Here is a 115,343-nt window from a genome sequence, read left to right as displayed (position 1 = left end):
TCCAGTTTCTGCGTGGAGTGGGTCACGCATTGGCGGTGAAACCTCAGGAGCGACCACAGACGATTGCTGCACTCAAGGAGCTGCTCGGCATCACAACGTTCACCATGCCCATGCATGCGCCCTGGCACGATGTCGTACCAGGTGCGCAGGGGGTTACCTCTTCGCTCCCCCATCCGACGCTCGCAGCCTCGGACACCACGGGCCTGCATGAGTCGTTGCAACCCACTGGCGTAGTTACCGAGGCCAACGCATCATTGCCGTTAAACCATTCGGCAGAACCCGCTCAGCGCGAGCCCGTTACCGCGATGGCCACCCAGGCGAACCAGACACTTCCGCAAGCAGCAGTCGTCGCCAGCGACATCGACATACTGAAGTATGCCCCCCAGACATCGTCTGCTCCATCAACCAGCAACGCCACAGCAACACCCCAACTGCCCGCGAAGCCGGACGCTCGGGAACGCCAAGATGCGGAGATCAGCAGCGATCGGCGACACATGCGCACACGCGCTTTGACGCTGCGATGGACGACTGCGGCCCTCGCGCTTTTCGTAGCCACTGCGTTGGTTCTTTGGTTGACCAAGCACGACGTGGCCGCACACCAGTCCGCAGAAGAGATAGCACTGAATCTTGAAGACCAACATTGGAAAGAAGCACAAGCTGCGGGCTCTGTAGCGATGCTGGACTCGTACCTGAGCGCTTACCCGAAGGGCAAGCATCGCAGCGAAGCGATGGCCCTCATCAATCGTCTGGAATTTCAAGAACCGGTTGTCAGTCCGCCGCCAGCTGCCTTAGCGTCAGCCCCCACACAGGCTGTCGTTGCCGCGACCTCTGCGCCCTCAGCGTCAGAGCCACCTGCAACAACGGCCCCAAAGGCCGTGGCAGCAACGACGCCACCGCCTGCGCCCAAAGGAGATCCTGCCGTTGCAGATTCGGTAGTAGCAGCCAAGAATCCGCCAAAGACAGCGGGAGAAGTAGGGCGTGTTGTCCTGCGCGTAAGCCCATGGGGCCGGATCTCGGTGAACGGCAACTCTTTGGGAACCACGCCACCACTGACTTCCATCGAGCTTCCTGAAGGCTTGCATCGCATTGACGTGAGCAATCCGGCCGCAGCGCCAGTCACCAAGACAGTCCAGGTCAAAAAAGGCGAGCCGGTGGTGATCAGTCACCAGTTCGAATAATTCACGTCCACGAGCGCCTGCTGTCGATATGCCAATAAACGCTTTACTGCGATGGGGAGCTTGTTGCCTGTGCCTGGGTCTCAGCACTGCAATCGCCTCGGTGGATTGCAACGAACCAAGCACACCTGAAGCGGGGAACTCGGTTTCTTCGGCTGGACGCCAATATCTGGGACAGGGCATATCGCTCTACGAGACGCGAAAGCTGGAGCTGGCAGAAAAAGCACTACAGGCTTCACTGTTTGCAGGTCTGACAGATGGGCACGAGCGATCTACTGCCCATAAATACCTTGCGTTCATTTATTGCACCAATCGGGAATGGGCCCGGTGCGACACCGCATTCAACGCAGCTTTCGACGCGCGCCCTTCGTTCACGCTCGAAGCGTACGAGCTGCAGAACACGCCGTGGCGGGATGCCTATACGAAGGCATACAGCCAGCGCGGCGCAAAGTGCGGCCGGTCCTTGGCAAGTTTCAGCAACAGTCAAGGATCTTCCCCAGGGAATGGCAACGCTCTTACCTTTTCGCTCAACAGCACTGTGATCACAGCCATCACGCCGCTGTTGGCCGTTGCAGGCTATCCCACACCATCGTTCGACCCGACGTCCCCAATGGCACTGGGTTCGCGGAGGCCCATCCGCTCCGAGAACAACATTCAGCTGCGCGTTTCACCGTGGGCCCATGTGACTCTCAATGGAAAGCGAGTGGGCGTGACTCCTCCGCTCACAGAACTCAAGCTCCCCCCAGGCTCACACAACATTGAATTCAGCAACCCCGGCTTCGATACCGTGCGCAAAACGCTCAAGGTCGAGCCAGATCAACCGATCACGATCACCCATGACTTTGACGCGAAATAAATCCATGCGAAACCGTTACTGGAGCGCCTTGATCGTCGCCTGCGCCAGCCTTCTCCTGGCCGCTTGCGAAACAACGCCAAAGCCCCCCGAGCCGCAGGTGGAAGCACCGCCACCACCGCCACCAGCTCCCGAGCCCGTCGCACCGGTGGATCCGCGCGCGCAGAAAGAGGCACAGCTGACCGAAGCATTGAACGCGTACGCAGAAGGGCAGTTCGATGAAGCCATCGTCAAGCTCACACCTCTTGCCGACGCCCCCGAGCTACCGCTGACATTGCAAATCAAGGCCCGCAAGTTCATGGCCTTCAGCCACTGCGCCGCAGGGCGGCCGCGCCCCTGCCGACAGCAGTTCGAACTCGCCCTCGAGCAGGACCCCACGTTCCAACTCACCGAGGCAGAAAAGGGCCACCCGGTCTGGGGCCGTGAATTCATCAATGCCCGCAATGCTGCGCGTTCCAAGCGCAACACCCGCAAGACATCTTGACGCTCCACCAGACAACGCACGCGCAAATACGCAATGGACAAGATAGAACTGGTGGTCACACACGAAGCGGGTAGCCCGGTCTGCCGCTATTGGTCCGCTATCTTTGGGATGGCAGGCGGGACCGTGGGTCGTGCAGGGCAAAACAAGCTGGTATTGCCCGATGACGACGCGATGGTCGCGCGCGTGCATGCCATGGTCCGCCTTGACTCCGACCGAGCCTATATCGCCAATCTGTGCGAACGCCGCTCAGTGCGCGTAAACGGGCTGGAGGTGCTGTCCGGGCAAGAGGTACCGCTTGTACCCGGCACAAGCATAGGCATTGGTCCATATCAACTGCGCGCAGTCATTCCAGGGCAACACCAGGATGCGCAGGCTACCCAGGCGAAGGTCTCCCGCGCGTTCACAGAAGGCATCTCGGAGGCCACATCGGCAGCCGGCAGTGACACACAGCCGGGTACATCCACACCGAGCGCCAATGCCGCAACCTCGGCGATCGGGCTCGCCTCCCTGCCCAACCCCTGGGCAGACATACCAGACATCGTCGGAGGAGATGCACACCTGTCAGGCCTCTTGCTCTCGTCCCTGCCCGAAGCACCATCGCAGCACGATGCGGAGGCAAGCCCCTTCGCAATGCTTGGACGGGTCGAGGCCCGCTCTGCGGCAGCGCTCGTCCCAGAACGGTCCGCCAACGGACCAGGGCCCGCCGCGGCACTGACAGTGGCGCAATCGGCCTCTGCCGCCCCTGTTACGGACGGGCTGCATGCAGAAATTCCGACGGAACACGCCCCACCCCACCCGTTCGATATTTCTGCCGCTACAGCCAGGCCCACACAGGCACCGCCGACAGCGCATAGAGCGATGGTCATTCCCGACGACTTCAACCCATTCGCAGCTGATCCCAGGGAGCAAGCCCTCCATCGTGACTCCTGGAGCGGGAATCTTGCCGCCAAGAGCTTGGCTGAAGTGGTTCAACTCAAGAACGATGGCCTGCTCCAGGCCTTGCCCAAAACGGGGCATTTCGCGGGCGAAATGGACAATGCTGCGCATACCGGGCTGCCCAAGCAGTTGGATCCAGCCATCGAACTTAACCCGCTGAAGCTCTTTCGTGAGCCCGGGGAGTCGATGTATGTGGAGCCAGAAGACCATGGCATGTCCCGCGGCTCGGATTTGGCCCAGGTGTTCAACATGCCCCGCGATGCCCAACGGCGCCATGCGACAGCGCTGCCAGATACGGTCACCCATGGGATCGCCGCCACCAACCGCCTCAACGTCGAGGCAACTCCGGTGGCTGCGCTGCCCGTTGAGTCTGTTGTAGAGGCAGGACTTCACGCTATGCAAGGGCTGGACTTGGCTCTGTTCGACGGCGGAGACGCTGCGCAGGCACTGCGGGAGGAGGACTTGCTGAAGATCGCAGATATCCAGCCGCCGCAGCCACGGGAGAACGCGATCCCCACGCACGCCACGCAGCCCGCGTCACCCCCCGCGCCGACACCGACCGCCGCTGACGCCCACGTAACGGCGCAGACAACGGTAGCTTCATCGGATGCACTCGCCGCTGCCTTTCTCCAAGGCGCGGGGATAGAGCAAGGCAAAGCACACGTCACCATCACGCCGGATTTCATGCGCGCTTTCGGCGAAGCACTGCGGGTAGCGGTACAGGGCTCTATCGACCTCCTCTCCGCGCGCTCGGAAATCAAACGTGAATTCCGAGCGGACGTCACGATCATTGCCTCCGGGGCCAATAACCCCCTCAAGTTCCTGCCGACGGCAGACGGTGTGATGCTGCAGCTCATTGGACAGACGTTTCCGGGATTCATGAAGCCGGTACCCGCAATGAAGGAAGCGTACAAAGACCTGGCGGTGCACCAGATCGCATTGATGGCCGGCATACGAGCCGCCTACTCAGAAGCCGTGGCAAGCCTCAGCCCAGAAGAGCTAGAGAAGAACGCTACGGTAGCGTCCAGCCTGCTAAACAAAATATCCAGCGTGCATCGCAAAGCCGCCTTGTGGGACGACTTCCAGCAGCGATATGACTCGGTGCGTCGCCATGCAGAAGACGACCTAATGGCGTTCTCCGGGAAAACCTTTGTGAACGCATACGAAGCCGCCGCACAGTCTGCCGAGGAGCATTCGTGATCGCACATATCGCTGGAGAGTCGCACCGCCTGCGGCTGTCGGTGTCGGCCATCACCGACAAAGGCGGCCGTGCCTCCAACGAAGACTACCTGGGCATGATAGATCTGGGATCGAGAGGCTTTTGCTGCACCCTGGCGGATGGAGCTGGAGGCCATGGCAACGGTGCGCTGGCGGCGCGCCTGACGGTGGACGCCGTACTGGGAGGTTACCGCGAGAACCCTATGTTTGCGCCAGCCAGCCTGGCATCGCTCATCTTTCGCGCCGAACATACAGTATCTGAAGAACAGCCCACCTCCGTTTCGCGGATGCACATGAGCGCCACCGTGGTCCTGCTGTGCATAGATCCGGTCACCGGCCGCGCGCTGTGGGCGCATTGGGGCGACTCGCGCCTTTACTGGTTCCGGGAAGGCCGGGTTCACCGCATGACCGAAGACCACAGCGTTGTGCAGCAGCTTTTGCACGCTGGCTTGTATGCCAACGGCGATCCCAGGTCGCTGCCCAATCGCAGTGTCCTGGCCGGTGCAGTGGGTGCCGAGTCGCAGGTACCACCCACCGTGCTGCCTGAATCCATGGAGCTGACAGAGGGTGACGCCTTTCTGCTGTGCTCCGACGGACTTTGGGAAAACCTCCACGAGTCCGCGATGGAACAAGCGCTGCAGGCCGCAGAGCGGCCCGACGTCTGGCTACAGGACATGGCGGAAGCCGTTCGCTCCAAAGACCGTCCCCATCAGGACAACCTCAGCGCGCTGGCCGTGTGGGTATCCGCAAACCAGACCGTCAACTGAACTGAATCGAACTGCCCACTGAACGGGAGGATGCCGCCATGCAGATGACCAAGAAAGCCGTATCAAGGCGAACGATCCTGAAGACCACCCACTGGCTGTCAATGGCAGCGCTGCCTCTGTCCGGATGCGGCGTGGTGAACACACTCAATCGCCCCAGCGAGGCGCCCACCGGGGTGCCGCCAGCCGTCATCGAGATCATCGCCGAGCGCAGCCTGAACCCTGACGTGGACGGCATGCCCAAGCCCGTACTGTTGCGCATCTACGAATTGCGCACTCCCGTCACCTTCGAACGCTCCAGCTTCTTCGACCTGTTGGACAAGGACGAAAGCCAGCTCGGCGGCGACTTCGTGCGGCGAGAAGAGATCCTGATTGCACCGGGTGAGCGCCGCGTCATCGAACGCAAAGGCAACCCCGACGTGCGTGCCTTCGGTTTCTTCGCCAGCTATCGCGACCTCGAGCGCAGCACCTGGCGTGCACATGTCGATGCCCCGAACTCGGTGGAAATGCGCCGCCGCTGGTGGGGCCTTGGAGAAACACAGCGGCTCAAACCCGTTCACTACCTGGTCACGGTCTCGCGCGACGCCGTACGGGTTCAACATCAAATCACTTCAAGGTAGAACCATGGTTTGGCAACGCAAGGTGGTGTGGGCGGAAGGGATGTTCCTGCGCCCTCAGCACTTTCAACAACAAGAGCGACACCTGGACTTTCTGATCCAAGGGCGCAGTCTTTCCGCCCAGCCTTTCTACTGGGGGTTTTCAGAGCTGACCCTGGACACCCAGATGCTTGCCCTCGGCAAGGTTGCACTGATCTCTGCGCAAGGTGTGCTACCTGACGGCACACCGTTCAGGATCCCGGATGTGGACGATGCCCCACCACCGTTTGATGTGGGGAAGAACACCAAAGACACGCTGATCCATCTGTCACTCCCGCTGCGGCGGCGTAGCGGCGCAGAAGTAACCCTTGCCGACGACGACGCAGGCATGACGCGTTACCAAGCGCAGGTGCTGGAAGTGGCAGACATTAACGACGTTGGCGCGCAGCCGGCGGAGGTGCAGTTGGGCATCGCCCGGTTCAGCCTGCGCACATCACACGATCTTTCCGACGGTTGGGTATCTCTGCCCGTGGCCCACGTGGTGGAACGCAAGGCGGATGGAGCAGCGTTGCTGGACAAAACCTTCATCCCGACTGTCGTCAACAACTCTGAAACCTCCGCACTATTCGCGTTTTGCCGAGAACTTCACGGCCTGTTGCGCCAGCGGGGCGTCGCGCTGGAGGAGCGGCTGATCCAGCCAGGGCGCGGCGGTGTCGGCGAGGTGGGTGACTTCCTGATGCTGCAATTCATCAACCGATGGGAGCCCGCGGTAGAACATTGGGTCAGGATTCGCAGCATTCACCCTGAGCGCCTCTTCGATGACCTCCTGAAAATGGCGGGCGAGCTGTCCACCTTCACCCGCGAGCAACGACGCCCCGCGCCACTGCCGGCTTATGACCACGACGACCTGCGCAGCTGCTTTCCGCCCTTGATGCTGGAACTGCGCCGCGGCCTTTCGTCGGTGCTTGAGCAAAACGCTATCCAGATCGAGCTGCAGGAGCGGCAATACGGCGTTCGTGTAGCCCTCATCCCGTCCACCGAGCTGCTGACCACCTGCGATTTCGTGTTGGCAGTACACGCCCAGACCACGGTGGAATTCCTGCGCACCCACTTTCCCACCCAGACGAAGCTGGGGCCTGTCGAGAAGATCCGGGACCTCGTCAACCTCCACCTGCCGGGCGTCACCCTGCGATCGCTGTCCGTGGCTCCACGCGAAATCCCCTATCACGCGGGGTACTCCTATTTTGAGGTTGACACCACACACGACCTGTGGCGCCAGCTCAACAGCTCAGGGGGCCTAGCCATGCATGTCTCGGGCGAGTTCCCGGAGCTGGAGTTGGAATTCTGGGCGATCCGCAGATAAGAACAACCCATGTCGATCCCAATCACGGACAACGTTTTCGCGTTCAGCGCCAGTGACCATACCGAGCATCGCGCACTCGGCACGCCTGAAATATCCATGCCTGGAGCAGGCGCCCAGAACATGTCACGCACCAACCTGCCCGATGTGGTCAGCGGTGGGAATCCACTGGTGGCATCCGCGAACGTACTGCTAAATCTCGTGCCGCAGATCCGGGCGATGGCCTCCAACGCGGACCCTGAAGGCTTCCAGCGCCTGCTACTTGCGAACATCCGCGAATTCGAGCGCAGCGCGGGCGTCGCAGGCGTTCCGATCGAGACTGTTATCGGGGCAAGGTACTGCCTGTGCACCGTGGTGGACGAGGCTGCGGCGCAAACGCCTTGGGGCGGATCCGGCGTTTGGCCCAAGTTCAGCCTTCTGGTTGCGTTGCACAACGAAACCTGGGGGGGCGAGAAGTTCTTCCAGCTGCTGGCCAAGCTGGTTCAGACACCGCACCAACACATCGACCTGATCGAGCTGATGTACTTCTGTCTCATGCTCGGTTTTGAAGGACGTTATCGCGTGATCGAGAACGGGCGAAGCCAGCTGGAAACGCTCAAGGCGCGGCTGTTGGCTCTGATCGAGAGTACACGTGGCGATCGCAGCGGCGCACTATCACTTCACTGGAAAGGCGAGGAACGCAAGGCGGCGCCTCCGTGGACCATGGTGCCGCTGTGGGTAGCTACAGCACTCGCGCTGCTGCTCGCGTTCGCCCTCTTCCTCTGGTTCAGCTACCGACTCGCAGCCCAGTCTGACGCGCTGTTCACCTCCATCAACGCTATCCGATTCCCCAGAGCCATCGCGGCCATGGCGAGCGTGGACAAGCCCAGGCTGCGCCAATTCCTCGAACCTGAAATCCGCGAAGGTCTGGTCGAGGTCATTGACCAGGCGGACCGCAGCACCATCATCCTGCGCGGCGACGGCTTGTTCGAACTGGGCTCCAACGTGGTCAAACCTCGCTATGTGCAGGTGGTTCAGCGCATTGCCACCGCCTTGAACGAAGTGCCCGGCAAGGTGGTCGTGAACGGCTACACCGACAACTCGCCCATTCGCACGGCCAGGTACCCATCCAACTGGCACCTCTCCCAAGACCGAGCTCGGTCCGTCTCTGACATGCTGCAGAGCACGGTTCGGGACAGTCAGCGCGTGCAGGCTGAAGGCCGCGGAGAAGCGGATCCTGTGGCGCCCAACACCACAAGCGAAGGCAAGGCGAGAAACCGACGCGTAGAAATCGTTCTGCTGGTCGCACCGCAGGTACGTGACAAGGAATTGCAGCTCAGCGGCAATGCCCCGCGGACTGAAAGCATCAAGAAATGAGCATGCTGAGACTTATGGCAGCGTTGCTGTTCAATCGTTTTACTCTGGCCTTCATCGGTCTGGTATTGCTGAGTCTGGTGATCTGGTTCATCGGCCCTTTGGTTTACATCAAGCCGTATCAGCCACTGGAAAGCGAAAACGTGCGCTGGGCCCTCATCGCCGCGCTATTCACCATCTGGGTGATCAAGCTACTCTTTCACTGGTGGCGTGCCAAACGCATGAACGACAAGCTCATGGGGCAGATCGCACGGATCACTGCTGGCCGTGATACCCCCCAAGAACTTGCACCTGGTCAAGAGGAGGTGACTGAACTGGAGGGGCGCTTCAAGGAGGCCGTAGAGGTTCTTTCCAAGACTCGCTTTGGCACTACCGAAAGCGGCCTGTTAGGCCGCTTCACCAAGCGCTACGTGTACCAGCTGCCCTGGTACCTGATCATCGGCTCTCCAGGATCGGGCAAGACCACGGCACTGGCCAACTCGGGGCTCGACTTTCCACTGGCCGAACAGTTCGGCAAGGGCTCAATCCGAGGCGTGGGCGGCACACGCAACTGCGACTGGTGGTTCACGGACCAGGCCGTGCTGCTGGATACCGCCGGCCGGTACACGACGCACGACAGCGATGTCGTGCAAGACAAAGCCGCCTGGTCGGGCTTTCTACAGCTTCTGAAGCGCTTTCGCGGTCGGCAGCCCATCAATGGCGTCATCGTGACGCTCAGCGTACAAGAGCTCTTGAGCAGTACCGAAGCGGAGCGCGCGCGCCTCGCCAAAACCATCGGTGCGCGGCTCGGGGAGTTGTGCGATGAACTGGCAATCAAGTTCCCGGTGTACGTACTGATCACCAAGGCCGACCTGCTGGCGGGCTTCAACGAGTTTTTCGGCCAGATGACGCGCGACGAGCGCGCCCAGGTGTGGGGCTTCACCCAGCAATACCGAGAGAATGTGCCGTCCAACGATGACCCTACGGCCCAGTTCACTGCAGAGTTCGACGCGCTGGTGGCACAAATCAATCGCCTGTTGCCCCATCGCCTGCTGGCGGAACCGGATCTTGCCCGGCGTGGACTGATCTACGGGCTGCCCCAGCAGTTTGTGGGCCTGCGCGAACTGGTGCACCAAACGTTGCAGGAGGCTTTTTCATCCTCGCGCTTCAAAGAGAAGCCCCTGTTCCGTGGCGTGTATTTCACCAGCGGTACGCAAGAGGGCATGCCCTTTGACCGTGTGCTGTCGGCACTCAAGCGGCGGTTCGCCATCGCCACCCCGCTGAAGCCTGGAACAGGGCAGCAAGGCAAGAGTTTTTTCATCGAAACCCTTTTCAAGGGGGTGATGTTCAACGAAGCGGGGTTGACAGGCCGCAACGCCAAGAAAGAGCGGCAGCTCCGACTGCTGCAGGCTGGCGGTCTCATCGGCTTGGCTCTGGCACTGAGTGGTGCTGCGCTGGCCTGGGGCATCAGTCACCAGAACAACCTTGGGTACCTGGAGGAAGTAAAGACCAGTGTGGGCACCTTGCGACAAGCGGTCGAAGAGGCCAAAACGGGCGACCCGGAAAATGTGGTGGCGCTATTACCGATGCTGGACCATGCGGAATCCCTCGCCGTCAGTGAGCGCTACACAGGCTCGCCACCGCTGAGTTGGCGTTGGGGCCTGCTGCAGGTCCCGAAAGTAGAGACAGCAGCAGACACCACCTACCTGCGCCTTCTGGAAGATGCGTGGCTGCCCGGTATCGTGCGGCAGTTGCGCCGCTCGTTGCAGCAAACCTCGACAAGCAACCCCGAGGCCAGCTACGAAGCGCTGAAGGCATATCTGATGATCCATGACTCCGATCGCTTCGACGCCCGAACGGTGAAGGCATGGATCCGGCACGAATGGGACGCCAGCCTGACGCCGCAACTGCTGCAGGCGGGCGTGGGCGATCGCCTATCTCACCATCTGGACCGGCTCATGGACGAACGCGTGGTGATATCGTCAACCCCGGTCGACACCGCACTGGTGGCGGAGGTACGCCAACGCCTGGCACAGATGTCCCCAGCGCAGCGGGCATATAGCCGCTTGAAGCAACTGCTGATCACGGGCAATAGCCTGCCAGCGGACTTCAGCGTCGTGCGGGCCAGCGGCCCCGAAGCACCCCAGGTGTTCAGCCGCCGCAGCGGCCGGCCACTGACGCAGGGAATATCCGGACTGTTCACCTATGACGGATACCACGGTGTGTTCCTGCACGAGCTGCCCAAGGTCACAACGCTGCTGTCCAAGGAAGAAGGCTGGGTGCTGGGGCAGGCGGACGGCAAGCGCAGCACCGCTCAGGAGGTATTGACCGGTCAGGTCGCCAACGAGGTGAAACGCCTGTACCTGATGGAGTACGCCAAGCTATGGGAGGACTATCTGGCCGACGTACGCCCCACCCGCATCGGATCACTGGACCAGGCAGGGGAGCAGGCTCGCCTGTATTCATCTGCCAATTCGAGCCTGGAACAGTTCATTCGCGCCGTCGCCAAGGAGACGACGCTTGCACGTCGCCCCGATGCAGATGCCGATAGCAGCGGCGCCAGCACCAGCAGCTGGCTGGGAGATAAGCTGAACCGCATTCGCGAGGAACAGCGGCAGCTGAGCAGGCTGACCGGTAAGCAGGTCAACGTGGGAGGCCTTACGCCCAGTGGAACGCTCGAAGCCGACATCGTGGACTTCCGCTTCCGCGAATACCGCCGGCTCGCGACCAGCAACGGGTCGGGCCCTTCGCCACTGACACAGAGCCTGCAGGTACTCAACGAGGCATCTGCCGTGATCGCATCGGCGCGACAGCAGGTGAAATCGGGTGGCACCATCCCGCCGACGCTGTCATCGACCCTTGAAAGGGTGCGTGCAGAAGCCAAGCGCCTCCCTCCGCCTCTCAACCTGATGTACACCGATCTGGCTGAAGCGACATCCACCCTGGTCGGACGGGACGTACGCAGCACCATTGGCGGTAATCTGAACGCGACCATCGGGGACTTCTGCCGCCGCGCCGTGCTGGGCAGATACCCCTTCACACGCAGCGCAGGACGCGACGTCACCGCTGATGATTTCGCCAAACTGTTCGCCATGGGTGGCGTCATGGACGATTTTTTCCGCAGCACGCTACAGCCCATGGTCGACATATCCGCTTCCACCTGGACCTTCAAGCAGGGTGTGGACGGAACGCCGGTCGGAGGATCTGCGTCGCTGGCATCCTTCCAGAAAGCGGCCACCATCCGCGATGTCTACTTTCGGGCAGGAGGCAAGGCACCCGGTATCCGTCTGGACATCAAGCCCATCGAGATGGACGCGGCCATCTCGCAGATGGTCTTGGACGTGGATGGAGACGTGCTTCGCTACCAGCACGGGCCGCAAATCCCTAAATCCATGAATTGGCCAGGCACGCGGGGCACAGGCCAGGTAAGGCTGCAGATCACGAGCACCAACGGTGAAAACTCGGGATTGGTCACGGAAGGTCCATGGGCGCTACATCGGCTATTTGACCGCGCACAGCTCCTTCCGGGCAATGCGCCGGAGAAGTTCTCCGCGATCTTCAACGTAGATGGGCGCCGGGTACGGTTTGAAGTCACCACCAGCAGTGTGTTCAATCCATTCCGCCTCAAGGCGATGGAAGAGTTCGAATGCCCAAGCAACCTTTGAGCAACGACCTCCGCAGCATGCTGGCGCCTTCTTCTGTCGCCTGGTTCGGCAAATTGCCAAGCCTGGGTGACTTCGTGGGCAGGCGTATGCCGCATGCCCTCAGTAGCGAGTGGGATGCGTGGATGCGAGAGGGGATGGAACAACTGCGCCGGGCAGACGGCGCAGGCTGGTCGGATACCTTCGTGAACGCCCCGTTGTGGTTCTTCATCGCCTCTTTGAGCACACAGGGCTCACCGGTAATCGGCGCACTCGCGCCCAGCGTGGACCGTGTCGGGCGCTATTACCCACTCACCGTGATGGCAACGGCGCCGCATGCGGGCTGCCCATTTGCAGACGACCTGCAGGTCAAGGCATTCCTCGCGGGAGCGCGCTCTGCCATTGTGGAGGCACGACGCCGCGCGCTTTCTGTGGATGACTTGGATCGACGTGTCAGCCTGTTGCCCAACCCCTTCGGCACCACACTGCCTGGCGAGCGCGAGCCATCTCTCATCCAAGACATCCTGTCGGACCTCCACGAGGCTTCACAAGCTCACCAAGCAACAGCAAGCGATCTCGCTGAAAACATCACGCTGCCTGCAGGCGAATGGAGAGCGCACACGGCTCTCTTTGGCGAGCAAAGCCTGTGGTGGATATCTCCCACCCATCGCCTGGAATCGCAGGAACTGGTGCATCACGGCAAGGCCGACCGCTGGCTCTTCGCCCAGTTGTTCTCCAAACATTGACGGAACCCGCCTTCCCTGGATCAAGGCCCCTTCACCATGAAAAACATCGACGAACTCCTGAACGAAGCTCCCTCCGCGCCTCCGTGTGGCCCCGAGATGACCTATGCGGCGGAATTTCTGGCATTGGAGCAATTGGCCCGCGGAAAGGTCGAGCAGCAGTACGGCGACACTATCATTCCCGCCGAAGATCCCGACTGGCAATCTGTGGAAAGCAATGCCTTGCAACTGCTAGTGCAGAGCAAGGACATGCGAATCGCCGGACTGCTGTGCAGATCCTGGACAAACACCGAAGGGCTCATCGGTCTGGCCCGCGGATTGGAGTTAATGGGAGCTCTCCTGGCAAAGTACTGGGACGACATTCACCCGCTGCCTGAAGACGGCGACTATTTCATGCGCATGAACGCCGTTGCCATGCTCAACGACGTGACCGGGCTGCTGCACGAGTTGAGGCAAACGGAGTTCCTCGCCTCCAATTTTGGTCACTTCACAGTACGCGACGCAGAAGTGCTGGCGCGCGGACAGCGTGCGGAATCCAATGCGCAGCTCACCATGGACCAACTGCGGCTGGGCATGGCTCACGCCGTGGAACAAGGGCACGCCCTGCTTGTCGCGGTCCCCGGAGCGAAAGAGGCGCTCGAACAGCTAGTGCGGTTGTGCGACGACAAGCTGCCCCACCACCAGCGGCCCGACATGGGCAACATTCAATCATTGGTAGCGCTGCTCCACAGCCTTCTGCCCAAGTCAGAACAAGCCGCTGCCGTTTCCAAAGGACCAGGCGACGGACCAGATGTAGTTGTCACCGCCGTGCCAGCCGTCGGCCAGGAGATCAAGACCCGGGAGGATGCGATCAGACAGTTGGTCAAGATCGCCGAGTTCCTCGAATCCACCGAGCCCACCAACCCCGCCTCGCTCCTGATTCGCCGATCCGCAAAACTGATGGGCATGAGCTTCATCGACCTCCTTCGCGAGCTCGCACCACAAAGCCTTCAGCAGATCGAGTTAATCACAGGAGTCCAGCCTGAACAGACCTCTTGAACTACGAACTGTAACAGTCGCTATGCAGGCAGATCGGATACTGAAATACAGAAACAGTAGCCCCGTTCAACGCATACAGGCTCCACGAAATTGTGGACTTTCCCACCTACCAGTGGAGATTCTTCGAAGCATGCGCGTCATGGTCTCCCCAAGGGCTGTGTGCGACAAAAAGACCGTCCAGGAACGACTCGTTTCAGCCACGACAAACCGTAGCGAATTCACACAACTTTGTAAGCATTTGAACCGGCAACCACGAGGTCTCGGCCAAAGGTTGATCGAACCAGACAACTTGAGAGAGGTAAACATGTCAATCACCAAAGTGGGAAAAAGCGGGCAGAAGTTCATCGCACGAAACCGGGCGCCACGCGTGCAAATTGAGTACGACGTGGAAATCTATGGGTCGGAGAAAAAGGTGCACATTCCCTTTGTCATGGGCGTGATGGCCGACCTGTCCGGAAAGCCTCTTGAAAACTTACCGGAAATCGCCGATCGCAAATTCCTGGACATCGACATCGACAACTTCGATGCCCGCATGAAATCCATCAAGCCTCGCGCTTCCTTCCTGGTGCCCAACACACTCACTGGTGAAGGCTATTTGAGCGTGGATCTGACGTTTGAAAGCATGGATGACTTCTCGCCTGCCGCGGTGGCCCGCAACATCGGCCCACTCAACACACTGCTGGAGGCTCGCACCCAACTCCATAACCTGCTTTCGTACATGGACGGTAAGCAGGGAGCAGAAGAGCTGATCCGCAAGGTACTCCAGGACCCTGCACTGCTCAAGTCACTGGCTGCGAGTGCCAAGCCCGCCGCAGAAGCCGCTGAGATGCCAGCTCAAAACGACGCCGCCTGAGACATCCCTGCCAACGGAGATCACCCATGAGTGCAGTAGTAGCCACCACAGAATCAACCACCGCCCAGTCGCTAGAGGGCCACGACTTTGCGGCCTTGCTGAACAAAGAATTCAAACCCAAAACCGACCAAGCACGCGACGCAGTAGAAGCTGCCGTACAGACGCTTGCACAGCAGGCGCTCGCATCGGTAGCCACCATCTCCAACGATGCGTACCAGACCGTGCAAGCCATCATTGCAGAGATCGACCGAAAGTTGTCCGAACAAGTCAACCTCGTGATTCACCATGCGGAGTTCCAGAAGCTTGAAGGCGCCTGGCGCGGCCTACAGCATCTGGTGACCAACACCGAGGTGGACGAGATGCTCAAGATCCGCGTGATGAACATCTCCAAAAAGGAGCTTCATCGCAACATGCGACGCTACAAGGGCGTGGGCTGGGATCAGAGCCCCATCTTCAAGAAGGTTTACGAGGAGGAGTACGGCCAGTTCGGCGGAGAGCCCTTTGGATGTCTGGTGGGCGACTACCACTTCGACCACAGCCCGCCGGATGTCGAACTGCTGGGGGAAATGGCCAAGGTGGCGGCTGCAGCCCACTGCCCCTTTATCTCCGGCGCATCTCCCGCGCTGATGCAGATGGACTCATGGCAGGAACTGGCCAACCCTCGCGACCTGACCAAGATATTCACCAACACCGAGTACGCCGCTTGGCGCAGCCTCCGCGAGTCCGATGACTCCAAGTACATCGGCCTCGCCATGCCACGCTTCCTGGCCCGACTTCCCTACGGCGCCAAGACCAATCCGGTGGATGAGTTCGACTTTGAAGAAGAAACTGCCAGCGGCAACCACAGCAAGTACTGCTGGGCGAATTCGGCGTATGCCATGGCGGTAAACATCAACCGCTCTTTCAAATACTACGGCTGGTGCACATCCATCCGCGGCGTGGAATCCGGCGGCGCAGTGGAGAACCTGCCCGCACACACATTTCCCACAGACGATGGTGGCGTGGACATGAAGTGCCCCACCGAAATCGCAATCAGCGACCGCCGGGAGGCGGAGCTTGCCAAGAACGGCTTCATGCCGTTGGTCCACCGCAAGAACTCGGACGTTGCAGCCTTCATTGGCGCGCAGTCGCTGAACAAACCCGCCGAATACTACGACGCCGACGCTACGGCGAACGCCAACCTCTCGGCACGGCTGCCTTACATGTTCGCGTGCTGCCGCTTCGCGCACTACCTCAAGTGCATCGTGCGCGACAAGATCGGCTCGTTCAAGGAGCGCAGCGACATGGAGCGCTGGCTTAACGACTGGATCATGAACTACGTCGATGGGGATCCTTCCAACTCTTCCCAGGAGACCAAGGCACGAAAGCCCCTGGCCGCAGCTGAGGTTGAGGTGAATGAAGTGGAAGGCAATCCGGGGTACTACACCTCCAAGTTCTTCCTGCGCCCTCACTACCAGCTGGAAGGGCTAACGGTATCGCTGCGACTTGTGTCCAAACTGCCTTCTGTCAAAGAAGCAGGCAACTGACCGGCAGCGGTCCTGCCAGGAAGAAGGCACACGCTAACAAAAGCTAGCGTGAATCCATCGCGGTTTTCGCGACCCGGCGCCTCACCCAACTTCCGCTGATTGACCTGCCGTCGTTTGCAGGCAGGCAGGTACTTTTCACGAAGTTGAGTCCAAGCGCACCGCTACCCGGAAGGGCCGCAGTGCATGCCCCACCTTCGTCGGAGGACCGACATCGCAATCGGTCATCCGTCAAGGCGATTTAGCACGCCGGCACCCAAAATGATCAACATCAACTCTCAACGTGACTGCCATTCTCTTTGACTCCCAAAGCCCGTTGGACCTTCAACTCCATCGCGTCAAAGACGCGATCCGGGCTGAGCCCTCCAAGGCCTCGCTGCGCACTTTCTATTTCCAGTTGCTAGCGGTACTTGGCGACTGGGACAAGGCGCTGGCGCAGTTGCAGGTATGTGCGCAGCTGGATCCCAAGGCCATTCCGATGGCACATGCCTACCGGGAAGCCATGCGCTGCGAATTGCTGCGCACCGAGGTGTTTGAGGGGCGTCGCACGCCTTACATCCTGGGGGAACCGCCTGCATGGCTGAGTTACATGGTGGACGCCCTCAAAGCAGAGTCAGAAGGGATTCCCGATGCTGCGCTGCAATTGCGATCCCTGGCCCTGGACATGGCACCGGCTCGCTCCGGCAAGCTCAATGGCGAACCGTTCGAATGGCTGAGCGATTCCGACTCGAGGCTGGGACCAGTGCTGGAGTTTCACACCAACGGCTGCTACTACTGGGTTCCCTTCTCAGCGGTGCATAGCATCGCCATGGAAAAACCCGCAGACCTTCGAGACCTTGTGTGGCAACCCGCAGAGCTGGTGCTGGTCAACGACAGCACGCTAAAAGGCCTGGTACCCACGCGCTATCCGCTGCAGGCTCACGATGACGACGGCCTGAGGCTGGCACGACGCACGGAATGGGCAGAGATCGGGGACGAGCATGTGGCAGGCCGGGGGCAACGAATGTGGGTCTCTGACCAGGGAGACCACGCATTGCTCGATGTGCGCACTATTTCCTTCCTGGATTGACGTATTCCTGTCATGCAGTCCAGAAGACTGAGCGGTTTTGGAACCGAAAAGGATCGCCTGCAGCCGGCTCTGCTGGATCGCCTGACCGACCATGAGCCCACCCAACGGACGGAGCAGGCCGACGCTGTGTATGTCACCGAGTCGCGCCTGCGCGGCGCGCTACTGCGCGATCTTGGCTGGCTACTCAACGCAAGCAATGCCTCGGGACACATCGACTTTTTCGGACTTGCGCATGCTGAAAGATCCACACTGAACTATGGGATGAATCCCCTGGCGGGCAAGCTGCTTTCCGATTTGGACTGGAAAGACGTCGAAGCCAATGTGAGCCGCGCGATCCTGGCGTTTGAGCCCCGGGTCCTGCCTGACTCACTGACGGTGACTCTCCTGCCGTCGTTCGATTCACTCAACCACCACAACACTTTGCAATTCGAAATCCGATGCCAGTTCTGGTCCATGCCCTACCCTCTGGAGCTGCTGCTCAAGACGAGCCTGGACCTGGAAACCGGTCAAGTGGTGTTGTCGGACCTTAGAAGCTGCCCCTGAGAACACACCGATGAATCCGCGTCTGGTGGAGTACTACAACCGAGAACTGGCCTACCTGCGTGAGCTGGGGGCCGAGTTTGCTGCCGCATTTCCAAAAGTGGCCGGCCGGCTCGCGCTGCGAGACCTGGATGTGGCAGACCCGTACGTTGAACGTCTCCTGGAGGGGTTCAGCTTCCTGACAGCGCGGGTGCAGATGAAGATGGACGCCGAGTTCCCACGGCTTTCACAACGCATCCTCGAGATGGTGTGCCCCCACTATCTGGCCCCCACCCCCGCCATGGTGGTCGTTCAGATGTCTCCCAGCGATACCGAGGGCAACGTGGCAGACGGCTATTGCCTGCCCGCTGGCAGCATGCTGCGCTCACGCAAGACCCATGATGACCAAGTATCGTGCGATTTTCGTACTGGGCACGACGTCACTCTCTGGCCTATTGCACTGTCCCGCGCAGTTCTGGGTGGGCCCCCTCTGGATCTCCCACTATCCCGCTTCGGATTGCAGCATGAGCCGACAGGGCATTTGCGCCTGGAAATCGAAACCCAGGGGGCTACCGACTTCGCGCAACTGCCGATGGATCGGCTGGATATGTACATCCACGCATCTGACGCTGTGGCGTCCCATCTGCAGGAGTTGTTGCACGAATCTCTCCTCGGCATCGTGGTGCACGATGCACAAGATCCGACCCGGGTGCACGGATACCTCTCAGCCCACGCCCTTCGTGCCGAAGGGTATGAACAGAGTCAGTCCTTGCTGCCTTATTCGCACCGGGCGTTTCAGGGGCACCGGCTGCTGCATGAGTATTTCGCCTTTCCGCCGCGCTTCCGGTTTTTCTCCATCCAAGGTCTGGCGAGTTCGCTGCAGGTGGTCCCCGGGAGGCGTCTGGCCATGACGCTGCTGCTGCGCAAGGCAGCCCCAGACCTCGAACCGGTGGTGGATAGACAAAATTTCCTGTTGCACTGCACACCCGCGATCAACCTGTTTGAGCGCACGGCGGACCGCATCCACGTGTCGGCAGGTGTCAACGAATACCACGTGGTGATGGAACGCACCCGCCCACGCGACTTCGAGGTGTACAACGTGCTCAGCGTCACCGGCCACCAGGAGGGCCAGGTGAACGACCGGGAGTTCGTTCCCTTGTATGCCTCCGTGCACGGCATACGCTCTGACGACCAAGCGTACTTCGCTGTACGGAGGGAGCCCCGGCTGTTTTCGGAGCACGCCGTTCGTTTCGGGCCCCGGACGCAATACCTGGGCAGCGAAGTTTTCCTGTCGCTGGTGGACCAACGAGCAGCCCCTTTTTCAGACGATCTCAAGCAGCTTTCGGTACGTACCCTGTGCACAAACCGCGATCTGCCTCTGCTGATGCCGATCAATCAAGCCGGGGGGGATTTCATCACCCTCGACTCGGCGCCCATCGGCGCCATACGCACCGTCGCTGGACCATCGCGACCCATGGGCAGCGTGGCAGAGAACGAGATCACCTGGAGATTGATCTCGCATCTGTCGCTGAACTACCTCGCGATGACCGACCTCTCGGAGCAGGAAGGCGCAGCCACGCTTCGCGAACTGATGAACCTCTACCTCGCCTTGGGCAACCATGCTCTCACCGGCCAGGTTGCCGGGCTGAAGGAAGTCAGTATTCAACCCATCACCAGACGCCTTGCTCAACACCGCCAGCTGATATACGGCCGGGGAGTGGGAATCACACTCACGGTCGATGAATCTTCGTTCGCTGGCGTGAGCGCATGGCCGCTGGCCTGTGTGCTTGAGCGCTTTTTCGCGCGCCATGTGGGTGTCAACAGCTTCACAGAACTGTCTTTGCACTCGCGGCAACGAGGGCCGCTCGCCAAGTGGGACGCTCGCCCAGGCCAGAGGCCGAATACATGACCGGCGCAGCATCTCCAACCCGGGAAGACCCGTTGCAGCAGCAAGATGGCAGCGCCGACCTGTGGCAACGACTGCGCAGCGATCCACACGCCTTCGATCTGTTCTTCGCGCTGCGATGGCTGCAGGCCCGCCATCCCGACCTACCGGTTTTGGGCCGCGCTGCGCGCCCGCAAGCCGAGCCGATCCGATTGGGACAGGACCCTTCTCTCGCCTTCGCCCCGGCCACCATCGCAGAGGTGCTGCCAGCCGGAGCAGGCCAGCCGGAGCGGTTGATGGTCTGGAACTTCGGCCTGTATGGTCCCAATGGCCCGCTGCCTACCCACCTGACGGAGTACGTCCGCGAGAGACAGCGCCAATACGACGACACGACGCTGGCCCGGTTTTCCGACATCTTCCACCACAGGCTGCTGCTGCTGTTCTTTCGTGCATGGGCCGATGCCCAGCCCACAGTGTCCCTGGACCGGCCCGGTGACGGGATGTTCGGGCGCCACCTGGCCAGCATCATTGGCATCGGTGAACCATCAGCACGACACCGCGATGCGGTGGACGACCACGCCAAGCTTCACATGGCCGGGCACCTGACGCGCATCACCCGCAATCCGGAGGGCCTGCAGCGTGCCATCGCCAGCTACTTTGGAGTGCCCGTCGCTTTGAACGAATACTGCTTGCACTACTTGGAACTCGAGCCCTCGCAGCAAACCCGTCTCTCGCGGCATCCCTGCAACTCGCAGTTGGGGGTCGATACGGTGGTGGGATCCAGGGTTCCGGATGCGCAAAGCAAGTTCCGACTGCGCATTGGCCCGATGACCCTGGCGCAGTACGAGCGCTTTCTTCCAGGCCATTCAGATTTCAAGGCGCTCGTGGACTGGGTGAGGAACTACCTGGGTATCGAGTACGCCTGGGATTTCGAACTCGTGCTGCGGCGCGAGGAAGTCCCCGGCACGCGACTGGGCGGCGGAACCCGCCTGGGCTGGACCAGTTGGCTGCTCGATGGCCCTGCAACCTCTGACGCAGATGACTTCCGTCTGGACCCGGAAAGCTGGCTGCAAACCCGTAGCCAACCCGTCAGAGCGCACGTGTCCATGCCTGCGGACGCGTAACGCGGCTTCGCTTTTCCATTTCCCCGAAATTCTTTTTTAACGCCCGTCCCCATAACCATGTCAGAGATCAGTCGCCTTGCCCTGTTCGGAAAACTCAACCCACTGCTTTTCAAATCGCTGGAGGGTGCTACGGTGTTCTGCAAGTTGCGGGGCAACCCCTATGTCGAACTGGTCCATTGGCTGCACCAGTTGCTGCAGGAGAGCGACTCCGACCTGCTGAGGCTGTTTCGCCATGTCGAGATCGATGCAGAGCAACTTGCTGCCGACGTGCTGCGCAGCCTGGACCGGCTGCCACGGGGAGCCACGTCGATCTCCGACTTCTCGGACCAGATTGAGATGTCCATCGAACGCGGCTGGGTCTACGCCACGCTGATGTTCAACGAATCGCAGATCCGCAGCGCCTACTGGCTTTCCGGCATGCTGCGCACCCGGACATTGGCCAATGAGCTCCGATCAATTTCGAAGGAGTTCGAAAAGATCTCCGAGCCATCGCTGAGCGACGCATTCCCCAAACTGCTCCCACTGTCGCCGGAAGCCCGACTCCAGGCAGCTGACGGTTCGGGACTCCAGGGAACGCCAGGTGAAGCCAGCAGTGCGACAACGCCACTCGGCACGGGTAAGCAGGACGCCCTGCAGCGCTATACCGTTGACCTGACCGAACGCGCCCGCCAAGGCGAACTGGACCCGGTGACAGGCCGCGACGAGGAAGTGCGCCAGATGATCGACATCCTCATGCGCCGTCGGCAAAACAACCCCATCCTCGTGGGCGAAGCTGGGGTCGGCAAGACCGCCGTGGTGGAAGGCTTGGCGCTGCGCATTGCCGCAGACGACGTTCCACCGCCGCTACGCGGCGTCCAGCTGCGCACGATGGACGTTGGCCTGTTGCAGGCGGGCGCCAGCATGAAGGGCGAATTCGAGAACCGGCTGCGCACGCTGCTGGACGAAGTGCAGGCCAGCACCACTCCGATCGTGCTCTTCATCGACGAAGTGCACACCCTGATCGGTGCGGGCGGTCAGGCTGGTACGGGCGATGCGGCCAACCTGCTCAAACCAGCATTGGCCCGTGGGGTGCTGCGCACGATTGGCGCGACCACCTGGGCAGAGTACAAGAAGTACATCGAGAAAGACCCGGCGCTGACGCGCCGCTTCCAGCTGGTACATATCCACGAGCCCGACGAACCCAAGGCTGTGCACATGCTGCGCGGAGTGGCCGCCAAGCTGGAAGCGCATCACAAGGTTCGGATCGCTGACGAGGCCGTGGTGGCCGCGGTAAACCTGTCGCACCGCTACATTCCCGCACGCCAGTTGCCAGACAAGGCGGTGAGTCTCATGGACACCGCCTGTTCCCGCGTCGCCATGGCCCTCACGGCAACACCTGCGCGCCTGGAGGCCGTGACCCGCCAACAGGAGGCGCTCCAAGTGGAGCTAGGGGTCGTGCAGCGAGAGGCCGACCTGGGTATCGCCGATGCAGGGCGTATGACCGAGCTAGCCGCAGCGCTGGAGCGCTTGCGGGTGGAGAAAGCCACGCTGACCGAACGACTGGCCCGCGAGAATGACCTCGCGCAACGTATCGTCCAGGCAGAAGCAACACTCCTGGCTGCACGGCTTACACGCACGCCAGACGCTGCCAGCGTAGATGCAGCTGCTGCCTCCGCTGAAGCGATGACATCAGCCGCACCAGCCGTCTCGCCAGAGGAGCTGGACGCGATGCGCAAGGAACTGCTCACGCTACAGGGCGACGATCCCCTGTTGCACCCGGTGGTGGATGCGGGCGTTGTGGCCGCCGTCGTGGCCGAATGGACAGGCATTCCCGTGGGCCGCATGGTGCGCGATGAAGTGAAGTCGGTGCTGACGCTGACACATACGCTAGAAAAGCGCGTGATCGGCCAGCGCCACGGATTGGAGGCCATCACGCGCCGCATACAGACAGCGCGCGCGCAGTTGGACAACCCCAGCAAACCCATTGGAGTATTCCTGCTGGCAGGCCCCTCGGGGGTGGGAAAGACCGAAACCGCCCTTTCCCTGGCCGAGGCGCTGTACGGCGGTGAACAGAATCTCATCACCATCAACATGAGCGAGTTCCAGGAAGCGCACACCGTCTCCACACTCAAGGGCGCGCCACCGGGCTACGTGGGGTATGGCGAAGGTGGCGTTCTGACTGAAGCGGTGCGCCGCAGACCGTACAGCGTGGTATTGCTCGACGAGATCGAGAAGGCGCACCCGGACGTGCACGAGATGTTCTTCCAAGTGTTCGACAAGGGCTGGATGGAAGACGGCGAGGGCCGCTATATCGACTTCAAGAACACAGTGATCATCCTGACGTCGAATGTGGGCTCGGAGCTGATCGCAGGACTTTGCAACGACCCCGACCTCATTCCGTCGCCCGAGGCCCTGGCCCAGGCAATCCGCCAGCCGCTGCTCGACAAGTTCCCGGCCGCGCTGCTCGGTCGCCTCACGGTGGTGACGTACTACCCGATTTCCGAAGCGATGCTTGAGCAGATCATTGGCCTGCAAATGCGCCGCATCCAGACACGCATCCAGGTCAACCATGGCGCGCAGTTCGAGTTCGACGACAGCGCCGTGCGGCTGATCAGAGAGCGCTGCAGCGAAGTGGAGTCTGGCGCCCGCATGATCGACGCGATCCTGACCCAGAACCTCTTGCCACGCATGGCCATAGAGTTCCTGCAGGCTTCGGTGGATACAAAGATCATCAGCCGCATCAACGTGAGCGCCGCTGATAACGACTTTGTGATCCGCTACGTCTAGGCCCACAAGCACCCCCTTCGACGCACCGCCACCATGCCCAACGCACACTTGCTCCGCAACCAGCCTCCCCCCTCCTGCGCCGCAGAACACCGGGCAGGTACTGTGCCAAACACGGCCGCCTTGACCGCCTTGGTCGTCTTGGCTGCCTTCGCGATGCCGGCGCACTCAGGTCTGCTCGATGGCCTGGGCCGGGTCGGCGAGGCCATCAGCCGTAGCGAAGGCGCTGTGTCCGCCGGGCAGCAGGTCATATCGACGGGTCGGCAGGCCATGGACGCGGGCCGCCAGACCTGGGACGGCCGCAACGTCATCCCCTTCCAGCCGCCCTCCGGGGCCGCCGTGATGGCGCGCGACGAAGGCGGCCCGGTGCGGCTCATTGCCGCCCTCGAACGCGGCGCGGGCGACCCCGTCGCTGCGGGTAGCACGCTGGTGGCGCTGCTCGACCAGGGCGCGTACTTCGTGCAGCGCCAGACTGCGCATGTGACAACACCTCAGGACCAGTTACTGGCCACTCCCCGCGCAGACAGCTCTGCGGTGTCCATCGACCTGCCGCAGACTCCACCGGGGACCCTCTTCGACCTGGCCTCGGGCAGGGTACGAGCTTCAGGCGCTGGCGTGAAGATATTTGCACTGTCTGTGCACACCAGCCTGCCACGCCGGACTGGCCGCCGCGGGCTGGATGCGATAGAGCAGCACGCCATGCTCACCACCAGTTCAGTGCAGATGGAATGGCCACTGCAGCCCGACCTGGCAATGGAAGCGGTGGGTGGCAAGTTGCTGGTGTGGGCCAGCGAGTCAGGCGCCGCGTTTCCGTCGGGCTTCGGTGCGGACGGCCGCCTCTTCACGCCCGACGACCCCATGGTGCGGCTGCCGCGCGGCTACACCGTCGTGACCCTGGACAGCCGCGGTTTCAGCTTCGACCGCAGCCGCGAGATCGCGCTGGCTCAGTATGGGGTGCAGTCCACGGCAGACATCGACCTGACCCGGCTGTCGCCCGGCGACGCTTTCAAGGCATTCACCAGCGTGATGCACGAACGCTATCCGTTCCGCAGCGCACAACCCATGGATTGGGCACGGCTGCAAGCAGAGCTGGCGGACAAGGTGCGGCAGGCCGGCGACCGGCGGGACCGGCAAGCCATGGCGCAAATCTACGCCGACATCGGTGCACGCCTGCAGGACGGCCTGTTCCGCGTCGACGTGCGCGGCGCAGGCGGGCCCCAGGGTTTCACGGCAGGGCTCGATGTGGGCCTGGCCGGCCAGTGGCAGCCGCGCGGCATCACGCCGCTGCCGACGCAGGGCGTGTGGTGGCTGCCTGATGGCCGGGCCGTGTTAGGCAGCGTCGCCCCGCGCTCGGCCGCGGAACTGGCCGGGCTGCGCCCGGGCGCCGAGATTGTGGAAGTCAACGGCGAGAGCGTCGGGCGCTATTTGGGCCGCGCCGTGCGCTACTCCAACCGCCCCACCGAAGTCGGGCGCCGCCACGATGCCCTCAAGCTGATGGCCTACGATCGGGAAGCCATGGTGCTGAAGGTGCGCCAGGACGGCAAGGACCAAACCTTCGATCTGCGCCAGCGCATGGCTGAGCGGCCCCAGGCGGCCGGCTCGCCCCCGAACAACGAATCGCTGTCAGCGTTCCAGTTGCGCAGCCAATTGGGCCGACAGTACGGCTATATCGCGCTCAGCTCGTTCGCCGACGGGGGAGGCAACTTGGATCAGTGGGAACGCAGCCTCGCCGCAGCCACCCAGGCACGGCTCAGCGGCCTGGTGCTGGACCTTCGGGGCGCCAACCACAATGCATACCAGTTGGTTCCCCACTACGTGGCATCTTTCTTCTCTTACGATCGACCCCTGCGGCTGCAGGGCTATGCGCAGCGCCAGATGGACGCCACCGCCAAGGTGTGGCGCACCCGCGGCAGCTTGGGCCTGCCGCCACAGCTGCCGCTGTTCACACAGGGAAATGCTCACTACAGCGCACCACTCGTGCTGTTGACCGGCCCGGACTGCACGGGCCCATGCGAGATGTTCGCAGTCTGGTTGCAGAAAGCCGGTCGGGCCCAGGTCATCGGAACGGAGCCCACACCGGGTGCCGTAGGCATGACGACCCGCGTACTGTTGCCGGGAGACGTGATCGTTCACGCGCCGACCGTTGCAGAACTGGGCGCCAACGGCGAGCACTATGTATTCGGCAAAGGCGTTGAGCCTGATCTGCGCCTGACGGTAGACGCAGGGTTCGTCCAGCGCCTCATGGTCGGTGGCGACCCTGTGCTGGATGCCGCCGTACAGTGGCTAGACGGTAGGCCCCAGGCACGCTGACCGCACTGTCATGCGCATCTGCACCCAAAAAGCAAGCTGCCCCGCGGCAGCGCCACGGGCAGGCGAAAATAGCGGCATGCCCCTCATCCCCGATTTCATCGCCCCCACCCGCCACACCGACCCGGCCGACGCCCTGGCCCAGGTGCAGCGCATCTACCAGCAACAAATTGGCCACCTGCGCGACGCCATGCAGCGTTTTGTGGCGGGCGAGACGCCCGAGGGCCCGGTGCGGGCTTTCTACCCGTTTGTGCGGGTGCACACCACCACCGTGGCGCGGGCCGATACCAAGCTGGCCTATGGCTTTGTGGAAGGCCCCGGGCGGTATGAGACCACGCTGACCCGGCCCGACCTGTTTGCCAACTACTACGCCGAGCAGTTCCGCCTGCTGCGCGCCAGCCACAACGTGGAACTGGAAGTGGGCACCAGCACCCACCCGATTCCCATCCATTTCTCGTTTGCGGAGCACGACCACATCGAGGGCACGCTGACCCAGGCGCGCCGCATGCTGATGCGCGACGTGTTCGACCTGCCCGACCTGGCCGCCATGGACGATGGCATCGCCAACGGGACCTGGCAGGCCGCACCCGGCGAGGCGCAGCCGCTGTCGCTGTTCACCGCTCCGCGCGTGGACTACTCACTGCACCGCCTGCGCCACTACACCGGCACGGCACCCGAGTGGTTCCAGAACTTCGTGCTGTTCACCAATTACCAGTTCTACATCGACGAGTTCGTGCGCCTGGGCCACGCCGAGATGGCCAAACCCGACAGCGAATACATCGCCTTCGTCGAACCCGGCAACGTGGTCACACGCCGCGTGGGCCTGAGCGCCGAGGCGGGCGACGACCTGGGCGCCGCGCCGCCCCGCCTGCCGCAGATGCCCGCCTACCACCTGGTGCGCAAGGACGCGAGCGGCATCACCATGGTCAACATCGGCGTGGGCCCGGCCAACGCCAAGACCATCACCGACCACATCGCCGTGCTGCGCCCCCATGCCTGGATGATGCTGGGCCACTGCGCAGGCCTGCGCAACAGCCAGCAGCTGGGCGACTACGTGCTGGCGCATGCCTACGTGCGCGAGGACCATGTGCTGGACGAAGACCTGCCGCTGTGGGTGCCCATCCCGGCGCTGGCCGAAATCCAGCTGGCGCTGCAGCAGGCGGTGGCCGATGTCACGCAGATCAGCGGCGCAGACCTGAAGCGCGTGATGCGCACCGGCACCGTGGCCAGCACCGACAACCGCAACTGGGAGCTGCTGCCCGACAACACGCCCCAGCGCCGCTTCAGCCAGAGCCGCGCCGTGGCGCTGGACATGGAAAGCGCCACCATCGCCGCCAACGGCTTCCGCTTCCGCGTGCCCTACGGCACCCTGCTGTGCGTGAGCGACAAGCCCCTGCATGGCGAGATCAAGCTGCCCGGCATGGCCAACCACTTCTACCGCGAGCGCGTGGACCAGCACCTGCGCATCGGCATGCGCGCCATCGAGATCCTGCGCAACGGCGGCGTGGACCGCCTGCACAGCCGCAAGCTGCGCAGCTTTGCCGAGGTCGCATTTCAGTAAACGACTGGCCCGAGGCCGCTGCGCATGCCACTGGATTTCCTCACCCTCATGACGGTCATGGCGGCCAACCTGTTCATGATCTCGGCCGCGCTGCCGCTGATCATGGGCCGGGACGTGAGCCGCGCGGCCCGCAACATGCAGGCCAGCATGCTGCTGCAGGCGGTGGCCTGGTCGACCATCATCGCCTCGGCCACCCTGTGGGACCAGGCCCTCTCCACCCTGTCGATTGCCTGCAACGCGGCCGCGCAGTGGATGCTGTACCGGGCGCTGGAGGAATGGCTGGGCCCCCGCCCCTTGCGCCGCGTGCTGCTGGTGCTGGTGATTGCCACCCCGCTGGGCTACACCCTGGGTTTTGGGCACTACGCCTGGCGCGTGGGCTGGGCCAACTTTTTGATGGCTACCATTTTGTGCATCGTGGCACGCGCCACCCTGGCGCCCGTGGTGGAGGCCAACCTGCGCTGGCGCAGCCTGCTGATGGGCTGCCTGCTGACGTCGGCCGCTTTCACGCTGGCGCGGGGCATGCTGGGCGCCTTCACCGACCAGTATCCGAGCTTTCGCACGCCCCATCCCGTCAACCTGGCAGCTGCTGTGGCCACCAATGTGAGCCTGGTGCTGGGCACCGTCGCCCTGCTGGTGGCGTGGCGGTCGGAGGCAGAACACAAGCTGCGCACGCTGGCGATGACCGATGGCCTCACCGGCGTGCTCAACCGGCGAGGCTTCACCACCCAAGGCAGCAGCCTGCTGGCACACGCCGCACGTCACCAGTTGCCCATGACGGCAATGATGCTGGACCTGGACCACTTCAAGCAGGTCAACGACACCCACGGCCACGAGGCCGGAGACCGCGCCCTGCAACTGTTTGCCCGCCTGCTGGGTGACACCTGCCGCAGCGGCGACCTGGTCGGGCGCCTGGGTGGCGAGGAGTTTGGCGTGCTGCTGTTGCACAACAGCGCGCCCGCTGGACTGGCCCTGGACCGGCGACTGCGCAGGCGTCTGCATGCCGCCAGCGTGGCAGAGCTGGGCTTTGCGCTGGACTACAGCGCCGGGATGGCCGTGCTGCAGCCGGGCGAAGCTGGCTTGGCCGAACTGATGGCCCGTGCCGACGGTGCCCTCTATGCAGCCAAGACGGCGGGCCGGGGGCGGCTGGTCGCGGCGGACTGAGGCAAGCAGTCCTGTTTTGATTGCATCAGGCGCAATACCCACTAGCGCCTGCAGCAGATTCTGGCAAAGATCCGCCCCCAAGCACCACGGACGCACTCGTCGCACACAATCCCTCCATGACCGCACTTTTTGAAGCCCTGCACCTGCGCAAACGTTATGGCGAGACCACGGTGGTGGACGACGTGTCCTTCGCCATTGCTCCCGGCGAATGCCTGGGGGTCATCGGCCCCAACGGCGCGGGCAAGACCACCACCATCCGCATGTGCCTGGGCCTGGCGTCGCCAGACGGGGGCGAAGTGCATTTCACGCCCCAGCCCGGCACGGCCCCGCTGCTGATGCCCCGCGATGCGCTGGCCATCAAGGCGCAGCTGGGTGTGGTCACGCAGTTTGACACCCTCGACCCGGACTTCAGCTGCGCCGAAAACCTGCGCGTATTCGGCCGCTACTTCGGCCTGAAGGGGCCGGTGATGGACGAGCGTGTACCCCAGTTGCTGGAGTTCGCAGCCCTCACCCACAAGGCCGATGCCAAGCCGGGCGAGCTGTCGGGCGGCATGAAGCGGCGCCTGTCGCTGGCGCGCGCCCTGGTCAACAACCCGCGCCTGCTGCTGCTGGACGAGCCCACCACTGGCCTGGACCCGCAAGCCCGCCACCTGATGTGGGAGCGGCTGCAACTGCTGCTGCAGCAAGGCAAGTCGATCCTGCTGACCACCCACTTCATGGACGAGGCCGAGCGCCTGTGCTCGCGCCTGCTGGTGCTGGACCACGGCCGCAAGATTGCAGAAGGCCGCCCGCGCGAGCTGATCGCCCAGCACCTGGAGCCGGATGTGGTGGAGGTGTTCGGCGTGGGGGCCGTCCAGATGGCCGAAGACGCCGCGCTGCGCGCCCTGGCCGCCCGCGTGGAAATCAGCGGCGAGACCGTGTTTTTCTACACCCAGAACGCCCAGCCACTGCTGCAGGCCTTGGCCGCACACGGCCACCTGCGCACGCTGCACCGGCCGGCCAATCTGGAAGACCTGTTCCTCAAGCTCACGGGGCGGCAGATCCGGGAGTGAGGTCGGCCGGAGGGCCTGCCACCCGGCCCTGCCACCAGTTTTCAAGGTCTTGTGGCGCGCAAGGCTGGGAAAAGAGGTAACCCTGCAGTTCGTCGCACCCCAGCCGGGTCAGCCACTGTGCCTGGTGCTCGGTTTCCACGCCCTCGGCCACCGTGCGCAGGCCCAGCTTTTGTGCCAGGGCCACGATGGCGTCCACCAGCACTTCGCCCCGGTCATTGCTCCCCAGGTCGTTGACGAAAGAGTGGTCGATCTTGAGCTTGCGCACCGGAAACCGCTTGAGCTGGCTGAGTGACGAATAGCCGGTGCCGAAGTCGTCGATGGCCAGCTGCACGCCCAGAGCGGTGAGGCGCTGCATGGTCTGCAGGGCCTCCTCCACGGGCTCCATGATCGCGCTTTCAGTGATCTCCAATTGCAGCAACCGGGGTGGGCACCCGGTGCTTTGCAAGGCGTGTGCCACCACCTGGTCCAGCTCGGGCTCCTGGAACTGACGGGCCGAGAGATTCACCGCCACCGGGATCTCCCCCCAACCGGCATCCAGCCACCGGCGTGCCTGCGCGCAGGCCTCGTTCAGCACCCATTCGCCCAGGGGCACGATCAGCCCCGTTTCTTCCGCAATACCGATGAACTGCAGCGGAGACACCAGCCCACGCTCCGGGTCCGCCCACCGCACCAGCGCCTCCGCCGACGACACACGCCCCGTCCGCGCATCCATGATGGGCTGATAGTGCAGGCGCAGCCCGTCGTGCTCGATGGCATGGCGCAGGCCCGCCTCCACCCGCAGGCGCTCCGTCAACACCTCCGTCATGTGCGGGCTGAAGAAAGCCAGCCGGTTCCCACCCAGGTCCTTGGCGTCGTACATGGCCACATCCGCATTGCGCAGCAGGAGATCCCCGGAGTCCCCATCCTGCGGGAAGACCGCAATGCCCAGGCTGGTGCCCAGCAACCAGCTGGACGTGCCGGTCTCCACCGGCAGGGTCAGCGCCCGCACAATGCGCCGCGCCATGGGCTCCACCACGGCCGGGTCCAGCAGGTCGGGCAGCACCACCACAAACTCATCCCCTCCCGGCCGGGCCACCACATCGCCAGGACGCACACAACCCTGCAACCGGACCGCCACCTCCTTGAGCAAGGCATCGCCCCGGGCATGGCCCAGGCTGTCGTTCACCCCTTTGAACCGGTCCAGGTCCATGGCCAGAACGGCCACGCAGTGGCCCTGCTCCCGCGCCCGGTCCAACGCCGCGTCCAGCCGCTCCGTGAGGCTGTAGCGGTTGGCCAAGTCGGTCAGGGGGTCTCGCCGCGCCTGGCGCTCCAGCGTCTCCGTGTGTTGCGCGATGGACTGCTGCTGGCGCAGCAGGGACTCCGCCATCCGGTCCAGTGCCCGGGCCACCTGCCCCAGCTCTCCCGGGGGATAGGGTGTGCCAATGGGTTCGGCGTAGTTGCCAGCATCCATGCGGCCAATGGCGCGGATGGCGCGCATGGCATGGCGGCGCACCGCAAATTCCACCAGCAGAAAAGCAGCAACGAACACGATGACCGCCAGTGCCAGCACCCCGAGCAGTGCGCTCCGGAACTGGCGCTCCACCGGGCCACGCAGGTCGTCCTCGGGCACGGCCAGGGCCAGACGCAGATCCGAGCCCTGTGCGCGCGGCAACTGGGCGCGCACCCAGACGCGACGCACGCCATCGGCCCCCTCCATCACGGCATGCCCTTCGACCGCTTGCAACATGAAAGTGCGTTCGGCGTCCCCCAGGGTCAGCGGCGCCACCTCCGGCCGGCGGAAGTCCATGACCACCGAACCGTCGGCATTCCATACCTGCAGATGCATACGCTCATAGCGCTGTGCATGCACCGTGGCCTGCCCGTAGTCCTGCATGTCGAGCGAGGCCAGCAGGATGAAGCGCAACGCGCCACCCGCATCGCGCACCGGGTAGGCCACCTGCAGCACTCCCTTGCCCGTCAGGCGGCCTATGACCGCTTCCAGCACCGGCCCGGAGGCCGTCAGCGCACGCTGAAAGTAACTGCGGTCCCGCAGGTCCAGCGTACGGCCACTGCGCAGCGAATCACAGAACAGGGAGCCATCGGGCTGGATGGTGAGGATGCCGGTGTACTGAGGATGTTCCTTGAGGACATCTGCCAGGAAATCAGAGCAGGCGGCCTTGTCGCCCGCTGCCAGCAGGGGGACGCGCCCAAGGCCAAACAAGAGTTGCCCGGTACCAGCGATCTTGTCGTCCAGGTTGCTGGCAATGATGCCTGCCCGGGCCACCAGCCGGTCGCGCGCCTGTCCGGTGGTGGTCACCCGGAACTCCAGCAGCAGCCACACCAGGGCCGGCACAGGCAACAAAGAGGCTGCCAGCACCGGCCACAGGATCCGCGCACTCAGGCTCACAGGGGTTTCTCCTTCAGAAGCGCCGTCGTCGCACCGGCCCGCCGCAACAGCGGCCGCAGGCTATCAGGCCACGCGGGGCCTGACCTTGCTCGCCGCCAGCTTGGCGTTCGCACGCGCCGTGTCCACATTCTCAGCCCGCGCCAGCGCCACGCCCATGCGGCGCTTCACAAAACTCTCGGGCTTGCCGAACAGGCGCAGGTCGGAGCCCGGCACGCGCAGCGCTTCTTCCACGCCGTCGAACACGATGCCCTGGGCTTCCACACCGCCATAGATGACGGCACTGGCGCCGGGGTTGCGCAGGCTGGTGTCTACCGGCAGGCCCAGGATGGCGCGGGCGTGCAGCTCAAACTCGCTCTGGTGCTGGGTGCACAGCGTGACCAGGCCGGTGTCGTGCGGGCGGGGGCTCACCTCGCTGAACCACACGTTCTCGCCCTTCACGAACAGCTCCACACCAAACAATCCCTGGCCGCCCAGGTTGTCGGTGACGGCCTTGGCGATCTGGCGCGACTTTTCGAGTGCGGCCGGGTGCATGGGGTGGGGCTGCCAGCTTTCCACATAGTCGCCACTCACTTGCACATGGCCGATGGGGTCGCAGAAACTGGTGGTGATTTGGCCGTCTGCGCCCACAGACCGCACGGTGAGCTGGGTGATTTCGTAGTCAAAGTCGATGAAGCCCTCGACGATCACACGGCCGTGGCTCACCCGGCCACCGGCCATGGCGTAGTCCCAGGCCTTTTGCACGTCGGCGGGGCCGTCGATCTTGCTCTGGCCCTTGCCCGAGCTGCTCATGACGGGCTTGACGATGCAAGGGTAACCAATCCCGCCATCAATCGCAGCCTGCAACTCTTCGAGCGAATTACAGAATTTGTACGGGCTGGTGGGCAACCCCAGCGTTTCGGCGGCCAGCACGCGGATGCCTTCACGGTCCATGGTCAGGCGCGCTGCGCGGGCCGTGGGGATCACGCGCACGATGCCCGCGGCTTCCAGCTCTTCGAGCATGGGGGTGGCGATGGCTTCGATCTCGGGCACCACCAGGTGGGGCCGTTCGGCTTCGATCAGCGCCTTGAGCTGGGCCGGGTCGCTCATGGTGATGGTGCGCGCATGGTGGGCCACCTGCTGGCCGGGGGCGTTGTCGTAGCGGTCCACGGCAATGGTTTCCACCCCCAGGCGCTGCAGCGCGATCAGCACCTCCTTGCCCAGCTCGCCCGAGCCCAGCAGCATGACTTTGGTGGCATGGGGGGACAGAGGGGTTCCGAGGGTGGTCATGGTGGGGGCTTTCGAGAAGGTGAAAAAGTCGGTAAATGGCTGGACGCAGGCGACTTTAATGCACCCGGGCGCAGAACTTGCAATCGCCCTGACATGCCCCCACCGCCCATGCCCTCCCCTTCCAGCACGGCCCGCTCGCACAGCCCCACCGACTGGCACGCCCAGGAGCTGCTGCTGATGCGCGAGGTGATGCGCCTCATCGGCCGCAGCCTGGCGCCCGGCCTGGTGCTGCGCGAAATGCTGCACCTGATGAGCGAACTGCTGGGCCTGAACCGGGGGCGCATCGTGCTGGTGGACGACGCTCCCTCCTCCCCAGCCGGCGCGCCGCGCACCGCCTCCATCCAGCATGCGTACGGACTCACCCAGGCCGAGGTGCAGCTCGGGCGGTACGCCTGGGGCGAGGGCATCACAGGCCGCGTGCTGGCCACGGGGCAGCCTGCCATCGTGCAGGACATTGATGCCGAACCGCTGTTTCTGGCACGCGCGGTGGAGCGCAGCCAGCTGCCGCCCGAGACGGTGGCCTTCATCGCCCTGCCCATCGAGGTCAACAACGCGCCCATCGGCGTGCTGGCCTGTCACCGCATCCGCAGCCGCCAGCGCCACCTGAACGACGACCTGGCGGTGCTGCGCGTGCTGGCCACGCTGGTCGGGCAGCTGCTGCAGCTGGAAGCCCTGGTGGCCGAGCAGACGCGGCAGCTGCAGGCGCGCAACGCCGTGCTGGCCAATGCGCTCAACACCAAAAGCGCGCGCTACGGGCTCATTGGCAGCTCGCCACCGCTGCTGCAGGCCTTGAGCGAGCTGGAGCGTGTGTCACAAACCCAGGCCACCGTGCTGCTGCTGGGCCAGTCCGGCACGGGCAAGGAGCTGTTCGCACGCGCCGTGCACCTGGCCAGCGGGCGGCGCGACCGGCCCTTCATCAAGGTCAACTGCTCGGCCATTCCGGACGCGCTGTTCGAGTCCGAACTGTTTGGCTACGAAAAAGGCGCGTTCACCGGCGCCAGCACAGCCCGCGCGGGCTGGTTCGAGCAGGCCGACAGCGGCACCATCTTTCTAGACGAGATTGGCGAGCTGCCGCTGGCCCTGCAGTCCAAGCTGCTGCGCACGCTGCAGGAGGGCACGCTGGTGCGCCTGGGCGGGCAGCGCGAGGTCAAGGTCAACGTGCGCCTGGTGGCGGCCACCCACCGCGACCTGGCGGCCGATGTGGAGGCCGGGCGCTTTCGGCAGGACTTGTATTACCGCCTGCACGTGATTCCGATCCATCTGCCCTCGCTGGCCGAGCGGCGCGAGGACATCCGCGCGCTGGCGCTGCACTTTGTGAGCCGCGCCAACCAGGCGCACCAGCGCAACGTGAACCTCTCGCCCGACGCGCTGGCGCGGCTGGAAGAACATCCCTGGCCCGGCAACATCCGCGAGCTGGGCAATGTGATCGAACGCCTGGTGCTGCTGACCAATGACACGCTGGTGGCGCGGGCGGAGCTGGACCGGTTTCTGCCGGCTGCGTCCGTGCCGTTGCCTTCGCCTCCCGCACCACAGCCTCCTGCAGCCATCGCGGCAGCAGAACGCCCAGCCATTGCCCCAGCGCCGCTGGTGCGTGACTACGCACCGGCCCAGTCGCACAGCGTGTTGGTGCTGCAGACAGCACTGGCCGAGCACCACGGCAACCAGTCGCGTGCAGCGCAGAGCCTGGGGCTGACGCTGCGGCAGTTCAGCTACCGGCTGCGCAAGGCGGGTCTGAAGTGACGACGGACACTGTGTCGACAATGTGTCAACACAGTGTCCAGGGCCGTCTGGTCCACCCCGACCAGCGGCATGTGGCAACACTCCATTTACTATCAAATCAATAGCTATCAGCGCATATTACACTAGCGCATACAGCCATTTCCATTCAAATCTTCTCATCCACAACCGCTCTGGCACACCTGTTGCGATAAGGAGGGCAGGCATCCCGCCCACCACCGCACCGAAAGGTTTTCCATGAGCACCGTGACCGCTACCGCCTCCGACGCCGTCCTCATCTCGCCCACCCAGTTGTTGGCCCAGCAAGCCGCAGAGCCCGTGGTGCTGATCGACACCCGCGACGCCGACACCTATGCCCTGGGGCACATCCCCGGCGCGGTGAACCTGCGCGAGACCTTCACCTACCTCGCCACCTCCACGCCCCAAGGCCTGCAGGAGCTGAAAGACACCTTTGCCGCGCACCTGGGCGCCATCGGCCTGTCGGGTGCGGAGGCGGCGGTGTTCTATGAAGATGCGCTCAACAGCGGCTACGGCCAGTCGTGTCGGGGCTACTACCTGCTGACCTGGCTGGGCTACCCCAAGGTCAAGGTATTGAATGGCGGCTACTCGGCCTGGAAGGCGGCAGAGCTACCCGTCTCCACCGAGGCCGTGGTGCCCACGCCCGCCATCTTCCCCACCCAGCTGGCCACCACCGATGTGATGCTGACCAAGGAGGATGTGATCGAGGCCCTGGGCACCGACACCGTGCTGCTGGACGTGCGCGATGTGGACGAGTGGATTGGCGACAGCTCCAGCCCTTATGGCAAGGACTTTGCGCCGCGCAAAGGCCGCCTGCCGGGCGCCAAGTGGCTGGAGTGGTACCGCTTCATGAAGCCCTCGCCCCAGGGTCCGGTGTTCAAGTCGCCCGACGAAGTGCGCGCCGAATGCGCCACGGCGGGCATCAGCCCGGCGGACACGGTGTACCTGTATTGCTTCAAGGGCGCACGCGCGTCCAACACCTTCCTGGCGCTCAAGCAGGCGGGCTTTGCCGATGTGCGCATGTACTTCGGCTCGTGGAACGAATGGTCGCGCGACGACAAGCTGCCGATCGAAAGCGGGCTGCCGCTGGTCAAGTTCCCCAAAAAGCCTGCGCTGGCACTGGCGGCCTGAGCCCCGTGCGTTGTTGCAGCGGGCGTGGCCCGCTGCGAACCCTGTCCTTCTTTTTAGCATTCCCTTCTCTTTCTCCAAGGAACACCATGTCCACCGATCTGCTGGAACCCTCTGCCCCCGTCACCACCGTGCACACGCACCTGCGCCCCATAGACCGCGACGGGCTGATGGCCTTTGCCGACAAGGGCCGCAACAACCCTGCCAGCCGGGGCACCAACAAGGTCCACACGGTGATGGAAGGGCAGTACCGCTCGCTGAGCTATGTGGGCAATCATGCGCCGGTGGTGGTGGACGAGCCGCTGCACCTGTTCGGTCAGGACACGGCGCCAGCGCCCGGCGAAATCGTGCTGTCAGGCCTGGGCGGCTGCCTGGCCGTGGGGATCACGGCGGTGGCCACCTGGAAGCAGGTCAAGCTCAGCAAGATCGAGGTGTTCATGGAAGGCGACATCGGCAACCCCGCCGCCTGGGGCGCTGGCGGCGCGCTGCAAAAGACGCCGCCCGAAATGGGCTTCCAGGCCATCCGCGTGAAGGTGCTGGTGGAGGGCGACGCGCCGCGCGAGGTGCTAGACGAGATCGTGCAGCACGCCAACTTCTACTCGCCCGTGGCCAACAGCATGCGCAACCCCATTCCCTTCGAAATCAGTCTGGCGGACTAAAGAGCCCCCCACCATCGAGCCCGCCCCGCGCACCCAAGGAGCCCCATGAACCCCGCCGACCTCCCTCCCCAACTCCACCTGGACGGCGCCCTGCGGGGCGATGCGCTGCTGGCCGCCGTGCGTCAGATCGCGCAGGGCCCGCTGGCCGCGCAGGTGGAGGCAATTGACCGCACCGGCTACTACCCCTGCGCGGAGCTGCAGCAGCTGGCCGCCGTGGGCGCGATGAGCGCGCACCTGGACAGCACCGCCGGCCCGGCCGACTACGGCCTGGCCATCCGCGCCATGGCCGAGGCCTCGCGCGTGTGCGGCGCCACCGGCTTCATGATGTGGTGCCAGGCGGTGTGTGGGCTGTACCTGCAGCAGTCGGGCAACCCCGCGCTGATGGGCGATGTGCTGCAGCGCCACGCCAGCGGCGCAGGCATGGGCGGCACGGCGCTGTCCAACCCCATGAAGAGCTATGCGCAGATCGAAAGCCTGCTGCTCAAGGCCACGCCGGTGGAGGGCGGCTACCTCGTCAACGGCACCCTGCCCTGGGTGAGCAACCTGGGGCCCGACCACTACTGCGGCGCGATTGCGGCGGTGGTGGAGGCCGACGGTGCGGCCAGCCAGCGCGAGGTGATGTTCCTGCTGCGCGGCGACGCACCGGGCGTGGAGATGCGCGAATGCCCCAGCTTCTCCGCCATGGAGGGCACGGGCACCTATGCGCTGCGGCTCAATGACCATTTCATCGGCACGGCCGACACCATGGCCGACCCCACCCGGCCTTTCATCGCCCGCATCCGCGCTGCGTTTGTGATGCTGCAATGTGGCATGGCCGTGGGCATCACCCAGGGCGCCATCGACTCGATGTGGGCGGTGGAGGCCCAACTGGGCCATGTCAACCAGTTCCTGGAAGACCGGCCCGACGCGCTGCAGGCCGAACTGGATGCACTGACTGCACGCGTCATGCAACTGGCCCAGACCCCGTTCGACACGAGCACCGACTTCTTCATCGACGTGCTGGACGCCCGTGCCCATGGCGCGGAGCTGTGCCTGCGCGCCGCCCAGTCCGCCCTGATGCACCAGGGTGCGCGCGGCTACCTCATGAGCTCGGACGTGCAGCGGCGCGTGCGCGAGTCGCACTTTGTGGCCATCGTCACGCCCGCCATCAAGCACCTGCGCAAGGAGATCGCCCGGCTCAGCACCGAGGAGATGCCTGGATGACGCCCGCCCTCCCCACCGCCACCACGCCGTCAGTTGCCTCCGAGTTCGTGTTGAGCGCGGCATCGCAGGCGCTGTGCGATGCGTTTGCCGACGCGGCCACCCAGGCGCCCTGGCAAAGCTACATCTGCAACGCCTGCGGCTACGTCTACCACGAGGCCGACGGCGACCCCGATGGCGGCCTGCCGCCCGGCACGCGGCTGGCAGACATACCCGACGACTGGGCCTGCCCCTTGTGCGGCGTGACCAAGGCCGATTTTTCGCCGTACGAAGCCCCCACGCTGGAGGCGCTGCGGGCGCAGGCCAGCGCAGCGCCAGCCGCCTCCCTGCGCGTGCGTGGCGAGCTGGGCGTGGTCATCGTCGGCGCGGGCCGTGCAGGCTGGCAACTGGCCGAAACCCTGCGCCAACACAGCGCCACGCTGCCCATCACCCTGGTGACGGCCTGCGCGGGCGACCGGTACGACAAGCCTTTGCTGTCGGTGGCCATGGCGCGCCAGCTGGACCCGCTGGCCCTGGTGTCCGAAACCGGTCGCGATGCGGCGCACCGCCTGGGCGTCACCCTGCTGGCCCACACCCATGCCGTGCGCATCTGCGCCGACACCCGCCAATTGCGCACCACGCGGGGCGTGCTGCGCTACGGCCACCTGGTGCTGGCCCACGGTGCGCAGGCCGCCTTGCCTCCGGGCTTGCCCGCCAGCCTGTGCTGGCGCATCAACCACCTGGACGCCTACCAGCGCCTGCGCCAGCACCTGGGCGACCAGCCCAAGGACGTGCTCATCATCGGCGCGGGCCTGGTCGGCAGTGAGCTGGCCAACGACCTGGCACTGGGCGGCCACCACATCACGCTGCTGGACACGGCCACCGAACCACTGGCGCGCTGGCACGACCAGCAGGCGGGCCCGCAGCTGCTGGACGCCTGGAAAGACCTGTCCATCCGCTTTGAAGGCGGTCTGCAGGTGGAGCAGGTGGAACGCGTGGGCTCGCGCTACCGCGTCTCCACCACCAGCGGGCGGCGTTTTGCGGCGGACGAAGTGGTGGTGGCTGCAGGCCTGCTGCCCCCCCACCGCCTGGCGCAGAGTGCAGGGCTTGATTGGACCCATGGCATTGCGGTGGACGCAGGCACGCTGCAAACCAGCGTATCCCGCATCCATGCACTGGGCGATTGCATCAGCATCGAAGGGCAGTGCAGCCGCTACATCGAACCGATTGCCCGGCAGGCGCGAACGCTGGCGGCCGCCATCCTGGGCCAGCCGGTGGCCCCCTATGAGCACCGGGCGGCCGTGGTGCGGGTCAAGACCACCACCCGGCCGCTGACCCTGCATTGAGGCAGCCTCGGGCCCGGGCGGCAATCTTGCCCGGGCTGGCACCGGTAAAAAATTTTGGCATCCACTGCATCCAAACGGCGTTTTCGTGGGTAGTACCTACAGCAGCGCAACTTGCTGCTGTCCTATCAACCCACAGACCAGAGAGAAACGCCATGACCGTCCACACGTCCCCCATCTCCCGCCTGCTGCCGCTGACGGGTGCCATTGCCGCCGCCGTGCTGCTGAGCGCCTGCGGTTCGATGATGTCGTCGCCTTCCAAATCCATGTATTCGCAGGACAGCCTGCCCGACAGCATCAAGGTGCCGGCTGGCAACAAGGTGGCGATGGAAACCGTGGGCGTGGGCGAGATCACCTACGAATGCCGCGACAAGGCCAACATGCCCGGCCAGACCGAATGGGTGTTCGTGGGCCCCAAGGCCGTGCTGAATGACCGCAGCGGCAAACAAGTGGGCACCTACTACGGCCCGCCGGCCACCTGGGAGTCGAGCGATGGGTCCAAGCTGACAGCCACCCAGCTAGCCGTGGCGCCATCGGGCACGGGCAACCTGCCCTACCAGCTCGTCAAGGCCAACCCTGCCATGGGCTCCGGCGCCATGACCGGCGTAACCTTCATCCAGCGCGTGGCCTTGAAGGGCGGCGTGGCACCTGCTGCCGCCTGCACCACCGCCAACAAGGGCGAGCGCCAGATCGTGAAGTACCAGGCCGACTACATCTTCTGGAAGGCCGCGTAAACCACGCACACTCAATCCCCTGCCCAGCGGGGGCTACCGCCGGAAGGCGGTGGGTTTGCGGCTACGATGCGCCCACCATCCAGCCGAGGCCCCGCCGCCTGCACAACGTGCCCCAAGTTCCTGGCGATTTTGACTACGAAGCCGCTTTGGCCGCCTGCGCAGCAGGCGACCGGCAAGCCATGCACCGCCTTTATGAACAGGAAGGTGCGCGGCTGCTGGGCGTGGCGCTGCGCATCGTGCGCCAGCGTGCGCTGGCCGAGGACATCGTGCACGATGCCTGCGTCAATATCTGGACGCGCGCCGCCAGCTACGACGCGAGCCGGGGCAGCGCACGCGGCTGGATCTACAGCGTGGTGCGCAACCTGGCCCTGAACGCCATGCGCGACGGCAGCCGCCACGTGGATGTGGACGACACCACCACCCAAGCCCTGGAGGCCGACATGTCTGTGCAGGCCCACCACGAGGTCGAGGAAACCTTTGAACTCAACGCCAGCCTGGGCCGCCTGCAGTATTGCCTGGAGGCCTTGGACCCGGCGCGCCGCAACTGCGTGCTGCACGCCTATGTGGACGGCTGCTCGCACAGCGAAATCGCCGAACGTCTGGGCGCCCCGCTGGGCACCGTGAAGGCCTGGATACGGCGCAGCCTGGTATCGCTGCGGGAGTGCATGGCATGACCGGTGTGCGCAACACACCGCCTACCTCCTCGCCGGACGACCTGCATGTGCTGGCGGGTGAGTACGTGCTGGGCACCCTGCCCGCAGCAGATCGCCAAGCCTTGCAGCAACGCCTGCCCGGTGACCGAGCACTGCAGCAGGCGGTGGCCGAATGGGAAGCCCGCCTGCTGCCGCTGACCCAGCTGGCCGAGCCCATCACGCCGCCCGCTGCCTTGTGGGCACGCATCGATCAATCGCTGCAGGCCGCCAGCGCGCAGCCAGTTGCGACGTCCGTTGCCTCCCGACCCCGCGCAAAAACCGAGCGCAAGCCATCCGTGCGCTGGTGGGACCACCTGGGCCTGTGGCGTGCCCTCGCCGGCTCGGGCTTTGCCATGGCGGCGGTGCTCGCGGCAGTGCTCGTCACCCGCACCGCCCCAGTGGCCGCGCCGCCACAGTTCATGGTGGTGCTGGTCGCGCCGCAGGACAAGGCCCCTGGCTGGGTGGTGCAAGCCAGCTCCCCCCGGCAGATCAGCCTGATTCCGCTGGGTATGGCCGAAGTACCGGCTGACAAGGCTCTGGAGTTCTGGACCAAGGCGGATGGCTGGAGCGGTCCCGTGTCGCTGGGCCTGGTGCAGCCTGGTCAGCCGCTGCAGATTCCGCTGGACAAGCTGCCCCCGCTGCAGCCCAACCAGTTGTTCGAGCTGACGCTGGAGCCGCCGACAGGCTCGCCGATTGGCAAACCCACGGGGCCCATCCAGTTCATCGGCCGCGCCGTCAAGGTGCTGTGACGAACACGGCCTGGGCCCGATTTCAGTACTGCTTGTAGGGCAGGAACTTGCCCGACAGGACCACATTCACGCGGTCGCCATTGGGATTGGCTTCGCGCTGTATGTCCATGCTGAAGTCGATGGCGCTCATGATGCCGTCGCCAAACTCTTCGTGGATCAGCTCCTTGATGGTGGTGCCGTACACGCTCACCACCTCGTACCAGCGGTAGATCAGCGGGTCTGTGGGCACGGGTGTGGGCAGCGAGCCCTTGTATGGCACTACCTGCAGCCACTTCTGCTCCTCGGCCGTGAGGCCAAAGATCTTGCCCACGATCTTGGCCTGCTCGGGCGTAGCGGTCATCTGGCCCAGGCACAGGGCCGTCGTCCATTCCTTGGACTGGCCGACCTTCTTGGCAATGGCCTCCCATTGCAGGCCCTTGGCGACCTTGGTGCTGATGATCTTTTCGGTAACGTCGTTGCGGTTCATGGTGATGGCTCCTTCGGTTGGATGGTTTTGGAACGGGGAACAAAAACTTCAGGGTGCAGCCCTCCCTGTCGCCCACAAGGGGCAACACGACAGGGCTTGGTTGCTCAGGAAATCAGTGGGCTTTGGCGCGCGTCACCAAGAAGTCCACGATGTGGTTGCGCAGCGCGTAGTAGCCGTCCAGGTGGTGCAGGCTGGTGCGCGTGCGTTCGCGTGGCAGCGGGTTGACCACCACCTCGGCGATGCCACCGGGGCGGTAGCCCTCGGGCGTCTCGTTGCCGTTGCTCATCAGCAGGATGCGGTCGGCCAGCAAAATGGCTTCGTCCACATCGTGCGTGATCATGAACACCGTCTGCTGCGTCTGGCGCACGATGGTCATCAGCTCGTCCTGGATGGTGCCGCGTGTGAGCGCATCGAGTGCGCCAAAGGGCTCATCCAATAGCAGCATCTTGGGCTGGATGGAGAACGCGCGTGCAATGCCCACGCGCTGCTTCATGCCGCCCGAGAGTTGCGAAGGCTTCTTGTCGATGGCCGGGCTCAGGCCCACCAGCGCCACGAACTTCTCCACATGCGCATCGACCTGGCTCTTCTTCCAGTCGGGCCAGCGCGACTTCACGGCAAACGCGATGTTCTGGCGCACCGTGAGCCAGGGCATGAGCGCGTGACTCTGGAACACCACGCCCCGGTCCAGGCTGGGGCCGGCCACTTCGCGCCCGTCCATGATGACGGTGCCCGAGGTGGCGGTGTCCAGCCCCGCCAGCACGTTCAGGATGGTGGTCTTGCCGCAGCCCGAGTGGCCGATGATGCAGACGAACTCGCCCTTGTCGAGCGTGAACGACACGTCGGCAAACACGGGTTTGGTGGGTACAAAGGCCTTGCTCAGCCGGTCGATCTGGAGGAAGCCTTGGGTCACGGCAGAGGCCTTTCGTTGCGGTGCGTCAGTGGCAAGAGGGGCTGGAACAGCCGGGCGCTGGGCAACATCACTCCACATAGGTCACCACCTTCTGCAGCTGGCCAAACGCCAGGTCGAGCAACATGCCCACCACGCCGATCACCAGGATGGCGAAGATCACGTTGGTGAGCGACAGGTTGTTCCACTCGTTCCACACGAAGTAGCCGATCCCCGTGCCGCCCACCAGCATCTCGGCCGCCACGATCACCAGCCACGCGATGCCCATGCTGATGCGCATGCCCGTGAGGATGGTGGGCGCCGCCGCGGGCAGGATCACCAGGAACGCCTTGCGCAGCGGGTTGACCTGCAGCGTGGCCGACACGTTGAGCCAGTCGCGCTTGACCGATGCCACACCAAATGCCGTGTTCACCAGCATGGGCCACACCGAGCAGATGAAGATCACAAAGATGCCCGAGATGGACGAGTCCTTGATGGTGTAGAGCGCGAGGGGCATCCACGCCAGCGGGCTGATGGGCTTGAGCACCTGGATGAACGGGTCGAACGCGCGGCGCAGCAGCGGCGACATGCCGATGATGAAACCGAGCGGGATCGCCACCAGGCAGGCCAGGCCAAAGCCCAGCGCAACGCGGCCCAGCGAATGCGCGAGCTGGATGGCGATGCCCTTGTCGTTGGGGCCGTTGTCATAGAACGGGTTGGACACGTGCCCCCACACGGTACGGCCCATCTCTGCCAGTGAGGGGAAGCCACTGCCCTTGGCGCTGGCGCCCGGGTCCTTGCCCATCATCTTGGCGTACTCGATCTGCTCGGCCGTCATACCCGCCGTGCCACCGCTGGCACCCGACGAAGACGTGGCCACGTACCAGATGCCCAGCAGCGTGAGGAAGATGAGCACGGACAACAGGCCCGCGCGCAGGTTGAGGTTTTTGGCGGCAGTCATGTCATGCCGCCTTGCGGATGGGGAAGCTCTTGGCGTACTCGGCCGCCTTCGCCGCATCGAACTCGCGCCCCATGATCTTGAACTTGGGGTACGCGCCGTCGGGCACCTTCTGGTCCAGCGCCTTCATCTGCTTTTTCGCATCGGTGATGAGGAAAACCTTTTCGGCAATCTGCTTGTAGTCCACATCGCCCTTGATGTAGCCCCAGCGCTGCATCTGCGTGAGCATCCACACGGCCATGCTTTGCCAGGGCATGGGGTCGAAGTCGGCGCGGTCGGGCACGTTCTGGATCTTGCCCAGCCCATCGGCGAACTTGCCGGTGAGCACCTGGTTGATCACGGCCTCGGGCTGGTTCAGGTAGGCCTGGGGCGCAATCACCTTGGCGATCAGCTCGCGGTTCTTGGGGTCGCGCGCCATGGCTGCCGAGGTGAGCACCGCGCGGTACAGCGCGGCAAAGGTGTTGGGGTTCTTCTGGATGAACTCGGTGCTGGTGCCGAAGGCGCAGCAGGGGTGGCCGTTCCACAGGTCCTTGGTGAGCAGGTGGATGAAACCGACTTCCTCGAACACGGCGCGCTGGTTGAACGGATCGGGGCCCAGGAAGCCATCGATATTGCCCGCGCGCAGGTTGGCCACCATCTCGGCGGGTGGCACCACGCGCAGCTGCACGTCAGTGTCGGGGTTCAGGCCCGCCTCGGCCAGGTAGTAGCGCAGCAGGAAGTTGTGCATGCTGTACTCGAACGGAATCGCGAACTTGAAGCCCTTCCAGTTCTTGGGGTCGCGGTTGTCCTTGTGCTTGAGGGCGAGCGTGATGGCCTGGCCGTTCACGTTCTGGATGGTGGCCACGTTCATCGGCGTGGCGTTGGAGCCCAGGCCCATGGAGATCGCGAGCGGCATGGGGCTCAGGAAGTGCGTGGCGTCGTACTCCTTGTTGATCATCTTGTCGCGGATCAGTGCCCAGCCTGCCGTCTTGGTGACTTCGACGCTCAGGCCCTGCTTGCTGTAGAAGCCCAGCGGGTGGGCCATGATCAGCGGGGTGGCGCAGGTGATCGGGATGAAGCCGATCTTGAGGTTGGTCTTCTCCAGTGCGCCCTGTTTCTCTTGCGCCATGGCCTGCATGCTGGCCACGGGCAACACGCTGGCGATGGCCGCCATGGCCGTTCCCTTACCCACCGCCTTGATGAAGCGGCGGCGCACTGCGTCTTGCGGAAACAGCGCCTTGACCAGCGTGGCTTCGATGAACTCGTTGCTGTAGAGCTCGAACTCACGGGTCTCGCTGCGCTGGCGCAGGGTGGCTGCGGCGGCATCGGCCGACACCTCGGTGTGGTGGTCGGCCACCGTGTGGTCGCGGCCACAGCTGCATTTCAGCATCAACGGGCGGTCGGCATCGTAGGGCGAGAAGAATTCGGACATGGCACACCTCGAAGAAGTTGGTGCCAGGCGTTACGCAAAGCGCGGGCCAGTTTTTGCCGGTGCCGGCCCGCTGTCATGAATTCGTGGGTGTGGTGTCTACAGCGTGTAGGGCCAGCACTACAAATCGGGCATGTAGCGCCCGCAAATCATTCAGCAGGCGCGCCGCGCGCCAGCAGCGCCAGCTCCACGTCGTTGCGCGCGCCGGTCTTTTCGAGGATGCGGGCGCGGTAGGTGCTCACCGTGTTGGGCGCGAGCTTGAGCTGCGCACCAATTTCGCTCACGCTCTGCCCGGCCGTGAGCAGACGGAACACCTGGTGCTCTCGATAGGAGAGCGCGTCTACTCCAGCGGGCGCGCCCTGCTGGGCGGCGCGCACCACCCCGGTGCGCTCCACGGCGCCCGCCAGGGCTTGCGCCGTGGCCTCGGTCAAGTAGCGCCCGCCTGCCGCCACCTTGCGCACGGCGGCCACCATGTCGTCGGGGTCGGCGCTTTTGTGCAGGTAGCCCGCTGCGCCCATCTGGATGCAGCGCACCGCATATTGCCGCTCGGGGTAGGTGCTGAGCATCAGCACCGGCAGCGCGGGCCAGGCCTTGCGCAGCGCCTGCAGCACTTCAAGGCCATCCATGCCCGGCATGGCGATGTCCAGCAGTACCAGGTCCAGCCCGGGTGCTCCCGTGCGCCCCTGCAGCGCCGTAACCTGCTCCAGCACCTCGCTGCCCTGGGTGGCCTCGGCCACCACGGCGATCTCGGGCGTGCCGTTGGCGGGGTCGCCCAGCACCTGCTTGAGCCCCTCCCGCACGATGCGGTGGTCATCCCCGATCAATACGCGAACCACGGAATTCATGACAGCTCCAGAGGAATCAGCAATTGCAGGCACGAGCCCTGCCCCGGCTCGCTGGTGATGGTCAGCTGGCCGCCCAGCTGCCGCGCCCGTTCGCGCATGCCCATCACCCCATAGGCGGTGGGCGCCTCCAGCGCCTGGCGGGTGGCGCCCACGCCGTTGTCGCGCACACGCAGTTGCAGCACATCGTCCTGCACGTCAATCGCAATGTCGATGGCGCTGGCCTGCGCGTGGCGGCCCACATTGCTCAGCATCTCCTGGAAGATGCGGAACACGGCGATGGCGGCGGGCTCGGGCAGGTGCAGGGTGGCGGGCACCTCCATCTGCCACGCCAGCTCCAGTTCGGCCGACTGCACGAACTCCTGCGCCTGCCACTCCAGCGCCGCCCACAGGCCCTGGTGGTCCAGGATGCTGGGGCGCAGGTCGGTGATGATGCGGCCCACGTTGTCCACCGCGTTTTCGATCAGGCGGCTCATGTTCTGGCACTTGCAGCGCATCTGGGTGCGCATGTCGCCTGCGGCCTCGGGCGTGCGCTCGCCCTGCTCGCCCAGGCGCTTGTGCAGCCAGTTGACATCCATCTTCAGCGCCACCAGCAGGCTGCCCAGCTCGTCGTGCACTTCGCGGGCGATGCGGGTGCGTTCGTCTTCGCGCACCTGCTCCGAGTAGGCCGACAGCTCGCGCAGCTGCGCCAGCGCCTGCGACAGCTCTTGTGTGCGTGCTGCCACGCGGCGCTCCAGCTCGTCGTTGGCGCGGGCCAGCTCATCGTGCGCGCGCTGCAGCTCATCGGCGGCACGCTTGCGGCTGGTAATGTCCACAAAAGCGATCACGGCACCCTGCACCTGATCGCCTTCCAAAATGGGGTGGCTCGAGTACTCCACGGCAAACGCCGAGCCATCGCGGCGCCAGAACACCTCGGTGTCCACACGACAGGGCAGGCCCTGACGGAACGCATTGAAGATGGGGCAGTCGCCATCCGCATACGGGCTGCCGTCGGGGTGGCTGTGGTGGGTGAGCGCGTGCATGTTGCGCCCCATCACCTCATCGGCCGCAAAGCCCAGCATCTGCGCGCCCGCCCGGTTGATGAACACGCAGTTGCCCGCCAGATCAATGCCAAACACCCCCTCGCCCGTGGACTCCAGCAGCAGCCCCAGGCGGTTCTGCCAGAGGGCACTGGCACCGGCGGGCAGGTTCAGGACGTGGGTGGACATAGGTGTACCCTAGCAATGGCCGTGCCCAGGTAGCGACCAGGAACACATCGGGGACTGTGCGCCCGCCCGCCAACATCGCACAATAAGCGGATGCAAACCGCTCACCCGCCCTCTGTGGCCACTGTGGCCCCGCCCCCGCCGTCGGTATGGCGCCCGCCCAGCCTGTCCGTGCGCTGGTGGCCCGTGTTCATGCGCAACCTGCTGGTCTGGCGCAAGCTGGCCATCCCCAGCCTGGTGGGCAACATTGCCGAACCGCTGATGTGGCTGGTGGCCTTTGGCTACGGCATGGGGGCCCTGGTGGGGCAGGTGAACGTGGGCGGCGCGGCGGGCGACACCAAGGTGCCCTACATCCTGTTCCTGGCCAGCGGCTCCATCTGCATGAGCGCCATGAACGCGGCCAGCTTCGAGGCGCTGTACTCGGCCTTCTCGCGCATGCATGTGCAAAAGACCTGGGACGGCATCATGAACGCGCCGGTGAGCCTCGACGATGTGGTGCTGGCCGAGATGCTGTGGGCCGCGTTCAAGGCGCTGTTCACCGTCACCGCCATCCTCGGCGTGATGCTGGCCCTCTCCATCAGCCACAGCCCCAAGCTGTTGGTGGCCTGGCCGGTGCTGCTGTTCGTGGGGGTGATGTTCTCCAGCATCGCGCTCATCTTCAATGCGCTGGCCAAGGGGTATGACTTTTTTACCTACTACTTCACGCTGGTGCTCACGCCCATGATGTTTCTCTCGGGCGTGTTCTTCCCGCGCGAGCAGCTGCCTCCCATCGTGCGCGCCATCTCCGACTGGCTGCCGCTGACCAACGCGGTCGAGCTGGTGCGCCCGCTGTTCATGGACCAGTGGCCTGCCCACCCGCTGCGCCATGGCCTGGTGCTGGTGGTGACCACCGTGGTGGCCTTCTGGGTGGCCCTGGCCCTGACCCGCAAGCGCTTCAAGGCATGACCGCACTGCTCGGCTCCAGCCATATCGCCATGGTGGCCAAAGGCGTGTCAGCCATCGTGGCGTCACGCGACGCGGCCCTGCGGCCGAGCATCATGCGGGCCGTGGGCAGCCACATCAGCGACGATGGGCAGGAGGTCACGGTGTACCTGCGGAGCAGCCAGTCTGAACAATTGCTGCAGGACATTGCGCACACTGGAGAGATTGCCGTGGTGTTCAGCGTGCCGTCCACCCACCAGACGCTGCAGCTCAAGGCCCGCCGGGCCACGCAGCGCCCGGCCCATGACGGTGACCTGCCGGTGTTGCAGGCCTACCTGCAGTCCATGGTGCAGGAGGTGGGCCAGGTCGGCTACGGGCCGCAGTATGTGGGCGCCATGCTGGCGGCACCGCTGCAGGATGTGGTGGCCGTGAGCTTCACGCCCACCAGCGCGTTCGACCAGACACCGGGCCCGCGCGCCGGCGCGGAGTTGTGTTCGCCACCCACATCACCCTCACCACCTACGCCGCAGCCATGAGCACCGCAGCGCCGTCCCTGCACAGCATCCGCCCCTGCCTGGAGGGTGCGATTCCCGCCATCATGGCCACCTGTGACCCCGACGGCACACCCAACGTGGCCTACATCTCGCAGGTGGTCTATGTGGATGCGGGGCATGTGGCGCTGTCGTTCCAGTTCTTCAACAAGACCCGCCAGAACATCCTGCGCAACCCGCGTGCGTCCGTGCTGGTGCTGGACCCGCTCACCGCCCACTTCTACCGCCTGCACCTGCTGTACGAGCGCACCGAGGACAGCGGCCCGGTGTTCGAGAGCATGCGCGCGCAGCTGGCGGGCATTGCGTCGCATTCGGGCATGGCCGAGGTGTTTGAGCTCAAGGGCGCCGACATCTACGCCGTAGAGCACATCGAATCGGTGGCGGGCGAAGGCCTGCCGGCACCCGCGCCGCGCGCCGGGCTGCTGCACACGCTGCGCCTGTGCAGCGAAAGCATTGCGCGCTGCACGGGGCTGGACGAATTGCTGCAAGGCGCGCTGCAGGGCCTGCAGCACAAGCTGGGCATCCAGCATGCCATGGTGCTGATGCTGGACGCCAGCGCCCAGCAGCTCTACACGGTGGCCAGCTGCGGCTACGCCACGTCGGGCGTGGGTTCCGAGATCCGGCTGGGCCAGGGCGTGATCGGCATGGCCGCGCGCGAGCGCACGCCGGTGCGCATCAGCCACATGACGCACGCCGCCCTGTACAGCCATGCCATCCGCGAAAGCATGGACGCGCATGCCGCACCCGATGCGCCCCCGTTGCGCGGCCTGGACATCCCTTACCCCGGCCTGCCAGAGCCGCACAGCCAGGTGGCGGTGCCGCTGCTGTCGGCCGGACGCCTGCTGGGAGTGCTGTTTGCCGAGAGCCCCGAGGACATGCGCTTTGGTTTCGAGGATGAAGACCTGCTGGTGGCCATTGCGGGCCAGCTGGCCGCCGCCATCGACCTGCTGCAGGCCGCGCCCGATACGCCCGAGCCGCTGCCTACTCCAACAGCGGCACCGCCGGTGAGCGGCAGCGCGCTGCGGGTGCGCCACTTTGCGGCCAACGACAGCGTGTTCATCAACGACGACTATTTGATCAAGGGCGTGGCGGGCGCCATTGTCTGGAAGCTGCTGCGCGACCACCAGCACACCGGGCGCGTGGACTTCACCAACCGCGAACTGCGGCTGGACCCCGCCCTGCGCCTGCCCGATGTGGCCGACAACCTGGAGGCCCGCCTGCTGTTGCTGCAGCGCCGCCTGCAGGAGAACTGCCCGCACATCCACATCGAAAAAACAGGGCGCGGGCGCTTTCGGCTGTGCGTACTGCGCCCCGTGGTGCTGGAAGACGCTTGACGCCTTCACGCCACTGATTTCTCAAAGTCAGTGCACCAGACCCGGCACCACCGGCAGGCCCAGGCTGCGCATCAGCTTGGTCCACTCAGGCTGCGTGAGGTGCGGCTGCACTTGCGCCAGCACCGCTGCCAGCACAGGGGCAGGCGCATGCTGCTTCATGTCCGACAGCATGGCCGTGCGCTCGGCGGGTGACATGTAGGGCACCATCCAGCGGGCCACCACCATCATTTCCTGCGGCGGGATCGAGGCCACCAGCGCATCGTGCACGCCCGCCAGTTCTGCATCGGTGTAGCACTGCCAGAGCACGCGGTTGTGCGCAGTCTCTTCCTCGTGCATGTGCTCAAAGTTGTGCGCCACAAACAGCGCCAGCTGGCGGTACAGGGCTAGGGTGGCTGCGGGGCGTGCGGGCTTGGCACAGGCCATCAGGTGGTTCACCCCGTCTGCCAGGGTCGTGATGGCCTCTTCGTGCTCCACATGTTCGCCCGCAATTTTCTGGCTGGAGCCGGGCTGGCGCGCCTCCATGGCGGCGTGCACAAACTGGTTCTCGTGGTGCAGGTGCGCGCGGCACAGGTCCAGCAGCTGCATCACGCGGTCGCAGGTGTGGGCAAACTCCAGGTCATCCTCGACATCCATGCGGCCCAGGCCCAGCAGCGTGTCTGCCATGAAGGCGCGCAGCGCCTTGTGGATGCTGGCGTACATGTCCATGCGGGGGGCGGCGGGCTGGGCTTGTGTCAGTGCGGCAATTTCGCGGGCATCAATCTTCATCACGTTCTTTCATGGCCCCGGTGGGCTCTTTCAGCGCCTTTTTTTGGGCGCTGGGCCGGGTGCACCATGCACCCGTTTCCATGCAAAGAAGTCTAGAAATTCGCCGCGCTTTTGCCTGTTAAAAACTCCTTAAACAGACCCTTTGAAAACCTTAAAAATCGCGTTCCGGGCGCCAAACGTGAAATCGTTCACGGCGCGGCGCGCAGCAGGTCCACCGCCTTTTCCGCAATCATCACCGTGGGCGCATTGGTGTTGCCGCTCACGATGCGCGGCATGATGGACGCGTCCACCACACGCAGGCCCGCGAGGCCATGCACACGCAGTTCGGCATCCACCACATCCAGCGGCCCAGGCCCCATGCGGCAGGTGCCCACGGGGTGGTAGATGGTGTCGGCGTACTGGCGGATGAACTGCTCGATCTCGGCATCGGTGCGCGCACTGGCCGAGGCCGCCAGCTCCTTGGCGCCGAACTTCGCGAGCGCCGGTTGCATGAGGATCTCCCGCGTGCGTTTGAAGCCACGCACCATGCGCGCCATGTCGTCGGGGTCCGCCAGAAAGTTCGGATCGACCAAAGGCAAGGCCATAGGGTCACGGCTGGCCAGCGTGACCGAGCCCCGGCTCTTGGGCTGCAGCAGGCACACGTGGGCCGAGTAGCCGTGGCCAAACACGGTCTTGCGTCCGTGGTCCACCAGCTTGCCGATCACAAAGTGCAGCTGCAGGTCGGGCGCGGGCTCGGACGGGTCGCTCTTGATGAAGCCCCCCGCCTCGGCAAAGTTCGTGGTCAACATGCCCGTGCGCTGCTTGCGCCATTCGGCTATGCCCCGCAGCGTCTGCGCCATGCCCGACAGTGACAGGCCGAACAGGTCCTTGAGCTCGGGTGCGTCCAGCACCTGCACCACGTCGGGGTGGTCGTGCAGGTGCTGGCCCACGCCCGGCAGGTCGTGCAGCACCGGGATGCCTTGTTGCTGCAAGTGTGCGGCAGGTCCCACGCCCGACAGCATCAGCAGCTGCGGCGACAGCAGTGCGCCTGCACTCAACAGCACCTCGCGTCCCGCCCGCACCTGCTTCAAGGCGCCGCCCTGGCGGTATTCGACACCCACGGCGCGTGTACCCTCAAACAGGATGCGCGTGGCATGCGCACCGGTGATGACCTGCAGGTTGGGCCGCGCCAGGTGCGGCGTGAGGTAGCCCTTGGCTGCGCTGTGGCGCTCGCCGTTCTTGTGCGTGACCTGGTACAGGCCCACGCCTTCCTGCGTGGCGCCGTTGAAGTCGGTGTTGTGCGGGTGCCCGGCCTGCACCCCTGCGTCGGTGAAGTATTGGCTGAACCGGTTGGGCGCACGCAGGTCCGCCACGTTGAAGGGACCGCCCCGACCATGCCAGTCGTTGGCACCGCGCTCGTTGTTCTCGGCGCGCAGAAAGTAGGGCTTCACATCCTCCCAACCCCAGCCCGGGTTGCCCTGCGCGGCCCAGTGGTCGTAGTCGGCGTGCTGGCCCCGGATGTAGACCATGGCGTTGATCGAGCTGGAGCCCCCCAGCACCTTGCCACGGGGCTGGTAGCCGCGCCGGTTGTTCAGCGCGGTCTGCGGGGTGGTATTAAAGCCCCAGCCATTCAGCTCGAACTTGGCCATCACGGCCAGCCCGGCCGGGCAGTGGATGAGCACGCTGTTGTCGGCAGGCCCCGCCTCCAGCAGGCACACGCGCACTGCGGGGTTCTCAGTCAGGCGGCCGGCCAGCACCGAGCCTGCCGAGCCGCCGCCGATCACGATGTAGTCGAACATGTTGTGGTGTCTCCTCCGCCATGCTGCGCAGCGGCTTGTTGGTTCAGGTTTGACGCACGATAACCGAACGGTCGTGCGATTCCCCTTACCATTCCGTCCATCCGTTTCACTTTGAAGAGGGCTCTCTATATGACGATTCAGACCGTAGGCATCATCGGCGCAGGCACCATGGGCAACGGCATTGCACAGGCCTGTGCGGTGTCGGGCATCAACGTGGTGATGGTCGACATCTCGGATGCTGCAGTGCAAAAAGGCCTGGCCACCGTGGCCGGCAGCTTGGACCGCCTGATCAAGAAGGAAAAGATCAGCGAAGCCGACAAGGCGGCCGCCCTGGCGCGCATCAAGACTTCCACCAGCTACGACGACCTGAAGGCCGCGCAATTGGTGATCGAGGCCGCCACCGAAAACTACGAACTCAAGCTCAAGATCCTCAAGCAGGTGGACGCCATCGTGGCGCCCGAGGTGATCATTGCCTCGAACACCTCTTCGATCTCCATCACCAAGCTGGCCGCCGCCACCAGCCGCGCAGACCGCTTCATCGGCATGCACTTCTTCAACCCCGTGCCCATGATGGCGCTGGTGGAGATCATTCGCGGCCTGCAGACCAGCGACGCGACCCACGACGCCGTGAAGGCCCTGGCCGAGGCGCTGGGCAAGAGCCCCATCACCGTGAAAAACGCGCCCGGCTTTGTGGTCAACCGCATTCTGGTGCCGATGATCAACGAGGCCTTCTTTGTGCTGGCCGAGGGCCTGGCCACGCCCGAGGACATCGACGCGGGCATGAAGCTCGGCTGCAACCAGCCCATCGGCCCGCTGGCCCTGGCCGACATGATCGGCCTGGATGTGTGCCTGGCCGTGATGGACGTGTACCTGACCGAGTTTGGCGACAGCAAGTACCGCCCCTGCCCGCTGCTCAAGGAAATGGTGGCCGCCGGCCGCCTGGGCCGCAAGACCGGCCAGGGCGTCTACACCTACTGACGGCCCTCAGCGCGCTGTCCCTCGGGGGACGGCGCGCAGTTTCCATTGCGTTTTCAATCATGGGCCAGGAGACCTGCGCCCATGACAAACATCACCCCCACCACGCCCCCGCCCGAGGGCAACATCGACACCCAGGTCATCGGCCATGTGCTGCTGATCGGCATCAACCGGCCTGCCAAGCGCAATGGCTGGACGCCCCCCATGTTCCGCCAGCTGGCCGAGGCCTATACCCGGCTGGACGACGACCCGCAGCTCCGCGTGGGCGTGCTGCATGCGTTTGGCGACCACTTCACCGCAGGGCTCGACCTGCCCGCCGTGAGCGCCTACATGCAGCGCGGCGAAAAAGCCATCCCCGAAGGCCTGGTGGAGCCGCACGACTACGGCCTGCCTGGCTACCGGCGCCGCACCAAGCCCATGGTGGTGGCGGTCAAGGGCATCTGCTTCACCGTGGGCATCGAGCTGATGCTGGGCGCCGACATCGTGGTGGCGGCCGACAACTGCCGCTTCTCGCAGATGGAAGTGCAGCGCGGCATCATGGCCACGGGCGGCGCCACATTGCGCATGGCAGAGCGTGCGGGCACGGGCAATGCGCTGCTGCACCTGCTGACGGCCGACGAGTTCGGCAGCGCCGAGGCGTACCGGCTGAACTTTGTGCAAAAAGTGGTGCCGACTGGCCAGGAGCTGCAGGAAGCGCTGCAGATTGCCCAGCGCATCGAAGCCCAGGCGCCGCTGGCCGTGGTCGCCACGCGGCTCAACGTGCTCAAGGCCATCGAGCAAGGCCAGGCGGCGGCGGTGGCAGAGTTCATACCCGTGCAAAAGCAACTGGCCAACAGCGAAGACGCGGCCGAAGGCGTGCGCGCGTTTGTCGAGCGCCGGCCCGCGCAGTTCAGCGGACGCTGAGGGCCTGGTGGTTCGTCGTCGCCCGAACCACCATGCGTCAAATTTCAAGCCCAATCGACTGCTAGCGTATATGAATCATGCGCCAGAAGCTCTGCTATTGATAGCATCTTCCGGAGAGTGACGGGGGCACGGCGCCCCCGCCTGCGCCAACGGCACGCGCCAATAGCACCGATGGCGCGGCGCCGCTCGCCCACCCACACAAGCCCACCCATTAACAAAGTTTTTCACAATTCAATTGCACGCAATTGAATTTGCACCCACAATTCACCCCATGCCCAGCCACAGCACACCCCACACCCCCAGCCCCGCCATCCTGCGGCTGGACAACCAGGTCTGCTTTGCGCTGTATTCCGCCTCGCTGGCGATGACCAAGCTGTACAAACCGCTGCTCGACCAGTTCGGCCTGACCTACCCCCAGTATCTCGTGATGCTGGTGCTGTGGGAACAGGATGGCGTGACGGTGTCCGAGCTGGGCGAGCGCCTGTTCCTCGACTCCGGCACGCTCACGCCGTTGCTCAAGCGCCTGGAGGCACAGGGCCACATTGCCCGGTTGCGCGATGTGCAGGACGAGCGCCGTGTGCGCATCACCCTCACGTCGCAAGGCCGCGCGCTGCGCAACCAGGCCGAAGCCATTCCACCGTGCGTGCTGCAAAGCAGCCAGTGCTCGATTGCCGAGCTGACCACCTTGACCACCGAACTCAAGCAGCTGCGAGACCGGCTCAGCGAGCAACGCTGACGGCCTGCAGACAACGCAAGAACCGATTCCCTCCACCGCCCGCCAGTGGGCAACAACCGCAAGGAAGACACCATGACCACACTCGAAAAAGTCCTGTACACCGCCAAGTCGCACGTGACCGGTGGCCGCGATGGCGCCGCCAAAACCGATGACGGCCGCCTGGACGTCAAGCTGTCCTCGCCCGGTACCTCCGGCACCGGCACCAACCCCGAGCAGCTGTTTGCCTCCGGCTACGCAGCGTGCTTCATCGGCGCGATGAAGGCTGTGGGTGGCAAGATCGGCATCCCCGTGCCCCAGGACGTGTCCATCGACGCCGAAGTGGACCTGGGCCCCATCCCGAACGCCTACGGCATCGCTGCCCGCCTGGCCATCAGCCTGCCCGGCCTGGACAAGGCCACGGCCCAGAAGCTGGTAGACGCCGCCCACCAGGTCTGCCCCTACTCCAACGCCACGCGCGGCAACATTGACGTGACCATCACGATCGTCTAAGACCATGGGCCGCCTGCTGATCCCCCGCATCGCGGTGGCCCTGGTGGCCATCGAGCATGTGTACATCCTCGTGCTCGAAATGTTCTTCTGGAACAAGCCCCTGGGCATGAAAACCTTCAACCTGACCCAGGAGCTGGCCGACGCCACCACCACGTTGGCGGCCAACCAGGGGCTGTACAACGGTTTTCTGGCGGCAGGCCTGTTCTGGGGGCTGTTCACCGGCAACCGGGTGTTCAAGATCTTCTTCCTGGCCTGCGTGATCGTGGCCGGGGTATTTGGCGCCGCCACCGCAGCGCCCAAGATCTTCTTCAGCCAGGCGCTGCCCGCGATCATTGCGCTGGGCCTGGTGCTGGCGCTGGACAAAAAAGCCGCCGCACAGCGCAGCCTCTGAGCTCCCAAAATCATAGCTGCCAGCGCTTGATCAACAAGCGCTGGCAGCTATTTTTGTTTTGAATCCACGCAGGTACTGCCGCCTGCAAGCTGGCGTTCAGCGACACCCGCGATGATGGGGTTGGAGACAACCCCATGAAAATCGCCCTGCTGTCCGACATCCATGCCAACCGCCAGGCCCTGGACGCCTGCCTGCAACACGCCCGCACACAGGGCGCCGAACAATTTGCGCTGCTGGGCGACCTGGTGGGGTACGGCGGCGAGCCCGTGGCCGTGGTGGAGCAGGTGCGCGACCTGGCCCATCAAGGTGCCCTGTGTGTGCTGGGCAACCATGACGCCATGGCCCTGGCCCCGCCTGCCAACCCACGCAACCGCAGCGAGCTGGGCGCACAGTGGACGCACGACCAGCTCGGCAACAGCCACATCGCCTTTTTGCAGTCGCTGCCGCTCACGGCGCGGCTGGGCAGCAGCGCCTTGCTGGTGCACGCCAGTGCCGACATGCCCGCGCAGTGGCGGTACGTGGAGGACTCCAACGCCGCCGAGCGCAGCATGACCGCAGCGCAAGGCATCGACCCCGCCATCCGCTATGTGTTCTGCGGCCATGTGCATGAGCAAGTGCTGTACTTCCTCACGCCCACGGCCAAGCTGATGCGCTTTGCGCCCGAGCCCGGCGTGCCCGTGCCCGTGCCAACGCACCGCCAGTGGCTGGGCATCGTGGGCTCGGTGGGCCAGCCGCGCGACGGCGATGCACGCGCCATGTACGCGCTGTTCGACGACACCGCCAAGCAGATCACGTTCTACCGCGTGCCCTACGACCACCTGGCCGCCGCCGCCGCCATCCGCGCGGCAGGACTGCCCGGCTTCTACGCCGATCGGCTCGAAAAAGGCCAGTGACATGAAACTGCTGGAGCCCGGGACCGAGATCGACGGCTTCCGCGTGGTGGACTGCATCCACGCGGGCGGCATGGCCCACATCTACGCCGTGGAATACGCGCAGGCCGACCGCAGCCCCGGCTTTGCCATGGCGATGAAGATCCCGCGCATGACGGCGGGCGACGGGGCCGAGAACATCGTGAGCTTCGAGGTCGAGCTGCAGATCCTGCCCGTGCTCAGCGGCCCGCATGTGCCGCGTTTTGTGGCGGCGGGCGACCTGGTGCGGCTGCCCTACCTGGTCATGGAATACATCCCCGGCCAGACACTGCAACACTGGCTGGACGAAGCGCCCGGGCGCTGCGATATCGCAACCATAGCCCGCCTGGGCGCCGCCACGGCCCACGCGGCGCACAGCCTGCACCAGCAGAACGTGTGCCACCTGGACCTCAAACCCGCCAACGTGCTCATCAAGGGCGATGGCACGGCCGTGCTGCTGGATTTTGGCCTCTCGTGCCACGCCCACTACCCCGACCTGCTGGCCGAGGAGATGCGCCAGGCCGTGGGCTCGCCCGCCTGGATCGCACCGGAGCAGGTGGTGGGCGTGAGGGGCGACCCGCGCAGCGATATCTTCGCCATCGGTGTGATGCTGTACGAGCTGGCCACTGGCGAGCTGCCCTTTGGCGCCCCCACCACCAGCGGCGGCATGCGCCAGCGCCTGTGGATGACGCCCGCGCCGCCACGCAAACACCGCGCCGACATCCCGACCTGGCTGCAGGAAGTCATCCTGCGCTGCCTGGAGCCCGAGGCCGCAAGCCGTTACCCCTCGGCCGCGCACCTGGCGTTTGACCTGTCCAACCCCGAGCAGGTACTCATCACCGAACGCGGCGAGCGCACCGAGCGCACGCCGCTGCGCACCCACCTGCGCCGCTGGCTGCGCGCAGCGGGCATGCACTACACACCCAGCCCCCTGCCCTCGCAGCAGATCGAGGACACGCCCATCCTCATGGTGGCCGTGCCCCATGCCGACGTGACGGACGCCACGCTGTATTCGCTGCGCCAGGCGGTGGCGCGCTCCCTGGGCATCCGCCCCGGCGCACGGCTGGCCTGCGTGACGGTGGTGTCGCCCGGCGCCAGCAGCACCAGCGACAGCGAGCGCAGCGAAACCACGCTGCACCGCCAGCACATGGCGCGCCTGCGCCAGTGGGCCCAAGGGCTGGACCTGACCGGCCATGCCGTGAGCTACCACGTGCTCGAAGCGGGCGACGTGGCCCAGGCGCTGGTGCGCTATGCGGCCAGCAACCACGTGAGCATGATGATCCTGGGCGCCGCCACCCACGGGCTGCAAACCCAGCGCTTTTTTGCCACGGTGCCCATGCGCGTGGCGCGCGATGCGCCCTGCACCGTCATCCTGGTCAAGCAGGCGCTGCCTTTCGAGCAACTGGCCCAGCCCACGGCGGACTGAGCCCGTCAGCATTCCGGCGCACCGCCACGCCGCACACCTGTCGCCCAGGCGGCGCGCGCCGCTTGAGCGCGGGCACGCTTTGGTTTAGCGTCGCGGCATGAGCACCACCACCCTTCTCGTGCGCCAGGACCAGCTGGCCACCACCCGCCTGTTGACCACCGACGACACCCCGCTGGCCGAGGGCCAGGTCCGCGTGCGGGTCGAGTCGTTTGCCCTCACGGCCAACAACATCACCTATGCCGCGCTGGGCGACATGCTGAACTACTGGCAGTTCTTCCCCACCGGCGAGGCCAGCTGGGGCATCGTGCCCGTGTGGGGCTTCGGCACCGTGGTGCAGTCGCTGCACCCGGCCGTGGCGGTGGGCGAGCGACTGTATGGCTACTGGCCCATGGCCAGCCAGGCCGTGCTGTCGCCCCAGCGTGTCAACCCCACGGGCTTCAGCGACGGCGCCCCGCACCGCGCGGGCCTGCATGCGGTCTACAACCACTACCTGCGCACCAGCACCGACGGGCTGTACCGCGCTGACAACGAGGACGTGCAGGCGCTGCTGCGGCCGCTGTTCATCACCTCGTGGCTCATCGACGACTTTCTGGCCGACCAGCAGTTCTTTGGCGCCAAGCGCATGCTGCTGTCCAGCGCGTCGAGCAAAACCGCCTACGGCACCGCCTTCCAGCTTGCGCAGCGCGAGGGCATCGAGGTCATTGGCCTCACATCGCCCGGCAACGTGGCGTTTTGCGAGAGCCTCGGCTGCTACCACCGCGTGGTCACCTACGACGCACTGGACACCCTCGACGGCACCACGCCCAGCGTCTACATCGACTTTGCGGGCAGCGTGGGCCTGCGCCAGCGCATCCACGCCCACTTCACGGGCCTGGCCTACAGCTGCTCGGTGGGTGCGAGCCATGTGGGCGATCTGGGCGGCGCCGGCCAGTTGCCCGGCCCGCGCCCAGTGATGTTCTTTGCCCCCGCTCAGGTCAAGAAGCGCCATACCGACTGGGGCGCCCAGGGCCTGAACGACCGCCTGGTGGCAGCCTGGAACCAGTTCAGCACCGCAGTATCGTCGGGGCCGCAGCCCTGGCTGGTGGTGCAGCACCACGCGGGGCCCCAGGCCACGCAGGCCTTGTTTGCCACCGTGTTGGCAGGCAGCGGCGACCCGCGAGCGGGGCATATCGCGACGATGCTGCCCGGCTGAAACGCTATGCGCGGCCGGCGAGGGCGCGGCGGCGACAATGGGGCATGACCCCATTGCCCCCCGATACCGCTGCCAACGCCTCGAACGACCAACACCCCTACGCCCGCCTCACCCCCGACCAGGTGCTGGACGCGCTGGCCAGTGTGGGCCTCTATGGCGACGGCCGCCTCATGGCCCTGTCGTCCTACGAAAACCGGGTGTACCAGGCCACGCTGGAAGACGGCCAGCGCGTGGTGGCCAAGTTCTACCGCCCCGGCCGCTGGAGCGAGGCGCAGATCCTCGAAGAACACGCCTTTGCCGCCGAGCTGATGGCCGCCGAGGTGCCCGCCGTGGGCCCGCTGGTGCTGAACGGCGCCACCCTGCACCAGCACGATGGCTTTGCCTTTTCCGTCAGCCCCTGGCGCGGCGGACGCCAGCCCGAGCTGGACGACTTCGAGGTGCTGGAATGGATCGGCCGCTTTCTGGCCCGCATCCACACCGTGGGCGCCGCCCAGCCCTTTGCCCACCGGCCCACGCTGGACCTGGCCACCTTTGGCACCGCATCGCGCGACTGGCTGTTGATGAACGAGATCATTCCGCTCGACATGCAAGCCGCCTGGAAGACACAGTGCGACAAAGCTCTTGATTTGATAGCTACCAGCGCATATTCCACTAGCGCTACAGGCACATTTAGCTTGAATAATGCCACCCAGATCCGCCTGCACGGCGACTGCCACCCCGGCAACATCCTCTGGACCCCGCTGGATGAATGGGGCCGGGGCGGCCCGCACTTTGTGGACCTGGACGACGCGCGCATGGGCCCGGCCGTGCAGGATTTGTGGATGCTGCTGTCGGGCGACCGGCGCCAGCGCACCCACCAGCTCGGTGCGTTGATCGACGGCTACGAACAGTTCCGCAGCTTCGACCGCCGCGAGCTGGCACTCATCGAACCGCTGCGCACCTTGCGCCTGATCCACTACAGCGCCTGGCTCGCGCGCCGCTGGCAAGACCCGATCTTCCCGGTGAACTTTCCCTGGTTTGGCACCAGCGACTACTGGCGCGGGCAGGTGGACATGCTGATCGAGCAGATCGAGGCGATGGAGGAAGAACCGCTGGTGGCCTGACAAGGCGGATCGGGCGGGGACAGGCCCCACCAGCGCAGACCCGGCCATTGCAAACGATTGTCAACCCGCGCGCACGGCGGGCAGATGTGGGGCAACATCAAAGCGCTCCCCAATTGGGGGTGTTTTGTTGATCCCAACGGGGTGCCAACCCCCAGAGCCCATCCCCATGCGCATCGCAGTCCTTGACGACGACCCGCTCCTGCTGGAGCAGATCAAGGGCACCCTGGAATGCCACCAGCACGTGTGCCACACCTTTGCCGACGGCACCAGCCTGCTGCAGGCGCTGCGCAACGACACCTTCGACCTGCTGATCGTGGACTGGCACCTGCCCGACATGGAGGGCACCGACGTGGTACAGACCGTGCGCAACACCCACGGCATGCAGCCGCCCATCCTGTTCATCACCCGCCGCAGCGATGAACGCGACGTGGTCGAGGCTCTGTCGCGGGGTGCCGACGACTTCATGAGCAAGCCCCTGCGCATGGGGGAACTGGTGGCCCGCATCACAGCGCTGCTGCGCCGCGCCTACCCCGAAAGCATGGGCGCCCGCATGACCTTCGGCGCCTACTGTTTTGACGCCGACAAGCGCTCTCTGAGCGTGCACGGCCAGCCCATCGAACTCAAGCACCGCGAGTACGAACTGGCCCTGTTCATGTTCCGTAACGCCGGGCGCCTGCTGTCCCGCACCCACCTGCGCGAAGCCGTCTGGGGCGACAGCGCCGAAACCCCCTCGCGCTCGCTCGACACCCACATGTCACGCCTGCGCACGAAGCTGGAGCTGACCGAGAACAACGGCTACACGATCTCAGCGATTTATGGGATGGGGTACCGGCTGGATCCTGTGGGCGCACCAGCCCTCCACCGCGCCCCTGGGCAGCAACGCGCCGCGACCACCGAAACACTTTCAGGGTAGTGGCCGGCAGTGCCCGTCGGCCAGGCTCAAGGCGAGGACGCGGCAGACGGCAGCGAATCGCGCCAGCTGCGGATCAGTACATCGTTCACAAATTGGCGGTCCATCCACAGCCACAGCAGGATAGGCACCAGCGTAGGCAGCACCAGAGAGCCCAGCTGGTAGCCATACACAATGGCCTCCATTTGCCACTGAGATACCCTGAGCAGACGGATGTCTGCCTGGGCGGCCAACACCATTTGCATCAGGGCGCTCATCGTCAGACTGAATGCCTGGACCGGTAGCAGCAGGACATACCCTGCAGCCGCACGGCCCAGGCGCCCCCGGCCTCGGGCCGCCAGCAGCAGCGCAATGAAGATCGGCAGCCCGTAGGCGTAGCGTGCTGTGCTGACATCGATGGTGATCTCCCCGCGTCGCCCGCCCGCGTCGGGAACAGGCACGGAGATCGCGGTATCCACCTCCATGGTGCCCGGCGACAGATGCACCTGCCGCACCCACATCGGCGCACTCTGCTCCAGCGCCATGTGCGAAAGCACCCCCACGGGGTAGGAAGTCCATGCGGACACCTGCGACCACACAGTCGTCAGGGCCACGATCCACCCGAAGGCAGACAGCATGAAGATCGTCAAGGGAGAGAGTCGGCGCATGGGCAGTCCGTTCCTTCGCTTTCGGCTCATCGCACGGGCGGCGACAGGTCCAGAGACGCGCTCACCAGCGGGTCGGCAGGCTTTGGAGAGACTGCGGAGTACGCCGGGGGCGCAGGTGGATCTTCAGGCGGCGATGGAGGCCCGGACGCTTCCTGCGACTTGCTGCCTGCGCGCACCCAGAGCAGCCAGACAACCAGCACGTCCAGCATGATGAGTGCCTGCCACAGGTACTCGTGCGCAAAGTTGAACACTTGCGTGTTCCACTGCCCGAGGTAGAAAAGACTGATCACCCGCACCACGTTGAGCCCTTGCACCGCCAGAAAGCCGACCAAAAGGCCCACCAGCTTGTGGCGCCAGGACGAGGGGAACGCCATCACGGCAGCAAACAGCACGATGCAGGCTTCGATGCCGTTGCATCCGGGCTCGATCGAAACACCAAAGCCGGTCGCGGTGTTCCAAAGCACCTTGCCCGCCGCCGCAGCGGTTTCGTCAAACAGCATGACCAACGCCACGCAGGCGCGCGCCAGCAACTCCGTCCACGGAAGAACCACATGCTGCTGTACCACGCCCAGCATGTTGATGCCAAAAAGGGAAAGCTGAAGCAGTACAAAGGTCAGAAAAAAACGCAGCATGGAACTCTTGGACAACAAAGCTGCCTGCAAAGATTCAGGCGAAGCTTCCATTATCGACAAACAAAAAAGCGGCCAGCACGCCTTGGTGCGTGCTGGCCGACACCAGCCGGAGCGCTTCGCAGATGTGCGAAGCGCCGAGGGGGACTACTGCGAAGCGGTCAGCGACGACGCCCCCGTGCCGCCCGCCCCCAAGCCATCAGGCCCAGCAGGGTGGACAGGATGATCAGCCCCCACTCCGACAAGGTTGGAATGCTGCTGGTCCCGCTGGGCGGCACCGACACCGTGGTGGTGGTGGTGCTGGAGTTGTTGCCAGGATTGGTGTCACCCGGCGCATCCAGCGTGGCTGTGTTGACCAGCGGACGTGCGCCGGTATAGGGCGATGCCAGCGCTGTCACCAGCGTGAAGGTCCGCGAAGCCCCCACTGCCAGGGGCCCGATCGCGCACCGCACTGTGCCTGCCGCATTCACGCAGCCAACGGCCGAGACAAAGCCCACCCCCGCAGGCAGCACATCCACCACTTGTGCGCCATCGCTGGCCAGAGGGCCGTTGTTGGTGACCGTCAGTGTGTAGTTGAGCGATGCGCCAGGCGCCAAAGGCCCCGCAGGTGCTGACTTGACCAGGGCCAGATCGGTCGCCACGGTAAAGCGGCGCGCAGTGGTGTCATGCGTGACCACGTTGTTGGCCAGGGTGGTTTCCGTCTCGTCCACGGTCACGCTGGCCCGGTTGAAGGCCGTGCCGCTGGTGGCACCCGCCACCGAGAGCGTCTCCGCACGCATGGCATAGGTCACCGTTGCCGTCTGGCCACTGTTAAGGCCTGGGAAAACGCAGCGCAGCGTGCCACTGGTAGCGCCCACGGTCGGCTCGGTACACACGCCCCCCGCATTTACGGTCAACGCACCTTGGTAGCTGAACGTCGCGGTCGGCGCCGAGCCTGGGGCCGGGAAGATGTCCGTCATCACCACATTGGTCCCATAGGAAGGTCCGCTGTTGTTGATGGTGATGGTGTAGGTGGTCGGTTGCCCCAGGTCCACCGGGTCGGCGCTGTCCACCTTGTTCACCAGGATATCGAGCTGTGCGGCCGTGACGGGTGTCGTGGTCGTTGCGCTGTTGTTGCTCGTGTTGGACTCGGCAGTGGCAGTGGTTGCAGCGATGCTGTTGACGACGTTGCTCCCCGCAGCGTTGCCCAGGGGCCGCATGCGATAGGTGGCCGTCTGCTGCGAGCCCGCCGTGATGCTCGTCCAGGTGCAGGTGAGGGTTCCTCCGACGGTGCCCGCCGTGATCGGCAAGCAGGTTCCACCGCCGCTGACGGTGACCAGCTCGATGAAGGCGGCGTTGGAGGGCAAGGTGTCCACCATCTGCACCGTTTGCGCGGTGGACGGCCCGGTGTTTCCGATCGTCGCCACGAAGGTGATCGGTGCTCCGGCAGCCACGGAGGCGGGGGTCGCGGTCTTGGCAGCCGTGACATCCACCAGGGCCGTGACTTGGCTGGTCACGCTGCCGCTGTTGTTGGATTGATCAGGATCGCCCACATCGGTGGACCGCACGGTGGCCGTGTTCGTGCGATTTCCGGTAGCTGCGATATTGGGACGTACCACCAGGGTCACCGTCGCTTGTGCACCTGCTGCCAAGGAGCCCAGGGAACAGCTCAGGTTCTGCGAAGTCCCGTTGGTCACCCCGTTGGGCGTGCAAGAGCCCTGCGAGGCTATGGCCGACTGAAAGCCCCCCGTATTGACCAGGCTGGCCAACGTGTCCGACACCACCACGTTGGTGGCCGTTGCAGGGCCCAGGTTCTCCACGGTGATGACGTAGGTCAGGTTCTCGCCGGCCACCACGGTGGTGGGCGACGCCGTTTTAGACACCACCCGCAGATCGGCCTGCGTTGCGGTCGATGTGACGCCGACCCCCGCGCAGTTGTTGGCGGCATTGCCGTCCACCCGTACGCCTGCCCCCAGGGCCACGCAGGCGTTGTTGGTGGCCGTACCGGTGCCGGTCAGCATGGCAGAGACGGTGACCACAGGCGCGTCGGTGTTGGCCGACAACGCAGTGGAGCGAGAGCAGTTCCATGCACCAGGCCCTGCAAACGGCAAAGCATCACAGGTCCATCCAGTTGCGCTGACGAGGGTGTTGAGGGTGACCCCCGCCGGAACCTGGTCTGTGATGGTGATGGTCTGGCCCGCCGGGATGGCCAAGGGGCCGGTGTTGCGTGCTGTCAGTGTGTAGTTGAATGGCTGGTTGGGCACCACCGGGTTGATGCTGGCCGTCTTGGTCAACCGCATGTCTGCGTCGTTGCTGGACGTGACATTGGCCGTGGCGCTGTTGTTGCCAGGCACAGGGTCGGGCAGCGCGGTGCTGACACCCGCCGTGTTGCTCAACACCCCGGTGTTGTCCGCCGTGGCTGTCACGGTAATCGCGGGCATGTTGCTGAAGTTGGCGCCCGTGTACTCTGACCGGGTGCAGGTGATGGTGGCATCACATGTCCATCCGGAGCCCGTCGCAGAAACAAAGGTCAACCCCGCCCCCAAGGTGTCGGTCACCGTGACGACCTGCCCCACCAGCGACACGCCGCCATTGAGGCGGGGCGTCAGCGTATACACCACGTTGGTACCCTGCGCCACGTTGGAACTAGCGGCCGTTTTGGTGATCGACACATCCGCTCCAGCGTTGGAGGCCACATCCACGGTGACCGTGTTGTTGGTCAGATCCCCATCTGGCATGGCCGCGCTGTCTGGCTTGCGGCCAGCCACGGCAAATGCGGCAGTCACGGTGCCGTTCACATTGGACACAGCAGGCACGGTCAACACCGAGGTGGTGGCACCATTCGCCAAGGTGCCCGAGCGGGTACAGCTCACGTTGCCACTGCTCAGCGGATAGCCGCTGGACGGCGTGCACGACCAACCACTGCCCGAGGGTGCTGCGGTGATCAAAGCCCCGGCAGGCACGGTGAAGCTAATGCTCTGGCTGCCATCTGCAGCGTCCGGCCCCTGGTTGGTAGCCTGCAATGCGTAGCTGTAAGCTTGGCCTGCATTCACGCTGGCAACAGACGGAACTGCAGACACCGAAAGGTCAGCCGCTTGCGTGGCCGTTGTGGCCTGGATGCTGTTGACGTTATTGCTGGCGTTGGGGTCTGCAGTGGTGCTGCCCGCCGTGGCGGTGTTGGTCCACACCCCAGCCGAAGGCAAGCGCACGCGCACCGTCACCGTTTGATTGGCATTGAACGGAATGTCGCCCAAGGCGCAACTGACCGTGCCGCCAGCCTGGTTGCAGGTGCCTGCGGTCGTGTTCACATCAATGAAGACGGAACCTGCAGGCAAGGTGTCTGTCAACGTGACACCCACCGCCCCATTGGGTCCGTTGTTGTCGATGCGCAGCGTGTACGTGAAGATGCCGCCAGCTGGGCCCGGGTCCGGAGAGTCTGCGTGGTTCACCACCAGGTCCGCAGACTGCGCCAAGGCAGCGCCCGCGACCAATCCATTCGCCAGCAACAGCCAGCCAAACCGGCGCAAGGCGCGGGACGCCCGGCGGAATTTCTCCACCCAGCGTTGACGGTGCATGCCCTGCCCGGGCGGCGTAGTACTGTCAAATTCCTGTATCTGTCTACTGGGCGATGCGCGCCCACAAAGAGGCGCGACAACGGATTGAACATAGTTGGTCCTGAAGTGATGAACAGCTCAAGTTTTTGGCCACGCCGCAACCTCACCAGCCCCTTTTCGGGTTGGTAAAAATCGGTGTGAGGGGAGACCGCGAAGACGCCCAGCCTTGGTGGCTGAAGCAGCGCTCGAATCTATCCACGAAACAGGCGCATTGCTGCGGGGCAACAATCGTTGACCATTGCGTGACGCAATGCGTATCGTTCGCACCACTCGCGTGCAGTGCTGTGGTGTTCAATTCGGCGGGAGAAGGCGCGGCCCTTGGTTTCCTCGGTCTGTGCAGGCCATCAGGGCTTCAGTGATTCACGCGTTGGATCGCAGAACATTCCGCGCACGCCAACGCAGTGATCTCCACTGCGGACGACAGCGTTGTGCGGCGTCATGCAAGGCCCGTGAGGCTTGAGCAAAGCCAACACGGTGGGTATGCTGCACCCTATCAACACGCTAACCCCCCCGCCCATGAAGGACTGGATACGCAACGTTTTGTCGATCCGACAGGCACGCCGCCCCGCGCCGGTGGGGCAGGTGCCTGCGGTCGGCACGGACATCCAACGGGAGGCGCTAAAGATGACGGTCACCCACCGGATTTCGGGAGAGTTGTGGGACTGGCTAGTGCTCTCCGGCTGGCGCAATCTACCGGTGGCAACCGACCGGCGTCGCGGCATGCGGCTACCCGATGAGGCCCTCAAGACTTTGATGGATGCAGCCCCACAAGAGCGCAACCAGGTGCATGCGCGGCTGCTAGAGCTGGCTCAGCCGCCGGAGTGAGCTGGCCCCGCAGCGGCCAAAGAAAAACCCCGGGTGCTGCCCAGCCCCGGGGTTTCACTTTGAATGGTTTCACCGCCCCTATTCAAGCACAGTGAAAGCAGATCTCGCCCCGGGGGCGCACCCGCCCACCACCTGGAAGAACCTCAGGCCAGCAGCGCGTTCACACGCTTCACATAGGCCGCGGGGTCTTCTGGCAAGCCGCCTTCGGCCAGCAGGGCCTGGTCGAACAGGATGTGCGCCAGGTCATGAAAGTGCACGCTGCCGTCGAGCTTCTTGACCAGCGCGTGCTCGGCATTCACCTCCAGCACGGGCTTGGTCTCGGGCGCCTGCTGGCCGGCCTGCTTGAGCATGCGCGCCAGCTGGGTGCTCATGCCGTCGTCCTGCACCACCAGGCAGGCGGGTGAATCGACGAGGCGGGTGGTCACGCGCACGTCTTCGGCCTTGTCCTTCAGGGCTTCCTTGAGCTTGGCGAGCACGGGCTTGAACGCCTCGGCAGCCTCTTCAGCGGCCTTCTTCTCGGCCTCGTCCTGCAGCTTGCCCAGGTCCACGGCGCCCTTGGCCACGCTTTGCAGCGGGGTGCCGTCAAACTCGTGCAGGTAGTTCAGTGCCCACTCGTCCACGCGGTCGGTCATCAGCAGGACCTCGATGCCCTTTTTCTTGAAGACTTCGAGCTGTGGACTGTTCTTGGCAGCAGCCAGGGTGTCGGCGGTGATGTAGTAAATCGCCTCCTGGCCTTCCTTCATGCGGGCCTTGTAATCGGCAAAACCGACCGTCACGGCGTCGCTGGTGGTGGATGCAAAACGCAGCAGCTTGGCCAAGCGCTCGCGGTTGCCAAAGTCTTCACCCAGGCCTTCCTTCAGCACGGCGCCAAACTCGGCGTAGAACGCGGTGTACTTGCCTTCCTTGGCCTTGTCGTCGGCATCCACCACGTCGGTCACGCCGTCGGCGCCCGCTGAGGCGTCGTGCTTGTCGTGCTTGGCCAGGTCTTCCAGCATCGAGAGCACGCGCTTGGTCGAGCCTTCGCGGATGGACCGCACGTCACGGCTTTCCTGCAGCAGCTCGCGGCTCACGTTCAGCGGCAGGTCGGCCGAGTCGATCACGCCCTTGACGAAGCGCAGGTAGGTGGGCATCAGCGCCTCGGCGTCGTCCATGATGAAGACGCGCTTGACATACAGCTTCACGCCCGCCTTCTTGTCGCGGTTCCACAAATCGAACGGCGCCTTGGCAGGGATGTACAGCAGCTGCGTGTACTCGGTGTTGCCTTCCACGCGGTTGTGCGCCCAGGTCAGCGGGGCCTCGTGGTCGTGGCTGATGGTTTTGTAGAAGTCGGCGTACTGCTCTTCGGTGATGTCCTTCTTGGGGCGCGTCCACAGGGCGCTGGCCTTGTTGATGGTTTCCCACTCGCCGGTCTTGACCATGCCGCCAGGCTGGCGGCCGCCGTTTTCGTCCGATGGGTTGATCAGCTCGCCGTCTTTCCACTCTTCCTTTTCCATCAGGATGGGCAGGCTGATGTGGTCGGAGTATTTGGCGATGACCTGCTTGAGCTTCCAGGCGTTGAGGTATTCCTCGGCGTCGTCGCGCAGGTGCAGGATGATGCTGGTGCCGCGCTGGGCGCGGGTGATGGTTTCCACCTCGAAGTCGCCCGTGCCGCCGCTGATCCAGCGCACGCCTTCGTCGGCCTTGAGGCCCGCACGGCGCGATTCCACTGTGATCTTGTCAGCCACGATGAAGCCGGAGTAGAAACCCACGCCGAACTGGCCAATGAGCTGAGCGTCTTGCTTCTGGTCGCCCGAGAGCTTGCCCATGAAGTCCTTGGTGCCGCTCTTGGCAATCGTGCCCAGGTGGTCGATGGCCTCCTGCTGGCTCATACCAATGCCGTTGTCGGTGATGGTCAGCGTCTTGGCGGCCTTGTCGAAGGTCACGCGTACTTCAAGGTTGGGCGCGTCTTCGTACAGGGCGGGCTTGTCCAGCGCCTCAAAACGCAGCTTGTCGCAGGCGTCCGACGCGTTGGAGATCAGCTCGCGCAGGAAGATTTCCTGGTTGGAATACAGCGAATGGGTAACCAGGTGCAGCAGCTGGGCCACTTCGGCCTGGAACGACAGGGTTTGCTTGCTCATGGAGGGGTTCTCTCTATGGAAATCAGTCTGAACGAATACGAATGGGATCGGCACAAAAAATCACGCCTGCCGAACCAGCAGGCGTGATGTAGGGGCGTGCGCCCGTTTTTCAAGGGCCAGGCATGGCGATCGTTGACCGCCCGGCCGGGCCTCTGTGCTCAGCCGTCGGTGGTGATGCGCTCGATCAGCGTCTTGAGCATGGTGTCGGCCTTGTCGTTGGCCACCTGGCAGGTGCCCGCCGCCGCGTGGCCGCCGCCGCCAAACTCCAGCATCAGGTTACCCACGTGGGTCTTGCTGCTGCGGTCCAGAATGGACTTGCCGGTGGCAAACACCGTGTTCTGCTTCTGCAGGCCCCACATCACGTGGATGGAGATGTTGCACTGTGGAAACAACGCATAGATCATGAACCGGTTGGTGGCCCAGATGGTTTCCTCGTCGCGCAGGTCCAGCACCACCAGATTGCCGATGCGAATGGCACAGCTTTGCAGCTGGGCCTGGGCCTTGGGGGCGTGCTCGCGGTACAGATTGACGCGCTCTTGCACATCGGGCAGCGCCAGGATCTCGTCGATGGTGTGGTCGCGGCAATACTGGATCAGGTCCATCATCAGCGCATAGTTGCTGATGCGGAACTCCCGAAAACGCCCCAGGCCCGTGCGCGAGTCCATGAGGTAGTTCAGCAGCACCCAGCCTTGGGGGTTGAGGATGTCCTCGCGCGAGTACTGGGCCGAGTCGGCCTGGTCCACGGCGGCCATCATCTCGTCGGTGATGCGGGGGAAGGCCGCCTTGCCACCGTAGTAGTTGTAAACCACGCGCGCTGCCGAGGGGGCGTGGGCCTCGATGATGTGGTTCTCGTCGCGGCGGCCCGAATTGCGGATGGTTTCGGACTCGTGGTGGTCGAACACCAGGTGCGCACCCGGCACATAGGGCAGGTTGGTGGTGATGTCACGGCTGGTGATGGGCACCTTGCCGTCCTGCATGTCCTTGGGGTGGACGAAGGTAATCTCGTCGATCAGGTTCAGCTCATTGAGCAGCACCGCGCAGACCAGGCCGTCAAAGTCACTGCGGGTCACCAGGCGGTATTTCGCATCACTCACTCAATTCTCCTTGTTATGTGGCGCACCGCGACATGGTAGCCGCGCCCGGGCCCCTGGCAAGCACCGCTTGCGTCAAAAAGCTGGCCGTCCAGATACTCTTGGATCAATGGTCCTGCATCCAGTCCTGCAATTGCCGGGCCACGCCCGCGTCTGCGAGCAGATCCAGGTGGCCCAGGCGGTAGAACACCGCCTGCCGGGCCTTGGCAAACCCCAGCGTCCTGGCAGGATCATCGTGGATGCCCAGCGCGCTGTGCAAGGGCACCAACCCGTCCCCCACCAGCCGCTCGCCCACCGGGCTGCGCCGCGCAGCCAGGGTGGCCGCCACTGCGTGGCATGCCACTCCGGCAGGCAGCGGCACCGGGGTGCGCTGGTCGGGGCTTTTGCGAAAGCGGTCCCGCCCCAGCCAGTCGGACTCCAGCACATGGCCGTAGCGCAGGTCGGTAATGCCCGCGCTGCGCAGCTGGGCCAGGCGCGCAAACGGGCGCGAATAGGCATTGCTGCCCAGCAGCACGTCCACCCAGTGCCCCGCACGCTCCAAAGGGGCGCCGTGGTGCGGAGTGCCCAGAAAGACCAGGTGGCGCAGCAGGGGCAGCCACCCGCTGGCACTCGCTGGTGCCTGGGCCGCCTGGTGGCAGGCGCTGCGCGCCACCAGCCCGCCCATGCTGTGGGCCAGGATGGACAGCTCCGTCACCGGCACGGGCCACGAAGCCACCAGAGATGTGAGCAGGGCCGACAGCTCGGCCCCGTTGGTGGATATGTGCTGGCCCGTGTTGTAGCGCGGGTACACGGGGGTGTAGCCCAGGGCCTCGGCCAGATGGACGCCATGGTCATGGCCGTGGCGCAGCCACTGCAGGTCGTTCATGCACAGGCCATGCACCAGCACCAGCAGCTTGCCCGTGGCGGCGCCCGGGGCAGCCAGCGCCTGCAGGTTGAGCGGCCGCCCCTGCTGGTACCAGCCCATGGGCGTGCACAGCGGGTTGCCGTCGCGCTGCAGGCGGTCGCCCATCACACCGTTGAGTGCAGCAATGACCGCCTCGCGCTCCCAGTGCACCTCGTCGGCCGACGAGGTCGGGGCAAAAAACGGCTCCAGCCGTGCCAGGCCGGCCTGCAGGCCCGTATCCACCAGCTGCGTCACCCCCCGGATGCTTTGGTACACCAGCCCGGTCAGTCCCCGCGTGCGACCCGGCTCGGCACCACCTGGCAGCCCCAGCGTGCCCAGCACCGACTGGTGCACCCCCTCGGCCACCCGGCTGATGCCGGTAGTGGCCTGCGCGGCCAGGCGCGCCACAGCGCGCAGGTCGGAGGCTCGCAACTGGCGCAGCGGGTTGGCCGTCGCCGCCTTGGCGCCGTCGTCCGCAGGGGTGGAAGCAGCAGGCTTGCGTGGCCGAGGTGCGGAAGGAAGGGGCATGAGAGGGGCTCCGTTCAGAAAATATTCGCAAGGAGCCCGGGGCTCTCAGAACCGCTCGTTGGGCGACAGGTAACGCCACTGGCCCACGGGCAGGTTGCCCAGGGTCACGCGGCCGATGCGGATACGCTTGAGGCCCACCACCTTGAGCCCCACCAGCTCGCACATGCGGCGGATCTGGCGCTTTTTGCCCTCGGTGAGCACAAAACGCAGTTGCTCGGGGTTCTGCCAATCGACCTTGGCGGGCTTGAGCGGCTCGCCGTCCAGGCTCAGGCCGTGGCGCAGGCGCTCCAGCAGCTCTTTGGGAAACACCGCCTGCACATTGGTGCTGACGGGGTCACGCTCGTTGATTTCCTGCAGTGGCGCGGAGCGCTCCCCGGGGTGATGGGGCGCCGCCTGGCCCGGGGCCTGGTAGACCACGCGCACCAGGTACTCCTTTTCCATCACGGAGTCCTCGCCAATGATCTGCCGGGCCACGCGGCCGTCCTGCGTCAGCACCAAAAGGCCCACCGAGTCGATATCGAGCCGCCCGCAGGGCGCCAGGCCCCGCAGCTGGGGCGGGGAGAAGCGGTTGCGGCTGGGGTCCTCGCGCCAGTGGGTGCGGGGGTTGATCAGCGCCACGGCAGGCGTATGGCCGTCTTCGGCCTGGCCGCTCACATAGCCGATAGGTTTGTTCAGCAGGATGGTGACGCGCTGCTCCTGGAAACCCTGGGCAATCTTGTCCACCTCGATGCGGTCGGCCGCCGTGACCTGCTGGCCCATGGTGGCCACCACGCCATTGACCTTGACCCATCCCTGCTCCACCCAGTCGTCGGCCTCGCGGCGCGAGCACAGGCCCAGCTCGGCCATGCGCTTGTTCAGGCGCGAGGTGGGCAGGCCGCCCACGGTGCCCGTCGCTGGCGCAGGCACCTGGCGCACCGGCGCCACAAAAGCGCCCGAGGCCACGCGGTAGTTGGAGGGTGCAGGGGCGCGGGACGGCCGTGGGGCCCGGGGCGGCGGAGCGGGCCGTGCAGAAGCAGGCCGAGCAGGGGCGGGCTTGGCCGTCAGGGTCGGACGGCGCAGCACGGGCCGACCGGCGGCTGGCGCAGAAGACGATGGGCCGCCAACGTCGGAGGCGGGAGCGGCGGCAGGGCCCGCAGGCGGGCGAGAGGAGGAGGAAGACATTGCGGGTATTTTCGCCTGTGGACTGCTTAGCCCCCAAACGGAGATGCGGCGGCCTGCTGCCAGCTACTCCTGGCGCGCCTGCCAGGCGAGGAAATCATCCACCGGCAGGGGCCGCGCGATGTGGTACCCCTGCGCCTCGTCGCAGGCCAGCGCACGCAGGCGATCCTGGATGGCGGCGGTCTCCACGCCTTCGGCCACCACGGTGAGCCCCAGGTTGTGCGCCAGGTCGATGGTCGAGCGCACGATCATCGCGTCGTCCTCACCCGTTTCCATGCCCATCACAAACGATTTATCAATCTTGAGTTCATCGACCGGCAGGCGCTTGAGGTAGGCCAGCGACGAATAGCCCGTGCCGAAATCGTCGATGGACAGCTTGAAGCCCTGCTCCGACAGGCGGTTGAGCATGGCCTCGGCGCGCTGCGGATCGTCCATGATCGCGCTTTCGGTGATCTCCAGGCAGAAGGCACTGGCCGCCACGCCGTGGCGCGCCAGGATCTCAGCGAGCCGGTGGCTCAGCTCGGGGTCGAGAAGGTCGCGGGTGGAGAGGTTGACCGACACCCTGAGCGGCAGGCCTTGCGTGCGCGGGTCGGCCAGCAGGCGCGCGACTTCTTCAAACATCCACAGCGTGAGGTGGCGCACAAACCCGGTCTGCTCGGCAAACGGGATGAACTGCATGGGCGGCACCAGCCCGCGCTGCGGGTGCTGCCAGCGCACCAGCGCCTCGGCCGCCAGGCCCGGCTGCCCGTGCAAGGGCACCTTGGGCTGCAGGTACAGGCGCAACTCATGGTGCTCCACGGCGTGGCGCAGCTCGGTCAGCAGCGACAGGGTCTGCGCACTGGACGAATCAAACGCTGCGTCGTACTGCAGGGCTCCGCTGAGCTTGCGCTTAGCGGCATACATGGCGATTTCAGAGCGGCTGAGCAGCGTGTCGGCGTCACCCGCATTGCCCGGCCAGCAGGCAAAACCAATGCCTGCGCTCAGGTCCACCGTCTGGTCCTCAAAGGCCAGCGGTTGCTCGAACGACTGGTTGATGCGCTGGGCAATCTCGTGTGCCGCAGCGGCATCGGCGCGCTGCAGCAGGATGGCGAACTCATTGCCCCCCAGGCGCGCCACCATGTCATCGGGCGAACGCACCTGCTGGCTCAGACGCTCGGCCACGGCCTGCAGCAGGCGGTCGCCAAAGGCGTAGCCCAGCACGTCGTTGACATGCTTGAAGCGGTCCAGGTCCAGCGTGAGCACGGCCAGCGGCTGCGCAGGATCGGCACTTGCGGCGATGGCCTGCACCACGGCGTCACGAAAGCGCTCCCGGTTGGGCAGGCCCGTCAGGCGGTCCCAGTAGGCGAGGCGGCGGATTTCGGTTTGCTGCGCGCCGATGTCCACGCGCATGTGGTCGAACGAACGCGCCAGGTTGCCGATCTCGTCCGTGCGGTCGGTGTGCTCCAGCGGAACATCGTATTCACCGCGTGAGAGCCGCTGCGTGGCCGCCAGCAGCGAGCGCAGGGGCGTGGTGAGCCGTTGCGCCACCAGGCCCGTGCCTGCCGCAAACAGCAGCACACCCGCCACGGTGATGATGGCCAGCAACACCTGCAGCTGGCGATAAGGCGCCACCACCTCGTCCACCGAACGCAGCAGCAGCGAGTGCACCTCCCCCCCCACGCTGTCGAGCTTGCTGGAGCGCGCGAGCAAGGTGCCCTCGGCTGTCTGCAGCTCGCCTGCCGCGCCACCGGTGCTCAGCAGCAAGGCCCGCGCATCTGCGGGCAAGGTGCTGACCGACAGGGTCATCGCCCCCTCCGGGGACTTGATCATCAGGGCGACATGCACCGACAAGAGCTGCCGCATTTCGTCGGCACGCGACTGGTCGATGCGAAAACCCATCAACACCCAGCCAATGACCACCGGCGCACGCATGGGCACCATCACGAACTGGTAGGGCACGCCATCCATCACCGCGATCTGGCTGCCCTGGGGCTGCTGCGCCAGGCGCGGCACTACCTGCCGCAGCGTGGCCGGGAATTGCTCCATGCTGTCGGACAGGCTGACCGCGCGCAGCTCCAGGTCCGTTCCCAGCAGCGCAGTCACGGCTGCGCCGATGCGGCTGCCATGGTTCTCAAGCACCGACTGGATGGTTTCCTCGTCCCCCGAGTTGACCGCCGAGCGAAAGCCATAGTCAGCCGCGAGCAGGGCCGATCCCTGGCGCAGCTGCTCGGCATTCTGGTCGAGCAGGCGGCGCCAGATGTTTTCGTCCAGGTCCAGGGCCCGCGCAATCTGGGCGCGGGCATTGCGGTCGATAGAGGCCCGCACCACGGCAAACCCTGCCGCCTGCACGATGAGCAGCAGCAGCAGCGACAACCCCACCAACCGCAGGATCAGGCTGCGCCGGGCCAGGCGCAGCCGCTTCAAGGTTGCAACCCCGTCATGCGCACCGACGCCGTGGCGGAGCCTGTAGCAGGCACGTTCAGCGCCTGCTCCAGGGCTGGCGCACCCACTGGCAGGCGGGTGTGCCAGGTGCGCAGCGTGTAGGTGCCGGGCGGCACATTGTCAAGCTGCGCCTTGCCCGTGGCGGCGGGGGTACGGGCGTAGTACGGCGTGTCCACCACCAGCACCCAGCCCACCATCTGGTCATGGATGTTGCAGCCCAGGGCCACCACGCCGGCCTTGTCAAACAGCACCGGGTTGGATGGCGTGCCGCTGTAGAGCTTGAGTTCGAACTTCTTGGCCGGCGAGAAGGAGTACACATGGTGCCGCACCGAGTCGCGGTTGGGGAACAGCACCTCGGTGCCCACCGGCACCACCAGCAGGCCGGGCACAAACTGCCGTTTCTCCTGCGCCATCTCCACACCGGTCAGCGGTTTGACCTGCTTGCGCGCCTCGGCCGAGTCCAGGAACACCACCGCATCGGCCACAGGCTTGCCCGCAGCGTCGGACACATCCACCTGCACGGTGCCTGCCTGCGCGCCGCCGGCCACCAACGCCAGCGCAGCGAGTGCCGCTGACGAGGTACGCATGGCGTGACGCAAGGCCTGGTGCACCGCGCGCGGCCGCAGCGTCGGCAGGCCGTCCGGCCTCATGGTTCGATCGCCAGGCCCACCAGGGGCGCGCCATCGCCCACCAGGCCCAGGGGGCGGGTGGCGCCGGTTGCCAGGTCCACCTGGTGCAGCCGGGTCTGGGTATCGGCGGCGGTGCGCACGGCGATGAGGGCGGTGTTGCCCACGTCGGCGATGTCAAAACTCACGTCCGTGAGCGGCCCCAGCCCCAGCGGGCCCACGGTGCGCAGCTGCCCGGCATTGGGCGACACCACGGGCTGGGTGCCCTCGCGCGAGCCCTGCATCACCAGCACGCCCAGCGCACGGTCGATGGCGTAGTTGGTGGTGATCTTGCTGTCGTTGGGGTTGTAGGTGTAGGCGGCACCGGCAATGTCGGGCCTGCGGCGGGCGTTGACGTCGCCCCAGGCGTAGCGCAGGCTGGGGTCGGGCTGCACCCCTTCCACCGCAGTGTCGCCATCGACCACCGCCCCGGTGTCGGGGTGCAGACGCAGGTTCTGGCCGGTGTTGGACACCACCCGGATACGGTCGGCTGCCGGGTTGAAATCAAAGCCGAAGACTGCGCCTTGCAGCGCCAGCGCGGCGGGCGCGGGGCCCACCGGGCGCAGCGCACCGGTGGGGATGTCGAGCGTGTACAGGCGGCCCGCTTGCGACAGCGCATAGAGCACGCCCTTGGCCACGCGGAAGTCGATGCCCACCAGCCGCTCGCCAGGCGCCAGGCCCGTCACCGGGCGCCGCTCCAGGATGCGGTCAGGCTGCGCTGCCTGGAAGGTGATGAGTTCCTGCGAGGCCGTCACCGCCACCAGGGTTTCGCGCAAACCGGTGTCGGGCCGGGGCGCTGCACAGCCGGCCAGCACGGCCAAGGCCGCTGCGGCAACGGCCGCACGCAGCGTGGAGGAGGGAAAAAACGGATGCATGAAAGGCCTCGCAAGTGTTACAGGTTTATACCTGATCGGTAGCGCCCGTGGCGTGGGCAAGGGCAAACCCCAAGCCCCACATTCACTTTGTTTTTGATAGCAACACAGATATTAATTACCGGCGCCTGCGATGGTTTTTTCGAATAATTTCAGCGCCACCTTCTGTTGCACTTTGGCGCCATTGCACCAGGGTCGTACGGCGAGGTATTTGTAACAAACACGGCTATGCAGATCGGGCATGGGACCATCCTCAACGCTCATGACACATTTTGTTGTTATTGCCTACACTGCACCGACTCCAGCGCCCGTTCAACGGACGCGCGGCGGCCGGTGGGCACCGTTATTGCTTTGCGCAAAGGCCCTCGTTTGATCACGCTTTGATCCTTTTCGATACCCAAGGACCCCCATGCCGGCTGCTTCCACCTTCAAATCCCTGTCGATTTCCAGCCGGCTCAGCCTGGGGTTCGGCTGCATGCTGGTGCTCCTGGTGGCAGTGGCGGCAGTGGGCCAGCTGTCCGTGGGCAAAGTGCACGATCAGATGACGCAGATCACCGGCGTGGGTGCCAACAAAGCCAAGCTGGTCAACGGCATGCTGGAAAGCGTGAGCGCCATCGGCATCCAGAGCCGCTCCGCCGCCATGCTCAACGACATCGACCCCAAGCAGGCGCGCGAGCAGATCGGGGCCGTGGGCAAGACGCTCAAGGAATACGCCACGCAAGAAGCCGCTTTGACGCAGCTGCTCACCCCTGCCACGGCCACCCCCGCAGAACTCAAGCTGCTGACCGAGGTGCAGGCCCTGGGCGGCAAGACCCGCCCCGAACTGGACAGCGCCATCAAGGCCGCTGACGACGGCGACACCGTGAGCGCCACGCTGGCGCTGATGACCCGCGTGGCCCCCGCAGAAACCGCCTGGCGCGCCAAGCTGCGCGAACTGATCGAGCTGCAAAACACCTTGAATGCCGAGGCCACGGTCTCAGCAGAGCAAACCCAGAGCAGTGCCCGCGTGGTGGGTGGGCTGCTGGTGCTGCTGGCCATCGGGCTGGGCGCGCTGATTGCCTGGCGCATAACGGCCAGCATCACCGCCCCCATTGGCCGCGCAGTCGTGGTGGCAGAGCGCATTGCACGTGGCGACCTCACCTCGCAGGTCGAAGTGCGCATCCACGACGAAACCGGCCGCCTGCTCGAAGCCATTGCCGCCATGCAGGAGCGCCTGCGCACCCTGGTGGGCGAAATCGGCCAGACCGCCGACTCCATCCTGGTGGCCAGCTCGGAAGTGGCTTCGGGCAACCTGGACCTGAGCCAGCGCACCGAACAGACCTCGCACAACCTGCAGGGCGCCGCGACAGCGCTGGTGGACCTGACCGGCACGGTGTCGCAAAGCGCCGACTCGGCCCGCCAGGCCAACCAGCTCGCGTCCACCGCGTCCGATGCGGCCACACGCGGCGGCGAAGTGGTGGGCCAGGTGGTGCGCACCATGGACACCATCAGCGCCAGCTCGCGCAAGATCGCCGACATCATCAGCGTGATCGATGGCATCGCGTTCCAGACCAACATCCTCGCGCTGAACGCGGCGGTGGAAGCCGCCCGTGCGGGCGAGCAGGGCCGCGGCTTTGCGGTGGTGGCGGGCGAGGTGCGCAACCTGGCGGGGCGCTCGGCCCAGGCCGCGCGCGAAATCAAGGCGCTGATCGGAACCAGCGTGGACCAGGTGCAAGAGGGCAGCACGCTCGTCAACCACGCCGGCAAGACGATTGAAGAACTGGTGCAGTCGGTGCGCCGCGTCTCCGACATCATGGGCGAGATCACGGCGGCCACGCAGGAGCAAAGCCAGCGCATCGGGCATGTGAGCCAGTCGGTGGGTGCGCTGGAAGAAATGACCCAGCAGAATGCCGCCCTGGTGGAGGAAGGCGCAGCCGCTGCCGACAGCCTCAAGGACCAGGCCGGACGCCTGACACAGATGGTGGGTACCTTCCGCCTGACGCGCGACGGCGGCGACGAAAACAGCTGGGGCACGGCCAGCGCCTCCGCATCGCCCACCGCAGTGCCAGCGCCCACGCGCACGGCAGCCCCGCGCCACCTGGCCTCAGCCGCATCATCCCGCGCTCCCGCACTGCCACGTAGCTGACGGGACTTTCAATCGGGCGCACTCCACGCCAGGGTCGCCAAGCAAGGACCGCCCTGCAGCGAGGGCATCGCCCCCTCAGGGGGAAGGCGCACAGCGCCTCAGGGGGGAGTCACACTCGATCGCAGCGCCGCCAGGTCCAGCACCCGCAGGCCGCCGTACTCCACCCGGATCGCCCCTTGCGCCTCCAGCGCCGCCAGCGCCTCGTTCACCCGCTGGCGCGACAGCCCCACCAGATAGGCCAGCTCTTGCTGCGTGATGCGCAGCACCTCGCCCACGCCCGGGTACAGCACGGGGTTGAACAGCGACGCCAGGCTGCGCGCCACACGCACATCGGGATTGTTCAGGCGGTCGATCTCGCGGGCTGCAATGAACTGGCCCAAGCGCTCGTTGAGCTGGTTCATCACAAAGCGGTTGAAGCCGATGGAGTGGTCCAGCAGCCAGTGAAAGCTGTCAATCGGCAGCCCGGCCACCACGCTCTTGCGCAGGGCCTGGATGTTGTAGCGGTAGGGCTCGCGCTTGATGGTGGTGCCCTCGCCAAACCAGCCGCCGGGCGGCAGGCCCGCATAGGTCATGGTCTGGCCCTGGGCGTTGTCGGTGCTCATCTTGAGCAGGCCCTCCACCACCCCAAACCAGTAGGTCACCGGGCGCCCCACGCGGCACACATAGTCGCCCGCCTTGGCGTCCCCCACCAGCAACGAGGCCACGGCGCGCTCTCGCTCGGCGGGCAGCAGCAAGTCGAGCCACGGAATACCGTCAAGCTCCTGCGGCGTGGGCGAACGGCGCCGCTGGTGCAGCGACAGGTCCTGGTGGGTGCGTGGGTCCATGGCGCAAAGGTTCTCACGAAAAAGGGCGCCCGCAGCCGCCCCGGCATGCGGGAATACCACGATCCCAATTGTCGCCAGACCGACAAAAAAATGCCAATCGTGACGGGATGATGTCGCCTCGCGCCCCGCCCGTACAGGGCCGGAGCCCCCGAGGAGACAAGCACCATGACCCAACACCCTTCCATCACCGCACGCACCGTCCCACCCGCGCCCACCGCGCCGCGCCCCCTGGCCCGCCGCCAGGTGCTGGCCGCCGCAGCCGCCACCGCAGCGGCCGTCGGCCTGCCCGGGCTGGGCTGGAGCGGCGCGGCCCGCGCGCAGGAGGGCGCAATCAAGATTGCGCAATCCACCGCCCTCACCGGCCCGCTGGGCGACCTGGGCTCGGCCATGCACCAGGGCGCCAAGGCCGCATTTGCGGGCATCAACGCGCGCGGCGGCGTGCATGGCAAGGCCATCGAACTCGTCACGCAGGATGACACCTACGACGTGCCCAAGGCACTGGCCAATGTGGAGCAGTTTCTGGCCGACCCTGGGTACTTTGCGCTGTTCAACTGCATGGGCACGCCCATGATCGACGCCATGCTGCCCAAGGTGATCGAGAGCGGCATCCCGTTTTTTGCACCCTTCACCGGCGCACAGCTCAGCCGCACCAAGAACGCCCGCAACGTGTTCAACATCCGCGCCAGCTACGCCGACGAGGCCGAGAAGCTGGTGCAGCACCTGTCCACCATCGGCATCCAGCGCATTGGCATCGTCTACCAGAACAACTCGTTCGGCAAAGAGGTGTTCAACGCCGCCAAGCAGTCGATGGACCGGCTCAAGCTGCCTGAGGCCGTCACGGTGACCGTGGAGAACAATGCCTCGGACGCGGGCAGCGCCGCAGCCAAACTGGCGGGCGGCAACCTGGAGGCCATCGTGATTGGCCTGGCGGGCAAGCCCACGCTGGAGTTTGTGAAGGCGTTCCGCGCGCTCAAGCGGGGCGTGACGCTGTACGCGCTGTCGGTCATGGGCACCCCGGCGACCGTCAAGGCCCTGGGCGCGGACGCCACGGGCATGGCGATTTCGCAGGTGGTGCCCCTGCCCTCCAACGTGGTGATGCCCGTGGTGCGCGAATTCCAGTCCGCCTGGAAGGCCTCGGGCGCCACGGCCGAGCCCTCGCACCTGGCGCTGGAGGGCTACATCAACGCCCGCGTGTTTGCCGAGGCCCTGCAGCGCGCAGGCCGCAACCCCACGCGAGCGGCCTTCATCGACGCCACCTGGAACCTGAAAAAGTGGGACCTGGGCGGGTTCGAGATCAGCGCCAGCACGCCGGACCGCAACGCCTCGCGCTTTGTGGAGCTCACGCTGGTGGGGCGCGACGGGCGGTTCTTGCGATAGCCCTGGGTCCCGCCAGTTCTGCGCTGATGTGAGCGGCGCAGGTGGCGCAGCGGACGCCAACACAATTGCTATCAATTAAATAGCTATCGGCGCATATTGCACTAGCGCTACTGGCCGATTTTGCCCAAATACTGCTATTGCGAAGCCAATCCGTACCGGTAGCCCTTGAACGACCAGATGGTGCGGCCGGGCTCGATCTTCTCCAGCAGCAGGCCCGGCCCGGCCGGGTCGCCCTCGTGCAGCACCTGGCCGTTGACGATGGCCATGCGGTACACCGGGTTGCTGGAATAGGTGACCCCAGAAATCTTGAGCGACGGCAGCTGTGCCCGCACAGCCTCGGGCAGATCGCCCTGGGCAAACACGGTGCCCGTAGCCGCCGGTGCTGCTGAAGGAGCTGGACTGGCCGCAGCCATGTCGGGTACACGCGGCGCTGGGGCCGCAGGCACACGCTCACGGGGGGCAAGCTCTGCAGGGCGTGACCGTTCGGAGTCTGTGGCGGGGGAGCGCGGCGCGACCGGGCTGCTGGACACCGGCGCAGGCCGTTCCCGCTGCGGTGCCGCCGCGCGGGGCGCGGCTGCCGGAGGGGGCGTCACCGCCGCCACCACCGCAGGGGCCGCTTCGGGGGCAGCCGGCAGAGCTGCGGGCGCTGTGGGCGCTGCGGGCGCTGCGGGCGGCGCCGTGGACGCTACCGCCGGCATGGACGGCGCCACAGCGGCGGATGTGGCGGGCGCGGCAGCAACAACGACGGCGCCCGCAGGCACCGGCCGCTGCATAAACCACCAGGTACCACCGGCCGCCACAGCAGCCACAACCACCACCGCCACGGCCACCAGCACCGGGCTGATGGCCGATCGCCCTGCCACCGGCACGGCACCGGGGACAGGCACCGCCGGGGTATGGATGCCGGGCACAGCGCCACGGCCGCGCTCAGCTTCTGCGCGCCGCAGCGCATCAAGGATGTAAGACACTGGGTTCAGCCTCCGGTGCGCAAGCGCGGTTCGCTCACGCCGTTGACACGGTTGAGCAGCATGAGGGTCAAGGGGCCCGCCCGGCCGTCCGGGGTCACCCCCTGGGCGAGCTGGAAGCGCTGGATGCGGGACTGGCGCTGGGCCGGCGTGGTCGCGCGGCCGGCTGCAGGTACGGCAGCCCGCGTGCCCCCTGCTGCAGCCGTGGCCAGTTGCTGGTCCAGCCAGGCGGCGCCAGCGGGGGTCTCCGCCAGGTCGCCTTTGTCGGGCATGTCGGGCGGCGTGCGCCACAGCGTGGCGATGTCGCCGCGCCACACCTGGGCCAGCTCGGCCACGGGCACACGCACCGTGCGGCCCCCGCCTTCCAGCGTGGCCGTGTCGCCGTCCAGGCGGCGCAGCACGGCCGACACCGCCACGTCGCCCTCTTCGGACGGGAACAGCGTGAGCAGCACCGGGCGATCGATCTGCCGCACCAGGTTCAGGCCGGCGCGGCGGTTGCGATAACAGCGCAAGCCGTCGCGGGGCAATGCGGCGCAGGCGTCGGCACCATCGGCCACACTGGCACCCCAGGCCGAGGCCAGCGCCTGCCAGGCGGCGGTGTCGCTGGCGGGCAGTGCGGCCACAAACTGCTGCAGGTCCGACATGGCCACCGGCGCTGCCCCGCGCGGGGCCGAAGCCCCTGACGCAGGGGCTGCGGGCGTTACCCCCGCTGTGCTGGCAGCGCCGCTCGGTGGCGCGCTGGCAGATGTTTTGCTGGCCATGGCGCCCGCAGGCACGGCGGATGTCACGGCGCCTTGCCGAGACCATTGCGGCCAAGTTCCCAGTGCCCAGCCGCCCGCCACCAGGGCTGCACCGGCCACCACGCCCAGGCCCGCAACCGCCCAGCGCGGCCACAGGCCCCGGGCGCTGCGCGCCGCAGCGGCCGACGCTGGCGCATCAAACACCTCAGCCGCCGCGCGCTGGACGATGCGGGCGCTGACCTCGCGCACCCCGGCGGCATAGGCTCCCAGCAGCGCCCGGTCGCACAGCAGGTTGATGCGCCGGGGAATGCCGCGCGACAGCGTGTGCACCCGCCGGATGGCGCTGCGGCTGAAGGGCAGCGGCCCTTGCAGGCCCGCCACGGCCAGGCGGTGGGCAATGTATTGCTGGGTCTCCTGCGCGCTCAGCGCATCGAGGTGAAAACGCGCAATCACCCGCTGGGCCAGTTGCTCCAAGGCCGGGCTGGCGACCATGGTGCGCAGCTCTGGCTGGCCGATCAGGATGATCTGCAGCAGCTTGCGCTCGCTGGTTTCCAGGTTGGTCAACAGGCGCAGCTGCTCCAGCACGTCGGCCGACAGGTTCTGCGCCTCGTCGATGATCAGCACGGTGTTGCGCCCGGCGCCGTGCGCCGCCAGCAGCGAGGCATTGAGCGGGTCGATGTAGTCCTTGACCGTCTCCACGCCTGCCACCGAGGGCCGGTGGGGCACGCCAAACTCGTCGCAGATGGAGCGCAGCAGCTCGCCCACGGTGAGCTTGGGGTTGAAGATGTAGGCCACATTGCAGTGCGGCGGGATCTGCTCCAGAAAGCAGCGGCACACCGTGGTCTTGCCCGCACCCACCTCGCCGGTCAGCAGCACAAAACCGCCGCCGGCGTCCAGGCCATACAGCAGGTGCGCCAGCGCCTCGCGGTGCCGCTCGCTCATGAACAGGTAGCGGGGGTCGGGGGCGATGGAGAACGGCGGGTGCTGAAGGCCGAAGAACGGGGCGTACATGCCCCGGAGGATACCGCTCGCCCGTGGGCAGGGTTTTACCCACCCGGGAGTTACCCCTAAATTGTCGTCGGCAAGACAAGATGACGTCAAAGTGGGTCCTAGCATTCCCCCATCGCGCAATCACAAGCTTGCGCGCCCGGCAGTCACCGGGCTGACACCTTCTCACTTTCAGGAACCTGCAATGTTGACCACGTTCCCGCAACTGCTGCTCAAGCATGCCGCCGAGCGCCCCAATGCCCCGGCCCTGCGCGAAAAAGAATATGGCATCTGGCAAACCCACAGCTGGGCCGACCTGGTGCGCCTGGTGGAACAGGTAGCGGCCGGCCTGCACCTGGCGGGCCTGAAGCGCCATGAACATATGGTGGTGGTGGGCGCGAATCGCCCCCGCCTGTACGCCACCATGCTGGCCGCCCAGTCGCTGGGCGCCATCCCCGTGCCGCTGTACCAGGACGCGGTGGCCGCCGAATGCATCTTCCCGCTCAACAACGCCGAGGTGCGCTTTTGCCTGGTGGAAGACCAGGAGCAGGTGGACAAGCTGCTCGAAATCCGCGAGCAATGCCCACAGATCTCCAACATCTTCTTTGACGACCCCCGCGGCCTGCGCAATTACGCAGAGCCCGGACTGGCATCGCTGGATGCCCTGATCGAGTCCGGCAAGGCCTTTGCAGCAAAGAACCCCGGCTGGTTCAAGGCCGAGGTGGCCAAGGCCCAGCCCGGCGACGTGGCTGCAATGTTCTTCACCTCCGGCACCACGGGCAACCCCAAGGGCGTGGTCCACACCCACAGCACGCTGCTGGACCGCGCCAGCGCGGGCGCCGAGTTCGACAAGCTCACCAGCAGCGAAGAAGTGCTGGCCTACCTGCCACCCGCCTGGATCGGCCAGAACATCTTCAGCTATGCCCAGTGGCTGGCCTGCGGCTACGTGGTCAACTGCCCCGAGTCGGCCAGCACGGTGACCATCGATCTGAAGGAAGTGGGCCCCACCTACTACTTTGCGCCACCGCGCATCTTTGAAGGTCTGCTCACCAGCGTGATGATCCGCATGGAAGACGCGGGCGCCTTGAAGCGCAAGATGTTCGAGGCCTGCATGCGCGTCGCCAAACGCGTGGGCCCGGCCCTGATGGACGGCGAGCCCGTGGGGACGCTGGACCGCATCAAGTACGCGCTGGGCAACGTGCTGGTGTACGGCCCGCTGCGCAACAACCTGGGTTTCAGCCGCGTGCGCGTGGCCTACACGGCGGGTGAGGCCATTGGCCCTGACCTGTTCACCTTCTACCGCTCCATCGGCATCAACTTGAAGCAGCTGTACGGCTCCACCGAAACCGCCGTGTTCGTGTGCCTGCAGCCCGACAACCAGGCGCGCGCCGACACGGTGGGCGTGCCGATTCGCGGTGTGGAAATCAAGGTGGCCGACAACGGCGAGATCCTGGTCAAGTCGGCCGGGCTGCTCAAGGAGTACTACAAGAACCCGGCCGCCACGGCCGAGGTGCTGACGGCCGACGGCTGGTACCACACCAGCGACGCAGGCTTTCTGGATGCGCATGGCCACCTCAAGATCATCGACCGCGTCAAGGACGTGGGCCGCATCATGGGCGGCGCCAACGACGGCGCCATGTTTGCGCCCAAGTACGTGGAGAACAAGCTCAAGTTCTTCCCGCACATCAAGGAAGTGGTGGCCCTGGGCGACAAGCGCGAGAAGGTCTGCGTGATGGTCAACATCGACTTCGACGCCGTGGGCAACTGGGCCGAGCGCCGCAACCTGCCCTACGCTGGCTACACCGACCTGGCCCAAAAACCCGAGGTGTACGAACTGATCCGCGAGTGCATCGAGAAGGTCAACGCCGACCTGGCCACCGACACCATGCTGGCTGGCAGCCAGGTGAGCCGATTCCTGGTGCTGCACAAGGAGCTGGACGCCGACGACGGCGAACTCACCCGCACCAACAAGGTCCGCCGTGGCTTCATTGCCGACAAGTACGGCGTGCTGGTGGATGCGCTGTACGCAGGCCGCACCGAGCAGTACATCGAGACCCAGGTCAAGTTCGAGGACGGCCGCACCGGCAGCGTGAGCGCCACGCTCAAGCTGTCGGACACGAAGACATTTGCGCCTGTGAAGAGTGCCGCATGAAGCCCGCGCTCTACCCGCTGGAGAAGCCCCCCACCATGACCACTAAAAAGATCGGCGACGTCATCCTCGACGTCAAGAACATCAGCCTCCGGTTTGGCGGCGTGAAGGCGCTCACCGACATCTCCTTCAATGTCAAGGAGCATGAGATCCGCGCCATCATCGGCCCCAACGGCGCAGGCAAAAGCTCCATGCTCAACTGCATCAACGGCGTGTACACGCCGTCCGAGGGCTCCATCACCTTCCGGGGCAAGACGTTTGACCACATGAACTCGCGCCAGGTGGCCGAGATGGGCGTGGCGCGCACGTTCCAGAACCTGGCGCTGTTCAAGGGCATGAGCGTGATCGACAACATCATGACCGGCCGCAACCTCAAGATCAAAAGCAACCTGCTGATGCAGGCGCTGCGCATCGGCCCAGCCGAGCGCGAGGAAATCCGCCACCGCGAATACGTCGAGCACATCATCGACTTCCTGGAAATCCAGGCCTACCGCAAGACACCCGTGGGCCAGCTGCCCTACGGCCTGCAAAAGCGCGTGGACCTGGGCCGCGCCCTGGCCATGGAACCGCAGGTGCTGCTGCTGGACGAGCCCATGGCCGGCATGAACGTGGAAGAAAAGCAGGACATGTGCCGCTTCATCCTGGACGTGAACGACGAGTTCGGCACCACCATCGTGCTGATCGAACACGACATGGGCGTGGTGATGGACATCAGCGACCGCGTGGTGGTGCTGGACTACGGCAAGAAGATCGGCGACGGCAGCCCCGACGAAGTGCGCAGCAACGAAGACGTGATCAGTGCCTATCTCGGCACCTCGCACTGATCAGGAGAAGACAACATGGCATTCTTTCTTGAAACACTGATCGGCGGCCTGATGGCCGGCATGCTGTATTCGCTGGTGGCGCTGGGCTTTGTGCTGATCTACAAGGCCTCGGGCGTGTTCAACTTTGCGCAGGGCGCCATGGTGCTGTTCGCAGCGCTGGCCATGGCCCGTTTTGCCGAGTGGATCCCCAAGTGGACGGGCATCAGCAGCCCCATCGTGGCCAACCTGGCGGCCTTTGTGATCGCAGGCGCCATCATGTTTGTGGTGGCCTGGCTGATCGAGAAGCTGGTGCTGCGCCACCTCGTGAACCAGGAGGGCGCCACGCTGCTCATGGCCACGCTGGGCATTACCTACTTCATGGAAGGCCTGGGCCAGACGCTGTTCGGCAGCGACATCTACAAGATCGATGTGGGCATGCCCAAGGAGCCGATCTTCATGCTCGACAGCCTCTTTCAGGGCGGCATCCTGATCAACAAGGAAGACGTGATTGCCGCCGCCATTGCCGCCGCGCTGGTGGCCCTGCTGTCGGTGTTCTTCCAGAAGACTTCCACCGGCCGCGCGCTGCGCGCCGTGGCCGACGACCACCAGGCCGCCCAGTCCATCGGCATTCCGCTCAACCGCATCTGGGTGATCGTGTGGTGCGTGGCCGGTGTCGTGGCCCTGGTGGCCGGGATGATCTGGGGCAGCAAGCTGGGTGTGCAGTTCTCACTTACCACGGTGGCGCTGCGTGCGCTGCCCGTGGTGATCCTGGGCGGCCTCACCTCGGTGCCCGGCGCCATCATCGGCGGGCTGATCATCGGCGTGGGCGAGAAGCTCTCCGAGGTGTACCTGGGCCCGTTCGTGGGCGGCGGCATCGAGATCTGGTTTGCGTATGTGCTGGCGCTGGTGTTCCTCTTGTTCAGGCCACAGGGCCTGTTCGGAGAAAAGATCATCGACCGCGTGTAACCCATAACAACAAGAACAGGAGACTTCCATGCTCTACCGCGAAAACGGCCAGTTCAAGACGAGCTACCGCGCTGATCAGCAGATCTTTCCGATCGCGCAGGATCGCATTGCCATCGGCATCATCCTGGCCATTGCCTTCATCGCCGTGCCCATGCTGGCCAGCGACTACATCTTCCGCGCCATCCTGATCCCCTTCGTCATCATGGCGCTGGCGGCTCTGGGGGTGAACATCCTGGTGGGCTACTGCGGGCAGATCTCGCTGGGCTCGGGCGCCTTCATGGCCGTGGGAGCCTACGGCGCCTACAACTTCTTCGTGCGCTTTCCAGGCATGCCGCTGATCCCTGCACTGATCCTGGGCGGCCTGTGCGCCACGTTCTTCGGCATCCTGTTCGGGCTGCCCAGCCTGCGCGTCAAGGGGCTGTACCTGGCCGTGGCCACGCTGGCGGCGCAGTTCTTCAGCGACTGGATGTTCCTGCGCATCAAGTGGTTCACCAACAACTCCGACTCGGGCTCGGTGTCGGTCAACAACCTGCAGGTGCTGGGCATGCCCATCGAAAGCGCCACCAGCAAATACCTTTTCTGCATGGCGTTGCTGGTCATCGTGGCCCTGCTGGCCAAGAACCTGGTGCGTGGTGCCATTGGCCGCGAGTGGATGGCGATTCGCGACATGGACGTGGCCGCGGCCGTGATCGGCATCCGCCCCATGTACGCCAAGCTCAGCGCGTTCGCGGTCAGCTCGTTCATCGTGGGCATGGCCGGTGCACTGTGGGCCTTTGTGCACCTGGGCGCGTGGGAGCCAGCAGCCTTCTCGGTGGAAATATCGTTCCGCCTGCTGTTCATGGTGATCATCGGCGGGCTGGGCTCGATCATGGGCGGCTTCTTTGGTGCGGCCTTCATCGTGGTGCTGCCCATCGTGCTCAACCAGTTCCTGCCGGCCTTCATGGGGCTCTTTGGCATCGAGGTGTCCACGGCGGGCGTATCGCATGCCGAGCTGATGATCTTCGGTGCGCTGATTGTGTGGTTCCTCATCGTCGAGCCCCATGGTCTGGCCAAGCTGTGGTCCACCGCCAAGCAGAAGCTGCGCCTGTGGCCCTTCCCCCATTGACCGGACGGCATTGCAGGAAACCCCTTACTCGCAAGTCCCGATACGTGCCTGTCGCATTGCCGCGTTAACTGTCTATCTGTCCTGTTTTTTCCCGTGCTTCAACACATTCATCCAAAGGAGACATCCATGAAGCTTTCGAAAATCGTGATCGCCGCTGCGGTGGTTGCTGCCGGTGCATCGTCCATCGCGACGAGCGCTTTCGCACAAGCCAAGGAGCAGTTCTTCCCGCTGCTGTCGTACCGCACCGGCCCCTATGCGCCCAACGGCGTGCCATGGGCCAACGGCAAGCAGGATTACATCAAGATGATCAATGCCCGCGACGGCGGCATCAATGGTGTGAAGCTGACTTTTGAAGAATGTGAAACAGGCTACGCCACGGACCGTGGCGTGGAATGCTATGAGCGCCTCAAGAGCCGCCCCGGCGTGTCGCTGTTCGACCCCCAGGCCACCGGCATCACCTTTGCGCTGACCGAAAAAGCCCCCGTGGACAAGATTCCGCTGATGACGCTGGGCTACGGCCTGTCGGTGGCGCAGGACGGCCAGGCGTTCAAGTGGAACTTCCCATTCATGGGCAGCTACTGGACCGGCGCCGACATCCTGATCCAGCACATTGGCAAGGCCAACGGCGGTCTGGACAAGCTCAAGGGCAAGAAGATTGCGCTGGTGTACCACGACAGCCCGTTCGGCAAGGAGCCTATCCCGCTGCTGCAGGAGCGCGCGAAGATGCACGGCTTTGAGCTGCAGATGCTGCCTGTGACAGCCCCTGGCGTGGAACAGAAGGCCACCTGGCTGCAAGTGCGCCAGAGCCGCCCCGACTACGTGCTGCTGTGGGGCTGGGGCGTGATGAACTCCACCGCCCTGAAGGAAGCCCAGGCCACCGGCTACCCCCGCGACAAGATGTATGGCGTGTGGTGGGCCGGTGCCGAGCCCGATGTGCGTGACGTGGGCGAAGGCGCCAAGGGCTACAACGCGCTGGCCCTGAACACCTCGGGCCAGCAGCCCAAGGTGATCCAGGACATCCTGAAGAACGTGCACGACAAGGGCCAGGGCACGGGTCCCAAGGACGAAGTGGGCTCGGTGCTGTACACCCGTGGCGTGATCATCCAGATGCTGGCCGTTGAATCGGTGCGCCGCGCGCAGGAGCGTTTTGGCAAGGGCAAGGTCATGACTGGCGAACAAGTGCGCTGGGGCATGGAAAACCTGGCCCTGGACCAGAAGAAGCTGGACGCGCTGGGCTTTGGCGGCGTGATGCGTCCGCTGTCCACCAGCTGCGCCGACCACATGGGCTCCACCTGGGCGCGCGTGCACACCTGGGATGGCAGCAAGTGGAACTTCTCGTCCGACTGGTACCAGGCCGATGAGCAGATCCTCAAGCCCATGGTCAAGGCCGGTGCGGACAAGTACCTGGCCGACAAGAAGATGACGCGCCGGGATGCGGCGGATTGCCAGAGCTAAGCACATCCCCCTGAGCGGCTTTGCCGCGTCCCCCTTCTCTCTTAGCGCTGCGCGCTGCGGGAAGGGGGACGCCACCAGCGCGGCGGGGCGGCCCTTGCGCGGTGGCACTGGCCTGGGCAGCGACCGTCTCAAGGGCCAATGAACAGCGGTTGCCTCTTTGGCAGCCGCCAATCCAAAGGGTTGTGCAACAACCCTTTGGATTGGTACAGGAAGGCAACACCATGGACTCCAACAGCAATATCGTTCTCAACGTCAACGGCATCGAGGTCATCTACAACCACGTGATTCTGGTGCTCAAGGGCGTCTCGCTGCAGGTGCGCGAGGGCTCCATCGTGGCCATTCTGGGCGGCAATGGCGCAGGCAAGACCACCACACTACGGGCCATCTCCAACCTGCTGCAGGGGGAGCGCGGCGCGGTCACCAAGGGCTCCATCGAGCTGCGTGGCGAGCGCATCGAGAACCTGTCGCCCGCCGACCTGGTGCAGCGTGGCGTGGTGCAGGTGATGGAGGGGCGGCACTGCTTTGCCCACCTGACGATCGAAGAGAACCTGATGACAGGCTCCTACACCCGCACCAGCAAGGCCGAAATCGCGGCCAACCTGGAGAAGGTCTACAACTACTTCCCACGTCTCAAGACGCGCCGCACCTCGCAGGCTGCCTACACCTCGGGCGGCGAGCAGCAGATGTGCGCCATCGGCCGCGCGCTCATGGCCAACCCCAGCATGGTGTTGCTGGACGAACCCTCCATGGGCCTGGCCCCACAGATCGTGGAAGAAGTGTTCAACATCGTGAAAGACCTGAACACCAAGGAGAAGGTCACCTTCCTGCTGGCCGAGCAGAACACCAACATGGCCCTCAAGTATTCGGACTACGGCTACATCATGGAAAGCGGCCGCGTGGTGATGGACGGCGCCGCCAGCGACCTGGCCAACAACGAGGACGTCAAGGAGTTCTACTTGGGCGTGGGCGGCGGCGAGCGCAAGAGTTTCAAGGATGTCAAAAGCTACAAGCGGCGCAAGCGCTGGTTGGCCTGACATGCCCCCTGTGGCGCTGCGCGCCTTCCCCCTCAGGGGGACGCACCCGGTGGCCTGGCAAAGCCAGTTCCACGGGTGCGCTGGCCTTCGGCAGCGCGGGCAACCAGGGCCGTAATCCTTTTCAGACGCTGAACGAATTCACTCTCAATTTCATAGCTGCTTGCGCTTTATGGATGAGCGCCAGAGGCCAATTTCACTTCAAACCACCTCACAAGGAACCCCAGGCATGAGCACGTTTTATGACGCCCTGGAAACGCGCAGCCCCGCTGAGCGCGAAGCGGCCTTGATGGCGGCGCTGCCGCAGCAGATCGCCCATGCCCAGAAGGCGTCGCCCGCCTTTGCCAGCATCCTGGCGGGCGTGGATGCATCGACAGTCACCAGCCGCGCAGCGCTGGCGCAGTTGCCTGTCACGCGCAAGTACGAACTGTTGGAGCGCCAGCAGGCGGGCCGTGCGGCCAATGTGTTTGGCGGCTTCAGCGCGCTGAACATTGGGCCGGGCATGACCCGCGTGTTCGCCAGCCCCGGCACCATCTACGAGCCCGAGGGCACGCGGCGCGACTACTGGCGCATGGCGCGGGCGATCCACGCAGCGGGCTTTCGCAGCGGCGAGTTGATCCACAACAGCTTCAGCTATCACTTTGTGCCTGCGGGTTCGATGATGGAGACCGGCGCCCACGCGCTGGGCTGCACCGTCTTCCCCGGTGGCACGGGCCAGACCGAGCAGCAAGTGCAGGCCATGGCCGAGCTGAAGCCTGCGGGCTACATCGGCACGCCCAGTTTTCTGAAAATCATCGTCGAGAAGGCTGCAGAGATGGGCGTGGCGCTGCCCACCGTCACCAAGGCCCTGGTGTCGGGCGAGGCCTTCCCGCCCTCGCTGCGCGACTGGTTTGCCGAGCGTGGCATCGCGGGCTACCAGTGCTATGCCACCGCCGACCTGGGCCTGATTGCGTATGAAACCTCGGCCCGCGAAGGCCTGGTGCTGGATGAAGGCGTGATCGTCGAGATCGTGCGTCCCGGCACGGGCGACCCCGTGCCCGAGGGTGAGGTGGGCGAGCTGGTCATCACCACGCTCAACCCTGACTACCCGCTGATCCGCTTTGGTACTGGCGACCTGTCGGCGGTGCTGCCGGGCCAGTGCCCCACCGGCCGCACCAACACCCGCATCAAGGGCTGGATGGGCCGGGCAGACCAGACCACCAAGGTGCGCGGAATGTTCGTGCACCCCGGCCAGATCGCCACCATCGCACGGCGCTTTCCACAGGTGCAGCGCGCTCGGCTCGTGGTCAGCGGCGAGATGGCCAACGACCAGATGGTGCTGCAGGTGGAGACCACCGAAACCGCCGAGGGCCTGGCCCACCAGCTCAGCGACGCCATCCGCGAAGTGACCAAGCTGCGCGGCGAGGTGCAGATGGTGCCCCCCGGCACACTGCCCAATGACGGCAAGGTGATCGAAGACGCGCGCAGCTACAAATAGCTCTTTCAGCAGTTACGCCCGCCTGAATGTGCGCATGCGCGCACTGGCAGGCGATCTGGGCGCCTATTGACGGTCTCGCTGCGCAGTCCAGGGCGCAGTGCCTGACCGCACCGGCGATGTGCATACGGCATGCAAAAGATGTGTGTGCACATCAATCGATCAGACAGGGCATCCGGCCTTGCGACAGCGCAAAACAAGGCCATTTCGCACACGGGGGCACCGCAGTGTTTACCCTAACATTTGCTATCTATTGAGTAGCATTCAGGGCAATAAATACCAGCACTACCGGGCCATTTGGCTTAAAGACCATGCGGCCTGTGTGCTACGTACTATCCGCAATGTTGGCTGAAATGCCCCTCGCTATCATGGCCCGTCATTTACAGGAGCACCCATGAAAACAATGCTGAAACTCGCCCTCGTCGCTGCCGCTGCAGTGGCCGCCTTTGGCGCCCACGCGCAGGACTTCCCCGCCAAGGACAAGACGATCACACTCGTGGTGCCCTTTGCGGCCGGCGGCCCTACCGACCGCGTGGCCCGCGATCTGGCCGAAGCACTGCGCAAGCCGCTGGGCACCGTGGTGGTGGACAACACCGCCGGTGCCGGCAGCTCCATCGGTGCCGCCCGCGTGGCCCGCGCCAACCCGGATGGCTACACGCTGCTGCTCAACCACATCGGCATGTCCACCATGCCCGCGCTGTACCGCAAGCTGTCCTTCAGCGTGCCCAACGACTTTGAATACCTGGGCATGGTCAATGAAGTGCCCATGACGCTGATCGCACGCCCCACCATGCCAGCCAACAACTTCAAGGAGTTGACGGCCTGGATCCAGCAGAACAAGGGCAAGATCAACCTGGGCAACGCCGGCCTGGGCGCTGCGTCGCACCTGTGCGGCCTGATGTTCAAGTCCGCGCTGCAAACGGACATGACCGATGTGCCCTACAAGGGCACGGCCCCTGCCATCACCGACCTGATCGGCGGCCAGATCGACCTGCTGTGTGACCAGACCACCAACACCACGAGCCAGATCGAAGGCAAGAAGGTAAAGGCCTACGCCGTGACCACTGCCAAGCGCCTCACAACCCCCGCGCTCAAGGACCTGCCTACCCTGGCGGAATCGGGTCTGAAGGACTTCAACGTGAGCATCTGGCACGGCCTGTACGCCCCCAAGGGCACGCCAGCCGATGTGCAGAAGAAGATCAACGAAGCCCTCAAGGTCGCGCTGAAGGACCCTGAGTTCATCAAGAAGCAGGAAGCCCTGGGCGCTGTGGTCATCACCGACAAGCGCATCGATGGCCCGGAACACAAGAAGTTTGTGGCGGCTGAGATCGACAAGTGGGGCGCCGTCATCAAGGCCGCTGGCACCTACGCGGACTGATGCTCCCGCACCCGGCAGGGGTCTGAACGCAGCCCTGCCAGTCCCCCAAAAAAGCCGCCGCGTTGCGGCTTTTTTCATGGGTGTGTGGTGGGGTGTTACTCGCACCATGCGCAAGACATAGCGCCTGGCAAATCCCATGCGCCGACAGGATTGGGGTTATCCATCTGCCCCCAATGCACCAACGCGCGTAGAACCAGGGCAGACCTTTCTCCTCTCCCCGACATCAAGGATCGATCTCCATGGCACGCATTCCCCTCCACGCACCCACTCGCCCATCCGGTGCGACAGTCGCCGTGCACCCACTTCGTGCGCGACGTCGCCAGGCGCTGACCCTGGCCGCCAGTGCGCTGGCACTGGCCTGCGCGGCGGCGCTGCTGCCCACCATGGCGCGCGCCCAGGGGGCATGGCCCACCAAGCCGGTGCGCATCGTCGTGCCCTTTGCGCCCGGTGGCACGACCGACATCCTGGCCCGCGCCATGGCGCCCGAGCTGTCCAAGGCCTTCGGCCAGCAGTTCATCGTGGACAACCGTGCCGGCGCTGGCGGCAATGTGGGCGCGGAGATCGTCGCCAAGTCACCCGGCGACGGCTACACGCTGTTGATGGGCACCGTGGGCACCCACGGCATCAACCGTGCGCTGTACGCGAAGCTGCCGTACGACCCCATCAAGGACTTTGTGCCCATCACCATGGTGGCGGCTGTTCCCAATGTGATGGTGATGAATGCCGACAAGGCCAAGGCCCAGGGCATTCACAACGTGCAGGATTTCATCCGGGTGGCCAAGGCCAACCCCGGCAAGATGAACATGGCCTCCAGCGGCAACGGCACGTCGATCCATCTGGCCGGCGAGCTGTTCAAGAGCATGACCGGCACCTTCATGTTGCACCTGCCCTACCGTGGCTCGGGCCCGGCGCTCATGGACATGGTGGCGGGCAATGCGGACGTGATGTTCGACAACCTGCCCTCGTCCATGGCGCAGATCAAGGCCGGCAAGCTCACCGCGCTGGCCGTGACCAGCTCCGAGCGCTCGGGCGCACTGCCCGATGTGCCCACCGTGGAGCAAGCGGGCGGCCCCACACTCAAGGGCTACGAGGCCAGCTCCTGGTTCGGTCTGCTGGCCCCGGCGGGCACACCCGCCGACATCGTCAACCGCATCCAGCAGGAGGTCGCCAAGTCACTGGCCACGCCCGCCATGAAGGAGCGGCTTCTGGCACAAGGCGCCATCCCCGGCGGCAACACCCCGGCCGAATTTGCCAAGCACATCGACAACGAGCACAAGAAGTGGGCGCAGGTGGTGAAGACGTCGGGGGCCAAGGTGGATTGATGGTTGGCGCCACCGCATCAGCCGTGGCACGAGCATGGGCTGCGGCGCCAGCCGAACGTACGCAGCCAAGCTAACAACGCTCGCTAGCGGCAGACGCACTCGAGATCAGGTCACACACCCCACACCACATCCACGTCCGCCGCAGCACTGCGCTTGAGCATCTCGATGAACGGCGCAGCGCGCTGGCGCAGGCGCACAGCCTCGTTGATTTCTTCAACCGCAGCCTCATCGTTTTCCTGCGCTTCGGGCTGGGCTTCGTCGGCGATCACGGCCGCCTCCAGCGCGGCAATGGCGCCGGGGATCTGGGCAGCGGTCACGATGCCGCTGGCGCCAGGGGTCTTGCCGATGATGGTCACGATCTGGCGCCCCTGGGGTTCGAGCATGATCAGGTCGGCGGTGGCACGGGATTTGAACTTGTAGAGCATGGTCAAGGCCTATCGGAAGAGGTTGCCGGGGTCCGCATACATGTAGTCGCGGGTGAACGGATAGCCCGATTGTGCGCCGGGCAAAAGGCCTCTGGCCGTGTCGCCATCCGGCTTGATGGCCAGCATCTGGTGCAGCGCCATCCAGCCACGTTCAAAACCCAGGGCGCTGCCCGCAAGGTACAGGCGGTACGCACGCAAGACCTTATCACCCTGCTCCTCCCCTCCTTGTGCGACCAGCACCTCACGGGCTGCAGGCAATCGGGCTTCGAGCCCGTCGGACCACGCCCACAGCGTGCGCGCATAGTGCGGGCGCAGGTTCTCGGTGTCCACCATCTCCAGGCCCGCGCGCGCCATGTCGTGCAACACTGCGCTCACATGCAAAAGCTCGCCGCCGGGGAAGATGTACTGCTCGATAAAGTCACCCATGCCTGCGCCCAGCTGCGCGTTGTCTGCGCCCCCGGCCGTGATGCCGTGGTTCAGCACCAGCCCGCCCGGGCGCAGCAGGCGGGCCACGGTTTCAAAGTAACGCAGCATCTGTGCGCGGCCCACATGCTCGAACATGCCCACCGACGCGATCTTGTCGAAGGGCTGCTCCACCTGCAGCTCGCGGTAATCCACCAATTGCATGCGCACGCGCCCCTGCAGCCCACGCTCTTCAATGCGCCGCTGCACATGCGCATGCTGGTTGCGCGACAGCGTGATGCCCGTGGCATCCACGCCGTAGTGTTCGGCCGCCCACAGCAGCAAGCCACCCCAGCCCGCGCCAATGTCCAGGAACCGGTCGCCGGGCTGCAGCTGCAGCTTGCGGCAGATGTGGTCGAGCTTGGCCTCCTGCGCCTGGGCCAGCCTCAGGTCTGGGGACCGGTAGTAGGCACACGAATAGACGCGGCGCGGATCCAGCCACAGCGCGTAGAAGTCGTCCGACAGGTCGTAGTGAAACTGCACATGGCGCGCGTCGTGCGCCAGCGTGTGCACCGCCATCGACCGCGCCCTTGCCAGCACCCTCTGCCACCAGCCATGGTGCTGGTCGCGGGCCGGGTCGCGGGTCAACAGGCCCGCAGCGGCGGCCATCAGGTCGCGCATGCCGCCTTCCAGCGCCACGCGCCCCTCGACGATGGCAGCCCCCACATTGCCGATCTCGCCCGTGGCCAGCGCCACCAGTGCCATGCGGTCACGAAAGCGCAGCGTTACAGCAGGCTCGGGCGCGCCCAGTTGCTGGCCCGCAGGCAACTGGACGGCCATCGGCACCGGCAAGGCCGCGAGCCGCCCCTCCAAGGTGTGCAGCAAGTGCTTCATGCGGCGCATCTTGAGAAATTTGCTGCACTGCGTCAACACCCCGCGATGGCATCAGGGGTTTCGCCGGGAAGGCCCCATTGACAGCATTTTGTTTAAGCCTAAACTATTTTGGCATGAACATCCTCTGCATTGGCGGTGGGCCCGCCGGTCTCTACTTCGCACTGCTCATGAAGCAGCAAAACCCCGCGCACCGCGTCACGGTGGTCGAACGCAACCGGCCGTTCGACACCTTCGGATGGGGGGTGGTGCTGTCGGACCAGACGCTGGCCAACCTGCAGGCGGCCGACGCGCCCACGGCAGCCCTGATCGGCGACGCGTTCAACCACTGGGACGATATCGAGGTGTTCTTCAAGGGGCGCAGCGTGCGCTCCACCGGCCACGGCTTCTGCGGCATTGGCCGCAAGCGCCTGCTCAACATCCTGCAGGACCGGTGCCTGGCGGTGGGCGTGGAGCTGGTGTTCGAAACCGACGTGGCCGACGACCAGGCGCTGGCTGCGCAGTACAACGCCGACCTGGTCATCGCCAGCGACGGCCTCAACAGCCGCATCCGCACCCGCTACGCAGCCACCTACCAGCCAGACATCGATCTGCGCCAGTGCCGCTTCGTATGGCTGGGCACCAAGAAAAAGTTCGACGCTTTTACGTTTGCTTTCGAGCAGACCGAGCATGGCTGGTTCCAGGCCCACGCCTACCAGTTTGACGCCGACACCTCCACCTTCATCGTCGAAACGCCCGAGGCCGTGTGGAAGGCCCACGGCCTGGACCAGATGGAGCAGCCCGAGGCCATTGCATTCTGCGAAAAGCTGTTTGCCCAATACCTGGACGGCAACGCGCTCATCAGCAACGCCACGCACCTGCGCGGCTCGGCCAACTGGATCCGCTTTCCGCGCGTGATCTGCAACACCTGGGTGCACCGCGAAGCCATCGGCAGCAAGCAGGTGCCCATCGTGCTGATGGGCGACGCAGCGCACACGGCGCATTTCTCGATTGGCAGCGGCACCAAGCTCGCACTGGAAGACGCCATCGACCTCGCCAACGAGTTCGCCACCGGCCTGCCCATCGACGAAGTGCTGCAGCACTATGAAGCGCGCCGCAGCGTGGAGGTGCTCAAGATCCAGAACGCCGCGCGCAACAGCACCGAGTGGTTTGAAAACGTGGCGCGCTACGCCGGCATGCCCGTGGAGCAGTTCACGTATTCGCTGCTCACGCGCAGCCAGCGCATCAGTCACGAGAACCTGCGGCTGCGCGATGCCGCGTGGCTGGAGGGCTATGAGGCCTGGCTCGCGGGAGGCAAGGCCGCGATTCCGCCCATGCTCACGCCGTTCACTTTGAAGGGCCTCACGCTCAAGAACCGCATCGTTGTCTCGCCCATGGCCACCTACAGCGCAGTCGAGGGCGTGCCGCAGGACTTTCACCTGGTGCACCTGGGCGCGCGCGCCCTCGGCGGCGCTGCGCTGGTGATGGTGGAGATGACCAGCCCCACACCCGAGGGCCGCATCACCCCCGCCTGCCCCGGCCTGTGGAACGACGCACAACAAGCCGCCTTTGCGCGCGTCGTCAACTTTGTGCACGACAGCAGCACGGCCAAGATCGGCCTACAGCTCGGCCACAGCGGCCCCAAGGGCTCCACCCGCGTGGGCTGGGAGGGCACGGACGAGCCGCTGAAGGCGGGCAACTGGTCCCTGCTGGCCGCCAGTCCCATCGCCTACGGCGCGCAGAACCAGACCCCTGCCGCCATGACCCGCGCCGACATGGACCGCGTGACCGCCGCCTTTGTAGACAGCGCCCGCCGCGCCGTGGCCTGCGGCTTTGACTGGCTGGAGCTGCACTGCGCGCACGGCTACTTGCTGGCCAGCTTCTTGAGTCCCGCCACCAACCAGCGCAAGGACGAATACGGCGGCAGCCTGGAAAACCGCTGCCGCTACCCGCTCGAAGTGTTGACCGCGCTGCGCGCCGTGTGGCCAGCCGACAAGCCGCTGAGCGTGCGTATCTCTGCGCACGACTGGCTCCCTGACGGAAATACTGCCGACGACGCCATCGCCATTGCGCGCTTGTTCAAGGCGGCAGGCGCGGACCTGATCGACGTGTCCTCCGGCCAGACCACACGCGACTCGCGCCCGGTGTATGGCCGCATGTACCAGACGCCGTTTGCCGACCGCATCCGCAACGAGGTGGGTATTGCCACCATGGCGGTGGGCGCGATCACCGAGGCCGACCACGCCAACAGCATCATCGCGGCCGGCCGCGCCGACCTGTGTGCCATTGCCCGCCCCCACCTGGCCGACCCGGCCTGGACGCTGCACGCCGCCGCGCAGTTGAGCCCCGTGGCCGCAGCGCACACCGACTGGCCGGTGCAGTATCACAGCGGCCGCGACCAGATGCTGCGCGAAATTTCCAAGCAAAAGCAGGCACAAGCGCTAGTGAATCAAGCGCCAGCAGCTACAAAAATAGAAGCAATCGAGTAAACCGCCATGGACCTCGAAGCCCGCCTGCACGGCGCCGCCCCCAGCGAACATCCCGAGGCCCTGCGCCTGTGGCTGCGCCTGCTCACCTGCACCCAGCTCATCGAAAAGCAGGTGCGCAGCCGTCTGCGCGCGCAGTTCGACACCACCTTGCCGCGCTTCGACCTGATGGCGCAGCTGGAGCGGGCGCCGGACGGCATGAAGATGAAGGAACTCTCGCGCCGCATGATGGTGACGAGCGGCAACATCACCGGCATCACCGACCAGCTCGTAGTCGAAGGCCTGGTGGAGCGCCTGGACGTGGAAGGCGACCGCCGCGCGTACCTGGTGCGCCTCACGCCGCAAGGCCGCCAGCAGTTCAACACCATGGCACGCCAGCACGAGCAATGGATCGTCGAGGCCTTCGCCACGCTGGGCGAGCGCGACATCGCCACCTTGTACCGCCTGCTGGGCAAGGTGAAAGAACACACACAAAACAATTCTTTGGAGACAGCCGAATGAAACACTTCATCGGGGCGAGCAACCCCATGCGCGAGCAGTTCAACCCAGAGGCCCGCTACGTGGCCGAGCATTTCGCATGGAGCTTTGATGCTGGCGTGGGCACCGTCACGCTCAACCGGCCCGACCGCAAGAACCCGCTCACCTTCCAGAGCTATGCGGAGCTGCGCGACTTCTTCTACGCGCTGCGCTTCGCCACCGATGTGAAAGCCATCGTGGTCACGGGTGCGGGCGGCAACTTCTGCTCGGGCGGCGACGTGCACGAGATCATCGGCCCGCTGACCACCATGACCATGCCCGAGCTGCTGGAGTTCACGCGCATGACGGGCGACCTGGTCAAAGCCATGCGCGCCTGCCCGCAGCCTGTGCTGGGCGCCATCGACGGCATCTGCGCCGGAGCGGGCGCGATGATGGCGCTGGCCTGCGACATGCGCTACGGCACCGAGGCGACCAAAACGGCCTTTCTCTTCACCCGCGTGGGCCTGGCCGGTGCCGACATGGGCGCCTGCGCACTGCTGCCGCGCATGATCGGCCAGGGCCGCGCCAGCGAGCTGCTGTTCACCGGCCGCGCGATGACGGCGCACGAGGGCCTGGCCTGGGGCTTCTTCAACGATTTGTATGAGAGCGCTGACCTGCTGGCCAACGTGCAGGCCACGGCGCGCGCACTGGCCGACGGCCCCACCTTCGCCCATGGCATGACCAAGACCATGCTGAGCCAGGAGTGGAGCATGACCATCGAGCAGGCCATCGAGTCCGAGGCGCAGGCGCAGGCCATCTGCATGCAGACCGAAGACTTCCGCCGCGCGTACGAAGCGTTCGCCGCCAAGCAAAAGCCCGTGTTTCAGGGAGATTAAGAAGGTGTGAACGAACCCGCCATGCCCGCTCATCCCGCCAAAACACACCCGCTCGTCGTTGCAAATGCTCGCCATAGCTCAGGCTATGGCTGTGCTTTGCGCCTAGATCGGCCGCGTTTTCGCAGTCTGCTCGGCCACGCCGGGCTCATCCACACCTTCTAGCCATGCACGTTGCAACGCCCCCGGCCCCCTGCCCGCCCTCCACGGCGCACCTGGCCCTGCCCTTCTTCGACGAAGCCCACCGCGCGCTGGCCGAGGGCCTGGTGCCCTGGGCTGCCGCACAGCAGGTCGATGAAACCGACGACCGCGCCGCCTGCCGCGACTGGGTGCAGCGCCTGGGCGCGGGCGGCTGGTTGCGCTACTGCGTGCCCGCCGCACACGGCGGCGCGCTGCCCGCGCTCGACTCGCGCGCGCTGGTGCTGCTGCGCGAGACGCTGGCCTACCACTCACCGCTGGCGGACTTTGCGTTTGCTATGCAGGGGCTGGGCAGCGGTGCGATCACGCTGGCGGGCAGCTCCGCGCAGCAGGCGCACTACCTGCAAGGCGTGGCGCGTGGCGAACTGATTGCTGCGTTCGCGCTGAGCGAGCCCGCGGCGGGGTCAGATGTGGGCGCTATGCAAACCATAGCTGCCAGCACAGATTCGACTAGCGCTACAGGCACTTTTTGCTTGAACGGCACCAAAACCTGGATCAGCAACGGCGGCATCGCCGACTTCTACTGCGTGTTCGCCAAGACCAACCCGAGCGGCGGCACGCGCGGCATCAGCGCCTTCATCGTCGATGCGAACACGCCGGGCCTGGACGCCTCGCGTCATATCCATGTGATGGCGCCCCACCCGCTGGCCACGCTGCAGTTCACCAACTGCAACGTGCCCGCCACCGCGCTGCTGGGCGACGAGAACGGCGGCTTCAAGCTGGCCATGCGCACGCTCGACATCTTCCGCGCATCAGTGGCCGCCGCGGCCCTGGGCATGGCGCGCCGCGCACTGGCCGAGGCCGTGCACCACGCCCGCCAGCGCCGCATGTTCGGCCAGACGCTGGCGGACTTCCAGCTCACGCAGGCCAAGATCGGCGAGATGGCCGCGCTGGTGGACAGCGCCGCGCTGCTCACCTACCGCGCGGCCTGGCTGCGCGACACGGGCCAGGCGCGCGTGACTGCCGAAGCCGCGATGGCCAAGATGACCGCCACTGAAAACGCCCAGCGCGTCATCGACATGGCGCTGCAGCTGCACGGCGGGCGCGGCGTGGAGGTGGGCAGCAAGGTCGAATCGCTGTACCGCGACATCCGTTCGCTGCGCATCTACGAAGGCGCCACAGAAGTGCAGCAACTCATCATCGGCAAAAGCCTCTTGCAGGAGTAACGACCATGACGGTGCCCTCCGCCCAGCCCGACCATTTCGTGCACGACCGCCTGCCTGCACCCGAGGCCTGGCCCACGCTGCGCTACGACCTGCCGGAGCTGCAGATCGCCAACCAGGCCAACTTGGTGCAGGCGCTGTTCGACCAGGCCGAACGTGCGGGCCACATCGACCGCCCTCTGTTGCGCGGCCCACACCGCACGTATACCTACCGCGACGCCCTCACCGAGGCCGCGCGCATTGCCGAGGTGCTGACGCAGGACCACGGCCTCGTGCCCGGCAACCGCGTGCTGCTGCGCGGCGGCAACACGGTGGAGATGGCGCTGGCCTGGCTGGGTACCGTCTACGCGGGGCTGGTGGCGGTGGCGACCATGCCGCTGCTGCGCGCGGTGGAGCTGGGCAGCATCATCGACCGCGCCCAGCCCACGCTGGCACTGTGCGACGGCCGCCTGCTGGCCGAGCTGCAGGCCGCGCAGGCGCAGCACCCTGTGCTCGCCACCATCGTGCCCTTCCACACAGCGCCGGATGCGGCCGACCTGCTGCAGCGCGCGCAGGGCAAGCCCGGCACCACGCCGCCCTGCCCCACGTCGGCGGACGACATCGCGCTGATGGCGTTCACCTCGGGCACCACAGGCTCCCCCAAGGCAGCCGTGCACACGCACCGCGATGTGCTGGCAGGCTGCGAGGCCTGGCCGCGCCATGTGCTCAAGGCCACGCACGATGACATCGTGGCGGGCTCGCCGCCGCTGGCGTTCACCTTTGGCCTGGGCGGCTTGCTGGTGTTTCCGATGTGGGCCGGGGCCAGCGTGTACTTCCCCGACCAGCCCTACACCCCCGAAACCATGGTGCGGCTGATGCGCGACGCGGGCGTGACCATCTGCTACACCGCCCCCACCTTCTACCGGCAGATGGCACCGTTCGCCAAACAGATCGGCCTGCCCCAGCTGCGCACCAGCGTGAGCGCGGGTGAGGGGCTGCCCGACGCCACGCGCCAGCTGTGGAAGGAGGCGACCGGCCTGGACATGACGGACGGCATTGGCGCCACCGAGATGTTCCACATCTTCATCTCTTCGCCCGGCAGTGAGAGCCGGCGCGGCGCCATCGGCAAGGTGGTGCCCGGCTACACCGCCAAGGTGGTGGACGACGAAGGTAATGAGCTGCCGCGGGGCACCGTGGGCAAGCTCGCGGTGATCGGCCCCACGGGCTGCAAGTACCTCGACGACCCGCGCCAGGCCAAGTACGTGAAGGATGGCTGGAACTACCCCGGCGATGCGTTCACGCAAGACGCGGACGGCTACTTCTTCTACCAGGCGCGCGACGACGACATGATCATCACCGCCGGCTACAACGTGGGCGGCCCCGAGGTGGAAGACGCCCTGCTGCGCCACCCGGCCGTGGCCGAGTGCGGCGTGATCGGCGTGCCCGACGAGGAGCGCGGCATGGTGGTCAAGGCCATCTGCGTCTTGAAGCCCGGGCACACGGGCGATGCCGCCATGGTCAAGACCTTGCAGGACCATGTGAAGGCCACCATCGCCCCGTTCAAATACCCGCGCGTGGTGGAGTTTGTGACCGCCCTGCCGCGCACCGAAACTGGCAAGCTGCAGCGCTTCAAGCTGCGCCAGGGTGCGGCCGCATCACCCTCCGCCGGATCGCCCACTGCAACAAAAACAACATGACGATGAAAAACACCCTTTTGCAGCCCGAAGGCTGGGTCACCCCCAAGGGCTACGCCAACGGCGTGGCCGCGCGCGGAACGATGGTTTTTACCGGCGGCCAGATCGGCTGGAATGCGCAGCAGCAGTTTGAGAGCGACGACTTCATCGACCAAACGAGGCAGACGCTGTTGAATGTGCGGGCGGTGCTGGAGGCCGGTGGTGCGGGCCCCGAGCACCTGGTGCGGCTGACCTGGTATGTGACCGACCGCAACGAATACAACAGCCGCCTGAAGGAGCTGGGTGCGGTCTACCGCGAGGTGCTGGGCAAGAACTTTCCGGCCATGGCGTGTGTGCAGGTGGCGGGGCTCATGGAAGAGCGCGCGAAGATCGAGATTGAAGCAACCGCTGTAATCCCGGACTGAGCTTTTCCAGCCACCGCTGCAGCGCTTGCCCGTACAGAATGAACGCCAGCGCCGCCCCAATCAACGGCAGCGCGGCAAACACCCAGCCCGTGAGCAGCTCGCCCCCCAGCGCCACGCCCACCAGCAAAGCCACCGCAGGGTTCACAAACGAATAGCTGCCCGCCAGCGCGGCCGACGTGTTCTGCAGCAGCCACAGGTACGCATTGAGCGCCACCAAGGTGCCAAACACCAGCAGATAGACCCACGCCGCCCACGACTTGGCAGTGACCTGGCCCAGGGCGCTCAACGGCTCAAACCACAACGCCACCACCAGCCCCATGGCGCCCCCCGCAAACCACTGCGCGGCCGATGCCATGGCGGGCGCAGGTAGCGACAGCTTGCGCGATGCATACGAGCCCACGCTCCAGCACAGAGGTGCACCAAAGGCCAGCAGCGCACCGAGCCAGGTGGCTGAAAAGTCGCCCTCCAGCGCCAGCAGCAGCGCACCCACCACGCCCAGGGCCAGGCCGATCCAGCTGGGGAACGGCACGCGCTCGCCGCCCCAGCGCGACCACAGCGCCAGCCACATCGGCATGGTGGTGACCACCGTGGCCATCAGGCCCGAGCCAATGCCCAGCTTTTGCGCAAAACCCATCAGGTTCATGGCCAGAAACACCATGCAGCCGCCCACCACCGCCGAGTTGCGCCATTGCACCCACGTGGGCAATGCATGGCCTTGCCACAGCGCAATCAGCAGCATCACCCCCCCTGCACACAGAAAGCGGATCGCATTCATCAGCAGTGGCGGCATGCTCTGCAGCGCAATACCAATGGCGAAATAGGTAGTGCCCCAGACGATGTAGACCAACAGCAGTGCCATGGCCACCGCCCCTTTGCGCTGTGTGCGGGCTTGCGCATTGAAAATTGCCGGCATATTCTTCACCTGACCGAATAATTTATGGAAACCGCAAGGTTTTCGTAATTTTTACCAAAATCGAGCGGCTATGCAAGCAAATATTCAGACAGATGACATGGACGCCAGAATTATTTCGGCACTAGGCGCCGATGGCCGACGTTCCTATGCCGATGTGGGGGCCGAGGTGGGACTGTCCACCGCCGCCGTGCACGAGCGCGTGAAGAAGCTGCTGGACAAGGGCGTGATCCGCCGCTTTTCCATCAGCGTGGACCCGGAACGCGTGGGGCTGAACTTCACCGCGTTTGTGGCGATCCGCAACGATGGCGGCGCGCACTGCCGCGACATTGCGCCGCGCCTGCGCGGTATCCCCCAGGTGGAGGAGTTGCACAGCGTGGCTGGCGAGCACGACTTCCTGGCCAAGATCCGCACCACGCACGCGCGCGGGCTGGAGGACGTGCTCTACCAGATCAAGGCGATTCCCGGCGTGGCGCGCACCACGAGCACCGTGGTCCTGAATACCGAGTTTGAAGACCGGCCGCTGGACCTGGGCTGGGTGAATGGCGACAAGGGAGGTTGACGCGCGGGGGCTGCCTCGGCTTGGTCGCGCGGCTGTTTACGCAGCCACCGGGGCGAGTTCAGCCGCAGCGGCAACCGCCGCTGGAACTGGCGCCAGCCGCTGCACCAGCGCCATGTAGTAGCCCAGCGGGGGCGTGACCAGCCCTGGCACCTTGGCATGGTCGTCATAGCGGCGCAGGCGGATGGCCTCCTGCGCAAAGGGCTGGGCCGCAAACTGCATCGCCTCTTTGGGCGTGAAGGGCCCGCCCTGCAGCACCAGGCTGTGCTGCGATGCGGGCGACAGTGTCTCCCAGTACCCCGGCTCCATGGTGCACAGGTAGCGCTTGGCATCCACATGCAGGCGGATGGGCTCCAGCACCGCGTCGGGCAGCAGGCCCCGCAAGAACGGGATGGCCATGTACTGGTGCAGGTCGTCCTGCTCGGCCGTGTCGCCGCCGGGTGCCAGCAGGTGCCCCAGGTCGTGCAGCAAGGCCGCGACGACAGTGGCCGGGGTTTCACCCGATTTTTCGGCCCACTGTGCACATTGCAGCGCATGCTCCAGCTGGCTGACCGCCTCGCGGCCGTACTGGTTCACGCCCCGCGTGACTAGCAGGTGGGCAATGTCTTCAAGGTTCAATGCCATGGTGTGCTCCTTGTCAGACCAGCGCCTTGCGGATGCGGGCCGACACTAGGTCAATCACACTCACCGTGACCACGATGATGAGCATGACCGCGCAGGTCTCGGCGTACTGGAAGCCCCGGATGATTTCCCACAGCACCACCCCAATGCCTCCGGCGCCCACCATGCCCACCACCGAGGCCGAGCGCACGTTGGCCTCGAAGCGGTACAGGGTGTACGAGATCCACAGCGGCATGACCTGCGGAATCACGCCATAGATGATTTCGTGCAGTGCGCTCGCACCGGTGGAGCGGATGCCTTCCACGGGCTGCGGGTCAATCGCCTCCACGGCTTCGGAGAACAGCTTGGCCAGGGTGCCCGAGGTGTGGATCCACAGGGCGAGGACACCTGCAAAAGGCCCCAGGCCCACGGCCACCACAAACAGCATGGCAAACACCATTTCGTTGATGGCGCGGCACGCGTCCAGCACGCGGCGCACCGGCTGGTAGATCCACCAGGGCACGATGTTGGACGAGGCCAGCAGTGCCAGCGGAACGGCGGTGACCACCGCCAGCGCCGTGCCCCACAGCGCGATCTGCAGTGTGACCAGCATCTCCTGCACATAGATCTGCCACTGCGCAAAATTGGGCGGAAAGAACTCCGCCGCATAGCTGACCATGTTGCCCGAGTCGTTCCACAGATCGAACGGGCGCATGTCGGCGCCCTTCCAGGACGCCGCCAGCAACACCAGCAGGATGCCCCACGACAGGTACCAGGCCAGGCTGCGCTTGGGCGACGAGGTGCCGGCCAATGTGGCCAGCGAGGGATTCAAAGCAGAGGACATGGAGACACCCGGGCCGCAACAAGAAACCTACGGATTACTTCAACGACGCCAGCTGCTGGTCGATCTCGGCCAGGCGGGTCTTCTTGTCAGAATCAGCCAGCGTCGCGTCGGCCTCGATCTTGTTGCGCTTGCCGAACAGGTCCAGCTGGCGGATGGGGGTGAGCTGTGCGTTCGTTGATGGCTTGAAGCCCGAGAGCTTGGAGATCTTCATCACGATCTCCTTCTCGCGCGCATCGGTCTTGGCGTAGTTGTAGAAGAAGTCGCGGATCTTGGTCTTGGTGGCCTCGGGCAAGTCCTTGCGCATCACCAGAGGGTCCAGCGGAATCAGGGGCGAGGTCCAGACGATCTTGATGTCCTTGAACTTCTCGGGCTGGCGCTCCTTGATCTTCTCCAGGTTCTCGCTGTTGTTGGTGGCCACATCCACCTGCTTGTTGGCCACGGCCAGCGCGTTGGTCTCGTGGTTGGCACTGCGCGTGATCTTGAAGTGCGTCTTCGCGTCGATCTTGTTCTGTGCAAAGGCGTAGTAGCCGGGCACCAGGAAGCCCGAGGTGGAGTTGGGGTCGCCGTTGCCAAAGCTCAGCGACTTGCCGTTCTTGAGCACGTCATCCAGGGTGGCCAGGGGGCTGTCCTTGTGCACGATGAGGTGCGAGTAGTAGCCCTGCGTGCCGTCTGCGTTCACCATCTGCGCGAAGACTTCGCCATTGGCGCGGTCCACGGCTTCCATGGCCGACTTGTTGCCCAGCCAAGCCACCTGCATCTTGTTGAAGCGCATGGCTTCGATGAGGCCTGCGTAGTCGGATGCAAAGAAGGCGTTGATCTTCAGACCGGTCTGCTTGGCCATGTCATCCAGCAGGGGCTGCCAGTCTGCCTTGAGGTTTTGCGAGGCCTCGGTCGAGATCATGCCGAAGTTGATGTCCTGGGCCAACGCGCCCGTGGTCAAACCCAGCCCGATCGTCAGGGCGGCACACAGTTTCTTGAACATGTTGAAAACTCCAGAGAAAGGAATTGAAAAGAAACAAAAGGCCGTTCAGGCGGCCTGGACCATGGCGGGCGCCCACTGTGGGACGGGTGTTGGGGCATGCACGGGTGCGGGTGGGGCACCCGCTGCATCCGCCAGAATTTCGTCGGCGTGCACGCCATACAGGCTGCGCAGCAGTGCGGGCGTGAGGGCCGCCGAGGGGCCGTCGTACACCACCTGACCGTGGTGCAAGGCCACCACGCGGGGGCAGTATTTGATGGCCACATCCACCTGGTGCAGCGACACGATGACAGTGCAGCGGTCCTCGCGGTTGATGCGGGCCAGGATGTCCATGACCTTGCGCGAGGACTCCGGGTCGAGCGACGCGATGGGCTCGTCGGCCAGCACCACCTTGGCGCCCTGCACCAGCGTGCGGGCAATGGCCGCGCGGTGGAGCGCTTCCAGCGCCAGCGCGCGCTCCTGCGGCTTGAACATGCGCAGCCAGCCGCGCCACCAGGGCGTGCGGTGCAGCAGGCCCACCAGCACGTTCATCAACACCGGCAAGCGGTCCACCAGGTTGAACTGCTGGAACACAAAGCCCACCTGCGAACGCACCTTGCGGATGTCGCTGTGGATGCGCCCGCCCTGCTGCACGCAGCGACCATCGACTTCGATCAGCGAATCGCTGGCCGCATCGGCTACCACCAGGCCCGCCACGTGGCGCAGCAGGGTGGACTTGCCCGAGCCCGAGGCACCGATCAACGCCACCATCTCGCCGCGCTGCACGGTGAGGTTGATGTCAAGCAGGGCGTGTTTGCCGTTGGCGAAATGCTTGTTCAGTTGGTGGATGTGCAGTGCGGCGGTCATGGCAGCCTCCTGGGGGTTAAGTCGTCTAGACAACCGGAGTGTGGTAGTGGGGCGTGACAGTGCTTTGACAGTTGGGAGAAGTTTGGATGTCAGGAAAGACTTGCACGCGCTCTAAAGGACGCGCTGCCCTTCGCGCCACACCCCACGCACCACGGCCTGGCGGCCGCCATCGGGCAGCTCGGCCATGTGCACCTGCACCAGGTCGGCGCGCAGGCCGGGCGCCAGCGCGCCCCGATCCAGCATGCCCGCCGCCTTGGCCGGGTTGCGGGTGACGGTGGCCACAGCCTGTGGCAGGGGCAGGATGTCGTCCTGTACCAGCCGCATCACCGCGCTCAGCAGACTGCCGGGCACATAGTCGGACGAGAGGATGTCCAAGAGCCCCCTGCGCGCCAAGTCGGCCGCCGCCACGTTGCCCGAATGCGAACCACCGCGCACCACGTTGGGCCCGCCCATCACGGTGAGCAGCCCCCGCTCATGCGCAGCCTGGGCTGCGGCCAGTGTGGTCGGGAACTCCGACATCGCGGCCCCTTCGGCATGGGCCTGCTCCACATGGGCCACCGTGGTGTCGTCGTGGCTGGCCAGCGAGATGCCGTGTGTGCGGCAGTAATCCACGAAGTACGCGCGGTGCGGCTCGGCGTACTGCGCCTGCAGCGTGGCCGCGTGCGCCACCTGACGCTCGAACTTCTCGGCGCTCCAGCCCTTCTTGCCGGTGTAGTAGGTGCGTGCCTGCTCGATGTTCTCCCACTGGCGCTGGCCTGGGGTGTGGTCCATCAGCGAAATCAGCGACAGGCGCGGGTGCCCGTGGAAGGGCTCGAACAGGTCGATGGTGTTGGGCGCAGGTAGCTCGCAGCGCACATGCAGGTGGTGGTCGGCCCGCAGCAGGTTGCGCTCGGTGCAGGTGTCGATGGTGTCGAGCACGCGGTTCCAGGCGCTGCCGCGCAGGCTGTCCACATCGGCCTCACCCACGCCCAGCGCGTCGAGCACTGTCGTGATGCCTGCGGCCGCAATCTCGGCGTCGTGCGCCAGCAGTGCGGGCATCTCGGCCCATTGCACCTTGGGTCGCGGCATCAGGTGGCGCTCGAAATTGTCGGTGTGGATTTCGACCAGCCCGGGCAGCAGGTAGTCGCCCCCCAGGTCGATACCTTGCAGGGCCGCAGTGCCCCCACTATCCAGCGACGCAATGCGCCCGCCATCCACCTGCAGGCTGCCCAAAACCACTTCGCCCGGCAGCACCATGCGGGCGTTCTTGAACACGGTCGCGGTCATGCCGATGCTCCCCGAAAGTCGCCCACATTCACGCGGCGCGTGGCCACGGCGGCGCCCACCTGCGCGTCGTGAAAAATGCCCACCAGGGCCGCCCCGCGCGCCACCGCCTCGCGGATCATGGTGATCACGGTCTCGGTGTTGGCTGCATCGAGCGATGCGGTGGGCTCGTCCAGCAACAGCAACGGCTTGGGCTTGATCATGTTGCGGGCAATGTTGATGCGCTGCTGCTCCCCGCCCGAGAAGGTGGCGGGCGGAAGGTGCCACAGCCGCTCGGGGATGCGCAGGCGGGTCAGCCACTGGCGGGCGGTATCGCGTGCGGCCTCGATGCCCGCTGGGTCGTCGCCGGCGTCTTCCGCCAGTGGCTCGGCCACCACGTCCAGCGCCGACACGCGCGGGATGACCCGCAGGAACTGGCTCACATAACCCACGGTGTCGCGCCGCAGCTGCACCAGCGCACGCGGCGTGGCCTGCGTCACATCCACCACGGCGCCATCGGCCGAGCGCACGGTGATGCTCCCTGCATTGACCCGGTAGTTGGCGTAGATCATCTTGAGCAGCGTGCTCTTGCCCATGCCCGAGGGGCCGTCCAGCACCACACATTCACCGGGCTGCACGGCCAGGTCCACCTGGGCGAGCACGGGCAGTTCGATGCCGTTCTGGTGGTGCAGGGTGAAGCGCTTGGCCACCCCTTGCATCTGGAGAATGGGCGCAATGGAAGGGGGCTGGTTCATGGCTGCAGTACCGAAGAAACGAGGAGCTGGGTGTAAGGGTGTTGCGGGTCGTCGAGTACCTGGTCGGTCAGGCCAGCCTCCACCACGCGGCCGCGTTGCATGACCACCATGCGGTGGGCCAGCAGGCGTGCCACGGCCAGGTCGTGCGTGACCACAATGGCCGCCAACTGCATCTGCCGCGTGAGCTGGCGCAGCAGGTCCAGCAGGCGCGCCTGCACCGACACATCGAGGCCCGAGGTGGGTTCGTCCATGAACACCAGGCGAGGCTGGGTGACGAGGTTGCGCGCAATCTGAAGGCGCTGGCGCATGCCGCCCGAAAACGTGTGCGGTGCATCGTCGATGCGCGCCGCGTCGATCTCCACGCGCTGCAGCCATTCGGTGGCCGTGGCGCGCAGCTTTCCGTAGTGGCGCTCGCCCAGGCCCATCAAGCGCTCGCCCACGTTGGCACCGGCGGACACATCCATGCGCAGGCCGTCCGCCGCGTTCTGGTGCACAAAGCCCCAGTCAGTGCGGGCCAGCAGACGCTGCTGCGCTTCGGTCATGGCATAGATGTCCTGCAGCTCTCCGCTGCGCTGGCGGAACTGCACCGTGCCTTCGTCCGGGGCGCTGCGTGCTGCAATGGCGTTGAGCAGCGTGGACTTGCCGGAGCCCGACTCGCCCACCACGGCGAGCACCTCGCCGGGCCACAGGTCAAAGGACGCGCCTTGCAGCGCCACGCGGTCGCCGTAGCGCTTGCTGACGTTGCGCACGCTGAGCAGCGGCGCAGAAGGTTCGGGGTGATTCATGTGAGGGTCTCGACAACAAAGCTCAGGCCATGCTGCGCAAAGCCCAGGGATTCATAGAAGGCATGCGCGCCCTTTCGGCGGGCGTTGGACGAGAGCGCGAGCTTGTAGCAGCCCGCGTCGCGCGCCTGCTGCATGGCGTGGGCCATCATCTGCCGGCCAATGCCTCGGCCCTGCTGGTCCTGTGCCACCACCACGTCTTCCACGATGGCCGAGGGCGTGCCCCGGTGCGCCAGGTTGTGCATGACGAGCAGCGCATAGGTGCCCACCACGGCGCCGGGCTGCGCGGGGTCGCAGGCCACCCACAGGCGGTAGCTGGGGTAGCGGGCGAACTGGGCCCACACGGCCTGGGCTTCTTCCAGGGTCAGCACGTCGGCCGGGCTGTCTTCAATGGCGGCATACAGCGCCAGCACGCTCTCCAGGTCTGCCTGCCGGGCTTCGCGGATGTGCACGGTGCTCATGCGGCGCCGCCTTCCACCCGCGCCGTTTCGGCCTGCTGCGCCTGGCGCTCCTGGCAGTAGTCCGAATCGGAGCAGACATGCATGCGCCCGCCCTGGTCGTCGATGATGACCTCGTCCAGAAAGCTGTCGGTGGCGCCACACAGCGCGCAGGCAGCATCCCAGCGCTGCACCTCGAACGGGTGGTCCTCAAAACCCAGGCTCTCCACCGGCGTATAGGGCGGCACGGCGTAGATGCGCTTTTCGCGGCCCGCACCAAACAGCTGCAGCGCGGGGTTCATGTGCATCTTGGGGTTGTCGAACTTGGGGATGGGCGACGGCGCCATCACATAGCGGCCGTTGACCAGCACGGGGTAGTCGTAGGTGGTGGCGATGTGGCCGTAGCGTGCGATGTCTTCGTAGAGCTTGACGTGCATGAGCCCGTACTCGGCCAGGCCGTGCAGAGTGCGCGTTTCGGTCTCGCGCGGCTCCAGGCGTTGCATGGGCTCGGGCACCGGCACCTGGTAGACGATGACCTGGCCTTCGGCCAGCGGTGTCTCGGGGATGCGGTGGCGCGTCTGGATCAGCGTGGCCTCGCGTGTGCGGGTGGTGGTCTCCACGGCCGTGGTGCGCTCGAAGAAGCGACGGATGTTGACGGCGTTGACGGTGTCATCCGATCCCTGGTCAATGACCTTGAGGCAGTCCTGCGGGCCGATGATGGACGCGGTAACCTGGATGCCGCCCGTGCCCCAGCCATAGGGCAGCGGCATTTCGCGGGAGCCAAACGGCACCTGGTAGCCGGGGATGGCCACGGCCTTCAAGATGGCGCGGCGGATCATGCGCTTGGTGCGCTCGTCCAGGTAGGCAAAGTTGAAGTGACCGTCCACCGGTGCGGCGTCGGCGGGCAGGCCCATCACGGCGGGTTCCAGGGGTGCGTTCATGCGGCATCCTCCTCAGCGGGGGTGGTGGGGTGGGCGGCAGCGGCGCGCATCTTGCGCACCAGCTCCAGCTCGGACTGAAAGTCCACGTAGTGCGGCAGCTTCAGGTGCTGCACAAAGCCCGAGGCTTCGAGGCTGTCGCTGTGGCCCAGCACAAACTCCTGCATCTGCGCGGGCGACTCCACCGGCTCACCCAGCTCATCGGCACGCAGGGCGCGGTCCACCAGGCCCATGGCCATCGCCTTGCGCTCGCTGTGGCCAAACGCCAGGCCGTAGCCGCGCGTGAACTGCGGGGGCTGGCTCTTGCTGCCCGCAAACTGATTCACCATCTCGCATTCGGTGATCTCGATATCGCCAATGTCGATGGCAAAGCCCAGCTCTTCGGGCACGATCTCCACCGCCACCGTACCCAGGCGCACCTCGCCCACAAACGGGTGCGAGTGCGAATAGCCGCGCTGCGTGGAATACGCCATGGCGAGCAGGAAGCCCTCGTCGCCCCGCGCCAGGTTTTGCAGGCGTGTGGCGCGATTGGCGGGAAAACGCAAAGGCTCGCGGGTCAGGTCCGTGGGCGCAGGGTCGCCCGGTGGGACGGGGCGGGTCTCGATCAGGCCTTCGTGATTGAGCAGGTCCACCACACGCGGCGTGGGGCTTGGCGGTGTTGCGGATGGCGCTACGGCAGTGCCCGCAGACTCCATCCCAGGGCCCTCGGCCAGCAGTTTGAAGTCCAGCAGGCGCTGTGTGTAGTCGTACGTGGGGCCCAGCACCTGGCCACCCGGCAGGTCCTTGAACGTGGCGGAAATGCGCCGGTCCAGCGCCATGCGGCTGGTGTCCAGCGGGCAGGTGGTGCCCAGGCGTGGCAGCGTAGCGCGGTAGGCGCGCAGCAAGAAAATGGCTTCCACGAGGTCGCCTGCTGCCTGCTTGATGGCAAGGGCCGCAAGCTCGGGGTCGTACACCGATCCCTCGGTCATGACGCGGTCCACCGCCAGCTTGAGCTGCTGGCGGATCTGCGCTACCGAGAGTTCGGGCTGCGAGACATCGCCCCGGCGCTGGCGGGCCAGCAACTGGTAGCTGTTGAGAATGGCGGCTTCTCCGCCTTTGACGGCTACGTACATGCTCAAGCCTCCTGAAGGGCAGTGGCGCTGCGCGTCGCCAGCGTGGTGCGAGGCAGGCCCACGATGTGGTCTGGGGTGCCCAGCAACAAGTCCACACCGCGCGGGAACATTGCGTGGTTGGCCGCCCACTGGGTCTCGAAGTCGTCGGGCAAACCATCCACCTGCAAGGCCGCCACATCCCGAATGCCGGGGCCGCGCAAGTGCCACGCATCACTCGCGTCCGTCGTGGTGACGGCGGCACGCG

Annotated in this window: 99 protein-coding genes (2 of these 99 cut by a window edge); 62 read left to right on the top strand and 37 right to left on the bottom strand. The window is 65.2% G+C overall.

Translation table 11 applies throughout. The annotated features are described in order from the left end of the window. The 22 genes from C8C95_RS12580 to C8C95_RS12475 form a co-directional block, all read left to right on the top strand. Positions 1-1,178, top strand: the 3' portion of a protein-coding gene (locus C8C95_RS12580) for a serine/threonine-protein kinase (RefSeq protein WP_116748807.1). 790 nt of this gene lie to the left of the window's left edge; the window shows 1,178 of its 1,968 coding nt (coding positions 791-1,968); the start codon falls outside the window, past its left edge; it ends in the stop codon at positions 1,176-1,178. 100 nt (positions 1,179-1,278) lie between these two features. Further along, positions 1,279-2,031 carry a PEGA domain-containing protein gene (locus tag C8C95_RS12575; RefSeq protein WP_165836539.1) on the top strand — a complete coding sequence of 251 codons (753 nt, stop codon included), beginning with the start codon at positions 1,279-1,281 and terminating at the stop codon, positions 2,029-2,031. Between the two features lie 4 nt (positions 2,032-2,035). After that, the gene (locus tag C8C95_RS12570) at positions 2,036-2,512 is read left to right on the top strand and encodes a TssQ family T6SS-associated lipoprotein (RefSeq protein WP_133246228.1); all 477 of its coding nucleotides are present in this window, start codon (positions 2,036-2,038) and stop codon (positions 2,510-2,512) included. Positions 2,513-2,545: 33 nt separating this feature from the next. Continuing rightward, positions 2,546-4,648: a type VI secretion system-associated FHA domain protein TagH gene (tagH, locus tag C8C95_RS12565; protein ID WP_116748805.1), complete on the top strand. Its 2,103-nt coding sequence runs from the start codon at positions 2,546-2,548 to the stop codon at positions 4,646-4,648. Next, positions 4,645-5,433, top strand: coding sequence for a PP2C family serine/threonine-protein phosphatase (locus tag C8C95_RS12560; protein ID WP_116748804.1), 789 nt, complete (start codon positions 4,645-4,647; stop codon positions 5,431-5,433). Before tagH ends, C8C95_RS12560 begins: the two co-directional genes overlap by 4 nt. 38 nt (positions 5,434-5,471) lie before the next feature. Next, positions 5,472-6,050: a type VI secretion system lipoprotein TssJ gene (gene tssJ, locus C8C95_RS12555; RefSeq protein ID WP_233250246.1), complete on the top strand. Its 579-nt coding sequence runs from the start codon at positions 5,472-5,474 to the stop codon at positions 6,048-6,050. Between the two features lie 4 nt (positions 6,051-6,054). Continuing rightward, the gene (tssK, locus tag C8C95_RS12550) at positions 6,055-7,389 is read left to right on the top strand and encodes a type VI secretion system baseplate subunit TssK (RefSeq protein ID WP_116748803.1); all 1,335 of its coding nucleotides are present in this window, start codon (positions 6,055-6,057) and stop codon (positions 7,387-7,389) included. A 9-nt stretch (positions 7,390-7,398) separates the two neighbouring features. Continuing rightward, positions 7,399-8,742 (top strand): DotU family type VI secretion system protein, encoded by a 1,344-nt coding sequence (locus C8C95_RS12545; RefSeq protein ID WP_207780601.1) that lies wholly within the window; start codon positions 7,399-7,401, stop codon positions 8,740-8,742. Then, the gene (gene tssM, locus C8C95_RS12540; protein ID WP_243415690.1) at positions 8,739-12,383 is read left to right on the top strand and encodes a type VI secretion system membrane subunit TssM; all 3,645 of its coding nucleotides are present in this window, start codon (positions 8,739-8,741) and stop codon (positions 12,381-12,383) included. Before C8C95_RS12545 ends, tssM begins: the two co-directional genes overlap by 4 nt. Next, positions 12,365-13,105, top strand: coding sequence for a type VI secretion system-associated protein TagF (gene tagF / locus C8C95_RS12535; protein WP_116748802.1), 741 nt, complete (start codon positions 12,365-12,367; stop codon positions 13,103-13,105). The genes tssM and tagF overlap by 19 nt, the downstream gene beginning before the upstream one ends. A 36-nt stretch (positions 13,106-13,141) precedes the next feature. Next, the gene (tssA, locus tag C8C95_RS12530) at positions 13,142-14,140 is read left to right on the top strand and encodes a type VI secretion system protein TssA (RefSeq protein ID WP_116748801.1); all 999 of its coding nucleotides are present in this window, start codon (positions 13,142-13,144) and stop codon (positions 14,138-14,140) included. Positions 14,141-14,444: 304 nt separating this feature from the next. After that, complete coding sequence (tssB, locus tag C8C95_RS12525; protein WP_116748800.1) at positions 14,445-14,993, top strand: type VI secretion system contractile sheath small subunit; 549 nt, start codon at positions 14,445-14,447, stop codon at positions 14,991-14,993. Positions 14,994-15,019: 26 nt separating this feature from the next. Continuing rightward, positions 15,020-16,519 (top strand): type VI secretion system contractile sheath large subunit, encoded by a 1,500-nt coding sequence (gene tssC, locus C8C95_RS12520; protein ID WP_056059618.1) that lies wholly within the window; start codon positions 15,020-15,022, stop codon positions 16,517-16,519. 280 nt (positions 16,520-16,799) lie between these two features. Further along, complete coding sequence (locus C8C95_RS12515) at positions 16,800-17,585, top strand: type VI secretion system accessory protein TagJ (protein ID WP_116748799.1); 786 nt, start codon at positions 16,800-16,802, stop codon at positions 17,583-17,585. 12 nt (positions 17,586-17,597) lie between these two features. Further along, positions 17,598-18,128, top strand: a complete 531-nt coding sequence (gene tssE / locus C8C95_RS12510; RefSeq protein WP_116748798.1) for a type VI secretion system baseplate subunit TssE — start codon at positions 17,598-17,600, stop codon at positions 18,126-18,128. A gap of 10 nt (positions 18,129-18,138) precedes the next feature. Continuing rightward, positions 18,139-20,013, top strand: a complete 1,875-nt coding sequence (tssF, locus tag C8C95_RS12505; protein WP_116748797.1) for a type VI secretion system baseplate subunit TssF — start codon at positions 18,139-18,141, stop codon at positions 20,011-20,013. Then, positions 20,010-21,113, top strand: coding sequence for a type VI secretion system baseplate subunit TssG (gene tssG, locus C8C95_RS12500; RefSeq protein WP_116748796.1), 1,104 nt, complete (start codon positions 20,010-20,012; stop codon positions 21,111-21,113). The genes tssF and tssG overlap by 4 nt, the downstream gene beginning before the upstream one ends. A 57-nt stretch (positions 21,114-21,170) precedes the next feature. Continuing rightward, positions 21,171-23,879, top strand: a complete 2,709-nt coding sequence (tssH, locus tag C8C95_RS12495; RefSeq protein WP_116748795.1) for a type VI secretion system ATPase TssH — start codon at positions 21,171-21,173, stop codon at positions 23,877-23,879. A gap of 120 nt (positions 23,880-23,999) precedes the next feature. Beyond that, a complete protein-coding gene (locus C8C95_RS12490) occupies positions 24,000-26,186 on the top strand; it encodes a S41 family peptidase (protein WP_165836538.1) in 2,187 nt (728 codons plus the stop codon). 76 nt (positions 26,187-26,262) lie between these two features. Then, on the top strand, positions 26,263-27,744 hold the full coding sequence (locus C8C95_RS12485) for an AMP nucleosidase (RefSeq protein WP_116748793.1): 1,482 nt from the start codon (positions 26,263-26,265) through the stop codon (positions 27,742-27,744). A 24-nt stretch (positions 27,745-27,768) separates the two neighbouring features. Then, positions 27,769-28,905: a GGDEF domain-containing protein gene (locus tag C8C95_RS12480; protein ID WP_116748792.1), complete on the top strand. Its 1,137-nt coding sequence runs from the start codon at positions 27,769-27,771 to the stop codon at positions 28,903-28,905. A 116-nt stretch (positions 28,906-29,021) separates the two neighbouring features. After that, a complete protein-coding gene (locus C8C95_RS12475; RefSeq protein WP_116748791.1) occupies positions 29,022-29,957 on the top strand; it encodes an ATP-binding cassette domain-containing protein in 936 nt (311 codons plus the stop codon). Here C8C95_RS12475 and C8C95_RS12470 read toward each other — a convergent pair. Beyond that, positions 29,932-32,343 (bottom strand): EAL domain-containing protein, encoded by a 2,412-nt coding sequence (locus tag C8C95_RS12470; RefSeq protein ID WP_116748790.1) that lies wholly within the window; start codon positions 32,341-32,343, stop codon positions 29,932-29,934. The two genes, C8C95_RS12475 and C8C95_RS12470, sit on opposite strands and share 26 nt — an antisense overlap. 63 nt (positions 32,344-32,406) lie before the next feature. After that, the gene (gene purT, locus C8C95_RS12465) at positions 32,407-33,609 is read right to left on the bottom strand and encodes a formate-dependent phosphoribosylglycinamide formyltransferase (RefSeq protein WP_116748789.1); all 1,203 of its coding nucleotides are present in this window, start codon (positions 33,607-33,609) and stop codon (positions 32,407-32,409) included. A 108-nt stretch (positions 33,610-33,717) separates the two neighbouring features. Between purT and C8C95_RS12460 the strand changes: the two genes are divergently transcribed. The 8 genes from C8C95_RS12460 to C8C95_RS12425 all read left to right on the top strand — a co-directional run bounded on the left by C8C95_RS12460 (position 33,718) and on the right by C8C95_RS12425 (position 41,848). Then, positions 33,718-35,349 carry a sigma 54-interacting transcriptional regulator gene (locus C8C95_RS12460; protein ID WP_243415689.1) on the top strand — a complete coding sequence of 544 codons (1,632 nt, stop codon included), beginning with the start codon at positions 33,718-33,720 and terminating at the stop codon, positions 35,347-35,349. 234 nt (positions 35,350-35,583) lie between these two features. Then, positions 35,584-36,495, top strand: a complete 912-nt coding sequence (locus C8C95_RS12455; RefSeq protein WP_116748787.1) for a sulfurtransferase — start codon at positions 35,584-35,586, stop codon at positions 36,493-36,495. A gap of 86 nt (positions 36,496-36,581) precedes the next feature. After that, positions 36,582-37,151 carry an OsmC family protein gene (locus tag C8C95_RS12450; RefSeq protein WP_008905298.1) on the top strand — a complete coding sequence of 190 codons (570 nt, stop codon included), beginning with the start codon at positions 36,582-36,584 and terminating at the stop codon, positions 37,149-37,151. Between the two features lie 45 nt (positions 37,152-37,196). Further along, a complete protein-coding gene (locus C8C95_RS12445; protein ID WP_116748786.1) occupies positions 37,197-38,354 on the top strand; it encodes an acyl-CoA dehydrogenase family protein in 1,158 nt (385 codons plus the stop codon). After that, complete coding sequence (locus C8C95_RS12440; RefSeq protein ID WP_116748785.1) at positions 38,351-39,676, top strand: FAD-dependent oxidoreductase; 1,326 nt, start codon at positions 38,351-38,353, stop codon at positions 39,674-39,676. The genes C8C95_RS12445 and C8C95_RS12440 overlap by 4 nt, the downstream gene beginning before the upstream one ends. Positions 39,677-39,828: 152 nt before the next feature. Beyond that, positions 39,829-40,407 carry a DUF3455 domain-containing protein gene (locus C8C95_RS12435; RefSeq protein WP_116748784.1) on the top strand — a complete coding sequence of 193 codons (579 nt, stop codon included), beginning with the start codon at positions 39,829-39,831 and terminating at the stop codon, positions 40,405-40,407. A gap of 107 nt (positions 40,408-40,514) precedes the next feature. Next, positions 40,515-41,081, top strand: coding sequence for a sigma-70 family RNA polymerase sigma factor (locus tag C8C95_RS12430; RefSeq protein ID WP_116748783.1), 567 nt, complete (start codon positions 40,515-40,517; stop codon positions 41,079-41,081). Then, positions 41,078-41,848 (top strand): anti-sigma factor, encoded by a 771-nt coding sequence (locus C8C95_RS12425; RefSeq protein ID WP_116748782.1) that lies wholly within the window; start codon positions 41,078-41,080, stop codon positions 41,846-41,848. Before C8C95_RS12430 ends, C8C95_RS12425 begins: the two co-directional genes overlap by 4 nt. A 22-nt stretch (positions 41,849-41,870) precedes the next feature. Here C8C95_RS12425 and cynS read toward each other — a convergent pair whose 3' ends face one another. The 6 genes from cynS to C8C95_RS12395 form a co-directional block, all read right to left on the bottom strand. Further along, positions 41,871-42,314 carry a cyanase gene (gene cynS / locus C8C95_RS12420; RefSeq protein WP_008905293.1) on the bottom strand — a complete coding sequence of 148 codons (444 nt, stop codon included), beginning with the start codon at positions 42,312-42,314 and terminating at the stop codon, positions 41,871-41,873. 112 nt (positions 42,315-42,426) lie between these two features. Continuing rightward, positions 42,427-43,302 (bottom strand): ABC transporter ATP-binding protein, encoded by an 876-nt coding sequence (locus C8C95_RS12415; protein WP_116748781.1) that lies wholly within the window; start codon positions 43,300-43,302, stop codon positions 42,427-42,429. After that, the gene (ntrB, locus tag C8C95_RS12410; RefSeq protein ID WP_116748780.1) at positions 43,292-44,161 is read right to left on the bottom strand and encodes a nitrate ABC transporter permease; all 870 of its coding nucleotides are present in this window, start codon (positions 44,159-44,161) and stop codon (positions 43,292-43,294) included. Before ntrB ends, C8C95_RS12415 begins: the two co-directional genes overlap by 11 nt. Position 44,162: 1 nt before the next feature. After that, complete coding sequence (locus C8C95_RS12405) at positions 44,163-45,569, bottom strand: CmpA/NrtA family ABC transporter substrate-binding protein (RefSeq protein WP_116748779.1); 1,407 nt, start codon at positions 45,567-45,569, stop codon at positions 44,163-44,165. A gap of 146 nt (positions 45,570-45,715) precedes the next feature. Further along, positions 45,716-46,411, bottom strand: coding sequence for a response regulator transcription factor (locus tag C8C95_RS12400; RefSeq protein ID WP_116748778.1), 696 nt, complete (start codon positions 46,409-46,411; stop codon positions 45,716-45,718). After that, complete coding sequence (locus C8C95_RS12395; protein ID WP_116748777.1) at positions 46,408-47,616, bottom strand: PAS domain-containing sensor histidine kinase; 1,209 nt, start codon at positions 47,614-47,616, stop codon at positions 46,408-46,410. The genes C8C95_RS12400 and C8C95_RS12395 overlap by 4 nt, the downstream gene beginning before the upstream one ends. A 90-nt stretch (positions 47,617-47,706) precedes the next feature. Here C8C95_RS12395 and C8C95_RS12390 point away from each other — a divergent pair, with 90 nt between their 5' ends. From C8C95_RS12390 to C8C95_RS12380, 3 genes are read left to right on the top strand one after another with little or no spacing between them, the layout of a single operon-like run. After that, entirely contained in the window at positions 47,707-48,558 is an 852-nt protein-coding gene (locus tag C8C95_RS12390; protein ID WP_056745601.1) for an ABC transporter permease, read from the top strand. Next, positions 48,555-49,070 (top strand): hypothetical protein, encoded by a 516-nt coding sequence (locus tag C8C95_RS12385; RefSeq protein WP_116748776.1) that lies wholly within the window; start codon positions 48,555-48,557, stop codon positions 49,068-49,070. Before C8C95_RS12390 ends, C8C95_RS12385 begins: the two co-directional genes overlap by 4 nt. Further along, positions 49,067-50,419, top strand: a complete 1,353-nt coding sequence (locus tag C8C95_RS12380) for a GAF domain-containing protein (protein WP_116750266.1) — start codon at positions 49,067-49,069, stop codon at positions 50,417-50,419. Before C8C95_RS12385 ends, C8C95_RS12380 begins: the two co-directional genes overlap by 4 nt. A 27-nt stretch (positions 50,420-50,446) precedes the next feature. On the opposite strand, the gene C8C95_RS12375 is transcribed toward C8C95_RS12380, so the two are convergent. Further along, the gene (locus C8C95_RS12375; RefSeq protein ID WP_116748775.1) at positions 50,447-51,184 is read right to left on the bottom strand and encodes a hypothetical protein; all 738 of its coding nucleotides are present in this window, start codon (positions 51,182-51,184) and stop codon (positions 50,447-50,449) included. A gap of 188 nt (positions 51,185-51,372) precedes the next feature. Continuing rightward, a complete protein-coding gene (locus C8C95_RS12370) occupies positions 51,373-52,962 on the bottom strand; it encodes a choline dehydrogenase (protein ID WP_116748774.1) in 1,590 nt (529 codons plus the stop codon). Positions 52,963-53,091: 129 nt separating this feature from the next. Here C8C95_RS12370 and C8C95_RS12365 point away from each other — a divergent pair, with 129 nt between their 5' ends. The 10 genes from C8C95_RS12365 (at position 53,092) to C8C95_RS12320 (ending at position 61,998) form a co-directional block, all read left to right on the top strand. Then, positions 53,092-53,940, top strand: coding sequence for a 3-hydroxybutyryl-CoA dehydrogenase (locus C8C95_RS12365; RefSeq protein WP_015012375.1), 849 nt, complete (start codon positions 53,092-53,094; stop codon positions 53,938-53,940). An 81-nt stretch (positions 53,941-54,021) separates the two neighbouring features. Then, a complete protein-coding gene (locus tag C8C95_RS12360; protein WP_116748773.1) occupies positions 54,022-54,840 on the top strand; it encodes a crotonase/enoyl-CoA hydratase family protein in 819 nt (272 codons plus the stop codon). 271 nt (positions 54,841-55,111) lie between these two features. Then, complete coding sequence (locus tag C8C95_RS12355) at positions 55,112-55,576, top strand: MarR family transcriptional regulator (protein ID WP_056745613.1); 465 nt, start codon at positions 55,112-55,114, stop codon at positions 55,574-55,576. 72 nt (positions 55,577-55,648) lie between these two features. After that, a complete protein-coding gene (locus C8C95_RS12350) occupies positions 55,649-56,065 on the top strand; it encodes an organic hydroperoxide resistance protein (RefSeq protein ID WP_056060042.1) in 417 nt (138 codons plus the stop codon). A gap of 4 nt (positions 56,066-56,069) precedes the next feature. Then, complete coding sequence (locus tag C8C95_RS12345; protein WP_116748772.1) at positions 56,070-56,456, top strand: DUF1304 domain-containing protein; 387 nt, start codon at positions 56,070-56,072, stop codon at positions 56,454-56,456. A gap of 134 nt (positions 56,457-56,590) precedes the next feature. Further along, entirely contained in the window at positions 56,591-57,349 is a 759-nt protein-coding gene (locus C8C95_RS12340; RefSeq protein WP_116748771.1) for a metallophosphoesterase family protein, read from the top strand. A 1-nt stretch (position 57,350) separates the two neighbouring features. Further along, positions 57,351-58,790 (top strand): bifunctional serine/threonine-protein kinase/universal stress protein, encoded by a 1,440-nt coding sequence (locus tag C8C95_RS12335; RefSeq protein WP_116748770.1) that lies wholly within the window; start codon positions 57,351-57,353, stop codon positions 58,788-58,790. Positions 58,791-58,887: 97 nt separating this feature from the next. Beyond that, on the top strand, positions 58,888-59,982 hold the full coding sequence (locus tag C8C95_RS12330) for a DUF2855 family protein (protein ID WP_116748769.1): 1,095 nt from the start codon (positions 58,888-58,890) through the stop codon (positions 59,980-59,982). Between the two features lie 44 nt (positions 59,983-60,026). After that, positions 60,027-61,085 carry a serine/threonine protein kinase gene (locus C8C95_RS12325; RefSeq protein ID WP_116748768.1) on the top strand — a complete coding sequence of 353 codons (1,059 nt, stop codon included), beginning with the start codon at positions 60,027-60,029 and terminating at the stop codon, positions 61,083-61,085. Positions 61,086-61,251: 166 nt separating this feature from the next. Next, positions 61,252-61,998: a response regulator transcription factor gene (locus C8C95_RS12320; RefSeq protein ID WP_116748767.1), complete on the top strand. Its 747-nt coding sequence runs from the start codon at positions 61,252-61,254 to the stop codon at positions 61,996-61,998. A 26-nt stretch (positions 61,999-62,024) separates the two neighbouring features. On the opposite strand, the gene C8C95_RS12315 is transcribed toward C8C95_RS12320, so the two are convergent. From C8C95_RS12315 to C8C95_RS12305, 3 genes are all read right to left on the bottom strand, one after another. Then, a complete protein-coding gene (locus C8C95_RS12315; protein ID WP_116748766.1) occupies positions 62,025-62,642 on the bottom strand; it encodes an exosortase H-associated membrane protein in 618 nt (205 codons plus the stop codon). 26 nt (positions 62,643-62,668) lie between these two features. Beyond that, a complete protein-coding gene (gene xrtH / locus C8C95_RS12310; RefSeq protein ID WP_108497111.1) occupies positions 62,669-63,274 on the bottom strand; it encodes an exosortase H in 606 nt (201 codons plus the stop codon). A 158-nt stretch (positions 63,275-63,432) separates the two neighbouring features. Then, entirely contained in the window at positions 63,433-66,825 is a 3,393-nt protein-coding gene (locus C8C95_RS12305) for an IPTL-CTERM sorting domain-containing protein (protein ID WP_116748765.1), read from the bottom strand. 555 nt (positions 66,826-67,380) lie between these two features. On the opposite strand from C8C95_RS12305, the gene C8C95_RS12300 reads away from it, so the two are divergent. Then, complete coding sequence (locus C8C95_RS12300; RefSeq protein WP_116750265.1) at positions 67,381-67,689, top strand: hypothetical protein; 309 nt, start codon at positions 67,381-67,383, stop codon at positions 67,687-67,689. Between the two features lie 143 nt (positions 67,690-67,832). Here C8C95_RS12300 and htpG read toward each other — a convergent pair whose 3' ends face one another. The 7 genes from htpG to C8C95_RS12265 form a co-directional block, all read right to left on the bottom strand. Then, positions 67,833-69,806, bottom strand: a complete 1,974-nt coding sequence (gene htpG / locus C8C95_RS12295; RefSeq protein ID WP_116748764.1) for a molecular chaperone HtpG — start codon at positions 69,804-69,806, stop codon at positions 67,833-67,835. 158 nt (positions 69,807-69,964) lie between these two features. Beyond that, positions 69,965-70,900: an exopolyphosphatase gene (locus tag C8C95_RS12290; RefSeq protein ID WP_116748763.1), complete on the bottom strand. Its 936-nt coding sequence runs from the start codon at positions 70,898-70,900 to the stop codon at positions 69,965-69,967. Positions 70,901-71,003: 103 nt separating this feature from the next. Next, positions 71,004-72,308: a GPI inositol-deacylase gene (locus tag C8C95_RS12285; RefSeq protein WP_243415688.1), complete on the bottom strand. Its 1,305-nt coding sequence runs from the start codon at positions 72,306-72,308 to the stop codon at positions 71,004-71,006. Between the two features lie 45 nt (positions 72,309-72,353). Next, the gene (locus C8C95_RS12280) at positions 72,354-73,469 is read right to left on the bottom strand and encodes a pseudouridine synthase (RefSeq protein WP_243415687.1); all 1,116 of its coding nucleotides are present in this window, start codon (positions 73,467-73,469) and stop codon (positions 72,354-72,356) included. A 63-nt stretch (positions 73,470-73,532) separates the two neighbouring features. Next, entirely contained in the window at positions 73,533-75,869 is a 2,337-nt protein-coding gene (locus tag C8C95_RS12275) for an EAL domain-containing protein (RefSeq protein WP_116748762.1), read from the bottom strand. Next, the gene (locus C8C95_RS12270) at positions 75,866-76,474 is read right to left on the bottom strand and encodes a methylamine utilization protein (protein WP_116750263.1); all 609 of its coding nucleotides are present in this window, start codon (positions 76,472-76,474) and stop codon (positions 75,866-75,868) included. Before C8C95_RS12270 ends, C8C95_RS12275 begins: the two co-directional genes overlap by 4 nt. A gap of 59 nt (positions 76,475-76,533) precedes the next feature. After that, positions 76,534-77,427: a DUF4394 domain-containing protein gene (locus tag C8C95_RS12265; RefSeq protein ID WP_116748761.1), complete on the bottom strand. Its 894-nt coding sequence runs from the start codon at positions 77,425-77,427 to the stop codon at positions 76,534-76,536. 406 nt (positions 77,428-77,833) lie between these two features. On the opposite strand from C8C95_RS12265, the gene C8C95_RS12260 reads away from it, so the two are divergent. Next, positions 77,834-79,549, top strand: coding sequence for a methyl-accepting chemotaxis protein (locus C8C95_RS12260; protein WP_116748760.1), 1,716 nt, complete (start codon positions 77,834-77,836; stop codon positions 79,547-79,549). Positions 79,550-79,647: 98 nt separating this feature from the next. On the opposite strand, the gene C8C95_RS12255 is transcribed toward C8C95_RS12260, so the two are convergent. Continuing rightward, positions 79,648-80,373 (bottom strand): Crp/Fnr family transcriptional regulator, encoded by a 726-nt coding sequence (locus C8C95_RS12255; RefSeq protein ID WP_056059696.1) that lies wholly within the window; start codon positions 80,371-80,373, stop codon positions 79,648-79,650. 165 nt (positions 80,374-80,538) lie between these two features. Here C8C95_RS12255 and C8C95_RS12250 point away from each other — a divergent pair, with 165 nt between their 5' ends. Then, entirely contained in the window at positions 80,539-81,750 is a 1,212-nt protein-coding gene (locus tag C8C95_RS12250) for an ABC transporter substrate-binding protein (RefSeq protein WP_116748759.1), read from the top strand. Between the two features lie 134 nt (positions 81,751-81,884). Here the strand turns inward: C8C95_RS12250 and C8C95_RS12245 are convergent, their stop codons facing one another. Further along, entirely contained in the window at positions 81,885-82,718 is an 834-nt protein-coding gene (locus tag C8C95_RS12245; protein ID WP_116748758.1) for a general secretion pathway protein GspB, read from the bottom strand. A 5-nt stretch (positions 82,719-82,723) separates the two neighbouring features. Next, entirely contained in the window at positions 82,724-84,466 is a 1,743-nt protein-coding gene (locus tag C8C95_RS12240; RefSeq protein ID WP_116748757.1) for an AAA family ATPase, read from the bottom strand. Positions 84,467-84,647: 181 nt separating this feature from the next. On the opposite strand from C8C95_RS12240, the gene C8C95_RS12235 reads away from it, so the two are divergent. From C8C95_RS12235 to C8C95_RS12195, 9 genes are all read left to right on the top strand, one after another. Further along, on the top strand, positions 84,648-86,594 hold the full coding sequence (locus C8C95_RS12235) for an AMP-binding protein (RefSeq protein WP_056745640.1): 1,947 nt from the start codon (positions 84,648-84,650) through the stop codon (positions 86,592-86,594). 35 nt (positions 86,595-86,629) lie between these two features. Then, a complete protein-coding gene (locus C8C95_RS12230) occupies positions 86,630-87,415 on the top strand; it encodes an ABC transporter ATP-binding protein (RefSeq protein WP_056060064.1) in 786 nt (261 codons plus the stop codon). 15 nt (positions 87,416-87,430) lie between these two features. Continuing rightward, a complete protein-coding gene (locus C8C95_RS12225; RefSeq protein ID WP_056059706.1) occupies positions 87,431-88,360 on the top strand; it encodes a branched-chain amino acid ABC transporter permease in 930 nt (309 codons plus the stop codon). A 28-nt stretch (positions 88,361-88,388) separates the two neighbouring features. After that, on the top strand, positions 88,389-89,465 hold the full coding sequence (locus C8C95_RS12220; protein ID WP_116748756.1) for a branched-chain amino acid ABC transporter permease: 1,077 nt from the start codon (positions 88,389-88,391) through the stop codon (positions 89,463-89,465). A gap of 126 nt (positions 89,466-89,591) precedes the next feature. Continuing rightward, positions 89,592-90,920 (top strand): ABC transporter substrate-binding protein, encoded by a 1,329-nt coding sequence (locus C8C95_RS12215; RefSeq protein ID WP_056059709.1) that lies wholly within the window; start codon positions 89,592-89,594, stop codon positions 90,918-90,920. Positions 90,921-91,141: 221 nt separating this feature from the next. Continuing rightward, positions 91,142-91,954, top strand: coding sequence for an ABC transporter ATP-binding protein (locus C8C95_RS12210; RefSeq protein WP_056060067.1), 813 nt, complete (start codon positions 91,142-91,144; stop codon positions 91,952-91,954). A gap of 226 nt (positions 91,955-92,180) precedes the next feature. Next, positions 92,181-93,428 (top strand): AMP-binding protein, encoded by a 1,248-nt coding sequence (locus C8C95_RS12205; protein ID WP_116748755.1) that lies wholly within the window; start codon positions 92,181-92,183, stop codon positions 93,426-93,428. Positions 93,429-93,819: 391 nt separating this feature from the next. Continuing rightward, positions 93,820-94,803, top strand: coding sequence for a tripartite tricarboxylate transporter substrate-binding protein (locus C8C95_RS12200; RefSeq protein ID WP_116748754.1), 984 nt, complete (start codon positions 93,820-93,822; stop codon positions 94,801-94,803). 239 nt (positions 94,804-95,042) lie between these two features. After that, a complete protein-coding gene (locus C8C95_RS12195; protein WP_347707486.1) occupies positions 95,043-96,125 on the top strand; it encodes a tripartite tricarboxylate transporter substrate binding protein in 1,083 nt (360 codons plus the stop codon). A gap of 110 nt (positions 96,126-96,235) precedes the next feature. Here C8C95_RS12195 and C8C95_RS12190 read toward each other — a convergent pair whose 3' ends face one another. Together C8C95_RS12190 and C8C95_RS12185 are read right to left on the bottom strand one after the other, a co-directional pair. Further along, entirely contained in the window at positions 96,236-96,550 is a 315-nt protein-coding gene (locus C8C95_RS12190) for a DUF1840 domain-containing protein (protein WP_116750262.1), read from the bottom strand. Positions 96,551-96,559: 9 nt separating this feature from the next. Continuing rightward, positions 96,560-97,846, bottom strand: coding sequence for a class I SAM-dependent methyltransferase (locus tag C8C95_RS12185; protein ID WP_116750261.1), 1,287 nt, complete (start codon positions 97,844-97,846; stop codon positions 96,560-96,562). 113 nt (positions 97,847-97,959) lie between these two features. Here C8C95_RS12185 and C8C95_RS12180 point away from each other — a divergent pair, with 113 nt between their 5' ends. The 6 genes from C8C95_RS12180 to C8C95_RS12155 all read left to right on the top strand — a co-directional run bounded on the left by C8C95_RS12180 (position 97,960) and on the right by C8C95_RS12155 (position 105,095). Further along, a complete protein-coding gene (locus tag C8C95_RS12180) occupies positions 97,960-100,311 on the top strand; it encodes a bifunctional salicylyl-CoA 5-hydroxylase/oxidoreductase (protein WP_116748753.1) in 2,352 nt (783 codons plus the stop codon). A 6-nt stretch (positions 100,312-100,317) separates the two neighbouring features. Next, positions 100,318-100,809, top strand: coding sequence for a MarR family transcriptional regulator (locus C8C95_RS12175; RefSeq protein WP_116748752.1), 492 nt, complete (start codon positions 100,318-100,320; stop codon positions 100,807-100,809). Then, positions 100,806-101,660 carry an enoyl-CoA hydratase family protein gene (locus tag C8C95_RS12170; RefSeq protein WP_116748751.1) on the top strand — a complete coding sequence of 285 codons (855 nt, stop codon included), beginning with the start codon at positions 100,806-100,808 and terminating at the stop codon, positions 101,658-101,660. Before C8C95_RS12175 ends, C8C95_RS12170 begins: the two co-directional genes overlap by 4 nt. Positions 101,661-101,824: 164 nt before the next feature. Continuing rightward, complete coding sequence (locus C8C95_RS12165; RefSeq protein WP_116748750.1) at positions 101,825-103,021, top strand: acyl-CoA dehydrogenase family protein; 1,197 nt, start codon at positions 101,825-101,827, stop codon at positions 103,019-103,021. A gap of 5 nt (positions 103,022-103,026) precedes the next feature. Further along, positions 103,027-104,694, top strand: a complete 1,668-nt coding sequence (locus C8C95_RS12160; protein WP_116748749.1) for an AMP-binding protein — start codon at positions 103,027-103,029, stop codon at positions 104,692-104,694. A 2-nt stretch (positions 104,695-104,696) separates the two neighbouring features. Further along, positions 104,697-105,095, top strand: coding sequence for a RidA family protein (locus tag C8C95_RS12155; RefSeq protein WP_055400021.1), 399 nt, complete (start codon positions 104,697-104,699; stop codon positions 105,093-105,095). On the opposite strand, the gene C8C95_RS12150 is transcribed toward C8C95_RS12155, so the two are convergent. Then, positions 105,040-106,008, bottom strand: coding sequence for an EamA family transporter (locus C8C95_RS12150; RefSeq protein WP_116748748.1), 969 nt, complete (start codon positions 106,006-106,008; stop codon positions 105,040-105,042). The genes C8C95_RS12155 and C8C95_RS12150 overlap by 56 nt on opposite strands. A 97-nt stretch (positions 106,009-106,105) precedes the next feature. Here C8C95_RS12150 and C8C95_RS12145 point away from each other — a divergent pair, with 97 nt between their 5' ends. Next, positions 106,106-106,567 (top strand): Lrp/AsnC family transcriptional regulator, encoded by a 462-nt coding sequence (locus C8C95_RS12145; protein WP_056059735.1) that lies wholly within the window; start codon positions 106,106-106,108, stop codon positions 106,565-106,567. 36 nt (positions 106,568-106,603) lie between these two features. Here C8C95_RS12145 and C8C95_RS12140 read toward each other — a convergent pair whose 3' ends face one another. The 11 genes from C8C95_RS12140 to phnH all read right to left on the bottom strand — a co-directional run. After that, entirely contained in the window at positions 106,604-107,188 is a 585-nt protein-coding gene (locus C8C95_RS12140; protein WP_116748747.1) for a phosphonate degradation HD-domain oxygenase, read from the bottom strand. A 13-nt stretch (positions 107,189-107,201) separates the two neighbouring features. Continuing rightward, positions 107,202-108,008, bottom strand: a complete 807-nt coding sequence (gene phnE, locus C8C95_RS12135) for a phosphonate ABC transporter, permease protein PhnE (protein WP_116748746.1) — start codon at positions 108,006-108,008, stop codon at positions 107,202-107,204. 34 nt (positions 108,009-108,042) lie between these two features. Continuing rightward, on the bottom strand, positions 108,043-108,990 hold the full coding sequence (gene phnD, locus C8C95_RS12130; protein WP_056059741.1) for a phosphonate ABC transporter substrate-binding protein: 948 nt from the start codon (positions 108,988-108,990) through the stop codon (positions 108,043-108,045). A 45-nt stretch (positions 108,991-109,035) separates the two neighbouring features. Beyond that, on the bottom strand, positions 109,036-109,833 hold the full coding sequence (locus C8C95_RS12125; protein WP_116748745.1) for a phosphonate ABC transporter ATP-binding protein: 798 nt from the start codon (positions 109,831-109,833) through the stop codon (positions 109,036-109,038). 111 nt (positions 109,834-109,944) lie between these two features. Beyond that, on the bottom strand, positions 109,945-111,099 hold the full coding sequence (locus C8C95_RS12120; RefSeq protein WP_116748744.1) for an alpha-D-ribose 1-methylphosphonate 5-triphosphate diphosphatase: 1,155 nt from the start codon (positions 111,097-111,099) through the stop codon (positions 109,945-109,947). Then, positions 111,096-111,830: a phosphonate C-P lyase system protein PhnL gene (gene phnL / locus C8C95_RS12115; protein WP_116748743.1), complete on the bottom strand. Its 735-nt coding sequence runs from the start codon at positions 111,828-111,830 to the stop codon at positions 111,096-111,098. The genes C8C95_RS12120 and phnL overlap by 4 nt, the downstream gene beginning before the upstream one ends. Then, positions 111,827-112,615 (bottom strand): phosphonate C-P lyase system protein PhnK, encoded by a 789-nt coding sequence (phnK, locus tag C8C95_RS12110; protein ID WP_116748742.1) that lies wholly within the window; start codon positions 112,613-112,615, stop codon positions 111,827-111,829. The genes phnL and phnK overlap by 4 nt, the downstream gene beginning before the upstream one ends. Next, positions 112,612-113,073, bottom strand: coding sequence for a GNAT family N-acetyltransferase (locus C8C95_RS12105; RefSeq protein ID WP_116748741.1), 462 nt, complete (start codon positions 113,071-113,073; stop codon positions 112,612-112,614). The genes phnK and C8C95_RS12105 overlap by 4 nt, the downstream gene beginning before the upstream one ends. Further along, complete coding sequence (locus tag C8C95_RS12100; protein WP_116748740.1) at positions 113,070-113,990, bottom strand: alpha-D-ribose 1-methylphosphonate 5-phosphate C-P-lyase PhnJ; 921 nt, start codon at positions 113,988-113,990, stop codon at positions 113,070-113,072. The genes C8C95_RS12105 and C8C95_RS12100 overlap by 4 nt, the downstream gene beginning before the upstream one ends. Further along, positions 113,987-115,099 carry a carbon-phosphorus lyase complex subunit PhnI gene (locus C8C95_RS12095; RefSeq protein WP_116748739.1) on the bottom strand — a complete coding sequence of 371 codons (1,113 nt, stop codon included), beginning with the start codon at positions 115,097-115,099 and terminating at the stop codon, positions 113,987-113,989. The genes C8C95_RS12100 and C8C95_RS12095 overlap by 4 nt, the downstream gene beginning before the upstream one ends. A gap of 2 nt (positions 115,100-115,101) precedes the next feature. Next, positions 115,102-115,343, bottom strand: partial view of a phosphonate C-P lyase system protein PhnH gene (phnH, locus tag C8C95_RS12090; protein WP_116748738.1) — the 3' end only. The gene runs 400 nt beyond the window's last position; the window shows 242 of its 642 coding nt (coding positions 401-642); its start codon lies beyond the right edge, outside the window; it ends in the stop codon at positions 115,102-115,104.

Source organism: Acidovorax sp. 99 (assembly GCF_003096455.1).
GTDB classification, from domain to species: Bacteria; Pseudomonadota; Gammaproteobacteria; order Burkholderiales; family Burkholderiaceae_C; genus Acidovorax; species Acidovorax delafieldii.
This window is presented reverse-complemented; position numbering and strand designations above follow the sequence as displayed.

Excerpts from the sequence above, each read along its gene's own strand:
- purT (WP_116748789.1), bottom strand. The coding sequence starts at position 33,609 with ATGACCACCCTCGGAACCCCTCTGTCCCCCCATGCCACCAAAGTCATG.
- phnE (WP_116748746.1), bottom strand. The coding sequence starts at position 108,008 with ATGTCCTCTGCTTTGAATCCCTCGCTGGCCACATTGGCCGGCACCTCG.
- C8C95_RS12480 (WP_116748792.1), top strand. The coding sequence starts at position 27,769 with ATGCCACTGGATTTCCTCACCCTCATGACGGTCATGGCGGCCAACCTG.
- tssE (WP_116748798.1), top strand. The coding sequence starts at position 17,598 with ATGCAGTCCAGAAGACTGAGCGGTTTTGGAACCGAAAAGGATCGCCTG.
- C8C95_RS12570 (WP_133246228.1), top strand. The coding sequence starts at position 2,036 with ATGCGAAACCGTTACTGGAGCGCCTTGATCGTCGCCTGCGCCAGCCTT.
- C8C95_RS12220 (WP_116748756.1), top strand. The coding sequence starts at position 88,389 with ATGCTCTACCGCGAAAACGGCCAGTTCAAGACGAGCTACCGCGCTGAT.
- C8C95_RS12415 (WP_116748781.1), bottom strand. The coding sequence starts at position 43,302 with ATGTGGAGTGATGTTGCCCAGCGCCCGGCTGTTCCAGCCCCTCTTGCC.
- C8C95_RS12215 (WP_056059709.1), top strand. The coding sequence starts at position 89,592 with ATGAAGCTTTCGAAAATCGTGATCGCCGCTGCGGTGGTTGCTGCCGGT.
- C8C95_RS12345 (WP_116748772.1), top strand. The coding sequence starts at position 56,070 with ATGGGCCGCCTGCTGATCCCCCGCATCGCGGTGGCCCTGGTGGCCATC.
- C8C95_RS12255 (WP_056059696.1), bottom strand. The coding sequence starts at position 80,373 with ATGGACCCACGCACCCACCAGGACCTGTCGCTGCACCAGCGGCGCCGT.
- C8C95_RS12285 (WP_243415688.1), bottom strand. The coding sequence starts at position 72,308 with ATGCCCCTTCCTTCCGCACCTCGGCCACGCAAGCCTGCTGCTTCCACC.
- C8C95_RS12180 (WP_116748753.1), top strand. The coding sequence starts at position 97,960 with ATGAACATCCTCTGCATTGGCGGTGGGCCCGCCGGTCTCTACTTCGCA.
- C8C95_RS12360 (WP_116748773.1), top strand. The coding sequence starts at position 54,022 with ATGACAAACATCACCCCCACCACGCCCCCGCCCGAGGGCAACATCGAC.
- C8C95_RS12160 (WP_116748749.1), top strand. The coding sequence starts at position 103,027 with ATGACGGTGCCCTCCGCCCAGCCCGACCATTTCGTGCACGACCGCCTG.
- C8C95_RS12225 (WP_056059706.1), top strand. The coding sequence starts at position 87,431 with ATGGCATTCTTTCTTGAAACACTGATCGGCGGCCTGATGGCCGGCATG.
- C8C95_RS12235 (WP_056745640.1), top strand. The coding sequence starts at position 84,648 with ATGTTGACCACGTTCCCGCAACTGCTGCTCAAGCATGCCGCCGAGCGC.
- C8C95_RS12400 (WP_116748778.1), bottom strand. The coding sequence starts at position 46,411 with ATGAATTCCGTGGTTCGCGTATTGATCGGGGATGACCACCGCATCGTG.
- tssA (WP_116748801.1), top strand. The coding sequence starts at position 13,142 with ATGAAAAACATCGACGAACTCCTGAACGAAGCTCCCTCCGCGCCTCCG.
- C8C95_RS12265 (WP_116748761.1), bottom strand. The coding sequence starts at position 77,427 with ATGCATCCGTTTTTTCCCTCCTCCACGCTGCGTGCGGCCGTTGCCGCA.
- tssJ (WP_233250246.1), top strand. The coding sequence starts at position 5,472 with ATGCAGATGACCAAGAAAGCCGTATCAAGGCGAACGATCCTGAAGACC.
- C8C95_RS12370 (WP_116748774.1), bottom strand. The coding sequence starts at position 52,962 with ATGTTCGACTACATCGTGATCGGCGGCGGCTCGGCAGGCTCGGTGCTG.
- C8C95_RS12455 (WP_116748787.1), top strand. The coding sequence starts at position 35,584 with ATGAGCACCGTGACCGCTACCGCCTCCGACGCCGTCCTCATCTCGCCC.
- C8C95_RS12340 (WP_116748771.1), top strand. The coding sequence starts at position 56,591 with ATGAAAATCGCCCTGCTGTCCGACATCCATGCCAACCGCCAGGCCCTG.
- C8C95_RS12170 (WP_116748751.1), top strand. The coding sequence starts at position 100,806 with ATGAAACACTTCATCGGGGCGAGCAACCCCATGCGCGAGCAGTTCAAC.
- C8C95_RS12145 (WP_056059735.1), top strand. The coding sequence starts at position 106,106 with ATGGACGCCAGAATTATTTCGGCACTAGGCGCCGATGGCCGACGTTCC.
- C8C95_RS12485 (WP_116748793.1), top strand. The coding sequence starts at position 26,263 with ATGCCCCTCATCCCCGATTTCATCGCCCCCACCCGCCACACCGACCCG.
- C8C95_RS12440 (WP_116748785.1), top strand. The coding sequence starts at position 38,351 with ATGACGCCCGCCCTCCCCACCGCCACCACGCCGTCAGTTGCCTCCGAG.
- C8C95_RS12270 (WP_116750263.1), bottom strand. The coding sequence starts at position 76,474 with ATGCGTACCTCGTCAGCGGCACTCGCTGCGCTGGCGTTGGTGGCCGGC.
- tagH (WP_116748805.1), top strand. The coding sequence starts at position 2,546 with ATGGACAAGATAGAACTGGTGGTCACACACGAAGCGGGTAGCCCGGTC.
- C8C95_RS12355 (WP_056745613.1), top strand. The coding sequence starts at position 55,112 with ATGCCCAGCCACAGCACACCCCACACCCCCAGCCCCGCCATCCTGCGG.
- C8C95_RS12210 (WP_056060067.1), top strand. The coding sequence starts at position 91,142 with ATGGACTCCAACAGCAATATCGTTCTCAACGTCAACGGCATCGAGGTC.
- tssH (WP_116748795.1), top strand. The coding sequence starts at position 21,171 with ATGTCAGAGATCAGTCGCCTTGCCCTGTTCGGAAAACTCAACCCACTG.
- phnL (WP_116748743.1), bottom strand. The coding sequence starts at position 111,830 with ATGAACCAGCCCCCTTCCATTGCGCCCATTCTCCAGATGCAAGGGGTG.
- C8C95_RS12240 (WP_116748757.1), bottom strand. The coding sequence starts at position 84,466 with ATGTACGCCCCGTTCTTCGGCCTTCAGCACCCGCCGTTCTCCATCGCC.
- C8C95_RS12205 (WP_116748755.1), top strand. The coding sequence starts at position 92,181 with ATGAGCACGTTTTATGACGCCCTGGAAACGCGCAGCCCCGCTGAGCGC.
- C8C95_RS12105 (WP_116748741.1), bottom strand. The coding sequence starts at position 113,073 with ATGAGCACCGTGCACATCCGCGAAGCCCGGCAGGCAGACCTGGAGAGC.
- tssF (WP_116748797.1), top strand. The coding sequence starts at position 18,139 with ATGAATCCGCGTCTGGTGGAGTACTACAACCGAGAACTGGCCTACCTG.
- cynS (WP_008905293.1), bottom strand. The coding sequence starts at position 42,314 with ATGAACCGCAACGACGTTACCGAAAAGATCATCAGCACCAAGGTCGCC.
- C8C95_RS12260 (WP_116748760.1), top strand. The coding sequence starts at position 77,834 with ATGCCGGCTGCTTCCACCTTCAAATCCCTGTCGATTTCCAGCCGGCTC.
- tagF (WP_116748802.1), top strand. The coding sequence starts at position 12,365 with ATGCCCAAGCAACCTTTGAGCAACGACCTCCGCAGCATGCTGGCGCCT.
- tssC (WP_056059618.1), top strand. The coding sequence starts at position 15,020 with ATGAGTGCAGTAGTAGCCACCACAGAATCAACCACCGCCCAGTCGCTA.
- C8C95_RS12120 (WP_116748744.1), bottom strand. The coding sequence starts at position 111,099 with ATGACCGCGACCGTGTTCAAGAACGCCCGCATGGTGCTGCCGGGCGAA.
- ntrB (WP_116748780.1), bottom strand. The coding sequence starts at position 44,161 with ATGACTGCCGCCAAAAACCTCAACCTGCGCGCGGGCCTGTTGTCCGTG.
- C8C95_RS12475 (WP_116748791.1), top strand. The coding sequence starts at position 29,022 with ATGACCGCACTTTTTGAAGCCCTGCACCTGCGCAAACGTTATGGCGAG.
- C8C95_RS12140 (WP_116748747.1), bottom strand. The coding sequence starts at position 107,188 with ATGGCATTGAACCTTGAAGACATTGCCCACCTGCTAGTCACGCGGGGC.
- C8C95_RS12305 (WP_116748765.1), bottom strand. The coding sequence starts at position 66,825 with ATGCACCGTCAACGCTGGGTGGAGAAATTCCGCCGGGCGTCCCGCGCC.
- tssM (WP_243415690.1), top strand. The coding sequence starts at position 8,739 with ATGAGCATGCTGAGACTTATGGCAGCGTTGCTGTTCAATCGTTTTACT.
- C8C95_RS12200 (WP_116748754.1), top strand. The coding sequence starts at position 93,820 with ATGAAAACAATGCTGAAACTCGCCCTCGTCGCTGCCGCTGCAGTGGCC.
- C8C95_RS12315 (WP_116748766.1), bottom strand. The coding sequence starts at position 62,642 with ATGCGCCGACTCTCTCCCTTGACGATCTTCATGCTGTCTGCCTTCGGG.
- C8C95_RS12320 (WP_116748767.1), top strand. The coding sequence starts at position 61,252 with ATGCGCATCGCAGTCCTTGACGACGACCCGCTCCTGCTGGAGCAGATC.
- C8C95_RS12280 (WP_243415687.1), bottom strand. The coding sequence starts at position 73,469 with ATGTCTTCCTCCTCCTCTCGCCCGCCTGCGGGCCCTGCCGCCGCTCCC.
- C8C95_RS12395 (WP_116748777.1), bottom strand. The coding sequence starts at position 47,616 with ATGTCCACCCACGTCCTGAACCTGCCCGCCGGTGCCAGTGCCCTCTGG.
- C8C95_RS12460 (WP_243415689.1), top strand. The coding sequence starts at position 33,718 with ATGCCCTCCCCTTCCAGCACGGCCCGCTCGCACAGCCCCACCGACTGG.
- C8C95_RS12195 (WP_347707486.1), top strand. The coding sequence starts at position 95,043 with ATGGCACGCATTCCCCTCCACGCACCCACTCGCCCATCCGGTGCGACA.
- C8C95_RS12185 (WP_116750261.1), bottom strand. The coding sequence starts at position 97,846 with ATGAAGCACTTGCTGCACACCTTGGAGGGGCGGCTCGCGGCCTTGCCG.
- phnK (WP_116748742.1), bottom strand. The coding sequence starts at position 112,615 with ATGAATCACCCCGAACCTTCTGCGCCGCTGCTCAGCGTGCGCAACGTC.
- C8C95_RS12155 (WP_055400021.1), top strand. The coding sequence starts at position 104,697 with ATGAAAAACACCCTTTTGCAGCCCGAAGGCTGGGTCACCCCCAAGGGC.
- C8C95_RS12175 (WP_116748752.1), top strand. The coding sequence starts at position 100,318 with ATGGACCTCGAAGCCCGCCTGCACGGCGCCGCCCCCAGCGAACATCCC.
- C8C95_RS12165 (WP_116748750.1), top strand. The coding sequence starts at position 101,825 with ATGCACGTTGCAACGCCCCCGGCCCCCTGCCCGCCCTCCACGGCGCAC.
- C8C95_RS12230 (WP_056060064.1), top strand. The coding sequence starts at position 86,630 with ATGACCACTAAAAAGATCGGCGACGTCATCCTCGACGTCAAGAACATC.
- C8C95_RS12450 (WP_008905298.1), top strand. The coding sequence starts at position 36,582 with ATGTCCACCGATCTGCTGGAACCCTCTGCCCCCGTCACCACCGTGCAC.
- htpG (WP_116748764.1), bottom strand. The coding sequence starts at position 69,806 with ATGAGCAAGCAAACCCTGTCGTTCCAGGCCGAAGTGGCCCAGCTGCTG.
- C8C95_RS12385 (WP_116748776.1), top strand. The coding sequence starts at position 48,555 with ATGACCGCACTGCTCGGCTCCAGCCATATCGCCATGGTGGCCAAAGGC.
- C8C95_RS12325 (WP_116748768.1), top strand. The coding sequence starts at position 60,027 with ATGACCCCATTGCCCCCCGATACCGCTGCCAACGCCTCGAACGACCAA.
- C8C95_RS12375 (WP_116748775.1), bottom strand. The coding sequence starts at position 51,184 with ATGAAGATTGATGCCCGCGAAATTGCCGCACTGACACAAGCCCAGCCC.
- C8C95_RS12190 (WP_116750262.1), bottom strand. The coding sequence starts at position 96,550 with ATGCTCTACAAGTTCAAATCCCGTGCCACCGCCGACCTGATCATGCTC.
- C8C95_RS12125 (WP_116748745.1), bottom strand. The coding sequence starts at position 109,833 with ATGACCGCCGCACTGCACATCCACCAACTGAACAAGCATTTCGCCAAC.
- C8C95_RS12435 (WP_116748784.1), top strand. The coding sequence starts at position 39,829 with ATGACCGTCCACACGTCCCCCATCTCCCGCCTGCTGCCGCTGACGGGT.
- C8C95_RS12350 (WP_056060042.1), top strand. The coding sequence starts at position 55,649 with ATGACCACACTCGAAAAAGTCCTGTACACCGCCAAGTCGCACGTGACC.
- tssG (WP_116748796.1), top strand. The coding sequence starts at position 20,010 with ATGACCGGCGCAGCATCTCCAACCCGGGAAGACCCGTTGCAGCAGCAA.
- C8C95_RS12335 (WP_116748770.1), top strand. The coding sequence starts at position 57,351 with ATGAAACTGCTGGAGCCCGGGACCGAGATCGACGGCTTCCGCGTGGTG.
- C8C95_RS12095 (WP_116748739.1), bottom strand. The coding sequence starts at position 115,099 with ATGTACGTAGCCGTCAAAGGCGGAGAAGCCGCCATTCTCAACAGCTAC.
- xrtH (WP_108497111.1), bottom strand. The coding sequence starts at position 63,274 with ATGCTGCGTTTTTTTCTGACCTTTGTACTGCTTCAGCTTTCCCTTTTT.
- C8C95_RS12390 (WP_056745601.1), top strand. The coding sequence starts at position 47,707 with ATGCAAACCGCTCACCCGCCCTCTGTGGCCACTGTGGCCCCGCCCCCG.
- C8C95_RS12250 (WP_116748759.1), top strand. The coding sequence starts at position 80,539 with ATGACCCAACACCCTTCCATCACCGCACGCACCGTCCCACCCGCGCCC.
- tssK (WP_116748803.1), top strand. The coding sequence starts at position 6,055 with ATGGTTTGGCAACGCAAGGTGGTGTGGGCGGAAGGGATGTTCCTGCGC.
- C8C95_RS12300 (WP_116750265.1), top strand. The coding sequence starts at position 67,381 with ATGAAGGACTGGATACGCAACGTTTTGTCGATCCGACAGGCACGCCGC.
- C8C95_RS12445 (WP_116748786.1), top strand. The coding sequence starts at position 37,197 with ATGAACCCCGCCGACCTCCCTCCCCAACTCCACCTGGACGGCGCCCTG.
- C8C95_RS12545 (WP_207780601.1), top strand. The coding sequence starts at position 7,399 with ATGTCGATCCCAATCACGGACAACGTTTTCGCGTTCAGCGCCAGTGAC.
- phnD (WP_056059741.1), bottom strand. The coding sequence starts at position 108,990 with ATGTTCAAGAAACTGTGTGCCGCCCTGACGATCGGGCTGGGTTTGACC.
- C8C95_RS12330 (WP_116748769.1), top strand. The coding sequence starts at position 58,888 with ATGAGCACCACCACCCTTCTCGTGCGCCAGGACCAGCTGGCCACCACC.
- C8C95_RS12100 (WP_116748740.1), bottom strand. The coding sequence starts at position 113,990 with ATGAACGCACCCCTGGAACCCGCCGTGATGGGCCTGCCCGCCGACGCC.
- tssB (WP_116748800.1), top strand. The coding sequence starts at position 14,445 with ATGTCAATCACCAAAGTGGGAAAAAGCGGGCAGAAGTTCATCGCACGA.
- C8C95_RS12425 (WP_116748782.1), top strand. The coding sequence starts at position 41,078 with ATGACCGGTGTGCGCAACACACCGCCTACCTCCTCGCCGGACGACCTG.
- C8C95_RS12380 (WP_116750266.1), top strand. The coding sequence starts at position 49,067 with ATGAGCACCGCAGCGCCGTCCCTGCACAGCATCCGCCCCTGCCTGGAG.
- C8C95_RS12365 (WP_015012375.1), top strand. The coding sequence starts at position 53,092 with ATGACGATTCAGACCGTAGGCATCATCGGCGCAGGCACCATGGGCAAC.
- C8C95_RS12405 (WP_116748779.1), bottom strand. The coding sequence starts at position 45,569 with ATGTCCGAATTCTTCTCGCCCTACGATGCCGACCGCCCGTTGATGCTG.
- C8C95_RS12150 (WP_116748748.1), bottom strand. The coding sequence starts at position 106,008 with ATGCCGGCAATTTTCAATGCGCAAGCCCGCACACAGCGCAAAGGGGCG.